Here is a 113237-nt window from a genome sequence, read left to right as displayed (position 1 = left end):
AGGGCGAGGCCGCGCTCGCGGACATCGCCCGCCATCCCTCGACGGCGAAGTTCATCGCCACCAGGCTCGCGCGCCATTTCGTCGCCGATGATCCGCCGCCCGCGCTCGTCGCCCGGCTCGAAGCCGTGTTCAAGAAGAGCGATGGCGACCTCAAGGCGCTGACCTTGGCGCTGGTCGACTCCGACGAGGCCTGGTCGGCGCCGCTGACCAAGATCCGTTCGCCCTATGAGTTCCTGGTCGCCGGCGGCCGGCTGCTGGCGCGCGTGCCGGAAGATCCCGGCTTCTATCTCAGTTCCCTGAACACGCTCGGCCAGCCGCTATGGGCGCCCGCAGGACCAAACGGATTTGCTGATACCAACGCGATGTGGGCTGCCCCTGAGGGCATGAAGCTGCGGCTGGACATTTCCGCGCAACTCGCCGCCCGTCTTGGCAACAATCTCGATCCGCGCGACCTGCTCGATCTCGTCGCGGGCGATGCGACCTCGACGGAGACGCGGCGCACGATCGAGCGTGCGGAATCGCGCCAGCAGGCGCTGGCGTTGTTGCTGATGTCGCCGGAATTCCAGAGGAGATGACGGTGGACCGGATCGCGACCTCGCTGTTGACCTCGCGACGCCATTTGCTGCTGGCAGGCGCGTCCTTTGCGGCCTGGGGCTGTCTGCCGAAATTCGCGCGGGCCGCCGGCCAGCGCGACCCGCGGCTGATCGTCGTGATCCTGCGCGGCGCGCTCGATGGCCTCGCCACCGTCGCGCCGATCGGCGATCCCGACTACGCCGGACTGCATGGCGCGATCGCGCTGACGACGGCGGGACCAAATCCGGCGCTGCCGCTCGATTCGTTCTTTGCGCTGCATCCGTCGATGCCGGAATTCGCGCGCATGTATCGCGACAAGCAGGCTGCCGTGATTCACGCGGTCGCGACACCGTATCGCGAGCGCTCGCATTTCGATGGTCAGGACGTGCTCGAAAGCGGCTTCGCCGGTCCTGGCCGCGTGCAATCGGGCTGGCTGAACCGCGCAGTCGAGGCGCTGCCGCGCGGCCCCCGCGTCACGGGCGCGCTCGCGGTCGGTCCGACGGCGCCGCTGGTGCTGCGCGGCGCAGCGCCCACCGTTGGTTGGGCGCCGGTGACGTTGCCGCAGGCCGATGACGACACCGCGATGCGGCTGGTCGACCTCTATGCGCATCGCGATCCCGCGTTGGCGGCTGCGTTGTCGCAAGGGCTCAAGCTCGAGAAGGTCGCGGTCGGTGACGACATGAAGCCGAAGCCGGGCGGCAACCAGATCGCGGCGATGCGCCAGGTCGCGCGCGGCGCAGCGAAGCTGATCGCCGCGGAGGATGGTCCGCGCATCGCCGCGCTGGCGTTCGACGGTTGGGACACGCATGCCAATGAAGGTGGTGCGGTCGGTCGGCTGGCGCAGCTCTTGTCGGGTCTCGACGGTGCGCTCGCCGAGTTCGAAAGCGGGCTTGGCCCGCGCTGGCGCGATACGGTCGTGGTGGTCGCAACCGAGTTCGGGCGCACGGCAAGGATCAACGGCACCCAGGGGACCGATCATGGGACCGGGACGATTGCGCTGCTTGCCGGCGGTGCGGTGAAGGGCGGACGGGTGATCGCCGACTGGCCGACGCTGAAGATGGCGAGCCTCTACCAGGGACGCGATCTTGCGCCGACGACGGATCTACGAGCGGTGTTCAAGGGCGTACTCGCCGATCATCTCGGCATCGGCGAGCACGCGCTCGGCGGCGCGGTGTTTCCGGACAGCGCGGCCGTGAAGCCGATCAAGGGGCTCGTAGCGTAAGGCTCGCTTGCGCCATTTCCCGATCAGGCGTCCTGAAGCCTTCCACATTGCGGCATCAGCGGCCGTCGTCGCAGGCGCATTGCACCGCGAAGTCTGCTACTCCTCGACCTGCGGCATTCATCCCTCAGGAGATCAGCATGTTCATCGCCATGAATCGTTTTCGCGTCGCCAAGGGCTCGGAGGCCGCCTTCGAGCAGGTCTGGCTGTCGCGCGACAGCCATCTCGACAAGGTGCCGGGCTTCGTCGAGTTTCACCTGTTGAAGGGACCGGAAGCCGAGGACCATACGCTCTACGCCTCGCATACGATCTGGGCGTCGAAGACGACGTTCGAGGACTGGACCAAGTCCGAAGCATTCCGCGCCGCGCACCAGCGGGCCGGCGACACCAAGGTGCACTATCTCGGCCCGCCGCAGTTCGAGGGGTTCGAGGTCCGCCAAACGGTGGGCAGCAAGACGTAGGACAAAGCCCACCATCGCGATCCGTCTCCGCGACCCGTCTTGGCTGAGCACGGCCGAGCGGACGCTTGTTTTGCGCTGAAGCGACGCGGCGGCCGACAGGACCCGGACGGCCGCCGGTCGTGCGCCATCGCAAGCTGCTCGCGCCGGGCCAGCCGGTCCGCCGGGCCTGCTGGCGTCAACAAGGACGACGCCATAGCGAAGCTCCGGCTGATTCGAGCAGGTGCGACGGTGCGCCGAAGCGGACCAGTCGTAGCCGTCGGCAGACGCGCATGCGACGTCAGGCGCTCTCGGGAACTGGAGCCTCACGAGGCTGTTATCGCGTGTCTGAAACAGGAAGCCGAATGTCCGGCAGGGCGGGCAGCGCTGGCCAGCGCCCTCGGTCGCTCTGTTCTAGCGAAGGCCGGGATGGTTGCTCGGATCGAGACGAACCTTTCGGCATATGACCACCTGCGCCGGCGACATCGTCAGAAGCTTCCCTCCGTTGCAACGCGCCGCCTTCGTCGACGTTGACAGCCTGACCGCATGAGCGACGTGCGCCGCCCTCCTCGTTCGCAGAGAGATTCGATGATCATCAGACAGCCGCTCAAGGTCCGCACCCCGGAGGAAGTTCTCGGGCTGATCAGCGCGCTGGCCGTCGCCATTTTTGCGGTCATCATCATCGCGCTGCTGTATTTCGGTCGTGACATCCTGGTGCCCGTGGCCCTGGCCATCCTGCTCAGCTTCGTATTGGCGCCGTTGGTCGCGCAACTGCAGCGGCTTCGTGCCCCGCGCGGACTGGCCGTCGTCAGCGTGGTCGTTCTCGCGTTCGTCGTGATCTTTACGCTGGGCAGCCTGCTCGCCACCCAGCTCACCCAGCTTGCCAGTGAGTTGCCGAACTATCAATCGACGATGAGCAACAAGATCCAGTCGTTCCGCGACACCAAGGCCGGGAGAGGGACGCTCGAGCGTGCATCAGACATGCTCAAGGATCTGGGCAAGGAACTCGACAAACCGAATGAGCCGGAAGCGGCTCGGTCGCCGAGCGGACTGCGAACGAATTCCTCAGTCCCTGTGACCCCGATCCCGGTGGAGGTCCGGCAGCCCGATCCTGGAGCGCTGGACAGTCTTCGCACGCTGATTTCGCCGCTCATTCATCCGCTGGCGACGACCGGCATCATCATCATCTTCGTGATCTTCATATTGCTTCAACGCGAGGACCTGAGGAATCGGCTCATCCGCCTTGCGGGCTCATCGGACCTGCAGCGCACCACGGCGGCGCTCGATGATGCGGCTTACAGGCTCAGCCGGCTGTTCCTCACCCAGCTCGCCCTGAACGGCGGGTTCGGCGTCGTGATCGGCGTCGGCTTGTGGTTCATCGGCATCCCCAGCGCCCTCCTTTGGGGAATCCTCGCCGCAGCGCTTCGGTTCGTGCCCTATATCGGCGCCGTCATCGCCGCGGCGTTTCCGCTTGCTCTGGCGGCAGCGGTGGACCCTGGCTGGTCGATGCTGATTTGGACGCTGGCCCTGTTCCTCGTGGTCGAGCCGTTGCTCGGCCACGTCATCGAACCGATGGTCTATGGGCGCAGCACGGGCCTGTCCCCCGTGGCGGTGGTCGTTTCGGCCGCGTTCTGGACCGCGCTGTGGGGCCCAATCGGGTTGGTGCTCGCGACGCCGCTGACGGTCTGCCTGGTCGTCATCGGACGACATGTGGAGCGCCTGGAGTTCCTCGACGTCATGTTCGGTGATCGTCCAGCGCTGTCTCCTCCCGAGATCTTCTACCAGCGCATGCTTGCGAACGATCCGACGGAAGCGGCCGAGAAGGCAGAGGAGTTCTTGAAGGAGCGCTCGTTGATTGCCTATTGCGACGAGGTCGCGGTGAAGGGGCTGCAATTGGCCCAAGCCGACGCCGACCGAGGGGCGCTCGCCTATGATCGCCTTGCAACGATCCGTGACGCCGTCGCCGAGTTGACCGCCGATCTTTCCGATCAGAATGATGGTCCGCTGGCGAAACGCGAGACCACCAGCGATCCGGAGGCGGCATCGGCCGTCGACAGCTCGGCCAGCAGTGGGGCCATCGACACGATACCCATCCTCAGCAAGGACAATCTCGCCGAAGGATGGCGGAGCGAGCAGCCGGTCCTGTGCGTGGCCGGGCGAACCCCGATCGACGAAGCGGCGGCGGTGATTCTCGCGCAACTGTCGTCGGCACACGGGCTGGGCGCGAAGGTCTCAGGAGCGGAGGCGCTCTCGACGGCGAACGTCATCAAGCTCGAGCCCGCAGGTGTTGCGATTGCCTGCCTGATCTATATCGGCAATTCCGGCGTCGCACATATGCGCTACTCCGTTCGTCGCTTGAAGCGACGGCTCCCCAGAGCAAAAGTGATGTTGGTCTGCTGCGCGGCCGACGTCGATCAGGAGGCCGCGAAGGTGCTGCAAGAAGCCACCAAGGCCGATCTGGTCGCGGCGAGCATGGGCGAGGCTGTCAGAATGTGCATCGAAGCCGCGCAGGCGAAGGCTTCTCAGCTGGCACCATTGGAGCAGCAGGACACGACGACGAACGTGGCGTGAGACGCGCCACGTCCAACGACCAGGCCCGACAAAAAAATGCGGCCCCGGTCAGAGACGGCGACTGACGGGGACCGCTGAAACGCGTGACCGGTGACGGGGGGATGATCAGGCGCTCGATGGAGCGTAGGCCGGCCCCGTGACGGCGGCGTGACACCGCCCGCTTACAGCGCCTTGCGGTAGACGATGAAGCCCGAGCGCTCGGCGATCTTGTCGTAGAGCGCCTGTGCCGTCCTGTTGGTCTCGTGCGTCTGCCAATAGACCCGCGGCGCACCGGCCTGCCGCGCTTCGCGGTAGACTGCCTCGATCAGCGCCCGGCCGACGCCCTTGCCGCGGGCGGCTTCGCTCGTGAACAGGTCGTTGAGATAGCAAAGCGGCCCGATCGTGGTGGTGGCGCGATGAAACAGGTAATGCGCCAAGCCGATCAGCTCGCCACCGCTCTCGGCGACCAGGGCATGCACCGGCTCGTTGGCATCGAAGAAGCGCGACCATGTCATCGCGGTCACCTCGGCCGGCAGCGCCGTCGGCCCGGAACGGCCGTAGAAGGCGTTGTAGCCGTCCCAGAGCGGCAGCCAGCGATCATGGTCGTCGCGCGCGATGGCGCGCACAGTGAGTGCTTCGTGCATCAAGGATTCGTCGTCCGTTTGAAAATCTCCACGGACCTTCGATACGCGCAGCCGTGTTCGCGATCAATCAGGGATGGGCAGCACCGGTTCGGCGGTGGGCGGCCGCATCAGCTCGACGTAGACCGACCGATCCTCCTCGGTCAGCGGCGAGAGCGAGAGCTCGCCCCGTCGCTCGATCAGGATCAGCAGTGACGCCGCCAGCAGGATCGCGAGTGCCAGGGTCACGGCAACGATTACGACCGTTGATTTCATCGCCATTTTGTGTGCGAGACAATCATCGCCTGTTGTCGCGAAAACCGCGAAGGGTTGTCAAAATGGCTTCCTGCTAAGCGGGCATCGACAAGACGGCGCGAATCGACACCACCGCAATGGTGACGCTGACACCCAATGAGAGCGTGCTGGCCGCGATCGTTGCGACCACGGCGGTGGTCAGGCCGGGCGAAAGGGTGAGCGTTGCGTGGTCGTGAAAGCCGCTGACGGGCGTGCGGAGCCCTCTACGGTGGTTCGACTCCTGCGGCGACGCGCGGCCGCGGACCCAACTGAACTTCGGAACGGAAGCACAACGCCACCGGGACATGAAGTCGAAATCCCTTACCCATACATCCGCGAGCGAATCACTCGCAGAGGTAAATTCTAAGGTAGCGCTGGGCAGGATTGCGGCGGCAAATCAGCAAAAAAGGCAAGAACATGGCGTTCGTGGTATTTGTTCCCGCCTAAACGTGTATTTTCCCCGCTGTTCTACGGGCGGTCGGTAGTTTTACGGTGAGCATGTCACCCGTAGTCGGCGGCGATGCCGGCTGAATCGATCAGTGCCGGCTGCCAATCCATCGCGACGAAACCGGGTGTCTGTTCGACGCGGCGCAGCCAGTTGCGGATCTTCGGGAAGGTCGACAGATCGAAGTCGCAGCGATCGGCGACGTGCGTGTAGCCGTAGAGCGCGATGTCGGCGACCGTCAGCTGTTTCGCGGCAAAGTAATCGTTGCTCTTGAGATGATTCTCCATCACCTGGAGCGCGGCATAGCCGCGCTCCATCCAGTCCTCCAGCGCATGGGTCTGAAGGTCGCGCCCGCCCTTGACCAGGAGCAGCCAGAAATAGGCGGCGCCGATGTTCGGCTCGAGCGCATGCTGCTCGAAGAACATCCACTGCAGCGCTTCGGCGCGCTCGATGCGCTGCTCCGGCACCAGCGGCGTGCCGCCGGCGACATACCAGAGGATCGCGTTCGATTCGGCGATGAAGCGGTCCTCGCCGACTTCCAGCAGCGGCACCTGGCCGCTCGGATTCTTGGCGAGAAAATCCGGCGTGCGGCTCTCGCCGCGCAGAATGTCGATCTCGATCGCCTGATAGGGCGCGTTCAGAAGCGCGAGCGCAAGGCGGACCTTGTAGCTGTTGCCTGACCGCTGCATCGAATAGAGCTTGTACATCCGGCCGATTTCGAGTTCGAGGAATCAAGGGTTGGACGCATCGCGCATCCGGACGCCAGATCGTCCCGCAATGCGGCCAGACAATGATGCCGATGAGCGCAGGCTGCAAGTGCCGGCGGATGGAAAAAGTCGAAATGCGCTACTGCACTGCACTCTCGAATAACAACTTTCCAATAGATTCAAACAATCGAGATCACGCTTGTGCGATGCGCGCGTGTCCACCGATCTCGACGGCGCGATCGGTGAGTGCGCGGCGCAGGGTCAGCGCGAACAGGGCCATCAGAATGATGAGGCCCAGCGGTATCGTCGTCAGCCCGGCGACGCTGCGCGAGAGCAGCGGCACGATCCAGGCGGCAGCGAGCACGCTAAGCTCGTAGTCGCGAAAGCCGTTCGCGAGGCCGTGCCGGACGAAGAAAATGATCGCAACCGCAACGACCACGAGGTCGTAGTCGAGCACGTAGGGCGTCGCCAGCAGGCTCGCGCTCGCCAGTGCCGAAGCCTTGAGATCGAACGCAGCCTCGCTCTGCCACAGCCAGGCAAGTCCGGCCGCGAGCGACAGCGCCAGCAGGCTTTGCAGCGCATAGGCGGACCTGACATCGGCGCCCCAATGGCGCGCGGCGGAGAATACCGACTGGATCTTCTCCCACCCGGTGCCGCCTTGCTCGAGCACGACGCTCTGTGTGAAGGTCATGGACTGGAAGAAGGCGTGCCAGACCTCGTTGCCGAGCGCGGCGAAGCTGATCGCGACCAGCGCGGCCACCGTGGCGGCTGCAGCAGCGATCGTCGGCCAGCGCGTGCCTGCGAGCAGCGCCACGGGAATGAGGACGCCGAATTGCGGCTTGTAGGCGAGCAGGCCGATCAAAATGCCGGCCGCCCATGGCCGGCCGCGCTCCATCAGCAACAGCGCGCCGCCGAGCAGCGCCGCGGTGAAGAACGCGTTCTGGCCGTGACCGATGTTGACGAACACGGCGGGAAAAGCGGTCGCGACCAGCAGGGTCTCGGAACGCGGCAGGATCGCGCGCATGACCGTGAGGTATGCGAGCAGGCTCGACACGACCCAGAGCGCGAGCCCTCCGGCATAGGGCAGCAGGGCGGTGATGGCGGCGATCGCGAAGAAGAAGGGCGGGTAGTGCCAGCCGAAGAACGGCACGTCGCGGCCATCGAACACGGCCTTTTCCATCGCATGCTGCAGCGGCGGATCGTAGGCATCCGCCGCCTTGCCGTGAAGGGTCAGCACGCCTGCCGCATAGACGTTGGAGAAGTCGGTCCCGATCGGCTTGCCGTTGCGGTCGATCAGCCCGTCGGACAGCGCGATCCAGCCGGCGATTGCCGCGATCGTGACCGCGAGCAGAATCCAGCTGTAGGACTTGATCCGCGTGGCCGTGAGCCAGTCGCCGGATCGCAGGGCGCACCCGATAGTGGTCATTTCGGCCTGAGACTCTGGACAATCGTCGGCCCACGCTAGCGGGGCGGCTTTAACGTTCTCTAAAGTCTTGGGAGCCATGTGCCCAAGCTTCTTGCGATGCAGCGCTGGGGGCCCTACAAATGGGCGTTTCCCTGACATGACTGGTCGTGGCCCCGAGGGGGTGATCCACGACGCCTGCATAGGAGCTGATGATGTCCTTTCTCGCCGCTGCGCTCGACCGTGTGAAGCCGTCCGCGACCATCGCGGTCACGGATAAAGCGCGCGTCCTCAAAGCGGCGGGCCGCAACGTCATCGGCCTCGGCGCCGGCGAGCCGGATTTCGATACCCCGGACAATATCAAGCAGGCTGCGATCAAGGCGATCCAGGACGGCAAGACCAAGTATACCGCGGTCGACGGCATCCCCGAGCTGAAGGAAGCCATCATCGGCAAGTTCCAGCGCGAGAACGGCCTCACCTATAAGCCGAACCAGGTGATCGTCGGCGTCGGCGGCAAGCAGGTGCTGTACAATGCGCTGATGGCGACCATCAATCCCGGCGACCAGGTGATCATCCCGGCGCCGTATTGGGTCAGCTATCCGGAGATGGTGGCGCTCGCCGGCGGCGAGCCGGTGCCGGTGGTCTGCACCGCGGCGCATGGCTTCAAGCTGCAGCCGGAGGCGTTGGAGAAGGCGATCACGCCGAAGACCAAGTGGCTGATCCTGTGCTCGCCGTCGAATCCGACCGGCGCGGCCTATACCAAGGCCGAGCTGAAGGCGCTCACCGAGGTGCTGGTCAAGCATCCGCATGTCTGGATCATGACCGACGACATGTACGAGCACCTCGTCTATGACGACTTCGTGTTCACCACGCCGGCGCAGGTCGAGCCGTCGCTGTACGACCGCACGCTGACCGTGAACGGTGTCTCCAAGGCCTATTGCATGACCGGCTGGCGCATCGGCTATGCCGGCGGTCCGGCGCACCTGATCAAGGCGATGGCGACGATCCAGTCGCAGTCGACCTCGAACCCGTGCTCGATCGCGCAATGGGCGGCGGTGGAAGCCTTGAACGGTCCGCAGGACTTCATTCCCGCGAACAACAAGGTGTTCAAGGAGCGCCGCGACCTCGTGGTCTCGATGCTGAACCAGGCGAGCGGCATCGAATGCCCGCGGCCGGAAGGCGCCTTCTACGTCTATCCGTCCTGCGCCGGCACGATCGGCAAGACGGCGCCGTCGGGCAAGGTGATCGACAATGACGAGGCCTTCGTCACCGAGCTCCTGGAGACCGAGGGCGTCGCGGTGGTGCACGGCTCGGCGTTCGGCCTCGGCCCGGCGTTCCGCATCTCCTACGCGACCAAGACCTCCGATCTCGAGGACGCCTGCAAGCGCATCCAGCGCTTCTGCGGCAATCTGAGGTAATCGGGCAACATCCGTCTCGAAACTCCAGAAGCCAAGTTCCAGGCCGAAAGGCGCCATGTTTTGAACATGGCGCCTTTCTCTTGTCGGTCGATAAGTCTGGTGGCGTAGGGTTGGAGTTCGATGCGGCTGCTTCTGCTGTCGATCATGTTGCTTGTGTCGGTTGCTCCGTTCGCGCAAGCCCACGCAAATCGCCCCATGCGCGCCGGTGTGCTCGAGTGCGCGGGACGAAAGACTTCCGGCAAGCTCGTGATGTCCCAGTCACGCCTCCGCTGCGTGTTTCGCAGCCAGGGCCGCCAGCCGGAGCGCTATGTCGCCAAGGTCCGGCGCTACGGCCTCGATGTCGGGCTGACGGATGAGACCAGGATGGCGTGGGCGGTCAGCGCACCGGTCAACGATTTCGGCCGCAGCGAGCTGCGCGGGCGCTACGGTGGATTGTCCGCCAACGCTGCGGCTCTGGTCGGCTTCGGCGGCAGCTTCCTGGTGCGCGACACCGATCGCGCCGCCGCCCTGCAGCCGATCAGCCTGCAGGGGCAGACCGGCCTGAACATCGCTGCCGGAATCACCGAGGTCGAGCTGGTGCCGCTGCTGCCGATCCACCCGAGCCCGAGCCGTTCATCGTCCTATTTCTCGCGCTTCTATCGCTGAGCCGCGGAAGCGTTCGGGCGAACGCGTCGCAATGGCCGGCGCGATGGCGCGTGCTGACGGCGCGGCGAATCTGGTGCGACTGTAAGGCTTGTGGCATAGATGTGATGCCCCGTGATCGTCAGTCCGATCGACGGGTCTGCATCACACGTTCATTTCAGCCGGAGTTTTTATTCATGCGCTCGACCATCCTCGCCGGGCTCGCTGCTGCGGTCGTCCTCTGCACCGGCGGCGCTGCCCAGGCGCAAGATCGCGTGCGGGTCGGCGTCCTCGAATGCCGCGGTGGCGCCAGCGTCGGCTTCATCGTCGGCTCGGTCACCCATCTCGGCTGCGTGCTGCGCGCCGACGGGCTGCCGGAGGATCGTTACGTCGCGACCATCCGCAAGGTCGGCCTCGATCTCGGCATCACCCAGGAATCGCTGCTGGCCTGGGTGGTCTATGCCCCGGTTGCACGGCTCGGGCCGGGCGATCTCTCCGGCGACTATGCCGGCGCACAGGGCTCGGCCGCCGTCGGCGTCGGCCTTGGCGGCAACGTGCTGGTCGGCGGCTCCGCCAACTCGATCGCGCTGCAGCCACTCAGCGTCCAGGGCCAGGTCGGCCTCAGCGTCTCGGCGGGGCTGCAAAGCCTCGAATTGCGCCCGGGTCGGTGATCTTCCCTTTGCCGTGAATAGCCGCTCTTCCCGCCATCGTGCGGGAAGGCGGCGTGCTCCCCGCACTGCAGCGACGTTTTTCGCAGGCCACCTGCTTGCCAAAGCGGCAGCCGAGGCAGAGCATTCGGCTTTGCCGACCCAATCAAGGGCCGAGCTCCACAACGAGGAGGCGGCGAATGGGACAAGACCTGAGAAGTCCCCGCGGTCCACGGTGCATTGCGCTGGTGGGCCCTTTCCAAAGCGGTAAAACCACTCTGTTGGAGGCGATCCTGGCGCGGACGGGCGTGATCCCACGCGCGGGCAGCGTCGACGCCGGCACATCCGTCGGCGATGCCAGCCCGGAGGCGCGTCAGCACAAGATGAGCGTCGCCATGACGGCGGCGACTACGACCTTCATGGGCGACAGCTACACCTTCCTCGATTGTCCCGGCTCGGTCGAATTCATCCACGACATGCGCGCGGCGCTGCCGGCGGTCGATGCCGCCATCGTGGTCTGCGAGGCCGACGAGAAGAAGCTGCCGCAATTGCAGATCATCCTGCGCGAGCTCGAGGAGCTGCGCATCCCGCGCTTCCTGTTCCTCAACAAGATCGACCGCGCCAATGCGCGCATCAGGGAGACGCTTGCCACATTGCAGCCGGCCTCGCGCGTGCCGCTGGTGCTGCGCCAGATTCCGATCTGGAACGGCGAGCTGATCGAGGGCTTCGTCGACCTCGCGCTGGAGCGCGCCTTCATCTATCGCGAGCACAAGGCGTCGGAAGTCGTTGGGCTCGAAGGCGGCGATCTCGACCGCGAGAAGGAGGCGCGCTTCTCGATGCTGGAGAAGCTCGCCGATCACGATGACGCGCTCATGGAGCAACTGCTGGAGGACATCCCGCCGCCGCGCGACGCCGTGTTCGACGATCTCGCGCGCGAATTGCGCGAGGGGCTGATCTGCCCGGTGCTGCTCGGCTCGGCGCTGCGCGAGAACGGCGTGCTGAGGCTGATGAAGGCGCTGCGCCACGAGGCGCCCGGAATCGCCGAGACCGCGCAGCGGCTGGGCGTGAAGGACGCGAAGGAGGCGCTCGGCTACGTCTTCAAGACGTTGCACCTGCAGCATGGCGGCAAGCTGTCATTGACGCGCCTGCTGTCGGGCCATCTCGACGACGGCGCGACGCTGCATGCCGCTTCGGGCGAGGCGGCGCGCGTGTCCGGCATCCTGGCTGCGACCGGCGCCTATGACAGCAAGCGCGCGGGCGCCGAAGCCGGCGACACGGTCGCGCTCGGCAAGCTCGATGCGGTCAAGACCGGAGATACGGTTGCGACCGGCAAGACGGCGCCGCTGCCGCTGGCAAAGGTCGAGGCGTGTCCACCCGTGCTGGCGCTCTCGATCGCCGCCGTGGACCGCAAGGACGACGTCAAGCTCGGCCAGGCCTTGCAGCGGCTCCACGAGGAGGATCCATCGCTGACGATGGTACAGAACCCGCGCACCCACGACACGGTGCTGTGGGGGCAGGGCGAGATGCATCTGCGCGTCGCGCTGGAGCGGTTGCGCGACCGTTTCGGCGTCAACGTGAAATCGCATCAGCCTGCGATCGGCTATCAGGAGACCATCCGCAAGCCGATCACGCAGCGCGGCCGCCACAAGAAGCAGTCCGGCGGTCACGGCCAGTTCGGCGACGTCGTGCTCGACATCAGGCCGCTGCCGCGCGGCGAAGGCTTCCGCTTTGCCGAGAAGGTGGTCGGCGGCGCGGTGCCGCGCAACTACATCCCGGCGGTGGAGGAGGGCGTTGTCGACGCAATGGCCCGCGGCCCCCTGGGCTTCCCCGTGATCGACGTCGAGGTCACGCTGACCGACGGCTCCTATCACAGCGTGGATTCGTCCGACCTCGCGTTCCGCACCGCGGCGCGGGTCGGCGTCGGCGAGGGGCTGCCGCAATGCCAGCCGGTGCTGCTGGAGCCGATTCACACCGTTGAGATCGTCTGCCCCACGGAAGCGACCGCCAGGATCAACGCGATCCTGTCGGCGCGGCGCGGCCAGATCCTGTCGTTCGACACCCGCGACGGCTGGCCGGGCTGGGATTGCGTCCGCGCGATGATGCCGGAGGCCGAGATCGGCGAGCTGATCGTCGAATTGCGCTCGGCCACGGCCGGCGCCGGCAGCTTCACCCGCCAGTTCGACCACATGGCCGAGGTGACGGGCCGCGCCGCCGACCACATCATCGCCTCCCACCGCGACGCCGCCTGAGCCGAACGCTCCGCGCCGAGCAGCACCGGCCCGTCATCCTCTCTCGGGATGGCGGGCCGGATCGCGTCGGGACCTTGCTCGGGCGCGCAGGGAACAGAGGACGAGGGCTGGGTTCCAGCTTGCCTCCGAAAGCAATTTATGATGTATTTTACATCATTGTCTTTGTCTCAGACATCATTTATGGTGTCTGCTACGTGAGGCCATCGTGATCACGTCGTTCCAGATGCGAGCAGCCCGTGCGCTGCTCGGGATAGATCAGAGAACCTTGGCCGAGCTGGCCGGCGTGTCGCTGCCGACGATCCAGCGGATGGAAGCCTCCACGGGCAACGTCCGCGGCGTGGTGGACTCGCTGACCAAGGTCGTCGATGCGCTCAATCGTGCGGGCGTGGATCTGATCGGTGAGCATTCCCGCAGCGAGAATGGCGGGCGTGGTGTTCGCCTGAAGGAACCGGGGCCGCCCCGCCGCATGGGCCGTCAAACTGACATTGTGCGCGATGACGCGAGCTAGGCTCATCGCGCGGCACGGGGCCCGTGGGCGCTTCGTGTGGGACGCATCGTCGGCTGCGCCGCGGCCCGATGAGGCGACGGGAGCGTGATGGGCATGAGCATCGCAAACGAACACCGTTCGCACGGGCGGGTCGGACATCATGAGCCGACCTTCGCCGAGCTTTATTCCCCCAAACTCCTGACGGTCTTGCGCGAGGGCTACGGCCTCAGCGACTTTCGCGCCGACGCGCTGGCGGGCCTGACCGTGGCGATCGTGGCGCTGCCGCTGTCGATGGCGATCGCGATCGCCTCCGGTGTCTCGCCGGGGCGTGGTCTCTACACCGCCGTGATCGGCGGCTTCCTGGTCTCGCTGCTCGGCGGCAGCCGCTTTCAGATCGGCGGTCCCGCGGGTGCCTTCATCGTGCTGGTCGCTGCGACGGTCGATCGCCAGGGTCTCGATGGCCTGCTGATCGCGACGATGATGTCCGGCGTGATCCTGGTGATCGCAGGATATTTGCGGCTCGGCACCTACATCAAGTTCATTCCCTATCCGGTCACGGTCGGCTTCACCGCGGGCATCGCCGTCATCATCTTTGCCAGTCAGCTGAAGGATCTGTTCGGTATCACGCTTGCGGGCAAGGAGCCGGGCGAGCTGCTTCCGAAGCTCACGGCGCTCGCGCATGGCGCGCCGACCGCGAGCATGTCTGCGGTCGTGACGGCCGCGCTGTCGATCGCGATCATCATCGGCCTCAAGCATCTGCGGCCGACCTGGCCCGGCATCCTGATCGCGGTCGTGGTCGCGGCCATCATCACCTTCGCGCTGCAGCTTCCGGTCGAGACCATTGGGACGAAATTCGGCGGTATCCCGCGCGAGCTGCCGGCGCCGGCGTTGCCGGCGTTCTCGCTCGCCAAGGTCCAGGCGGTGTTCCCCGACGCGATCGCCTTCGCACTGCTCGGCGCCATCGAATCGCTGCTGTCGGCCGTCGTCGCCGACGGCATGACCGGCCGTCGCCATCGCTCGAACTGCGAGCTGGTGGCGCAGGGCTTTGCCAATGTCGGCTCGGCGCTGTTCGGCGGCATCTGCGTCACCGGCACCATCGCGCGCACCGCCACCAACGTTCGCGCCGGCGCGCGCGGGCCGGTGTCGGGCATGCTGCATTCGCTGTTCCTGCTGGTGTTCATGCTGATCGCGGCTCCGCTCGCGAGCTACATCCCGCTGTCGGCGCTCGCCGCGGTGCTGGTGGTGGTGGCCTGGAACATGGCCGAGAAGCACGAGTTCGCCACCCTGATCCGATCGTCCTGGGGCGATGCCACGGTGTTGCTCGCGACCTTCGGGCTGACGGTCTTCCGCGATCTCACCGAGGGCATCTTGGTCGGCTTTGCGCTCGGCGCCGTGCTGTTCATCAACCGCATGGCGCAGATGACCGGCGTCGAGGACAGCACGCCGCTGGTCGCGCAGGACCGTGCGGATTTCGAGGACGGCGCGCGGGTGCCCTACAACCCCAAGCTCAGCACCGACAAGGACGTGCTGGTCTATCGCATCACCGGGGCGTTCTTCTTCGGCGCCGCCTCGACCGTTGGCACCGTGCTCGACTCGATCGCCGACCGCCGCAAAGCCTTCGTGGTCGACTTCGCCGCCGTGCCGTTCCTGGATTCGACGGCCGCCAACGCCATGAGCCGCGTCGCCGCCAAGGCCAGGCGCCAGGGCATCCGCCTGTTCATCACGGGCGCGTCGCCGACCGTGCGCCGGGCGCTGCTGACCCACGGCGTGCGGCCGCCGCTGGTGCGCTATCGCGAGACAATCGAGCGCGCCGTGGCCGACATCAAGGGCAAGGAGACGGCGCCGGCGGACGTCGCCGATGGGCTCGCCGCGAGCTGACACGCGACCTTAACGCCGCGTCGCCGTTGGGGCCATGGCGCCTCTCGGCCGCTGCGGCGCTTTCCCGGGGGGCGACTGCCGAGCCCCAGCATTGACTCCAGCCGGGGCTTGTCCGATGTCACGGCCATGACCCTCGCCGCCAAACCCCGCGCTGCGTGCCTGATCGGCTGGCCTGCCGCGCATTCGCGCTCGCCTTTGATCCATCATCATTGGCTGCACGAGCTTGGCATTGCCGGCGGCTACACCATCGAGGCGGTGCCGCCGGAAGAGCTGGCGGACTTCGTCATGCATCTCGACCGTCGCGGCTTCGTCGGCGCCAACGTCACGATCCCGCACAAGGAGCGCGTGCTGGAGCTGAGCGAGCCGGACGCGCGTGCCCGCGCGGTCGGCGCGGCCAACACGCTCTGGTACGAGGACCGCATCCTGCGGGCCACCAACACCGACGTCGAAGGCTTCATCGGCAATCTGGATGCCGCCGCCCCAGGCTGGGACCGCACCGACGAGGCGCTGGTGCTCGGCTCCGGCGGCTCGGCGCGGGCCGTCGTGTTCGGCCTGCTCGAGCGCGGCATCGGCCGCATCCACGTCATCAACCGCACCGCGGCGCGCGCACAGGCCCTGGCTGATCAGTTCGGCAGCCATGTCGTTGCCGAAGGCTGGGACCGCGTCGGCGCGCTGCTGCCGCGCGCGGGCCTGTTCGTGAACACCACCTCGCTCGGCATGCACGGCCAGCCGCCGCTCGAGCTCGACGTCGAGCTGTTGCCGCAGCAGGCTGTCGTCGCCGACATCGTCTACGTGCCGCTGGAGACGCAGTTGCTCGCGGCGGCGCGGGCGAGGGGGCTGCGCACTGCCGATGGGCTCGGCATGCTGCTGCACCAGGCCGTGCGTGGCTTCGAATTGTGGTTCGGCCGCCGTCCGCAGGTCACGCCCGAGTTGCGCGCGCTGGTCGAGGCCGATCTCACAAGGGCTTGAACGCGGAATAAGCGCAGATGGTCGGCGTCTCATTGATCGAGCGTCCGCGTAGCCCCGCATTGGACGCGGATGATCTTCTCTCGCCCTCGGAGCCCTGCATGTCCGCTCGTCTCGTCCTGATCCGTTCCGTCGCTTCACTCGCCATGGTTGCGGCTGTATCCGCGCTCGCCATTGCCCAGCAGGCGCCGGTGCCGACGCGCGTGCGCGGCGCCATCGAAAGCGTCGACGCCGACATGATGACGGTGAAAGCCCGCAGCGGCGAGATCTTCAAGCTGCGCATGGCCGGTGATCTGCGCGTTTCGGGTGTCGTCAAGGCGCAGCTTTCCGACATCAAGCTGGGCTCGTTCATCGGCGCCACCACGGTGCCCGGTCCGGACGGCGCGCCGAAGGCGGTCGAGATCCACATCTTTCCCGAGGACATGCGCGGCACGGGCGAAGGCTCGCGGTCGTGGGACCTGAAGCCGAATTCGAGCATGACCAACGCCACCGTATCCGAAAGCTCGGTCTCGACCGACGGTCACTCGCTGCTCGTCAAATACAAGGGCGGCGAGAAGCGGGTCGACATCGCGCCGGACACGCCGATCGTGACCTTCGTGCCCGGCGACAAGTCCGAGCTGAAGGCCGGCGCGAAGGTGATGGCCACCATCAAGCAGTTACCCGATGGCTCGCTCGAGACCAGCCGCGTCAGCGTCGGCCGCGATGGGCTGACGCCGCCGATGTGACCCAGCTCATCTGGAGCGTATGCCGCATCCTGACAAAAGGTGTCGTCCCTGCGAACGCAGGGACCCATAACCCCAGGATGGAGTGTCGGGGCACGCCAGGGTGTCTTAGTCTGAGCAGATGCCCAAACGCACCATGCAGTGGCGCGACCGCCCGAAATAACTGACAGCGGTGGCTATGGGTCCCTGCGTTCGCAGGGACGACAGCTTTTGCTTGGCAAGCGCTTCGGATCATCACGGTGTGAGACCAGCGTCATGCTTTGTCCCAACCGGTTAAGTGTCGATCAATCCGCCAGCACCTTCCGGTCGATCTCGGCCACCGTGTTGATGCCGCACAGGCCCATCGTCGTCAGCAGCTCGTTGCGGATGATGTCGATCGCCTTGGCGACGCCGGCCTGGCCGCCGGCGCCGAGGCCGTAGGCATAGGCGCGGCCGAGCATGCACGACTTGGCGCCGAGCGCGAGCGCGCGCATCACGTCCTGGCCCGAGCGGATGCCGCCGTCGAACATGATCTCGATCTTGTCGCCGACCGCTTCCGCAATGCCGGGCAGCACGTGGATCGAGGACGGTGCGCCGTCGAGCTGGCGGCCGCCATGGTTGGAGACGACAAGCGCCTGCGCGCCGGTCGCGGCCGCGAGCTTGGCGTCCTCGATGTCGTGGATGCCCTTGATGATCAGCTTGCCCGGCCAGATCGAGCGGATCCAGTCGACATCCTTCCAGTTCAGCGAGGTGTCGAACTGCGCTGCGGTCCAGGCCGAGAGCTTGGTGAGATCCTCGGTGTTCTTCACGTGGCCGGCGATGTTGCCGAAGGTGCGGCGCTTGCCCTGCAGCACGCCCTGCACCCAGGCCGGCTTGGTGGCGAAGTCGAACAGCTTCGACAGCGTCCATTCCGGCGGCACGCTCATGCCGTTCTTGATGTCCTGGTGGCGCTGGCCGATCACCTGCAGGTCGACGGTCAGGCATAGCGCGCTGCACTTCGCGGCGATCGCGCGCTCGACCAGGGCCTTGATGAAGCCGCGGTCCTTCATGACGTAGAGCTGGAACCAGAACGGCTTCTCGACGCTGCCCGCGATGTCCTCGATCGAGCAGATCGACATCGTGCTCTGCGTGAACGGGATGCCGGCGGCCTGCGCGGCGCGGCAGGCGTGAATCTCGCCGTCGCCGTGCTGCATGCCCAGGAGGCCGACCGGCGCCAGGATCAGCGGCATCGATGACGGCTCGCCAAGGATCGTCGTCGACAGATCGCGCTTGGACACGTCGACCAGAATGCGCTGGCGGAATTTGATCTTCTGCAGATCGTCGCGGTTGGCCCGCAGCGTCTCCTCGGCATAGGAGCCGCGATCAGCGTAGTCGAAGAAGGCTTTGGGCACGCGGCGCTTGTGCAGCAGGCGCAGGTCTTCAATGCAGGTGACGTGTTTCATCGCGCTCTTCGACTCCCCACCGACGTCTCGTTTCTTGGGCTCGGCAGTCATCTAGCATCTTTGCGGCGCCTGCCAAATCCAACTTGGGAACCGCCACGGCGTCCGGGCAAGACACGCAAACTGCGAGCGTTCCGCAACAGGACGTCAGGGGCCGCCGGAGCGAGCACATTCCTGCTGCGGGGGCGCTCCGAGGGGGGCCCTCCGGAGCCGTCAGGTCGAGTGAAAAATTAGCCTTAACAATGACTTGCGGCGGCCGTGGCGGTTTCGTGGTAATGATTGATCACATTTTTTGAATCCATCTTAGCTTTAAGGCGACTATAACCCGCGGGCTGACCGGAGGGGCTTGCGATGTGATTCGCCCCCGCCGGTAACGAAATCCAGAAGCCGTTGCTGGGGGTCATATGAGCCGTAACTATTTCGGGACCGATGGGATTCGTGGCCGCGCCAACGGCCTGATCACGCCGGAACTCGCGCTCAAGGTCGGGCAGGCCGCAGGTCTTCTGTTTCAGCGCGGCGAGCATCGCCACCGGGTGGTGATCGGCAAGGATACCCGCCTGTCCGGCTACATGATCGAATACGCGATGGTGGCCGGCTTCACCTCGGTCGGCATGGACGTGCTGCTGGTCGGCCCGATGCCGACGCCGGCGGTCGCCATGCTCACCAAGTCGATGCGCGCCGATCTCGGCGTCATGATCTCGGCCTCGCACAATCTGTTCGAGGACAACGGCATCAAGCTGTTCGGGCCGCAGGGCTTCAAGCTGTCAGACGATGTCGAGAAGCAGATCGAGCAGCTGCTGGACGAGTCGCTCGACAAGAAGCTGGCGCAGAGCGCGAGCCTCGGCCGCGCCCGCCGCATCGACGGCGTGCATGATCGCTACATCGAATTCGCCAAACGCACCCTGCCGCGCGACCTCTCGCTCGACGGCCTGCGCGTCGTGGTCGATTGCGCCAATGGTGCGGCCTACAAGGTCGTGCCCGAGGCGCTGTGGGAGCTCGGTGCCGACGTGATCTCGATCGGCGTGGAGCCGGACGGCTTCAACATCAACAAGGAATGCGGCTCGACCTCGCCGGAGGCATTGTGCCGCAAGGTGCGTGAAATGCGCGCCGACATCGGCATTGCGCTCGACGGCGACGCGGATCGCGTGATCCTGGTCGACGAGCGCGGCCACATCGTCGATGGCGATCAGCTGCTCGCGGTCATCGCGCAGAGCTGGAAGGAAGACGGCCGCCTGGCGCGCGCCGGCATCGTCGCGACGGTCATGTCCAATCTCGGTCTCGAGCGCTTCCTGCAGGGGCAAGGGCTCGAGCTGGTGCGCACGCCGGTTGGCGACCGCTATGTTCTCGAGCGCATGCTGGCCGACGGCTACAATCTCGGCGGCGAGCAGTCGGGCCATATCATTCTCTCGGACTACGCGACCACGGGGGACGGCTTCGTCGCCGCGCTCCAGGTGCTGGCGACGGTGCAGAGGCTGCGCCGTCCGGTCTCCGAGGTCTGCCATCGCTTCGATCCGCTGCCGCAGATCCTCAAGAACGTCCGCTATCGCAGCGGCAAGCCACTCGACGCGGACGAGGTGAAGTCGGCGATCGACACCGGACAGAAGCGCCTCAACGGCCATGGCCGACTGCTCGTGCGCTCCTCAGGCACCGAGCCGGTGATCCGCGTGATGGGCGAGGGTGACGACCGCGATCTGGTCGAGGAGGTCGTCGATGAGATCGTTGCTGCGGTCGGCAACGCGGCTGCGGCCGCCGCATAGTCATCAACCGTCATATTCGGCCCTTGCGGCCTGCCATCATCGTCTGATGGCAGGCCGTTTTTTTGGCAGCTTGTCGTCCTGCGCGCGAGAGCGGTGGGCTCGGGTCTGCCGGCGCGATCCGCGGCTCGTCGTGGAGCGGGCAGGGGCCAGGACAGGGCGATGCATCGATGAAATCGGCCAATCGCGGCGGGCAAGTCTGCCAATCTGTTACGTCGTGCCCGGGCTTGACCCGGGCATCCACGACGTTCCTTCCGAGCGCAACAAGGACGGGGCTGGCCGAGACAGGCCGGCCACGACGATGTGGGAGCAGACGGCGCAAAACGCAGATCGCCATATGCGATCGCTCCGTCTGGAGAGAGGCGACGTCGACAATTTTAAGTTGAACTAATTATTTGATGATTACTACGAAGACGAGACGGAGATGACGAATTGTTAGGAGGTGTTGCGCGGTCGTTAACGGTTCTTGTGCGCTCAGGAAATATCAACCTTAATAATTAGGGTTAAGCGCCGCTTAAGCATTTGGCGCGATTGTACGGTCGTCAGTTGTGATGTGGGGCCGGATTCTCGATCGCCTCACCGGCCAAAGGGACGAAGCCAATGCGTAGCGTTAAGTCTTTGATCGCCGCCGGAGCGGCCTCTCTGTTTTCAACTCTCGCCTTTGCGGCCGACATGCCCATCGCGCCTCCTCCGGTCTACGCGCCGCCGCTGGCGGCCGATTTCGGTGGCTGGTATCTGCGCGGCGACATCGGTTTCAGCAATCAAAAGGTCAAGGACGTTCATTACTCGCGCGAGTCCGCCTACACGCCGATGACGTCGTTCAACCAGACCTCGGCGTTCGACACCGCGGGCATCTACGGCGTCGGCGTCGGCTATCGCTTCAACAGCTGGTTCCGCGCCGACGTCACCGGCCAGTATCGCGGCAATTCGAACTTCAAGGCCACCGACCGCTTCAATGCAACGGCGGGCGGCGTGCCCTATAGCGGCATCGACAATTACAGCGGCAGCAAGTCCGAATGGCTGGTGCTCGCCAACGCCTATGTCGATCTCGGCACCTGGTGGTGCGTGACGCCGTTCATCGGCGCTGGTGTCGGCGGTGCGCGGGTGACGGTCTCGAACTTCACCGACACAGGCATCAACAACCTGCCGTTCACGACCACGAGCTTCGCGACGGCGCCGACCTCCTCGAAATGGAATTTCGCTTGGGCGGCCCATGCGGGTCTCGCCTACAACGTCAATCCGAACCTGGTGTTGGAGCTGGCCTACAGCTACGTCGATCTCGGTCAAGGGCAGACCGGCGTCCTGTCCGACTATGTCGGCAACACCACCGGCAACGTCTTCAAGTTCAAGGACATCACCTCGCACGACCTGAAGCTCGGCGTGCGCTGGAATTTCGACCAGCCTCCGCCGCCCCCGATGATGCCGCCCTTGATCCGCAAGGGCTGAGCCGAGCGGTCCTCATCACTGTAAACAATCAAGCGGCGCGGGCGTCCCGCGCCGTTTGGCGTTTCTGATCCCGCTGTTCGAACGCCTCCGCGCTGAAAGAATTTCCGTGCAGAGCGCTGCGACAACGAATGATTAAGGTTAACGCGCGATGATCGGAACAGAGAGTCAAGTGTTGATTGGAGCGTTGCGATGCGTAGCCTGGTGGTGGCGGTTTCGGTGTGCGGCATGATCTCCGCGGCGCAGGCCGCGGATTTGTCCGACCTTCCGATCCTGCGGGGCGGCCTGACCGAGGGGCTGAACAATTCGCGGGTCAACTGGGACGGCTATTACGTCGGCGTCCAGGGCGGCTACGGCTCGTCCGATGAGAATTTCAACGGCTCGACCAAGAACATCACGGCGGCGGTGCTTGCCAACACGCTGATCGAGAGCCAGATGCAGGTATCGTCGTGGAACCCCAATCTCGGCAAGCAGTCCTCGCGCGCATCTGGCTTCGGCGCCTTCGTCGGCTACAACAGTCAGTGGGACGACGTCGTGCTCGGCGTCGAGGCGAGCTATCTGCATGGCAAGTATGGCGGCATGGCCTCTTCGAGCCGCACGCTTGTCAGCACGGCCGCACTGTCTGACGGCAACTTTCACGCCGTGACCTCGACGCAGTCCTCGCAGATATCGATCACCGACATGGCAACGATCCGGGGTCGTGCCGGCTATGCAATGGGCTGTTTCCTGCCTTATGGGTTCTTCGGCCTTGCGCTCGGCAATGCAGATCTCGGCCAGTCCGTGACGGTTCAGGATCGAGTCAGCACCACTTTCCTCGGGACCTACACGCCGCTCGCGCCGCTCAGCGCCAACAACATTCAGCACAATCACCTGATCTATGGCTACAGCGCCGGTCTCGGCGTCGACGTCAATCTCGTCGGCGGCCTGTTTGCGCGGGCCGAATACGAATACATCCGCTTCACCTCGACCGTCGACACCAGCATCAACACGGTGCGCGCGGGCCTCGGCTACAAGTTCTGAGCTGTTTGCAAGCCTGTCCTGAAAGCTCATGTCCATCATGATCCGGCCTGCGCAACGCGACGACGTCGGCGCCATTGTCGCCATGCTCGCCGACGATCATCTCGGCCGGGCGCGGGAGCGTGTCGAGCAGCCGTTGCCGCAGTCCTACTACGACGCATTCGAGGCGATCGTGCGGGACGCGAATATCACCCTGGTCGTCGCCGTGGAGGCGGACAGGGTGGTCGGCTGCCTGCAACTCTGCATCCTGCCCGGGCTCAGCTCGCAAGGTGCGTCGCGCGCGCTGATCGAAGACGTTCGGGTCGCAATCGACCGGCGCAGCCGGGGCATCGGCGAGCAGCTGCTGCAATGGGCGATTGCCGAGGCCCGCAGCCGGCGCTGCAATCTGGTCGAGCTCATGACGCATCAGAGCCGCACCGACGCACAGCGCTTCTATGAGCGGCTCGGCTTCGCCAAAAGCCATTTCGGCATGGTGATGCGGTTCTGATCCAATCAGAGCGGCAGGCGGTAGGCTGCGACGGCGTTCGGGCCGAAGGCCTTGTCGCGGACCTCGGCACCGAGCCGGGTCAGGCAGTGCTCGAGCGCCTGCTTGATTTCGCCATAGCTGCCGGCGAGCAGACACACCGGCCAGTCCGAGCCGAAGATCAGCCTGTCGGCGCCGAAGCAGCGTGCGACGTGCGCGACATAGGGAAACAGCCGCTCGGCATCCCAGTCGGTCCAGACGGCTTCCGTCGCCAGCCCCGACACCTTGCACCAGACATTGCCGCAGGCCGCGAGCTCGGCGATGCGATCGGCCCAGTCCTGATCGAACCCGGTTACGATCGGCGGCTTGGCGGCGTGGTCCAGCACGAAGCGTGCTCTTGGAAACGCGCGGACGGTCGCGATCGCCGCCGGCAGCTCGCGCGTGCGCACCAGCAGATCGTAGGTCAGGTCGTGCGCGAGCACGATGTCGAGGCCGCGCCTGACATCGCCGCGATAGATCCACGCCGGATCGGCCTCGTCATGGACCTGGTGGCGGATGCCGACCAGCCTGTCGCCGCCGGGCAGGCCGCGCAGCCTGTCGATCGTCGACCCTACCGATGGATCGCTCAGGTCGACCCAGCCGACGACACCGGCGACGAACGGCGTCGCGTGCGCGATGCGCAGGAATTCCTCGGTCTCGTCGAGCGACGACCGGGTCTGCACCAGGATGCTGGCCTCGATACCATTCTCGGCGAGCCGCGGAGCAAGGTCGGCAGGACCGAACGGACGGCGGATCGGCGCCAGCGCGTCCCCGGCCATCCACGGATAGTCGGCGCGACCGGGATCCCAGAAGTGCTGATGCGCATCGATGACGCGGCTCATGACGCCTCTCCCGGCAGCGGTGCGCGGGCATCGATCAGATTGCTGGCGCGCAGGTCGCGCCAGAACGTGTCGGGGATTCGCGCCTGCGCCAACGCGATGTTGTCGGCGGCCTCCTGCGCATTGCGCGCGCCCTGCAGGCCGACGGTGACGGCGGGATGGGCGAGACAGAACTGGATCGCGGCGGCCTTGAGCTCGGTGCCGTGTTGCTTGCACAGGGCGTCGAGCTGGCGCGCGCGGGCCACCAAGGCGGCATCGGCATCTTCGTAGTTGAACTTCGCGGGCCCGTAAGGATTGGCGAGGATGCCGCTGTTGTAGATGCCGCCGAGAATGATGGCGATGTTCCTCGCGCGGCAGATCGGAAACAGCGCCGTCAGCGCGCCCTGGTCGAGCAGCGTGTAGCGGCCCGCCAGGAGAAAGCAGTCGACCGGAACGGCCTCGGCGAAGCGCGCCAGCATCTCCGACTGGTTCATGCCGGCGCCGATCGCCTTGATGCTGCCGTCGTCGCGCAGCCGCTGCAGGGCACGGAAGGCGCCAGCCACGGCTTCGTCATAGTGATCGTCGGGATCATGCACGAGCAGGATGTCGACGCGATCCAGGCCGAGCCGAACCAGGCTCTCCTCGACCGAACGCATCACGCCGTCGTAGGAGTAATCGAAGCGCGGCCGCAGCGGCGGTGCGCCCTTGTAGTGCGGATCTTCGCCCGAGGCGGCCGGGTCCGGCCGCAACAGCCGGCCGACCTTGGTCGAGATCACGTAGCTGTCGCGCGGCTGCTGGCGCAGAAATGCACCGAGCCTCTGCTCGGCGAGGCCGAAGCCGTAGAGCGGCGCGGTGTCGTAGAAGCGCACCCCGCGCGCCCACGCCGCAGCGATCGTGGCTTCGGCATCGCCATCGCTGACCGGCTCGAACAGGCCGCCGAGCGGCGCCGTGCCGAGGCCGAGGCGGGTGATGTCGAGCGGGCTCCTCCCGAGACGGACGCGTTCCATTCTTCTGTCCTTGTTGTTTGGCGCGTGCAGATCGCGTCATTGTGCATGGATGCGTTTGGCGAGACAATGACGTCGCTTGGTGCAGCACAACGAAGAGGAGGGGACGATGTCGGCGATCAATCCACTCACGGCCTTCGGTGTCGTGCTGGCGACTGCAGCGACCGACGCGGTCTACGTCATGTTCACTTCTGCGGTCGTTGCCAAGAGACGAGTGTCAGCGGCGACCTGGAGCTCGATCTGGTACATGCTGTCGTCCTTCGCCGTGATCAGCTACACCGAGAACTGGATCTACGTCGCGTTTGCGGCGGTCGGCTCCTGGATCGGCGCCTACGCCTCGATGACCTTCCTGCATCGTCCGCCGGCTGGTCAGGCACCGGTCGGTGCCGCACCGGAATGAATTGCATTCGCTTGCATGCCAGCACGACTGCGTGAACGCCGACAAGAGCGCGCGAAGTTCCTTGACGCGGAACGACCCTTCCCGTATTCACGCCGGCGGGACACCTCCCCCCAACGGGAGGCTTACTATCTGGAAGGATAGACGATGACTGCAGCGAAGCCCTCGCAGCGGCCTGCCGTGCCGCATTTCTCCTCCGGCCCTTGCGCCAAGCGCCCCGGATGGACCTCCGAAAATCTCAAGGACGCTCCCCTGGGCCGTTCGCATCGCGCGAAGATCGGCAAGGCCAAGCTCAAGCAGGCCATCGAGCTGACGCGCGATGTCCTCGAAGTGCCGGCCGACTACAAGATCGGCATCGTGCCCGCGTCCGACACCGGCGCGGTCGAGATGGCGCTATGGTCGCTGCTCGGTGCGCGGCCCGTCACCACGATCGCCTGGGAATCCTTCGGCGAAGGCTGGGTCAGCGACATCGTCAAGGAGCTCAAGCTCAAGGACGTCACCAAGCTGCACGCCGGCTATGGCGAGATTCCGGATCTGTCGAAGGCCGATCCCGCGAGCGACATCGTTTTCACCTGGAACGGCACCACCTCCGGCGTGCGCGTGCCGAATGCCGACTGGATCAGCGCGACGCGCGAAGGCCTGACGATCTGCGATGCGACATCCGCCGCATTCGCGCAGCCGCTCGACTGGCCGAAGCTCGACGTCGTCACCTTCTCCTGGCAGAAGGCGCTCGGCGGCGAGGCCGCGCATGGCATGCTCATCCTCTCGCCGCGCGCGGTGGAGCGTCTCGAGACCTACAAGCCGGCCTGGCCGCTGCCGAAGATTTTCCGCCTCACCAAGGGCGGCAAGCTCAATGCCGGCATTTTCGAGGGCGAGACCATCAACACGCCCTCGATGCTGTGCGTCGAGGACTATCTGGACGCGCTCAACTGGGGCAAGTCGATCGGCGGCCTCAAGGCGCTGATCGCCCGCGCCGACGCCAACACCAAGGTGCTGGCGGACTGGAAGGCGCGGACGCCGTGGATCGATTTTCTCGCCAAGGATCCCGCCATCCGCTCTAACACCTCAGTGTGCCTCAAGGTCGTCGATCCCGCGATCACATCGCTGTCGGCCGATGCCCAGGCGGAGTTCGCCAAGAAGCTGGTGTCGCTGGTCGAGAAGGAGAACGCCGGCTTCGACTTCGCGCACTACCGCGATGCGCCGGCCGGCCTGCGCATCTGGTGCGGCGCCACGGTGGAAGCCAAGGACGTCGCGCTGCTGACGCAGTGGATCGACTGGGCTTTTGCCGAAGCCAAGGCCGCGCTGCCCAAGGTGGCCTGACCCACGCTCGTCGTGCCGCCATTGCGAGCGCAGCGAAGCAATCCAGGGCCACGAAGAAAGCCTGGATTGCTTCGTCGCTCCGCTCCTCGCAATGACGAAATTCAAGACGCGTAGGGTGGGCAAAGGCGCGAAGCGCCGTGCCCACCATCAACGTCAACCGACGCGAAAGACGGTGGGCACGCTGCGCTTTGCCCACCCTACGATTCGATTGCTTCCACCCATTCCGGCGCCGATGCGCTGTCCCTCTCTCGCGAGAGGCGTGAAGGAACATCGTCATGTCCAAACCCAAAGTTCTCATTTCCGATGCGCTGTCGCCGGCTGCCGTGCAGATCTTCAAGGATCGCGGCATCGAGGTCGACTTCCAGCCCAATCTCGGCAAGGACAAGGACAAGCTCGCCGACATCATCGGCGACTATGACGGCCTTGCGATCCGCTCCGCGACCAAGGCCACGGCCAAGATCATCGAGCGCGCCAAGCGGCTCAAGGTGATCGGCCGCGCCGGCATCGGCGTCGACAATGTCGAGATCCCCGCGGCGACCGCCAAGGGCATCATCGTGATGAACACGCCGTTCGGCAATTCGATCACGACCGCCGAGCACGCGATCACGATGATGTTGTCGCTGGCGCGCGAGATCCCGCAGGCCGACGCCTCGACCCAGGCCGGCAAGTGGGAGAAGAACCGCTTCATGGGCGTCGAGATCACCGGCAAGACGCTGGGCGTGATCGGCTGCGGCAATATCGGCTCGATCGTCTGCGACCGTGCGCAGGGCCTGCGCATGAAGGTGATCGGCTTCGATCCGTTCCTCACCGAGGAGCGCGCGCTCGATCTCGGCGTCGAGAAGGTCGAGCTCGAGGAGCTGCTGAAGCGCGCCGACTTCATCACGCTGCACACGCCGCTGACCGACAAGACCCGCAACATCATCGATGCCGCGGCGATCGCCAAGATGAAGCAGGGCGTGCGCATCATCAATTGCGCGCGCGGCGGCCTGATCGACGAACAGGCGCTGCTCGAGGCCCTCGACAGCAAGCATGTCGCGGGTGCGGCGCTCGACGTGTTCGCCGAGGAGCCGGCGACCAGCAATCCGCTGTTCGGTCATGCCAATGTGATCTGCACGCCGCATCTCGGCGCTTCGACCACGGAAGCGCAGGAGAATGTCGCGCTGCAGATCGCAGAGCAGATGTCGGACTACCTGCTCACCGGCGCGATCTCGAACGCGATCAACTTCCCGTCGATCACCGCGGAAGAAGCGCCCAAGCTGAAGCCGTTCATCGCGCTCGCCGAGAAGCTCGGCTCGTTCGCGGGCCAGCTCACCGAAAGCAGCATCACCAAGATCCAGATCACCTATGAAGGCCACGTCGCCGAGATGAAGACCCGGGCGCTGACCTCGGCGGTGCTGGCCGGGCTGCTGCGGCCGATGCTGGGCGAGGTCAACGTGGTGTCGGCGCCGGTGATCGCCAAGGAGCGCGGCATGATCGTCGACGAGGTGCTGCGCGCCGGCGAGAGCGACTATGAGAGCCTGATCACGGTCGCGGTCACCACCGAGCACCAGGAGCGCGCGGTGTCGGGTACGGTCTACGCCGACGGCAAGCCGCGTCTCGTCGACATCAAGGGCATCCGTGTCGACGCCGAGTTCGGCAAGTCGATGATCTACGTCACCAACGAGGACAAGCCGGGCTTCATCGGCAAATTCGCAAGCCTCCTGGGCGACGCCAAGATCAACATCGCGACCTTCCATCTCGGCCGCGTGGCGCCGGGCAGCGACGCGATCGCACTGGTCGAGGTCGACGGTGCGGTGCCGGCCGAGCTGCTCGGCAAGATCCAGGCATTGCCGCAGGTCAAGCAGGCCAAGGCGCTGGCGTTCTGATGACGCGCTGGGGCGCGCGGTGCTTCTTGGTTGAATCGACTTAGCCGCTGGCCCAGTTCACCTCTCCCGTCAAGCGAAGCTTCGCTTCGCCAGAGCGGGGGAGGTCGGCGCGAAGCGCCGGGTGGGGGCTCCCTCCACTCGGGCAGCCTCAATTGAGGAGACACCCCCACCCCAGCCCTCCCCCGCAAGCGGGAGAGGGAGCGCACATCCTTCGCGGTTCGCAACCAGACCTCAACTCTTCACGCGCTGGGCCAAATTGACCGACCGGAAAGGGGCAGCACGGCACCGTGGCCGTGCTGCCCTTTTCTGTGCTCGTCTGTGCTCGACGGAATTTCAACGGCAAGCTTTGCGGTCGCACGATTTGAACCCGCGGACCTCTCGTGGCGTCTAACGCCCCGCAAGGGACCGGCTCATCCGGTTCTCAGGGGCGCTGGGATACGGAGAGATCGATGGCAATGCGAACGACGTGGCTGGTTACGACAACTCTCGTTCTCGGTGCCTCGCTGGCGGCGGCGCCGGGCCATGCGGCAAGCCTCGACACGACGTCCACCGTCGATGCTGTCACCGTGTATCCCGACGGCGCGACCGTGACCCGGGTCATCTCGCTCGACCTTCCCGCCGGCGACACGACGGCGATTGCCAAGGACTTCCCGCTCGGACTCGATGCGTCCTCGCTTCGTGTGGAAGGCGAGGCCGGCGCCAAGCTCGTGATCGGCACCGTCGACGCCAAGCCGCCGCGTGCGGCGCCGCCGGTCAACCTGCCCGACATCGACAAGCGCATCGAAGCGCTGAAGGACGAGCGCGCCAATCTCGATGGCACGATCGCCGCGGCCCTGGCGCGGAAGAAATTTGCCGAGCGTTTTGCCGAGGCGTCACCGGCCGGGCTCGGCGAGAAGGGCGAGGCGCGTCCGATCACAGAATGGCGTGCCGCGTTCGCCGCCGTTGCCGACGAGGTTGGACAGGCCGACGCGGCGATCCGTGATGCCGAGCGCAAGCAGCGCGAGATCGATCGCGAGATCGCGCGCCTGCAGGACAATCTCACGACGAAGCCTCCGAGCAAGCTGGAGGTGCGGATCGAATTGTCGGCTGCAGCAGCGACCAAGGCGACCTTGCGCGTGACCTACGCGGTGCGCAATGCCCGCTGGGTGCCGCTCTACGACGCGCGTCTCGACACGTCGGCGAAGGACCGCAAACCGGCTCTCGAACTGGTGCGACGCGCCGAGATCCAGCAGGCCACGGGGGAGGACTGGTCCGAGGTCGCGCTGACGGTTTCGACGGTGCGGACCGGACGCGGCGGCAGCGCGCCCGAGCTCAGGACGATCATCGCGCAATATCCGCCGCCGCCACAGCCAGCGCCGAAGCCGGCCGCCGTCAGCGCCGCGCGAGGACTCATGGAGAGCCGACAGGAGTTTCGCTTTGGCGGAGGGACGACGTTCGGAGATGTCGCGGACAAGGCCGTCGAGCAGCAGACGGTTGCGGAGATCAGCGCCTTTCAGACCGTCTTTCACCTCCCCGGACGCGTCAGCGTCGGTGCCAATGATGGCGCGAAGAGCCTGCGTATTTCCACCGCGACGATCACGCCCGAACTGACGATCCGTTCGGCGCCCGTCATCGATCCCACCGCCTACCTCGAAGCGAGCTTCCCGCAGAACGAGGAGGCACCGCTGCTGCCGGGCAAGGTCTCGATCTATCGCGACGGCATGTTCGTCGGCACCAGCAGACTGGCGTCGGCCGGCAAGGACGAGGTCGTTCATGTCGGCTTCGGGGCCGACGACAAAGTCAAGGTCGAGCGCAGTGTGGTCAAGCGCAACGAAGGCTCGGCCGGCCTGATCGTGACGACGGCGAAGATCGACGAGCGCACCTTCAAGACGACGGTCCGCAACGCTCACGACTTCCCGCTGAAGGTCGCGATCCAGGATCAGCTGCCGGTCAGCGAGAACGAGGAGATCGTGGTCGAGATGCTGTCCGCGACCACGCCGCCGACGTCGACGAACGTGCGCGATCGCCGCGGCGTCGTCGAATGGGTCATCGACGCCAAACCGGGCGAGGCCAAGGATATCGCCTTCGCCTGGCGGGTGCGCTGGCCGAAGGACAAGTCGATCGTGATGCAGCCGTCGGGTTGAAGCGGGGCGTGAGGCCACGGGCCGGCGCCGTTTGATCCATGACAAGCCGCCCGGTCCCGCTCCTGTTATGCGCGTGGGAACCCGTTCGATCACGTCCTGTCCGGCCGTGATCGAACTCGACCGAGAGCGCCGCCATGGAATCCGACCCGAACACCCGCAAGCAGGCCGTCGCCGTCGGCTACATCTTCCTCGCCGGCGTCGGCATGCTGCTGCTGCAATGGCTGCTGACGACCTACAACACGGTCGAAACCATTCCCTATAGCCAGTTCGAGCAGCTGATCGAGCAGGGCAAGATCACCGAAGTGGCGGTTGGCCAGGATACGATCCAGGGCAAGTTCAAGGACAAGCAGCCGGACGGCAAGACCTCGTTCATCACCACGCGTGTCGATCCGCCGTTGGCGGCGAAGCTTGCCGCGAAGGGCGTGACGGTGACCGGCGTACCCTCGGGCGGGCTGATTCAGGCGCTGCTGTCCTGGGTCGTGCCGGCGCTGATGTTCTATCTGATCTGGGTGTTCCTCGGCCGCAAGGTGATGGACCGCCAGGGCTTCGGCGGCCTGATGTCGATCGGCAAGTCGCGCGCCAAGGTCTATGTCGAGACCGACACCAAGGTGACCTTCGCCGATGTCGCTGGCGTCGACGAGGCCAAGTTCGAGCTGCAGGAGGTCGTGCAGTTCCTGAAGGATCCGAAGAGCTATGGCCGGCTCGGCGCACACGTGCCCAAGGGCATCCTGCTGGTCGGCCCGCCCGGCACCGGCAAGACGCTGCTCGCGCGCGCCGTCGCGGGCGAAGCGGGTGTGGCGTTCTTCTCCATCTCCGGATCCGAATTCGTCGAGATGTTCGTCGGCGTCGGCGCCGCGCGGGTGCGCGACCTGTTCGAGCAGGCGCGCAAGGCCGCGCCCTGCATCATCTTCATCGACGAGCTCGATGCCCTCGGGCGCAGCCGAAGCGGCGGCGGCCAGTTTGGCGGCTACGACGAGAAGGAGCAGACGCTCAATCAATTGCTGGCGGAGCTCGACGGCTTCGACCCAAGCTCCGGCGTCATCCTGCTCGCCGCGACCAACCGGCCGGAGATCCTCGATCCCGCACTCATGCGCGCTGGCCGCTTCGATCGGCAGGTGCTGGTCGACCGTCCCGACAGGGGCGGGCGGCTTGCCATTCTCAAGGTGCATGTCCGCAAGATCACGGTCGCCGACAGCGTCGATCTCGACAAGGTCGCGGCCCTGACGACCGGCTTCACCGGCGCCGACCTCGCCAACCTGATCAACGAGGCTGCGATCGCGGCGACGCGCCGCAAGGGCCACGAGGTGACGTTCGACGATTTCACGATGGCGATCGAGCGCATCGTCGCCGGCATCGAGAAGAAGAGCCGCGTGCTCAGTCCCGCCGAGCGCCGCCGCGTCGCCTATCACGAGATGGGGCACGCGCTGGTCGCAGCCAATCTCGTCGGCGTCGATCCGGTGCAGAAGGTCTCGATCATTCCGCGCGGCGTCGGCGCGCTCGGCTACACGATGCAGCGCCCGACCGAAGATCGCTTCCTGCTCGCGGTCAGCGAATTGAAGAACCGCATCGCCGTGCTGATGGGCGGACGGGCTTCCGAGCAGTTGATCTTCGACGGCGACGTCTCGACCGGTGCCGCCGACGATCTGCAGCGTGCGACCGAGATCGCGATCGAGATGGTCACCAAATACGGGATGGATGCGACCGTCGGGCAGCGCACATACGCGCCGCGTCCACAGGTCTCGTTCCTGCAGCCACAGGATCAGATCGTGTCGGCGGCGGAGGAGACCGGCCGCGAGATCGATCTCGCCGTGCGGGATCTGATCGCAGACGGCGGCGCCCGCGCTCGCGCGATCCTCGAAAGCCATCGCCCGGACCTCGAGCGCGGCGTCACGCTCCTGATCGCCAAGGAGACGCTGACCGCCGAGGAGTTTGCGCCGTTGCGGCCGGCCTCCGCTGCGGTCCCGGTCCGGGATGCCGTTGTCTCGAGCTGATCCGGGTTTCTACGGGGGGTGTTCGCAACCGAAATCTAACCATCGCCTGATCAGTTGACCAGCAGCTCACCTTGACAGATCGAGGTCGTCGATCGGGGACCGGGCGGAGTTCGTTACGTGCTGCTGAATAACCTGAAGATCGCCCCCAAGCTCGCCATCGTCGTCGGCGTGGCGATGCTGGGCCTTGCTGCGGCCGGTACGTTTGCCGGCACTCTGATGCAAAAGGAGATGGTCGACGCCCGCATCGAACAGTGCCGGGCGATCGTCGAGACCGCGCGTAACATGGCCATGGGCCTCATCAAGGAGGTCGAAGCCGGCAAGCTGACGAAGGAGGCCGCGCTCGACGAGTTCGTCAATCGCGCGAGAACGATGACCTTCGACAAGGGCATGGGTTATCTGTTCGCCTACACGATGGACGGCAACGTGGTGTTGTCCCAGGATCCGAAGCAGCGTGGCTCGAATGTGATCGATTTCGAGCTCAACGGCCGCAAGCTCGTCGTCGAGCTGCGCGACGGCGTTGCCAAGAACGGCGAAGTCACCTTGCACTACGAATATCTGCGTCCCGGTCAGGAGCAGCCGACCCGCAAGATCTCCTATGCGGTGATGATTCCCGGCTGGAATACGTTCGTGGGCACCGGCGTCTATGTCGACGATCTCGATGCGAAGATGAAGCCCCTGAAATGGCTGATCTGGATGGCCTGCGCGGGCATCGCGGTCATCGCCGGCGGGATCGCCTGGCTGATCAGCCGCAGCATCAGCGTGCCGCTCGATCGTCTCGGCATCCGCATGCGCGAGATCGCAGATGGCCGGCTCGATGGCGAGATTCCCGGTGTCGGCCGCGGCGACGAGATCGGCGGGATGGCCGCCACCGTCCAGATCTTCAAGGACAACGCGCTGCGGATGCGCGAGCTCGAGCAGGCCGAGGCCGCCACCCAGCAGCGCGCGGCCGCCGAGCGGACCGCGGCCATGCAGAACCTCGCCGCCGACTTCGAGCGCAGCGTCAACGGCATCGTCCGCTCGGTGGCGTCGGCGGCCGAGAGCATGCAGCACACCGCGCAATCGATGACCTCGACCGCGAGCGATGCCAGCTCGCGCGCCTCGACCGTCAGCGCCGCCACCCAGAGCGCCAATGACAATGTCGGCACGGTCGCGGCCGCGGCCGAAGAGCTGTCGAGCTCGGTCAATGAGATTTCGCGCCAGGTCGCCCGTTCCAGCGAGATTGCGAGCAAAGCCGTGGGCGACGCGGAGCGCACCAATGCGACCGTTCAGGTGCTGTCGACCGGCGCCGAGAAGATCGGCGAGGTCGTCAAGCTGATCCATTCGATCGCGGCGCAGACCAACCTGCTGGCGCTGAACGCCACCATCGAAGCCGCGCGCGCCGGCGAGTCCGGCAAGGGCTTTGCCGTCGTCGCCTCGGAGGTGAAGGCGCTCGCCAACCAGACGGCGAAGGCGACCGAGGAGATTTCGGCACAGGTCGCGGCGATGCAGACCTCGACCCAGGATGCGGTCACCGCCATCAGCGGCATCACCCAGACCATCGCGCAGATGAGCGAGATCACCAATTCGATCTCGACCTCGATCGCGCAGCAGGGCGACGCGACGCGCGAGATCGCCCGCAACATCCAGTCCGTCGCTGCAGGCTCCAACGAGATCAGCGCCCATATCGGCGGCGTCACCAAGGCGGCGGAAGCGACCGGCATGGCTGCCTCCGAAGTGCTGTCGAGCGCGCGCGAGCTCGACAGCCAGTCGGGCCTGCTGCAGCAGGCCGTCGATGGCTTCATGGCGAAGGTGCGAACGGCCTGATCAGGTCAGGGCGCGCCGTTGATCCGGGGCTCTCGGATCAACGGCGGCCGTCAAGTCGTAGGCGTGCCAGCCGTCACTTGGCTTTGAGGAAGTCGCCGACCTCCAGCAGCACGAACTCGTTGTCGTCGGCCTTGTTGGGATCCCGGCTGGACGAGAACGGCAGGTTGTTGTCGTTGCCGACGATGATGTGGGTGTCGTCGACGCGGTCGACATTCTCGATCGTGAAGAACGGGAAGGCGAGCACGCCGTCGTTGAGCGGCTTGCGCGCCTTTTTGTCCGGATCCTTGATCTTCATCAGGTCGATAGAGGCGATCTTGCGGACCGGCTTGCCGACGTTGGCGTCGGACAGCTCGATCTTGTAGACGCGCTTGAACTTGGCGAGATCGGGAAAGCAGTTGCCGCCGCGCGTGCCCTGCGGGCAGGCCTTGTCGCTGGTGCCCTCGCCATTGTCGCGCTCGATGATCAGACCCTGGGTCGGATCGATCATGTTGAAATCGCCGATGGCGTTGCCGTTCTGCTCGAACACATACTGCCAGTAGCGGCCGGTGAACTTCTCCGCGGCGACGTCGAATTCGAGGATGCGCGAGGCTTCCTTGCCGTCGACCTTCTCCCAGTCCTTCTTGTCGGTGTCCCACAGCGGACCTTCGAGCAGGCCATAGATGAACTTGCTGTCCACCGACGACGCAAAGCCTTCATATCCCTTCGAGCGCCGCAGGTTGACGTTGGTATAGGTGGCGCCGGGCGCGGCCGGCGACTGCACCGCCCAGTGGTCGGGCGAGCGCACCGGCTTGCCGTCCGCGATCGTTTCAAACACGGCAAGCACCTTGCCGGTCCTGTCGGCCTTGATGACGTAGGGACCGAATTCGTCGCCGATCCAGAGATTGTCGCCGATGATCTGGAAGCCCTCGGTATCGAAATCGGCGCCGGTCAGGTAGCGCTTGGAAGTGTCCTCGTGCACGATGCGGAAGGGCACCTTCTTGTCGGGATCATGCAGGAAGATCGTCTCGAGCCGCTCGACCTTGCCGCTGGTCCAGTCGATCTTGTGGTGGTTCAGATAGAGCATCGAGTCGGGCGAGTTGTAGCGCGAGCCCATGCCGTTGTCGGTGAGGACCCAGAACGTGCCGTCGGCCATCTTCTTGATGCCGGAGTGGCCCTGGAGAGGTTGTCCCTTGAACGGGAGCGACACCCCGGTCGGACGCTCATAGGACTTGCCCATCACGCTGCCGATCGCGTCGATGCGCTTGCCGGTGGTGTATTTGCCGGAGGTCTTGAGATCGTTCGGGGCATCGGCCGGCGCCTCGACGAAGGACTCGGCCGGCATCACGGCATGGCCGGAGAGCGTCGCCGGGAATTCGCCTTCGCCCTGGGCGAATGCGGAGCCGGCGCTGAGGACCATCGCGGCCACGGTGGTAAGAAGATATCGATGCATGAAAAGCCTCCTGGGAGCTTGAACACGCGCCGTTCTGAACAGGAGGCCTGACGCGCCGCTGACATTTCGATGACAGCCGGATGATGCAGGCCGGTCGTCATGAGGCGTCTTGCCGCACGCTCATTGGTCGGGTTGGTGACCGGCCCGCGTCTGCGGGATCGGGACCCGCGAGGCGACGATCACGCCGGCGATGACCAGCGTGTAGCCCGCGAGATGGAACGGCTTGAGCTCCTCTCCAAGCAGCAGGATCGCCAGCACCGAGCCGAACAATGGCACGAGGTGCAGGAATGGCGCGGCGCGGTTCGGTCCGATCAGGCTGATGCCGCGATTGAAGAACAAATAGGCCAGCGTCGAGGCGAAGACGACGACGTAGCCGAGCGTCGCGATCGACAGCAGGTCGGGCGCGAGCACGAACCCGGACGAATATTCCCAGACCGCCAGCGGCAGCAGCAGAACGGCACCGAGGGCCGTGCAGGACGAGATCAGCGACAGTTGGTGCACCGCCGGCCGCCGCGTCATGGCGGCGGAGTAGAGTCCGAACACCAGCAAGGCGCCGGCGAACATCAGGTCACCGCGGTTGAACTGGATGCCCGCGAGCGCGCCGAGATCGCCGCGCGTCAGGATCACCAGCACGCCGCTCAGCGACATCGCGATGCCTGCGAACTGGGCCAGGCTCAGCCGAACGCCGAACAGCAACAGCGACCACAGCGCCACGAACAGCGGCGTCGACGATTGAATCAGCAGCCCGTTGAGCGCCTGGGTGTATTGCATGGCCCAATAGGACAGCGCGTTGTTGATCGCGAACCCGGTCAGCGCCAGCAGCAGTAGAAGCGGCCAATGCGCGAGCAGCGTTCGCCGGTCGCGCGCCAGGTGCGCGCGTGCGAACGGCCACAGCATCAGGAAGGTCCCGATCCAGCGGATGCACGAAAGCGTCAGGGGCGGCACGTGTCCGGCGACGTAGCGCGCGAGCACGATGTTGCCGGCCCAGAACAGCGAAGCCAGCGTGAGCAGCACATAGGGCTGGTTGTTGAGCCAGGCGAGCGGCGATGATGGCTTGATGTCGTCGACGGACAAGGGAGGCGGGTCGCTCTGACGCGGAAGCGCGCAAGGTGGGCCAAATCGCGGCGCAGCGCAATGCGCTGCCGGGGATTGGTGCCATGCAGGAGCCGTCGCCCGGGAGCAGTGCCTCACGTCGCTTGTTTTCGCGACGCCACGAACACGCCGGCCAGCACGAGGACGAAGCCGATCACGTGAAAGATCTGCGGCTGCTCGCCGAGGAACACGAAGGCCATGATCGAGCCGAACACCGGGACCACGTGAAAGAACGGCGCGGCGCGATTGGCGCCGATCAGGAGCACGCCGCGATTGAAGCAGAGATAGGCGATCGTCGAAGGAAAGATCGCGACGTAGAGCAGCGACAACAGGTTCTGCGCGTCGAGCGCCATGACCGGTCGCGCGTTGAGTTCCCAGATCAGCAGCGGAATGAGGCTGGCTGCGCCGCAACCGAAGGTGAAGGCGACCATCGACAGGCCGTGGATCTGCGGCCGCTTGATCGTCAGCACCGAGTAGAAGCCGAACACCGCCATCGCGAGGAGGAAGATCAGATCCCCTCTGTTGAAGCTGATGTCGGCCAGCGCGGTGGGGTGACCGCGCGTCAGGATGAGCAGCACGCCCACGAGCGACAGCACGATGCCGATGGCCTGCGCCAGGGTCAGGTGCACGCGCAACAGCAGCATCGACCAAATTGCCACGATCAGCGGACCAGCCGACTGCAGCAGCAGGGTGTTGAGTGCCTGCGTATATTCGAGCGACCAGTATTGCAGCGTGTTGAAGGCGCCGATGCCCGTCACGGACAACGCGATCATGATGCCGAGCCGCGACCGGATCGCGGGCCAGTCCTGGCGCAGTTGTTTCCAGGCGAGCGGCAGGATCAGCAGGAAGGCGAGCGACCAGCGCAGGAACGACAATGTCACCGGCGGGATGTGGCCGGCGGCAAGCCGCCCGACGATCGAGTTGCCGGCCCAGCACAGCGCCGTGATGCTGAGCAGCACATAGGGCTGGTTGGCGATCCAGGCGCGCGCGGGCGCGGCGGACGCGGTGGGATCGGCGGCGGACATGCGGCGGTGTTGGCCTGGTTCGATGCGCCGCGGCGCGCGGCCGGGATGTCCGGCCGCCGTTCCTCCCGGCGCTTTCGACAGACACCAATTGCAGATGCCTATCAAGAGGGCAGATGCATCGCGACCATGCAGCGATGGCCGTCGTCAAGATCGCGCACGAGCGTGTCCCTGGTGCGGTCTCCGCGGTCCGGATCGCACCGCGAGCGATTTGAGGCCCTCCGCACTGACCAGATAGGCGACGACGAGGGCGGCGATGGCAGCCAAGACGGTGAGGGGCGGTGCAACGAAGCCGAACCATGCGCCGGCCGGTGTGAAGGGCACGACCAGTGCGACGGCGAGCGCGGTGAGCGACGACGCCGTCAGCATCGGATCCGCCCGGTTGCTCCATGGCCGCCCATTGGTCCGGATGATGAAGATGACGAGAATCTGGGTTGCCATCGATTCGAGGAACCATGCGGTGCGGAATTCATCGGGCGTCGCATGGAACAAATACAGCAGCGCGCCGAAGGTGAGAAAGTCGAACAGGGACGACAGGGGCCCCATGATCGCGGCAAAGCGCATGAGCCGCTTCATGTCCCAGCGCTGCGGCCGCGCGGTCGCCTGCCGGCTCACGCGGTCGAACGGAATGCCGAGCTCGGAGAGATCGTAGAGCAGATTGTTGAGCAGGATCTGCGTCGGCAGCATCGGCAGGAACGGAAGCACCATCGATGCGGCGGCCATCGACAGCATGTTGCCGACGTTCGAGCTCGCACCCATTCGGACATACTTCAGGATGTTGGCGAAGGTGCGTCGGCCTTCTTCGACGCCGTTGGCGACGACGTCGAGATCAGAGGCGAGCAGGATGATGTCGGCGGCCGATTGGGCGACGCCGGTGGCGCCTTCGACGGACAGGCCGATGTCGGCGGCCTTCAGCGCCGGCGCATCGTTGATGCCGTCCCCGAGGAAGCCAACGATCTCGCCGGAGGCCTGCAGCGCCTTGACGATGCGCGATTTCTGATCGGGCGCCAGACGGCCGAACGCATCGGCTGAGTGCACCTGCACCGCGAGCGCGTCGTCGCTGAGCTCGGCGATGTCGCTGCCGGACAGCACGCGATCCGCCTTCAGCCCGACCAGGCCGGCCAGCCGCTTGACCACGACGGGATCGTCGCCGGAGAGGATCTTCAGCGCGATGCCGGCGCGGGCAAGCTGCGCGATCGCAGCCGCCGCGGTCGGCTTGGGCGGATCGGCGAACGCGCACAGCCCTTCGAAGATCAGTTCCTGCTCGTCGTCGGTTTCGATCTCGCGCGGCGCGCCGTTCCACGGCCGTGACGCGATCGCGACCGTGCGCAAGCCCTCGCGTGCGAGCGCGTGAACGCGCTCGTACATCTCGGTGCGGCCGTTGTCGTCGAGCGGCGCGAACGTGCCGCCATGCCGCTGCTGCGTGCACAACTCGATCACCGCCTCAGGCGCGCCCTTCACGATCAGGATCCGATCCTGGCCGCGGATCGCCAGCACCGAGCCGAGCCGGCGCGAGAAGTCGAAGGTCTGCTGGCCGCCCAAGGACCATCCCTCGGCCGCATGATTGGCGCCTGCGACGAGCGCGCAATCGAGCGAGCCGCGATCACCGCCGAGTGCGGCCGCGATCGCGCCGAGCTCCGCAGCTCGCGGATGGTCGGTGCCGTCGGGCGCGACGCTGCGGGCGAGCGTGATCTCCGCGGATGTCAGCGTTCCCGTCTTGTCGGTGCACAGCACCGACATCGCGCCGAGATCATGAATCGCCGCGAGCCGCTTCACGATCACCTTGCGCTTGGCCATGCGCAGCGCGCCGCGCGACAGTGTCACCGTCGTGATCATCGGCAGCAGCTCGGGCGTCAATCCGACCGCGAGCGCGACCGAGAACAACAGCGAGTCGAGCACATCGCGTCCGAATACGACGCGAACCGTGAGCACGATCACGACCAGGGCCAGCGTAAGCCGCGCGATGACGAGGCCGAATTCATGCAGGTCGCGCTCGAACGGCGTGCGCGCCTGCCCCTCGGCGAGCGCCGCGGCGGCCGCGCCGAACATCGTGTTCGGTCCAGTGTTGACGACGATGGCGACGGCCTCGCCGGTCTGCGCCACCGAGCCGCGGAATAGCGCATTCGACGTGTCGTTCTCAACGGCCGGAATGCCGGCCTGTTTCGTCACGGGATAGGGCTCTCCCGTGAGCGCCGCCTCGCCGGCGGTGAACGCCTTGCTTTCGATGACCAGCGCATCGGCAGGAACGATGTCGCCCGCGCGTACGCGCAGGATGTCTCCGGGAACGACCGCCTCGACGTCGATCTGACGATAGGCGCCATCCCGCTTGACCTCGGCCTTCAAGGCGACGGAGCGGCGGAGCTCCTCGGCCGCCTTGACGGCATGTCCCTCCTGAACCGTGTCGAGGCCGATCGACAGCGTCAGGATGAGAACGATGATGGCGCCGCCGATCACGTCTCCCGTCACCATCGAGATGATGCCCGCCACCAGCAGGATCAGCGACAGCGGCTCGAGTAGGCGGCGGAGCACGGCGCGCAATGGACCCACGACGTGCGAGGGCGCATCGGCGTTGTGGCCGTAGCGTTGCAGCCGCTGCTCGGCGTCGGCCGCGCCGAGACCGTTCAGGTCGCAGCCGAGCGTCGCGCCCGCCTGTGCGGGCGACAGGCGCCAAAATTGGTGCGGGCCGGAGGTCGTCTCAGTGCTCACGCGGGCCTGTCCAAGTTGGTGGATGAATAGTCGTGGTCATCATGGTTGATTTGCATGAAGCTCTCCGGGCGGCGGTTGACCTAGCGCAACATCCCGCTGCCGTGATGGCCTCGGTTGCCGCAATGCGCCGCATCGCCGCCGTGCTGATCGTCTCGGTGATCCAGCGCTCCAAGGAGATCGGGATCCTGCGTGCGATGGGCACCTCGCGCGGACAGATTTTGCGTGTGTTTCTGCTGCAGGCGGACTGCTCGGCTTCGTCGGCTCGCTGGTCGATCGCGGCTTCCCGGGCCCCGAGATCGAGGCGCAGGCGTCGGAGCTGCTCGACCAGGTCGGGCTGGCGAAATTCGCCGACCATCTCGCGAGCAACATGTCGGGCGGCCAGCAGCAGCGCGTCGCAGTGGCGCGGGCGCTGGCGATGAACCCCGATCTGGTGCTGGCGGACGAGCCGACCGGCAACCTCGACACCAAGTCGGCCGAGGCGGTCTTTGGCCTGATGCGCGAGGTCAGCCAAGAGGTCGGCACGAGCTTCCTGCTCGTCACCCACAACCTTGATCTGGCCCGGCGCTGCGATCGCATCATCGAGGTTGTCGACGGCCGCATCCAGAGCTGAGAGCGCGCCGCTTCGATCGTAGATTCGCCGCCGTTCGGGTGCTCAATGGAACCGCCCAGGTCGATGCGCCGCCAGAAGCGTACGGCCGGGTCGCCCGATCCGCAGCCGGGGCGGCATGAAATTTTGGGGCTTATCAAAGGCTTGGTGGCGCTCTTGTGTGCTCCGAAGGCCCGTTCTCGCTTGCCTAGCCCGGCGGCTTCCTTTATCCGGTGGGTCGCCTCGCAAGCGAGCGGTCCCGGCCGCGATTTGGGCTGGGCGCATGGTTGGCCAGGCTGGCCCCTCATCGGAAGCGATTTCGTCCGAACCGATCGTGCTGTTTTGGATCTTGGCAGAGGAAAGAGCTGCGAATGGCTAACGTGGTCGTCGTCGGCGCCCAATGGGGTGACGAGGGGAAGGGCAAGATCGTCGACTGGCTGTCGGAGCAGGCCGACATCGTCGTGCGCTTCCAGGGCGGCCACAATGCCGGCCATACCCTCGTCATCAACGGCGCGACCTACAAGCTGGCGCTGCTGCCATCCGGCGTGCTGCGCACCGGCAAATTGTCGGTGATCGGCAATGGCGTCGTGTTCGATCCGCAGGCCTTCCTCGACGAGGTCGGCAAGCTCCAGTCGCAGGGCGTCGCCATCAGCCCGGACAATCTGCGCGTTGCCGAGAACGTCACGCTGATCCTGCCACTGCACCGCGAACTCGACGCGCTGCGCGAGTCCGCGAGCGCGGCGACCGCGATCGGCACCACCCGCCGCGGCATCGGCCCGGCCTATGAGGACAAGGTCGGCCGCCGCGCGATCCGCCTGATGGACCTCGCCGATCTCGATACGCTGCCGCACAAGATCGATCGGCTGCTCGCGCACCACAATGCGCTCCGCCGCGGCCTCGGCCTCGAGCCGATCGACGGCCAGCAGATCCTGCGCGAGCTGACGGCCTTTGCGCCGAAGCTGCTGCCCTATGCGGAGACGGTCTGGCGTCTGCTCGACATCAAGCGCCGCGAAGGCAAGCGGATGTTGTTCGAGGGCGCGCAGGGCGCGCTGCTCGACGTCGATCACGGCACCTATCCCTACGTGACCTCGTCCAACACGGTCGCGGCGCAGGCGGCCACGGGCGCGGGCCTCGGGCCGGGCGCGATCGGCTATGTGCTCGGCCTGTGCAAGGCCTACACGACCCGGGTCGGGCAGGGGCCGTTTCCCACCGAGCAGGACAACGAGACCGGCCGCAAGATCGGCGAGCGTGGCCGCGAATTCGGAACGAATACCGGCCGGCCGCGTCGTTGCGGCTGGTTCGATGCGGTCCTGGTCCGCCAGGCGGTGCGGACCTGCGGCATTAACGGTCTTGCGCTGACCAAGCTGGACATTCTCGATGGTTTCGACACCATCGATGTCTGTACCGGCTACAGGCTGGACGGCAAGGAGATCGATCATTTCCCGGCAGGTGAGGGCGCGCAGGCTCGGGTCGAACCGATCTACGAGACCATCGAAGGCTGGAAGCAGCCGACCGCAAACGCGCGCTCCTGGGCCGATCTGCCGGCACAGGCCATCAAATACGTCCGGCGGATCGAGGAACTGGTGGGTTGCCCGATCGCGCTGCTTTCCACCAGCCCCGAACGCGAGGATACTATTCTGGTCCAGAATCCCTTCGAGGCGTGACGGGACCCGACAGCTGAGCGCGCGAATTGAGTTGATATGGCCGACTACTACCCGCTGATAGCCCGTGCCATTGCCGGATTGGACCCCAACGCTCCCGGGGAAAGCCGGCGTGCGCTTTACGAGCGGGCGCGGGCGGCCTTGATCGCACAGTTGCGCAGCGTCCAGCCGCCGCTGAGCGAATCCGAGATCACGCGCGAGCGGCTGTCGCTCGAGGAAGCCGTGCGCAAGGTTGAGGCGGAAGCGGCCCAGCGCGCCCGCGAGGCACAGCGGGCGTCCAGCGGCGCGGCCCGCCCAGGTGATGCGCTCCGGCGGGCCGGTGCGCGCAATTCGGATGCTCCGGCCACCCCCGCGGCTCAGCCCGCTCCGACTCCAGACCAGGCCGCCACGACCGCCTCGCGGCCACGACCGGCGGCCCCGGCCGCTGCCCGGGCCGAGCGGCCGCCGCTCGGCGGCGAGACGGCCGAGCCGCGTCCGGCGCGCAATCCGCGACCGGAAGCGCCGCCGGCTGCCGCTGGCGCACCGGCTGTGCCGCCGCGGCCCCAGCCGCCTCAAACGCCTCCACAGGATGGGGCGGCGCCTCCAGTGCGCGAACGTCCGGCGGCCGCCCGCCGCGGTGCTCAGGACAACGGCAATCCGGCAACGCCGCCCGCCATGCGCGGCTTCCGCGACATCACCGCTGATGTCGACGATCTCGGCAAGGCCACTGCCCAGGCCAACCGTGCGGCGCGCAAAACCTACGCCAACGTTCCGACCACCGATCTCGATCGGCTCGAGGGCGACGACGATGACCGGCCGCCGCTGCCCGAGGCGCCATACTCCTATGACGAGTCGGTCCAGGAGGCCGAGCGCTACGCGCTGCCTGCCACCTCGACCCGCCAGCGCGGCGCCGCGCCGGATCGCGAGGGCAAGAAGAAGTCGGAGCGCAGCGGCTCGACCTTTCCGTTCAAGGCCGCCATCGCCGCAGGGATCGTGCTGATCCTGATCGGCGCCGGAATTCTGTGGGGCCGGCCGCTGGTTGGGATGGTCAATGGCCTGTTCAAATCTTCCTCGACGGTCGAGGCGCCCAAGGACACCGGCACGCCGCTGAGCAAGCCGAAGATCACCGACCGTGTCGGGCAGTCGCCGTCCTCGGACCAGATCGCGCCGGTCGCGCAACGCGTCGTGCTCTATGACGAGGATCCAGCCGATCCGAAGGGCAAGCAATATATCGGCTCGGTGGTCTGGCGCACCGAGCAGATCAAGGCGACGGGGACGCAGAAGGCCGACATCGCCGTGCGCGCCGACATCGAGATTCCCGATCGCAAGTTCAAGATGACGATGTCGTTCCGCCGCAACACCGACACGTCGCTGCCGGCGAGCCACACCGCGGAACTGACCTTCATCCTGCCGCAGGATTTCTCTGGCGGCGGCGTCGGCAACGTGCCGGGGATCCTGATGAAATCCAACGAGCAGGCGCGCGGGACGCCGCTGGCCGGCCTCGCAGTGAAGGTCACCGACGGCTTCTTCCTGGTCGGCCTGTCCAATGTCGACGCCGACCGGACCCGCAACGTGCAGCTCCTGAAGGAGCGCTCCTGGTTCGACGTTCCGCTGGTCTACAGCAATCAGCGCCGGGCCATCATCGCGATCGAGAAGGGCGCGCCGGGCGAGCGCGCCTTCAACGACGCCTTCGCGCTGTGGGGTGACTGAGCAGTCCGCACGCGCCTCGCGCGTTGGGCGAATCGGCGAGGCAGGAGATTGGGCATGAAGCGATATCTCATCTTCGTTGCCGTGGGCCCGGCGCTGGGCGGTTTCGCGCTGCTTCTGGTCACGACCTACATGTCCGGCTATTGGACCAACACCAATCCCGGCGAAGTGGCCAAGCTGTTCAAGGTCTTTGTCACCTCGCTGCAATACAGCTACCTGTTCGGTTTCCTGCCGGCACTGATGATGTGCGCGATCGACGACATCCTGTTCCACGTCAGGCGCATCGGGCCGACCTTGCGGATGCTGCTGGTGGGCGGCATCGCCTTCCTGCTCGCCGGCTTCAACTACGCTTCGCACGGCTCCGAATACGGTGCCCTGCAATGGGTCCTTTACGGACTGGTCGGCTTCATTCCCGCGACGGTGTCGTCGTGGCTGGTGCACAAATTCGTCGACGAAACCCCGCCCGAAGCGCCGGCGGCTCAGCCCAGCGAGCACAGCGCGTGACGGCGTGACGCAACTTGCGCCCTGCTGCCGCGTTTCTATGTGATGGGTATGCAAGAGCAGATGACCCCCTCGCCCCGCCGCGCCTCCGGACGCGCCTCGCAGGCACGCTTCAACGCCAATGAGGCGCGCGGACCGATCATCGACCAGGACGGACGTGAGATCCCGCAGGGATCCTTCCAGTCCTCGTTCAATGGCGCCTTCGTCGGCCCGGGCGGCGTGCGCTTCGATTTCAGCACCTCCAATCCATTCGGCAATCTGACCCGTGAGCAGCGCATCGCGCGGCTGGAGGCGGTGGCGAAGCTGCTCGACGTCGCCTTCGTCCTGCCCGGCACCAACATCCGCTATGGCATCGACGGCATCATCGGCCTGATCCCCGTGGTCGGTGACCTCATCGCGACCGCGCTGTCGCTGTGGCTGGTGCGCGAGGCCCGTGCGCTGGGCGCGCCCTGGCACGTCATCACCCGGATGCTCGGCAATGTCGCGGTCGAGGGGGTGATCGGCATGGTGCCGGTGGCGGGCGACGCCTTCGACGTGCTGTTCCGCGCCAATATGCGCAACGCCAAGATCCTGCGGCGGTGGCTCGATACCCAGCCGCGTTGACGCGCCGCGAGACCGGGCCAAAAGCCGCACAAACCGACCCCTATAAAAAAACTGCCCCGCACAAGGCGGGGCAGGGTGTTGGAGAATGGTCTGGCAGCCGTCAGGCTGCATCGGCGTCCGGCGCCTTGTCGACCACCCGGCGCGGCAGCGGGAACGCCTCGCTCTCATACAGGGTGCGGATGCCGTTCTGGTCGAACCGGGCTTCCTCGACCTGCAGGTAGGCGCCATTCAGCGAATCCGCAGGCAACTCCTCCATGGCAAAGCGCACGGCTTCAGCCGCGGTGCCGAACCGCCGATAGGCAAACCCCGCCCGCTTCTTCTTGCGGATGGCGGCGGGAAACAGTTCGGCAGAGGTGTTGAAGTTGAACGGACGCAGTGGACGCATGGTCTGAGACCTCTTCTTGTCGGCTGGAAGCGCTGACGCGAGCTTTCAAAACATTCAGCTTGGCGATGACGCCAGCGATTGCGGGGGTGGAGGGCGGGATTTGCCGCTCCAGGCGGCCCGGCCCTGCATAGTCAGTTACGACCCCTAATATAGGCCGATTTGGCAGAAATGCGAATCCTGCACGCTCACATCGTAAATCCGGCCTGGTTCGGACCGCGCTGAAATATCCTCTTTTTTCAATAGTTTAATCGATCTGCAACTTGTGAATGCAGGAGAGCCCGATCTGCACGGCTAAAATCTCACCCCTGGTGGCCGGTTTTGGCCGCCCACGCCTCGCCGGCCGCCAGCCCAGCGGCCCCATTACCGTCCGTAACGGAACCGGGGCCGATGGTGACGTCAGCGCGGCTTCAACTTCAGGGCCGCGGAGTTGATGCAATAGCGCAGGCCGGTCGGCCCCGGACCGTCGGGAAAGACATGGCCGAGATGGCCCGAGCATTTCGAGCACAGCACCTCGGTGCGGACCATGCCGTGGGTATAGTCGGTTTCCTCGTCGATGTGGCTCTCCGTCGCCGGCTGGGTGAAGCTCGGCCAGCCGCAGCCGGAGTCGAATTTGGCGTCGGACTCGAACAGGGTCTGGCCGCAGCCGGCACACACATAGGTCCCGGCGCGATGCTCATGCTCGTATTCGCCCGAGAACGGGCGCTCGGTCGCCTTCTCGCGCAGCACGGCGTACTGCATCGGCGTCAGCTCCTCGCGCCATTCCGCCTCGCTCTTGATGACCTTGTCGTCGGTCCTGGTGTCGCTCATCTCTTTTCCTCCGGCGGACCTAGACTCGTCCGCCCCTGTCATTGCGCTGATCGGCCACCGTCGCGGCCTCAAAGTCGTGGCGACAGGTCGTCGCCTCAGTTCGTCGCTTTGGCCTCGCCGACCAGCGTCGGCTTCTCGATGTAGTTCTCCGCGAAGATCTTCTTCAGGTTCTCGATCTTCGGCAGGTCGTTATAGGCAATATAGGGCTGGCTCGGGTGCAGCGTCAGATAGTCCTGATGATAGGCCTCGGCCGGATAGAACGCCTCGAGCTTGCCGATCTTGGTGACGATCGGCTTGCCGAACACCTTGGCCTTGTCGAGCTGGGCGACATAGGACTCCGCGACCTTCCTCTGCGCCTCCGAGGTGGTGAAGATCGCCGAGCGATATTGCGGGCCTGAGTCCGGGCCCTGGCGGTTCAACTGGGTCGGATCGTGCACGACCGAAAAGAAGATCTGCAGGATCTTGCCGTAGGAGATCTTCTTCGGGTCGTATTTGATCTGGACCGATTCCGCATGGCCCGTCGTGCCGCTCGACACCGTGCGGTAATCGGCCGTGGCCTTGGTGCCGCCGGCATAGCCGGACACCGCGCTGACCACGCCCGCCGTGTGCTGGTAGACGCCCTGGACGCCCCAGAAGCAGCCGCCGGCGACCACGGCGGTTTCCAGCCCGTCGGAGGCCGGCTGATCCTGGGCCGGCGGCGGGATCACGACGGCCACCTCGGCGGCGTGCAGCGGCTGCCAGGCCAGGATGCCGGCCGCCATGGCACCGAGCGCGGCTGTCTTGACGAAAAGGGAGCGGGTGAGGCGCATCTTTGGATCCTCGCTAGGGGGGCTTGTCGTCTCGCCAGCCGGAAACACTGGCCTGGTCCGGCCTCTGCTGCAAGATACGTCGGTGCTCGGCCGGCGTTACGGGGGACGCGACACGACTGCGTGAACGGCCGGGGTGGCGCGAGGCGTGCACAATTGCGCGCTGGGCGCCGGGAACGACACTGTGAGTTGTGGCGGGAGCGTTCCAGACATGGCGATTTGTTCTCGCGGCTCGAATGGCCCGAGGGATACCGGTTCATTGGCCCTCCGGAAGCGGAGGGCGCAGGGAAGGCCGGACCTCGGCTGAGGCCCGTGGCCCGCCTGCTCAAAAAAATGCAGGCGGCAGGTACCACAGGTGCAGCCAGACAGATCCGGCCTTCCCCGCGCGATGGTGTTAACGCTTATACGTGCTCTCCTCGGGGACCGGCTGTCTTGCCCCCGTCGCCGGCGGATCATCACCACCAGCTTGGCCTCAGCGTCGGGAGGCCAGGACCACACGCTTTCGCCGTCCGCGCCATGTCGTTCGTCCGCAGGCGCTTCGCCCGCCGCAACATGTCGCGTCCATCGCATTTCGCTGCCAACGTCCGTGACGATCGCGATACGTCCCCTGCCGTGCAACGAAACGCGGGCATCATAAGCCTGATTTGGGCAAACCGCGAAACGATTTATGTTTTTCAGAAGACCTTGACAGCTTCTGTCGTCGTTTGCCGATTTGCCCGACGGGCCATCTAGTCCGCAAGCTCACGATGACATCACACTTCGTCGATCTTCGAACCATGATGTGGTTCAGGTCTCGTGGTCGTGATGCCCGCGCGGCGGAGACGCCGCGAATATTTCGTTCTCTCTGCGGTCAATACAGAGGCGGACGCGTCTCGATCGTCAGACCCCTGACCAGACATCGAGTGCGCGTTCTCCGCATCTTGAGAACCTGGAGAACAATCATGACATCCTGGAAATCAAAGGCGGCAGCGGTGCTGCTGTCGATGGCGACTGCCGCGCCGGCATCGGCGCAGGGCTGGTTCTACGGCGAGCAGGAGCCGGGGGCGTTTCAGGCGATGTATCCCGATCGCGACGTGCTCAACGGCGGCGCACTGACGCCGGCGGGACGAATGGGCCTGGTGCGCGCCTCAGGCGCGGCGCCCGCGTTTCCGCCGTCCGCTCATCTCCGCCCGTATGATCGGCTGCCGCAGCGGCGATGACGGGTCGCCTGGAAGGCGTCCTACGATCTGCTGCCCGGACAGCGGCTGCAGCGCTACGTCTGAGAGATGGGCGCGATCACGAACGGCCGTCACCTCGCGCGGTCGTGATTGGGATGCCGCTTTCGCCTGCCTACATCATCGCCTGCGCGAATTGGTGCGCAACAGGGAAGACCAATCATGATCGCATTCAGGAGCCTGGCGGCAGCTCTGCTGATGTCGCCACTGGCGGCCACCGCGGCGTCGGCCCAATTCTCCGAGCCGGCGGCCTATGCGGCCATGCATCCCGACCGCGATGTGCTCAATGGCGGCGCGCTGACGCCGGCGGCGCAGGCGGAGCTGGCTCGCCGTGGCCCGCCGGCCTTTCCGAATGCAAATGCAGCGATGCCGCCAGCCGATCCCGTGAGGGCGCATCGGCGTCATCGGCGCTGAGCGCGTCGCCTCAGCTCGCGTGCTCCTCGCGCTCGTGGATGACGCTGGCGCGGCCGACGATGAGATCGTCGACCTGCCCGATGCGCGAGGCGTCCTTGCCGGCATAGGGCAGGGAGTGCAGCACGCAGCGCATCGCGTTCAGCCGCGCGCGCTTCTTGTCGTCCGACTTGATCACGGTCCACGGGCAGTCGGCAGTGTCGGTGGAGAAGAACATCGCCTCCTTGGCGCGGGTGTAGTCATCCCATTTGTCGAGCGAGGCGGTGTCGATCGGCGACAGCTTCCACTGCTTGAGCGGATGCGCCTCGCGCTCCTTGAAGCGGCGGCGCTGCTCCTCGCGGCTGACCGAGAACCAGAACTTGATGAGATGCATGCCGCTGCGCACGAGATTGCGCTCGAACTCCGGCACCTGGCGCAGGAACTCGTCATATTCGGCCTGCGAGCAGAAGCCCATCACGCGCTCGACCCCGGCGCGGTTGTACCATGAGCGATCGAACAGCACGATCTCGCCCGCGGTCGGCAGGTGCTCGACATAGCGCTGAAAATACCATTGGCCGCGCTCGACGTCGCTCGGCTTGTCCAGCGCGACGACGCGGGCGCCGCGCGGATTGAGATGCTCCATGAAGCGCTTGATGGTGCCGCCCTTGCCGGCGGCATCGCGGCCCTCGAACAGCAGCACCAGGCGCTGCCGCGCATCCTTCATCCAGTTCTGCAGCTTGAGCAGCTCGGTCTGCAGGATGAATTTCTGTTCCTCATAGTCCTTGCGGTACATGCGGAATTTGTAGGGGTAGCCGCCCTGGCGCCAGTTGTCGGCGAGCTCGTCGGAGGTGTGACGCTTGTCGGGCTTGGCCTTGCCCTCGATCAGCGCCTTCATCAGCTTGGCATCGTCGGGCGCGGCACCATCCAGCATCGCCTTGACCGGCGCAGAGTTGGCGTCCAGGGCCGGCGGTCCGTTGAGCACGGTCTCGAACGCCGACAGCCCGGTGATCTGCGCGGCCTGCATCTGTTCGTCGACCAGCGACTGCGCGATCGGATCGAGCCTGGCGGCGGACTGCCGGCGCGCGACGCGCGCGGTGGCGGCTGCGCGCTTCATGCGTTGGCCGTTGGAGGCCTTGCCCTTCGTGGTCCTGGACTTTGCCATGCGATCCCGCCGCCTGCTGCCGGATTAACAGAGATGTGAATCGATCTCTATCCGCCAAGGACCCTGCGTCAGGTTGACGTGGATCAACCGGCCGCAGGCGGGTACCAGCGAGGCGGACGAAATCGCCTCGCGCGGTAAAGCCGGCGTTACACCACGATCGACAGCCGCTTCGCGGCCCGTGTGATTCCGGTGTAGAGCCAGCGGGCGCGGCTCTCCTGGAAGGCAAAGCTCTCGTCGAACAGCACCACGTCGTCCCATTGCGAGCCCTGCGACTTGTGCACGGTCAGCACGTAGCCGTAGTCGAACTCGTCATAAGGCTTGCGCTGCTCCCACGGGATGTCCTCGATGCCGCCGCCGAAGCATTCGCCGCGCACCGAGACTTTCGTTACCTTGCGTCCGAGATCCTCGTCGGGCGCGACCCGCATCGTCACGATCTTGGATTTCGAGGTCGCGCGCGACTTCACCCGCCATAGCCCGCCATTGAACAGGCCCTTCTTGCGGTTGTTGCGCAGGCAGACCAGCTTGTCGCCGGCGACGGGGAGGGCGTCCTCGATGTCGAGGCGCTGCCGAAAGCGGTTGTTGTAGGCGCGGCGGGTGGCGTTGCGGCCGACCAGCACCTGGTCGGCCTCCATCACGCGCGACGGATCGAGCTCGCGGCGCTCCACCACCTCGCTCTCGCCGTAGCGGCCGATGTCGAGCGTGTTGCCCTCGCGCACGTCCATCGACATCCGCACGATCGGATCGTCCTTGGCCTGGCGATGCACCTCGGTGAGCATCACGTCGGGCTCGCTCTCGGTGAAGAAGCCGCCGCCCTTGACCGGCGGCAGCTGCGCGGGATCGCCGAGCACCAGCAACGGGCAGTCGAAGGACAGGAGATCACGGCCGAGATCGGCGTCGACCATCGAGCATTCGTCGATGATGATCAGCTTGGCCTTGGACGCCGGCGCGTCGTCCCACAATTCGAAGTTCGGCTGCTCCTCGCCGCTCTCCTGCGCGCGATAGATCAGCGAGTGGATGGTGGAGGCATTGTCGCAGCCCTTGCTGCGCATCACCAGCGCCGCCTTGCCGGTGAAGGCCGCGAACTTGACCTCGCCGTCGACGTCTTCGGCGATGTGGCGGGCCAGCGTGGTCTTGCCGGTTCCGGCATAGCCGAACAGGCGGAACACCTGCGGCGTGCCGTTCTTGCCCGGCTTGGCCTTCAGCCAGTCGCCGACGGCCTTGAGCGCGGAATCCTGATGCGGGGAGAAGGTGGTCATGGCTCACGAGGATGGAGCCGCGCGGCGACTCGGGGACATTCCGTGAACCTAAGGGCTGGCGGGGAGAGATCAAGCGCTCGATGTGAATGGGTCCACGCCTCCCCCGCTTGCGGGGGAGGTCGCATCGCATCGGAAGATGCGATGCGGGTGGGGGAACGCTCCGGCGGGACTGCCCGTGTGGCGCCCCCACCCCAGGCCCTCCCCCGGAAGCGGGGGAGGGGGCGCAGCGTGCCTGCGGCGATCGCTCGTTCCCCTCCAGAAGAAGCCTACTGCCAGCCCGGGACGCCGCGCATGTCCGGCAGATGGTGCGCGATGCCCTTGTGGCAGTCGATGCAGGTCTTCTCGCCGGTGAAGAGGAAGCGCTGGTGCGCTTCGACGGCGCGCGGCGACTGCTTGGTGATGTCCATCGACTGCGCGCTGTGGCAGTTGCGGCATTCGAGCGAATCATTGGCCTTGAAGCGCGCCCATTCGTGCAAGGCCAGCTCCAGCCTGCGGTCGGTGAACTTCTCGCGGGTGTTGATCGAGCCGAACAGATGGCCCCAGACCTCCTTGGAGGCCTGCATCTTGCGCGCGATCTTGTCGGTCCAGTTGTGCGGCACATGGCAGTCCGGGCAACTGGCGCGCACGCCGGAGCGGTTGGAGAAGTGGACGGTCGACTTCAGCTCGGCGAACACGTTGTCGCGCATCTCGTGACAGCCGGTGCAGAATTTTTCGGTGTTGGTGATCTCCAGCGCGGTGTTGAAGCCGCCCCAGAAGATGACGCCGGCGAGGAAGCCCGCCAGCACCAGCACGCCGAGCCCGAACACGGAGCTCGGCTTCAGCAGCACGTCGATGAGGTCGAGAATGAACTGCCAGGCGCGGCGGACAAGGCCGAGCCGCTTCTCGGGGACGGGCGCTTTGGCGCCCTCCGGGATGTCGGCGCTGCTCATCGCTTGCCACCCGGCCTGTCGTGCGCCAGCAGCGTGTCGACGTCGACGAAGTCGTTGCTGACAGGCGGATTGGCGACGCTCTGCGGCACGTGGCACTGGGTGCAGAAGAAGCGGCGCGGCGACACCGACGCCAGGAACTGGCCGTCGCGATCCATGAAGTGCGTGATCGACAGCATCGGCGCCTTCGACTCCGCGGTGCGCGCGCGGGCATGGCAGGACAGGCATTTGTTGCCCTGCATGTCGACCTGATAGCCGTCGATGGCATGCGGAATCACCGGCGGCTGCTCCGGATAGTTGCGCACCTCCTTCTCGGCGGTGTTCTTCATCGGCTGCATCGGCGGCGCCGGGCCCTCGTCGTTGAGCGGTGCGGGACCGCGCAGCGAGGACGAGACGCTCTGGGCGAGCAGGGCGCTCGATCCGGCCGCAACGCTGGCCGCGATCAGCATGACAGCAATTTTTCTCATCATGATCGTCACACCCGCTCGATGCGCACGGCGCATTTCTTGTAGTCGGTCTGCAGCGAGATCGGATCGGTGGCGTCGAGCGTCACCTTGTTGATCAGCTTCGACTCGTCGAACCACGGCACGAACACGAGCCCGCGCGGCGGCTTGTCGCGGCCGCGGGTCTCGACGCGGGCGCGGATAAAGCCGCGCCGCGAGGCGACCTTGACCTCGTCGCCGCGCCGCAGGTTGGCTTCCTGCGCATCGTCCGGATGCATGAAGCAGACGGCTTCGGGGAAGGCCTTGTAGAGCTCGGGCACGCGGCGCGTCATCGTGCCGGAATGCCAATGCTCGACCACGCGGCCCGTCGATAGCCAGAACGGGTAGTCCTTGTCGGGCGATTCGGCCGGCGGCTCGTAGGGCAAAGCGAAGATGCGCGCTTTGCCGTCGGGGAAGCCGTAGAACTGCACGCCGGTGCCGGCCTTGACGTAAGGATCGGAGCCCTCGCGGAAGCGCCAGCGCGTCTCCTTGCCGTCGACCACCGGCCAGCGCAGGCCGCGCTCTTTGTGATAGGCCTCGAACGGCGCCAGGTCATGGCCATGGCCGCGGCCGAAGGAGGCGTACTCCTCGAACAGGCCCTTGTGGACGTAGAAGCCAAACGCCTTGGATTCGTCGTTGGCATAGCCCGGCTCGATCTGGTCGAGCGGAAACTTGTCGACCTGGCCGTTCCTGTAGAGCACGTCGAACAGCGTCTTGCCGCGATATTCCGGCTTCTTAGCGATCAATTCCTCGGGCCAGACCTCCTCGATCTTGAAGCGCTTGGAGAACTCCATGAGCTGCCAGAGATCCGAGCGTGCCTCGCCGGGTGCCGACACGAGCTGGTGCCAGAACTGGGTGCGGCGCTCGGCATTGCCATAGGCGCCTTCCTTCTCCACCCACATCGCGGTCGGCAGGATCAGATCGGCGGCGAGCGCGGTCACCGACGGATAGGCGTCGGAAACGACGATGAAATTGTCCGGATTGCGGAAGCCCGGATAGGTTTCCTCGTTCGCGTTGGGGCCGGCCTGGAGGTTGTTGTTGACCTGTACCCAATAGGCGTTGAGCAGGCCGTCCTTCAGCATCCGGCTCTGCAGCACGGCGTGATAGCCTGGCTTGTCGGGGATCGTGCCCTCCGGCAACTGCCAGATGTGCTCGGCCTTGGTGCGGTGCTCCTTGTTGGTGACGACCATGTCGGCGGGCAGGCGGTGCGAGAAGGTGCCGACCTCGCGCGCGGTGCCGCAGGCCGAGGGCTGGCCCGTGAGCGAGAACGGGCTGTTGCCGGGCTCGCTGATCTTTCCCGTCAGGAGATGGATGTTGTAGACGAGGTTGTTGCACCAGACGCCGCGGGTGTGCTGGTTGAAGCCCATGGTCCAGAACGAGACCACCTTGGTCTTCGGATCGGCATAGAGCTCGGCCAGCGCCTCCAGCCGGTTCAGCGGCACGCCGGACATCTCGGCGGCCTTCTCCAGCGTGTAGTCGGAGACGAACTTGGCATAATCGTCGAACGAGATGTCGGTGGCGTCATTGGCCTTGGTGCGGCCGGTCGCCTTCTTCTCCAGCGGATGCTCGGGCCGCAGGCCGTAGCCGATGTCGGTCTGGCCCTTCTTGAACACCGTATGCGCCTGGACGAACTCCTTGTTGACGCGGCCGGTCTTGATGATGTGGTTGGCGATCGCATTGAGGAGATAGAGATCGGTCTGCGGCTTGAACACCATGCCGATGTCGGCGAGGTCGAACGAGCGGTGCTCGAAGGTCGAGAGCACGGCGACCTTGACATGCGGCGCCGACAGCCTGCGGTCGGTGACGCGGCTCCATAGGATCGGATGCATCTCCGCCATGTTGGAGCCCCACAGCACGAACGCGTCGGTGGCCTCGATGTCGTCGTAGCAGCCGGGCGGCTCGTCGATACCGAAGGTGCGCATCATGCCGGCGACGGCCGAGGCCATGCAGTGCCGCGCATTCGGATCGATGTTATTGGAGCGGAAGCCGGCCTTGAACAGTTTCGAGGCCGCATAGCCTTCCCAGATCGTCCACTGTCCGGAGCCGAACATGCCGACGCCGGAAGGCCCGCGCTTCTTCAGCGCCTCCTTGTACTTCGCGGCCATGACGTCGAACGCTTCGTCCCAGGAGACGGGCGTGAACTCGCCGTTCTTGTCGTATTTGCCATTGGTCTTGCGCAGCATCGGATGCGTCAGGCGGTCATGGCCGTACATGATCTTCGAGAGGAAGTAGCCCTTGACGCAGTTCAGGCCGCGATTGACCTCGGCCTTGATGTCGCCATGGGTGGCGACGACGCGGTTGTCCTTGGTCGCGACCATCACGCTGCAGCCGGTGCCGCAGAAGCGGCAGGCGGCCTTGTCCCATTTCAACTCGGAGGCTTCGCGCTCGGTGACGAGGTTTGCCGCGAGCGAGGCGCTCGGCATGCCGGCGGCGGCCGCGGCAATCGCGGCGGCCTCCAGCTTCAGCATCTGGCGGCGATCGATCTTCATGTCGGTCATTGGAGTCTCGTGTGATTAGCCGGCGTCGATGGCGTGGAAGACGAGGCAGGCGGAGTGCACGTGCGGCAGCAGTCCGATCCGGTTCATGGTGGCGCCGAGCGCGCCGGCATCGGGCGCATCGACGACCACGATCAGCTTGCCACGCTCGTCGCGGCCGTGGATCTCGCAGCCGGACAGCGCGAGGATGTCGGCTTCGACGCGATCGAGCTGCTCGGGGCGGGTCTGCACGATGATGCTGGCGATCTCGCCCTTGGCCGGCGCGACGACGGGATCGGCGGTGAGGACACGGCCGGTGATCAGCGCGCGGCGGTCGAGGGAGGTGCGGTGGGAGAGCATAGGCGTGGTCGTTCCAATCAATGCGCAGCAGGCGGGCCGGGCGGCCCGACCATCATCTGGTAGACCCACACCGTGAGCCCGTAGGAGCCGACGGTGGCGACCGCGAGCGCGGGCATCAGCACGGCGGTGAGAAACAGGAAGGCAAAAATTTCCATGCGTCTGCGACGCGCATGCGCGTTCGCATCGCTGCCAACGAGCGACATGAGAGAATTCTCTGCTAGGGGAGGTTCAGGAGGGATTGCGGCATCCGGGCCGCGCCTAATTTTATGTTTAAGAAAGCTCCGGAAACCGGCGTTGACCTGGATCAAGCGGGCGGAACCTCGCGCACACCGGCGCACCGCCAGAGCGGAGTCGCGCCGGTCCCACCGAGATCTTGGTTGATGGGCCGTGAAGACGCGTGATCGCATCTTTGCTTGCGAGAAATTCTCGCTGCTTTGCGTGGGGGCCTCGATACGATCATCCCCTCTGGTCGTGAGCCGAGAGGACCGGCATCACTATTTTCCAGGGGTGCTCGACACGCGTTTCGCCCGCCACCATCATCCTGTGCATCGCATCAACGTAGATGCGCAAGGGTGATCGGAGAGGGCAATGAAGCGGCGTGATTTTCTGAAACTGTCGTTGGCATCGGCTGCGGTGATGGCCTCAGCGGCGCCGCTGCGCGCCGAGGACAAGCCGAAGGAGATCCGCATCGGCACCCAGAAGGGCGGCTTCTTCCCGGCGGTGAAGGCGCGCCGCACCATCGAGGATACGTTCAAGCCTGTCGGCATCGACATCGTCTGGGTCGACTTCCAGTTCGGCCCGCCGCTGCTGGAGGCCATCAATGTCGGCAGCGTCGATTTCGGCTATGTCGGCGACGCGCCGCCGATCTTCGCGCAGGCCGCCAGTGCCAAGATCCGCTACGCGGCGGCCGTCAAGCAGAACGGCAGCAGCCAGGCGATCATCGTGCCCAAGGACTCGCCGATCAAGTCGCTCGTCGATCTCAAGGGCAAGCGCGTCGCCTTCGGCAAGGGCTCGAGCGCGCACAATCTCCTGGTCGCCGCGCTGGAGAAGGCGGGCCTGTCCTGGACCGACATCACGCCGGCGCCGCTCGCGCCCGCCGATGCCACCGCCGCCTTCGTCAAGGGCTCGGTCGACGCCTGGTCGATCTGGGATCCATATCTCGCGCTCGCCGAGCTCAAGGAGAATGCGCGGGTGATCGCGTGGGACAAAGACGTGCACAAGCCGAACTCGTTCTACATCGTCGGCTCCGACTTCGTCGAAAAGTACCCGGCCGTGGTGGCCAGGCTGAACGCCGCCTTCGCCGCGGAAGGCGTGTGGGCCAACAGCCATCACGAGGAGGTCGCCAAGGCCCAGGCCGAGGCCACCGGCGTCGATCTTGAGGCGGTCAAGCGCTTCGTCGACCGCTCGGTCTATAGCGTCGTGCCGATCGACGACGAGGTGATCAAGAGCCAGCAGGCCGTCGCCGACCGCTTCGCCCGGGTCGGGCTCATCCCGAAACAAGTCAACGTCGCCGACATCGTCTGGAAGTGGACGCCGTCCACCTGACGCCAGATCGCGACACCAATCCGAAAGACAACGACATGAGCAACGCTTCGTCGAAGCCAAATGTGCTGTGGTTCCTGCCGACCCATGGCGACGGCCGCTATCTCGGCACCTCGCAAGGCGGCCGCGAGGTCAACTTCAACTATCTGCGCCAGGTCGCGCAGGCCGCCGACCAGCTCGGCTATTTCGGCGTGCTGATCCCGACGGGACGCAGCTGCGAGGATTCCTGGATCGTGGCGTCGGCCGTGGCGCCATTCACCGAGAAGCTGCGCTATCTCGTGGCGGTGCGTCCGGGTCTGCAATCGCCGGCCGTGGCCGCGCGCATGACCGCGACGCTCGACCGTGTCACCAACGGACGCCTGCTGGTCAACGTCGTCACCGGCGGCGATCCGGTCGAGAACAAGGGCGACGGCATCTTCCTGTCGCATGAGGAGCGCTACGAGGTCACCCGCGAGTTTCTCACCGTCTACAACGCGCTGCTCGAAGGCGAAGCCGTCAACTTCGCCGGCAAGCACATCAAGGTGGAGGACGGCCGGCTGCTGTTCCCACCGGTGCAGTCGCCACGCCCGCCGCTGTTCTTCGGTGGCTCGTCGGATGCCGGCATCGACGTCGCCGTCGATACGGTCGAGAAGTATCTTACCTGGGGCGAGCCGCCGGCAGATGTCGCGGCGAAGATCGCCAAGGTGAGAGCCGTCGCCGACAGCCGTGGCCGCAGGCTGTCGTTCGGCATCCGCCTGCACGTGATCGTGCGCGAGACCAACGCGGAGGCGTGGGCGGCCGCCGACGACCTCATCAAGCACGTCACCGACGACACCATCGCCTCGGCACAGAAGATTTTTGCGCGGATGGATTCGGTCGGCCAGCAGCGCATGTCGCAGCTCCACGGCGGCCGGCGCGACAAGCTCGAGATCAGCCCCAATTTGTGGGCCGGCGTCGGGCTGGTCCGCGGTGGCGCCGGCACCGCGCTGGTCGGTGATCCCGACACGGTCGCGGCGCGCATCCGCGATTACCAGGAGCTTGGCATCGACACCTTCATCCTGTCCGGCTACCCGCACCTCGAAGAAGCCTACCGCTTCGCCGAGCTGGTGTTTCCCAAGCTTGGGCTGAACGTGTCGGAGCAGGCCGGCAACGTGACCAAACTGCGCACCAACACCGGCCCATTCGGTGAGACCATCGCCAACGAGCATCGTCCCCTGCAGCGGGCGTCGCAATCATGAGCCTGATCGAAAGCCTTCCCAAGGTTCGCAAGCTCAGGGTGCCAAAGGCGGATGGATTTCTGCCCTGGCTGGTTCCGCTCGCGATCATTCTGATCTGGCAGGCGGCCTCGGTCGCCGGTCTCGTGTCGCCGCGGGTGCTGCCGGCGCCGAGCGACGTCGCGCGCGCCGGGTGGAAGCTGCTGTGGTCGGGTGAGCTCGGCCGCAACATCTGGGTCAGCTTCTGGCGCGCCTCGATCGGCTTCTTGATCGGCGGCAGCATCGGCTTCGCCTTCGGGCTCGCCAATGGCCTGTCGCAGCTGTCGGCGAAGCTGACGGACACCACCTTGCAGATGGTGCGCAACGTGCCACATCTGGCGCTGATCCCGCTGGTCATCCTGTGGTTCGGCATCGACGAGAGCGCAAAACTGTTCCTGGTGGCCCTCGGCGTGTTCTTCCCCGTCTACCTCAACACGCTGCACGGGATTCGCACCGTCGATCCGCAACTCATTGAAATGGGCCGCGTCTACGGCATGACCGACGGCGAGCTGTTTCGCCGCGTGATCTTCCCCGGCGCGCTGCCGTCGATCTTCGTCGGCCTGCGCTTCGCGCTCGGCATCATGTGGCTCACCTTGATTGTCGCCGAGACGATCGCGGCCTCTTCAGGCCTCGGCTACATGGCGATGCAGGCGCGCGAGTTCATGCAGATCGACGTCGTCGTGCTCTCCATCCTGATCTACGCCCTGCTGGGCAAGGTCGCCGACAGCGCTTCGCGGGTGCTGGAACGGATGACGCTGTCCTGGCATCCGGCCTTCAGCAAACATTGAGGTTCGTAAATGCAGCAAGCGCTCCGAATTCCCGTGTCCGGCGCCGAGGCGATCGACGGCGCTGACGTGATCGGGCAGGCTGAGGCCTTCCGCCACGCGAGGAAGCCAGGCGTGACCCCGGCCAAACCCGAGACGCGCGGCCTGCCGCTGGTGATCCGCGACCTTCGCAAGGCGTTCGGCGACAACGAGGTGCTGCGCGGCATCGATCTCGAGATTCCGGCCGGTCAGTTCGTCGCGATCGTCGGTCAGAGTGGCTGCGGCAAGAGCACGCTGCTCCGCCTGATCGCAGGTCTGGACAAGCCGACGTCGGGCAGCATCAGCTTCGGTGAAGCCGCGGCGCGGCCAGAGGACGTCCGCGTCATGTTCCAGGAACCGCGGCTGCTGCCGTGGGCGCGGGTGCTCGGCAATGTCGAGGTCGGCCTCGGCCGCGAGCGCAAGGCCGCCGGCGCGCATGAGCGCGCGCGGCAGGCGCTGGAGGAAGTGGGTCTCGCCGACAAGCGCGACCAATGGCCGGCGGTGCTGTCCGGCGGCCAGAAGCAGCGCGTCGCGCTGGCGCGCGCGCTCGTCAGCGGTCCGCGCCTGCTGGCGTTCGACGAGCCGCTCGGCGCCCTCGATGCGTTGACGCGGATCGCGATGCAGCGGCTGCTGGAGCGGGTCTGGGCCGATCAAACCTTCACCGCAATCCTGGTCACCCATGACGTGGCGGAAGCCGTGGCCCTGGCCGACCGGGTTCTGGTCATCGAGAATGGCCGGATCGCCGAGGACATCAGGGTCGATCTGCCGCGCCCGCGCCAGCGCGGCTCGGCGGAGCTTGCGGCGCTGGAAGGCTCGATCCTGGGCCAGTTGCTCGGACCGGGCACGACGGGTTAGGAGATAATACCGCAATGAACTCCATCGTCCGCCTCATGCCCGACGTCACCGCGCTTCAGCCCGATTTCCGCTCCGCGATGCGCCAACTGGTCGGGGGCGTGAGCGTGATCACGGTGGGGCGGGGCGATGAGGTCACCGGCATGACGGTGAGTTCGCTGTCATCGCTCTCGATCGAGCCGGCGTCCGTGATCGTGAGCCTCAATCGGAACGCCTCGTCCTGGCCGATCCTGCAGCGGGAGCGTGTTTTCGGCGCCAATCTGCTCGCCGCGGACCAGATCGGCGTGGCCGAGCGGTTCTCGGGTAAAGGCGGTCTCAGAGGCGCCGAGCGGTTCGCCGGCGCCGAGTGGCGCAAGCACGTGACCGGCGTGCCGCTCCTGGTCGGGGCGCTCGCCGCGCTGGACTGCGAGGTCGAGGAGATCATCGAGCGGCATTCCCATGGCATCGTGATCGGCCGCGTGGTGCATGTCGAGGTGGCGCCGCAAGCGGCAGCCCTGGCGTATTGGCATGGCGGCTATGTGCACGTCGACCGCGACGCGGACATCGCCCGACTTGGCCCCCTCGGCGGGGCCGATCCGCAGGACGTGCCGTAGGGGGTGAGCGGCGGTTGGTCGCAGGGTGGCGTCCCGAAGCTGAACGCCGTAAAAGCACCGCGGCCTTGAGGCGGTGTTTGCGGCGGAGCTGATGAAACGGATCGGAACCTGGGCGCTCTACGTGATCGGCACCGTCGCGATCCTGTATCTCGCGCTCTATGCCTATGCCGTGCTGACGCAACGCGAGTTCACGCCCGGCGATCCCATTCACATCTTCCGCAATCCCGAGGCGCCGAACTATTCGTGAGGTGGTGCCCGGCGACGACGCGCCGGCGTGTTCTCGCGAACCCACGGATCCGGGGACTGCTGACAGTCCTGTAGCTGCATCCAATCGTCGGTCAGAAACTGCACGCGGCAGCGGCGCCACACTTTGATGCGCCCGCCATCCGGCGACGTCTCGGCATCGGACAACGAGAGGGTGGGCGGCCGCCAGCGATAGCTGCGTTCATTGTCCCAGCCGTCACAGCCCTCCCTGCCACAGGCGATCGTTCGCGAGATCAGCTTGCCCTTGCCTGCGAAGCACCAGCTCCGGGCGCCCCATTCCTGACCCGACGACGGATTGACGAGCGGCGCGTGCGACGTCTGCTCCCAGCAGCCGGACAGCACGCCGCGCGTTGCGGCATCAGCCGGCGAAACGGCAAGCGGCGCGCCGAGGGCCAGCGCGCCGCCGAGAACGATCCGGATGGGCAGATTATACGGCGCTCGGCACGCGCGGCGTGTCGCCGGAGCCTGGCGGCGGGATCGGCACGCCGCCGTCGGCATATTCGTTGAGCTTGTTGCGCAACGTGCGGATCGAGATGCCCAAGATATTGGCCGCATGTGTCCGGTTGCCCAGGCAGTGCTTTAGGGTCTCCAGGATCAGGTCACGTTCGACATCGGCGACCGTGCGGCCGACCAAAGCGCGTGTAACCTGTTCCGCGGCCATCGTAGCATGCGCGACAGCAGGCTGGGTCTTGCCGATGTCGAGACGGGTGCCGTCCGGCGTGAGGATGGCATCCGGCCCGATCTCGTCGCCCTGCGCCATCAGCACCGCGCGATGCATCGTGTTCTCCAGCTCGCGCACGTTCCCCGGCCAGCGATTGGTGGTGAGGATGCGCTTGGCTTCCGCCGAGATCGGCCGCAGCGGCACGGCATTGGCCTCGGAGTATTTGCGCGCGAAATGCTGTGCCAGCTCGAGAATGTCGGCGGGGCGCTCGCGCAGCGGCGGGATCTTCAGGTTGACGACGTTGAGGCGGAACAGCAGGTCCTCGCGGAACGTGCCCTCGCGAACGGCGTCGGCAAGGTTGCGGTTGGAGGTCGCGATGATGCGGATATCGACCGGCACCGGGCGGGTGCCGCCGACGCGGTCGATCACGCGCTCCTGGATCGCGCGCAGCAGCTTGGACTGCAGCCGCACGTCCATTTCCGAGATTTCGTCGAGCAGCAGGGTGCCGCCATTGGCCTCCTCGAACTTGCCGATGCGGCGGGCGACCGCGCCGGTGAAGGCGCCTTTCTCGTGGCCGAACAGCTCGGATTCCAGCAGATGCTCGGGGATCGCGGCGCAGTTGATCGAGATGAAGGGACGCTTGGCGCGGGCCGAGCGGGTGTGGACGTAGCGCGCCAGCACCTCCTTGCCGGTGCCGGACTCGCCGGTGATCATCACCGAGGCGTCGGAGCCGGCGATCTGCTGGGCAAGCTTGATCACCTTCGCCATCGCCTCGTCGCGATAGACGAGGTCGCGCGAATCGTTGGCGACGGCGGCGAGCACCGCCGCGATCAGCTCGGGATCCGGCGGCAGCGGAATGTATTCCTTGGCGCCGGCATGGATGGCGGCGACCGCGGCGCGTGCATCACTGGTGATGCCGCAGGCGACGATCGGCACGTGGATGTGCTCGGCGTCGAGCCGCATCACCAGGTCGCGGATGTCGAGCGCGACGTCGACCAGCAGCAGGTCGGCGCCCTTGCCGCCGCGCAGCACGCGCATCGCCTGCTCGTTGTCCTCGGCATGGGTGACGGTGGCGCCGTTCTCCATGGCGATCTTGGTGGCCGTCGTCAACTGGCCCTTCAGCGTTCCGACGATGAGAAGCCGCATGTTGGTCTCCTATTCGGTCGCGCCGCTCTCGATCGGCACGCAGGTCATGCCTGTCAGTTGCGGTCGGACTTGATGATTTCGGTCATCGTCACGCCGAGCTTGTCTTCGACCAGAACCACCTCGCCGCGTGCCACGAGCCGGTTGTTGACGTAGATGTCGATCGCCTCGCCGACCTTGCGGTCGAGCTCGAGCACAGTGCCGGGCCCGAGCTTCAGGAGCTCGCCAACATCCATCTTCGAGCGGCCGAGCACGGCCGAGACCTGAACCGGGACGTCGAACACCGCCTCGAGGTCGGCCGCGATGCGCGCGGCATGCTCTTCTTCGTTGTAGCCGACGTCCCCGCCCAACGGAGGCGCGTCCGCGGAATTGAGGTCGGGAAGCGGGATCTCGTTGTCGCTCATGACTTAAACTCCTTCGGCCGCCACAGCGGCCTAGTTCTTCCTGGACGCCATGTAGCGTCCGACCAGCTCGTTGATCTTGGCGTCGATCGCAGCGCGCTCCAGCACCACGCCGCCATCGGCCCACTCGATGCGGCAGTCGCCGGTCGCGATCTCCGGCTCGGCGAGGATCACGAGGCGTCCCTCGAAGCCGCTCTGCTTGGCGAGCTTCTCGATCTTCTCGCGGGCGAGCTCGTACAGCGTCTCGTTGATGCGCAGCACGAGGTGTGGCGTGGCCACCAGATGCGCGAAGCAGTCGTGCACGAGTCCGACGATCTCGCCGAGCGGCTCCGCCTCGATCAGCGCCGCGCACAGCTTGCGGGCGACGGCGACCGCCACATCGACGGCCTCGGTTTCCATCCGCTGCTCGATGCCTTCGAAGCGGGCGGAGATGCCCTGCAACTGGATGTTGATCTGCTCCAGCGCCGACGCGACGCGGCGGTCGGCTTCGACCTTGGCTTCGCGCTGCGCCGCCTCGTAGCCGTTGCGGTAGGCGGCGGCTTCGGCGGCCGCGACCTTCTGTGCGATCTCGGCGGACGTGGCCGCACGCTCCCGCGTCGTCTTCTCCGGCGCGGCGAAGTCGGTATCGAACAGGAATTTCGCGGGCTGAGCCATCAATACACCAGTTCGTCGTCGGCGCGGTTCTTGCTGAGCATGATCTCGCCCTTGGCGGCGAGATCCTTGGCGAGATTGACGAGCAGGGCCTGCGCCTCGTCGACGTCGCGCAGCCGCACCGGTCCCATGGCGGCCATGTCGTCCTGCAGCATCTTGGCGGCGCGCGACGACATGTTGCCGAAGAAGAAGTTGCGCACCTCCTCGTTGGCGCTCTTGAGCGCCACGCCGAGCTTGTCCTTGTCGACATTGCGCAGCAGCGTCTGCGCCGAGGCGGAATCGAGCTTGATCAGGTCGTCGAAGGTGAACATCAGCGCCTTGATGCGCTCGGCTGACTCCCGGTTATCTTCCTCCAGCGAGGTGATGAAGCGGGTCTCGGTCTGGCGGTCGAAATTGTTGAAGATCTCGGCCATGACCTCGTGGGCGTCGCGGCGGCGGGTCTGCGACAGGTTCGACATGAATTCGGTGCGCAAGGTCTGCTCTACCCGCTCGATGACCTCCTTCTGGACCGCTTCCATGCGGAGCATGCGGCCGATCACGTCGAGCGCCATGTCCTCGGGCAGGATCGCGAGCACGCGCGCGGCATGCTCCGGCTTCAGCTTGGACAGCACGACCGCGATGGTCTGCGGATATTCGTTCTTGAGGTAGTTGGCGAGCACCTCTTCCTGGACGTTGGAGAGCTTCTCCCACATGTTGCGGCCGGCGGGGCCGCGGATCTCGTCCATGATGCCGTTGACGCGCTCCGGCGGCAGATATTGCTGCAGCAGCCGCTCGGTGGCGTCGAAATTGCCCATCAGCGCGCCGGAAGCAGACATGCGCGAGACGAATTCGAGCATCAGGTCCTCGACGACGTCGGCTTCGATGGTTCCCAGCGTCGACATCGCGAGCGACAGTTCACGCACCTCGTCGTCATCGAGCTGCTGCCAGATCTTGCCGCCATACTGCTCGCCGAGCGCGAGCATCATCACGGCAGCGCGCCGCGGGCCGCTCAAGGGCTCGGTCTTCGGGCGCTGCGCCTGGCGGCTCGCCAGCGTCGCGATCACCGTGGAAATGTCGTTGTTGTTGGCGTTGGCGTTCTGGGTCTGCGGCAGCGACATGGCGTCTACGTTCTTTTCAGTTCAGGCGGTTCACGTCGGTGGGATCAGTTCTGCTGCGGCTCGGCGAGCCACTGGCGGATGATGGCGGCGGCTTCGCCCGGGTTGCGGTCGGCCAGCTCGCCCACGCGGTGGACGGACTGGGCGTGGACCTGGCCCTGGACCTGGGCGACGTCGATCAGGCTGGCGGTCTGCTGGGCGTGAGCGGCGGCCTGGACGGTTTCGTCGGTGAGCGCCGGCAGGCCGCCGCCCAGGGCGGCGACCTCTTCGGTGGCAATGATCTTCTTCACCAGCGGCCGCACCACCATGAACACGACGACAATGCCGAGCAGCATCATCACCGCGAGCTCGATGACGTACATGACGTCATCCTTGGTGAAGTGGAGCATGCCGAGGAAGCCGGTGGGCTCGTTGATCTGCGGCACCGTGGGAGCGTCGGCGAATTTCAGGTTGACCACCTCGACCTGGTCGCCGCGCTTCTGGTCGAAGCCGATTGCGGAGCGGACCAGCGCGGCGATGCGGTCGAGCTCGTCCTTGCTGCGCTCCTGATAGACCAGCTCGCCCTTTTCGTTCTTGGAGTAGGCGCCGTCGACCAGCACCGCGACCGAGATGCGGTTGACCCGTCCGGCCTCGGTGACCTCCGTCTTGGTGGTCCGGGAGATCTCGTAATTGTTGGTCTCTTCGGTCTTCTTGCTCTGGTCCCGCGGCTGCTGCGGCGGCTGGTTCTGCTGGTTGCCCGGCAGCTCGTTGTTGACCGTGACCTGGCCGTTGCTCTCGTTGGTCGCGGACTGCTCTTCGCGGGTCTGGCTCGAGCGCAGCACGCGGCCTTCCGGATCGTAGCGGTCGGAGGTCTGAGTGATGCGGTTGAAGTCGAAGTCGGCGGAGAGCTGGACGCGGGCGCGGCCCGCACCGACGACCGAGGAGACGATGTCCTCGACCTGCTTGCGCATCCGCTTCTCGAAGGCGTTGCGGCGCTCGTCGCCGACCTGCTGGTCGATGTCGGTCTGGGTGCCGTCGGCGAGCAGCTGTCCGGCCTCGTCGACGATCGACACCCGCTGCGGCTTCAGGCCGTTGACGGCGGAAGCGACGAGGTGGCGGATGGCGCGGATCTGCGCCGGCTCGAGGGTGCCGCGCACGCGCACGACGATCGAGGCGGACGGCTCCGGGGTCTCGCGCGAGAACAGCGGCCGCTCCGGCAGGACGAGATGGACGCGTGCCGCCTGGACGCGGTCGATGGCGCGGATGGTGCGGGCGAGCTCGCCCTCGAGCGCGCGGAGATGGTTGATGTTCTGGACGAAGCTCGTGGTGCCCAGCGCGTCCGACTTGTCGAAGATCTCGTAGCCGACGCCACCGCCCTTGGGCAGGCCGCCCTCGGCGAGCTTCATGCGCAGCCGGGTGACCTTGTCCTTCGGCACCAGGATCACGCTGCCTTCATTGCGGATCTCGAAGGCGATGCCCTGCCGCTCCAGATCCTTGATGATGCTGGAGGAGTCTTCCATGGTCAGGTCGGTGAAGAGGGTGGTCATCTGCGGCGCCGTCACGCGCATGATGACGAAACCGAAGAAGCCGATCAGAGCAGCGGTGACTGCGATCATGGCGGTGAGCCGCGCGGCGCCCAAACCCTTCAGAAAGTCCAAGAGACCTTGCAAGCAACTGCCCCATAGTTCGGCATTTCGACGGGTGGCTGCTGAAAGGTGATTTGAGCTTCGCGGGCCTTTACGGCCGGTTGCATAGATCGCGAAATTCAATCCTTAACCTTCACCAACACCCGCATTCCAGGTGGCGATCCGATGTCAGCCGCTGCCCCCGCCATTCGCGGGACGGGTTGCGGAGGTTGAAACGAACCACTGGGCAATTATTGCCTATGGGAAGGTTTCGATATGGTTAACGGTGGTTAAAGGGTCCTAACAAAGTGTAGACATGCAAAAAATCGGCTTGGCAGGGCCAAGCCGATTTTCGAAGAAGTCCAGTCGCGTCGGTAACGATCTATTGGCGATATTGCTGAATTCGGGTGGTGCGCAGGCCGGCCAGACCGTGCTGGTCGATCGAGAACTGCCACGACAGGAATTCGTCGACGGTCAGGGTGTAGCGGCTGCACGCTTCCTCGAGGGATAGCAAGCCGCCGCGAACGGCGGCAACGACTTCCGCCTTCCGGCGAATGACCCACCTCTTGGTGCCTGGGGCAGGCAAATCCGCGATGGTGAGCGGGCTGCCGTCAGGCCCGATGACGTATTTCACCCTCGGGCGATGGGGTTCTGTCATGGCGTACTCACAAACTCTTAACCACTGAACTCACGGTAAGACCCTACGCCGCCTCGCTTAAAATTTGCCTAAGCCAAGGGCGCGAATCCGGCGATGTGCGCGAACGCCGCCACTTCCGGTGGCGAGACGCCCCGGGAGCGGAATCGTGGTAAATGATTGGTTAAGAATTTCCGGCGCTTACGCTGACATGTCGCCGCGGCAGCTGAGCTTGATGTTCAAGCTCAGCTGCAGGCGCATCCGTGGTCTCAGGAGCCGGTTGCGAGCCTTGGGGGCTAGCCGACGATCTGCCGGATCTGGTTGACCGTGTAGGTCTGGCCGCCGATCGTCAGCAATGGCGGCTGCTGGGTCAGGTCGACCGAGGACACCGCGCCCTGGACCTGGGTCTTGATCGCAACCGGATTGCCGTTGGTGGCGTCGGTCGCCACCGTCGTGATCTTGTACTGTCCATCCGGCCATTGCGTGCCGTCATTGCCCTGACCATTCCAGCTGTAGGTCTGGTTGTCACCGGCGTTGGCCGTATATTTGCCGGTGAAGACGGTCTGCCCGGCCTTGTTGATGATGTTGACCGTCAGATTGCAGTTCTTGGGGATGGTGAGGCCCCAGCTCGCCTTTCCACTGGACAGGCTGGTGGTGTCGCCGGCGACGACCGCGGTCTTGCCGACGAAGGCCAGCGCCTGGGTCGCCTGTGCCGTCTGCTGCATCGTGAGCAGCGAGGCCAGCTGGTCGTTGGTCTTGAGCTGCTGCTCGACGCCGGCGAACTGCACGAGCTGCTGGGTGAACTGGTTGGTGTCGAGCGGATCCAGCGGATTCTGGTTCTGCAGCTGCGTCGTCAGCAGCGTCAGGAAGGTCTGGAAGTTGCCTGCAATCGTCGAGCCTGCGCTCGAGCCGAGGTTGCTGTTTCCGGATGACGAATTGGTGTTGGTCGTGCCCGAGACTGGCGGGCTTGACGTGATTGCGTCGCCGATTGCCATGGAAGCCTCCTGTTAAACCCTGATATCCACGCCGCCTTGCGCGCCGAACATCCGTCCATAGGACCGGCCGGCGAGCTGGACCGGGACGTTTTCGTCCTCGGTCACGATCAGGCGTTGTGCGTTGCCATTCTGTTGATAATCGCCGCCGTTCTGGCCGGACGAGTTCTGGTCGCGGAGCGAGAACTGCAATCCGCTGTTGTTGCTCTTGAGGCCGGCGTCCTGCAGCGCCTGCTGCAGCTGCGGCGCCGTCTGCTGCAGCATCGCCAGCGTCTCCGGCTTCTCGACCCGCAGATGCGAGGTCACCTGGCCGTTGCGGTCGACGTCGATCCGGACGTCGATGCGGCCGAGCTCGGCCGGATCCAGCCTGATCTCGAAGCGGCTCTTGCCGTTGAGCGCGGAGGCTGCGATCTCGACGGCAAGCCCGTGCAGCGGCACAGCGGCCGCCGTGGCGGCTGTCGCGGTCAGGTTGGCCGAGGTGATCTGGCTGGTCGATACGGCCGGCGTCGACAGCTGGGGCTGCACGGCGGCCGTGGCCTGTGCGCTCGGGTCGGGCGCCGGCGCGTTGGTCGGGCTGGTCGTCGGCGCGGCATTGCGATCATGTGAGGCTGGTGCCTGCACGTTGCCATTCGCCTTCCCGTCGCCGGCCTCGACGGAGTCCGGCTTGGCTGCAACAGCGGGCTGTTGGGCGAGGGGGCCATGGCCCGGCTGCTGAGCGGCCTGGACGTCGCCATTGCCCGGTTCGGTGACCTTGCCGGCTGCGCCGTCGGCGAGCCCCGTCTTGGTCTGGGTGCCCGGCTTGCCCGTCGTCTTGGTGCCGCCGGGAACGGCCGTATCGAGCGCGGCGGTGAAGGTCTGATCGGCAGATGCGGCAGCGTCGCCGGAGGCCGCCGTTGCCGTCTCGGGCGCCGCCGCGGCGGATCCGGCTCCGTCGGCATCCTTGGCCGCGCCGGTGGATTTGGCTGCGGCCGCCAGCAGACCCGCCGCGGCATCGACCGAGCCTTGCGGGCCAACACCGGATGCTCCGACGAGCGCGGTGGCGCCGGGTGCGTTGGATGTGCCGTCGCCGTCCGCCGTGCCATCGCCGGTGGCGGGGTTGGCGAGGGTGATGTCGGGCTGGATAGCGACGGCGACCGGCGTCGGCACGGCCACGGTCTGCTCGGCTATAGCGGTCGTTGCAGCGCTCGCATCCGTGCCGGCCTGATCGCCGTCCTTCTTGTCGCCCGTCTTGCCGTCGCTGGTCTTTCCGTCGGCGGTCCCGGCCGCATCGGTCTTGGTCGGCGTGCCGGTGGTCGCGTCGGCCGTGGTATCGGGACCGCTGGCGTCGGCGCCCGCACTGCTGCCGTTGGCCTTGTCCGCCGGCTTGTCCTGCGACCTGGCCTGGGTGGTGCGATCGGCGTCGCCGGCCCGCGCCGGCTCGCGGCTCGGGGTGGAGGCGCTGCCGGCGCGCGGTGACGGCGACGTGGAGGTGGGCGGCGACGCTGTCGACGGATCCGGAGTCGCGGCGTCGACCAGCGCCGAGAAGCTGTCGGACGGCTGCGGAGCATCCTGACGGGACTGTCTCGGCGCCGTGGTCTTGAGAGCCGTGCCGGCCTGGATGTCTGACGTGACGCTGAACACCTTGGAACCTCTCGCGATGAACTCGACGAAGCAGTTCAGCAAGGAGCGGGCCAAGCCAGTTCTGTCAAAAATAGTCAACAAATTCAAATTCTTATGGAATCGATCGCGGCGTGGATCCCCCGCCGCGTCCTCGCCATTTCTGCCCGGCCGGCAAGATTTGCCGCCGGCATCTGCGACCGGCGCAATTGCTTCGCAGGAAGTGCGCCTATATTAGAGACAGATGCTTTCGTGTTGTTTCCGATCAGGACATCCTGTCGGAGATCGCCGGAAGCAAGCCATCCGCAAAGACGGCGCATGCGAGGCGTTCCCGCGCCGGGAACCCGTTGCCTGACGCCGCGATCGCAGTGACCGGATCATGCTCAACAGTCTCGATCTCGAAGGCCGTCCCGAAGACACCAGGGTCGTCGTCGCCATGTCCGGCGGCGTGGACTCGTCGGTGACGGCCGCGCTGTTGAAGTCGGAAGGCTACGACGTCGTCGGCATCACCCTGCAGCTCTACGATCACGGCGCGGCGACGCACCGCAAGGGCGCGTGCTGCGCCGGCCAGGACATCCACGATGCCCGCAACGTCGCCGAGCGCCTCGGCATCCCGCATTACGTGCTGGACTACGAAGACCGCTTCCGCGAGTCGGTGATCGACAATTTCGCCGCCAGTTACGCTTCGGGCGAGACGCCGGTGCCGTGCATCGAGTGCAACCGCGCCATCAAGTTCGGCGATCTCCTGAAGACCGCGCGCGAGCTCGGCGCCTCCGTGCTCGCCACCGGCCACTACGTCGCCTCGCGGCGGCTGGCGGACGGATCGCGCGCGCTCACTTGCGCGGCGGACAGCGATCGCGACCAGAGCTACTTCCTGTTCGCGACCACGCGCGAGCAGCTCGATTATCTGCGCTTTCCGCTCGGCGACATGACCAAGCCGGAGGTGCGCGAGCTCGCGCGCCGCTTCGGCCTGGAGGTCGCCGACAAGCACGACAGCCAGGACATCTGCTTCGTGCCGACCGGCCGCTACACCGACATCATCGGCAAGCTGCGCCCGAACGCGATGGAGCCGGGCGAGATCGTCGATCTCCAGGGCCGCGTGCTCGGTGTGCATCACGGTATCGCGAACTACACGATCGGTCAGCGCAAGGGCCTCGGCATCGCTGCCGGCGCGCCGCTCTACGTCGTCAAGCTGGACGTCGCCACCCGCCGCGTCGTGGTCGGCCCGCGCGAGGCGCTGCGGACGCATCGCATCACGCTACGCGAGGTCAACTGGATCGGTGACGGCGCGCTCGACGCGGCCGCGCGCGAGGGCCTCGAATTGTTCGTGCGGGTGCGCTCGACGCGGCCGCCGCAGCCGGCCTGGCTGCGCGGTGCGGACGGCCATTACGAGGTCGAGCTCGTCGCCGGCGAAGAGGGCGTCTCGCCGGGCCAGGCCTGCGTGTTCTACGATGCCGCGTCCGGCCGCGCCCGCGTGCTCGGCGGCGGCTTCATCCAGAGCGCTGTTGCGGAAAGCAGCAGCTTGGGCGGCAACGTGATCAGGCCGCAGCGCGTGGCCGAGCCGGTCCGCGGCTGATCAGCATCCATCATTCGGGGCAGGGGCATGGGGGACATCGACCGCGCGGGGGTCGAAAAGGCCTATGAGCGCTGGGCGCCGATCTACGATCTGGTGTTCGGCAAGGTCTTCGATCAGGGCCGCCAATCGACCATCGCGGAAGCCGATCGCATCGGCGGCCGCATTCTCGACGTCGGCGTCGGCACCGGCCTGTCTTTGTCGGACTATGCCCGGACCACGAAGATCTGCGGCGTCGATATCTCCGAGCCGATGCTGCGGCGGGCGCAGGCCCGCGTGCGCGAGCTGAAGCTCTTCAACGTCGAGACGCTTGCGGTGATGGACGCGAAGCATCTCGCTTTTCCCGACAATTTCTTCGACGCGGTGGTCGCGCAATACGTCATCACCGCGGTGCCGGATCCCGAAGCGACGCTCGATGATTTCATCCGCGTGTTGAAGCCCGGCGGCGAGCTGATCCTGGTCAACCACATCGGCGCCGAGAGCGGCCCGCGCCGCCTCTTCGAGCTCGCTTTCGCGCCGATCGCGCGCCGGCTTGGCTGGCGGCCGGAGTTCCCCTGGGCCCGCCTCGTGAACTGGGCCGCGAAGCATGGCGGCGTCACGCTGGCCGAGCGCCGGCCGATGCCGCCGCTCGGACACTTCTCGCTCATTCGCTACCGCAAGGGCTGATCGCCAGATACTCTGGCAGCGCTTTGCCATGCCCTCCGCGCGGAACGCGAGCGCGGGGTTTGCGTTGCCCCGTCATGAGCATTAGGCAATCCTTGTTCCTCTCGTTCGCACTGGCCGCGGCTGCGGCCCACGCCCAGGCGCCCCCGACGCCGGCCACACCGCCGCAGGCGACCGCGCCGGCGCCCGATGCGAATGCCGCCTGCGCGCCGAACGTCCGCGCGACGGCGACGCCCGACGGCATCACCACCGGCCGCGCCGGCGAGCCGCTCGGCGACAAGCTGGCGAAGACCAACGGCGTGTTGTGTCCGCCGAGCGGGGTCGATCCGGAGATGCACGCGCCGACCCCCGAGGGCGGCACGACGCCGGTGATTCCGCCGCCCGGCAGCCCCGGCGGCAATCCGAACGTGCAGCCGAAGTGAGCCTCTTGTGATCTGCATTGCCGAGCTGCCGCTCTCTCCTGCGCGCGTCGGCCCGTGCCCCTCGGCGAGTGGCGGATACATCCGCAAGGCCTTGGAGAGTCGCCGAGAAATCCGCTGGTGCGAAAACCGTTGCGGCCCGCGAGCTTTGCTTGACAGGGACGGAGACGCCTCCTTATATGCCGCCCGTTCACAAGGCCCCGACGCCCGCTTCGACGGGTCTTGCCTTGATCGAACACCGTGGCGGGGTAGCTCAGCTGGTTAGAGCACGGGAATCATAATCCTGGGGTCGGGGGTTCGAGTCCCTCCCCCGCTACCACGCGTGACCCACTATTGTAGTGGGCCTCTGGGAACACATCTGCCCCGAGCAATGCGGCCAGCTTTCCCTTGACTTCAATCTCAAAGTCCTCCTGGGGTCCCTTCGGGTGAACCGCGACGCCATGCACGAGGGCCCGGAAATCGTCGATCAGGGTGCCTCGGTCGTCGTCGGCACTGGCGTGGCCCGCCATCCTTTCCGCCAGCGCGTCGACGGTCGCGACATGGCGATCCAAGGTTGCCGGATGCAGGGCCACAGGGATGGGGGCTTCCGCAAGCGCGGCCCGTTCCGCCTCGACACGCTGTCGTCCCTCGTTCAGCTCTGCAATGCGTTGCCGCTCGCCCTCGATCCGATCGCGCTTCGCCTCCAGTCGCGTGCGCGTTGCGGCCGCTCCGGCAAGCCGTGTCGGGCATCTTCCTCTGAACTGATATACCTGATCACAAGATCGATGTTGCGCTGTCCTCAAGCTCAAGGGGCACGCACAATGTTGCTGCGCTGATTGTGGTCCTTGATGTGCGCCAACTCATGCATTGCGACGGCGTACGAGATAAGTGACCTGGTACTTGGAGCGCGAACAAATTCAAACTTGCCACTGACCGCAGTGCCTTCGATGGACGTTAGCACCAATCGATGTCGATCTATTCGGTAGAGCACAGGCGTAGGAGATATCGTTCGCGATCGGCGATGGTGGGCATCGTTCTCAAATTGTAAGGCTTGGCCGCGTATCTTAAATTTAGAATGAGGCATATTCGACTTGATGAAACTGATTGAGGTCAAGTCAAGCATTCAAGACCGGTAAGCGGGCGCTGTGCCATTTCGAAAGAATGCGATCAGGCACCTCGGAGGCCGTTCCTGATCGGTCGACGGGGAGGCGCTTCGCGTCGATTGGGACGAACCCGATCGAAATGAAAGCCAGTAGCACCGTTGATCCAGATCAATAGCAGTCGGCTGTAACGGCGCGATCTTTTTACAAAAGAGGTGCACCATGTCCGTGCAGTCGCCTTTGACTGACTCACCGGGACCTTCGAGCCGAGACGAACGCACTCGCCAGATCGATTCAGCAGCCTGGGCGGTGTTCTTCATCTGGGTCGGTGTCGTCATGCTCGCCGACCTGCCCTGGGCTTGGTTCCTTGTAGGAGTCGGCGTCCTCATTGTAGGCGCGCAGATCGTGCGACAGCAACGGGGCCTGAAGGTCGAGATGTTTGGTTTAATCGTGGGGCTCATCATGCTCGCGGCCGGCATCTGGGATCTTGTTGCTCTGCCCTTGCCGCTTATGCCCATTATCTTGATCGTGCTCGGCGGCTATCTGCTTTGGAAGACGCTTTCGCGAAGGGCTGAATCTTCGTAGGCGCGTGGTAGTGCGCGGCGCAGGGAGGCCGGAATGACTTGGATGACCAAATTGGTCGTGCTGGGGTTGGCCGCAGTTGGCGGCGTGGTCGCGCTCCGGTGTCTTCCGGTCGAGCCGCGGCATCGCTTGACGCGCACAGCAGGTGATTGGGTGAACAAGAAGATGCTCGCCCACATGGGGTGGATAATGGCGAGCCTTCCGGAAGGCGCCCCACCCAAGCTGGTTATGTCTGTCCTGCCCAAGCTCCAGGCGCAGAATGAAGAGATACTCGAGCTGCTACGCGTGCAGAACGAGCTTCTTCGGCGAGGGCAGAACATCAGCGAGTTAAGTTTGGACGCCTGACGCACCCTAAGCACCCGGAATGACAATAGCCGCCGGTCCCACCATTCGCGCTAACGTTTGTCGCGCAGGATTCTGGACCATGCTGGTCGTAGCCGCTGCCTTCGTCAGTGCGGCGGATGCGCGGCAGGCGCACCGGATGGCGATCTCCGGCCGGGGTGACGGCTACGACGGATATTGGAATGGTCTCATCATCACTGACGCCGGCACGTGCGATCGCACCTACAGCCCTCCCGTCCATATCGCAGGTGGACATGTGCTGTCCGGAGGAATGGCCGAGGTTGCTGGCAGTGTCCCTCGCAGCGGTGATCCCAGTCTCGCTGGTCCATCATTCGGTTCAGACGATGAGTGTCCTATCGCCTACTTCATATTTGGGTTCAGTCGAGAGTCCGCTAAACCGTTGTGGGCGCAAGTTCCAGGCACATTGGGCCGGTCGTGACGATCGGCGTCTCGCACGCGACTATCTATGATACAGGCCGACCAGAGTGGCCTCGGCAAGGGTGACCTTGCGCGCCTCGCGTTCGACGTCGCGGCACGAAGCATTCGCCCGTAGATTCAGATGATCCGCCGAGAGCGCAAGGAGCCGGAAATGATAGTGGTGGACGCCATGTCCCGGCGGAGGACACGGTCCTCCATAGCCAATCTTCCGGAAATCGTTGGCGGCCTGCTTCAGCCCGGGCTTCTGTGCTGCGCCATCCACAAGGCCGGTTTGCGTGGGTGGGATGTCGTAGACCGCCCAATGATGCCAGGTGCCGCTTGGGGCATCGGGATCGTCACAGAGCAGGACATAACTGCGGGTTCCCTCGGGTGCGTTGGCCCACTGCAGGTGCGGGGACAGGTTTTCGCCGTCGCAGGTGAAGCGTCGCGGAATAGTCGATCGGTCGACAAAAGCGCCGGACAGGAGTTCCATGGTTCTCTCCTAGCTTGAGGTGGGGACAGGCGCTGGTGTGCGCAGATATCGCTCGAACCACTGGCTGGCATGGTCGATGACGGTGTTCATTGCGCCCGGCTCTGGAAACAGGTGCGTCGCGCCGGGAATGATTTCCAGTTCCGTTGGCCCGCCAAGCCGGGTGAGCGCCTCCTCGTTCAGCTCGATCACGCCGGAGTCGGCGCCGCCCACGATCAGCAGGGTTGGCGCATGGACATGAGACAAGGCCTCGCCAGCCAAATCCGGACGGCCGCCGCGGGAGACTACGGCGGCAATTCGATGAGGCAATTGAGCCGCGGCAACAAGGGCGGCCGCGGCGCCGGTGCTGGCGCCGAACAATCCAACCGGGAGGCCGGCAATCGCCGGTTTAAGGCCTTGAAGCCAGTCGACGGCTGCGACCAGCCGCGTTCCAAGCATTCCGATATTGAAAACGTTCGAGCGGTCATGCTCTTCTTGCGGCGTGAGAAGATCGAATAGCAGCGTCGCAAAGCCGCGCTCATTCAGCCCCTGCGCGACCGCAATGTTCCGGATACTGAATCGGCTTGAGCCGCTGCCGTGTGCAAAGACGACCAGGCCGCGCGCATTTTCCGGCAGGGTCAGCGTTCCTGCCAGCCCGAAAGGCGGAATGCGAACGTCGAACGCTTGATCGATCTTCATGACACATCCGCTCTGGGTCAGCCCTTCTGGGTCAGCCCTGGAGGTTTCTGAGTTGGGCCGGAAGATGGGCCATCAATTTCTCGAATTCGCCGGGATCCAGCTTTTCCCATAGCACTTCGTAGATTCCACGCGCGGCCGTGAGGGGATCGATGGGAAATTGCGGCGGAAGCTCTCGGCCAACATGCGCTACAAATTCGTCGATGTGCCGCTCCTTGGTCGGAGTCGCCGCCATATGCCAGCCCTCGTAGTAGATGCCGCGCACGATGATTGGTAGCTGCGCGCCGAGCTTGGCTGCGACCTCCGGCGGCAGACGGTCGCGCAGCGCGTGCAGGACGGCTCGCAACGCATTGTAGGCATGGTGGCGGCTTTCCAGGGCCAACTGCTCATCGATCGCTTTGAGCCAAACATTGGTTTCCTGAACCGAATGATCCAATGCAGTCACACCCGTTGTTGTGCTCATGGTCTCGCTCCCAGGACAGAGACAGATGGTCAATTAGTCGCAGCCTGTCCTCGGCCTGCTTTGACCTGCCGCAAAGTTCCCCGAAGGAGGGCAACAAAATGAGCGCCGCCGGGCGTTCTGGACCGGCGGCGAGTTACCTGGTTGAGGGCGTCGGGCCGGGTTGATTTCGCGCAAGGCCGTGCGCGGGCGGCGTGCTCAGATCGGTCGCCTTTTCTGAGGAGCAAGATCATGCAAACCCCGGCTCAAATCGAATTCGAGAATCTGACGCCGTCTCCTGAGCTGCAAGCTGCGGTCAGCCAGCACATTTCCGAGCTGGAAAAGCGCTTCGGTCGAGCGACCGCAGGGCGCGTCATCGTGCGAGGCCCTGGCGAGCGTCACAAGACGGGCGGTCAGTACCAGGTAAACATCCGGCTCGTTCTTCCCGACGGGCGCGAAGTCAACGTGGGCCGGACGCCCAAGGAGGATGAAAGGTATGCCGACCCGACCTTTGCAGTGGACGACGCTTTCAAGCGGGCGCGGCGGCAACTGCAGGATCAGGTGCTTGTGATGCACCGCGAGACGAAGCACCACCAAGGAGAGCCGGTTGGCACTGTGCTACGGATCGATCCTAGCGGCGAATTCGGGTTCCTCGAGGCGGACGACGGCCACGAGGTCTATTTCAATTGCAACAGTGTTCTGGAAGGCCGCGCGAACATCGCCGTCGGCGCGCGTGTCGGCTATGTCGAGGAGCTCGGAGAAAAGGGGCCTCAGGCCAGCACGGTCAGGCTCCTGAGCAAACACGGCATGCGGACGTAGGTGGTTCCTCATCTCAATTGGTGGTGTGCTCACAATGGACAGTAGCTGGACGCCTCGTACCGCACGGACGCGGAGCGATCGGTTGCGCCTTTTTGCCTTGAATGGCAGCACGGAGCTGGGCGAGCGGATTGCGTCCTCATTGGGTTGCAAGCTGGCGGCCCACGAAGAGCGCAGCTTTGAAGACGGCGAGCACAAGGTTCGGCCACTCGATACGGTTGCCGGGTGCGATGTCTTTGTCGTTCACAGTCTTCACGGAGGTCCGATTGAGAGTCCGAACGACAAGCTTTGTCGTCTGTTGTTCATGATCGGCGCACTGAAAGACGCAGGTGCCACGAGCGTGACCGCGGTCACGCCATATCTTTGCTATGCGCGAAAGGATCGCAGAACGAAAGAGAATGATCCCGTGACGATCCGTTACCTGGCGTCGTTGTTCGAGGCGGTCGGCACGGCCAGGATGGTGACGCTCGATGTGCATAACGAGGCTGCCTTCGAGAATGCATTCCGCTGTCCTTCGATTGCACTCACCACGGCGCCGCTGCTGATCGGAAGGATAAAATCAATCGCCGGCGACAGGCCGATCAGCGTCGTCTCTCCCGATCTCGGTGGTGGCAAGCGGGCCGATCTGTTGCGGGAGGCATTGCAAAAGGCCTTGCAGAGACCCATAGGCAAGGCCTTCGTCGAGAAACATCGCAGCTCCGGCCGGGTGTCCGGCGACCTCTTTGCCGGCGACGTGGCTGATGCGTTCTGCGTCGTCGTCGACGATCTCATCAGCAGTGGCGGAACCCTGGTGCGTGCGGCGAAAGCGGCGCGCGCGCACGGCGCAGGAAGTGTCATTGCGTGTGTCGCTCACGGCCTGTTCATGCCGGGGGCGGAAACGGCACTTGCGGACGCGTCTATCGATCACATTATCGCGACGGACACCGTTCCGCCGTTTCGGCTGCGCCCGGGTCCGGTTCTCGCCAAGCTTGAGGTGATCTCGGCGGCTCCGCTGCTGGCAGAAGCCATCAGACGGCTGCATCAGAACGAGTCGCTGGCTGATTTGATGATGTATCAGGCTTGACGAAGCCTTGCTCGAATCATCGGGCGAGCAGCCGTTCAAGCCGCTTTGCATCGGCTTCGGCAAGGGCGAGATAGTGGCGCGCGACGCGGGGCCATTTTTCCGGCGTGCGCGGCCGGGCATCGAGCAAATGCGCGATGGACAAGCGCGCCCGTAGCATCGCGCGACCAACTCGATAAAACAGGAATACGCCGCTGGCCGGATCATCGTGCAGCGTGCGTGCCAGCCCTTGTCGGATCGTGTCGCCGAACCATCGGCTGCCAAGCCGTTCGCATTCCAGGTGCAGAAACGCGATCTCGTCCAGTGCATCGCTGGCCCGCAAACGCGAATTGAACTCGAGACAGTCGATGATCGGATGGGCAGGCGTGAGCCAGATGTGCTCTGGTCTCAGGTCGCCGTGACCATCGACGATAAGCCTTTGCGAGACCCGATCGATGAGGATCCGGGCGTTCTGCTTGAGAAATCGTCGTTGAACGGATGCAACGCGCAAGATCGTGCCGTGCGGCAGGGCGAAGCGTCGATTCAGCAGGACTTGCAAATCGAGGACGGCGGCTTCGTGCAACGAAGCCAAATAGGTCTCTGGGTCGATCAGGACCCGCGAAGCATGCGAATAGAACCCGGCGAGAACCGCTGCGAGCTGGTCGGCATCGGTCTGGCGAGCGGTGCCGTTGCGCAGCATGGCCTCGAGCGTTTCGTCCTCGTTCAGTCGGCGCATGACGACGAGCCAGTCAGCCACCGGACCGGAGCCGCCGATCGCGTACCCCGAAGCAGTCTCGGTCAGCGGAACGACGCCGAGATAGACGTCGGGTGCCAGCCGGTGGTTGAGGCTGGCTTCTGCCAGGCAGGCCGTCCTGCGGCGAGCCAGAGTCGAAAAATCGAGATAGGCAAAACGGACCGGCTTCTTGAGCTTGTAGACCCGCCCGCCATTCATGAAGACCCAGGACATGTGGGTCTCGCGCGTCTGAAGGCGGTCGGGAACGGGAGTGTAGCCCTCGGGGCGGCTCAGGAATGCGACCTTGCCGGAAAGGGCAGAAACGCTGACGTTCTCGGCACCGTCCGTCGTGAGCTCGTTCTGGCGGTCCAGCATGACAATCACTTGCCAAACGAAGACCGAGACAGTTTGACACCGATCAACGATCCCGGGCGCCGGAGCAATAATCTGACAAAAATTCAAGCGGATCTGCCGACATGTTGTTTCAGGACCGGGAAGACGCCGGCCGTCAGCTGGCAAAAACCTTGCTGAAGTACAAGAGCCGCCATCCCGTGATTCTGGCGTTGCCTCGGGGCGGCGTTCCCGTGGCGGCTGAGGTGGCCGAACGGTTGGAAGCGCCGCTCGATCTGGTTCTGGTGCGCAAGATCGGCGCGCCCATGCAGCCAGAGCTCGCGATCGGGGCGGTGGTGGACGGAGACGATCCGATTATCGTTCGCAATCAGGACGTCATCGATCTGACCGGCGTGAGCGAGAAGACGTTCGACGCCATCTGCGCCGGTGAGCTTGCCGAGATCGACAGGCGGCGCGAGCTTTATCTTGGCGGTCGCCTGCGGTCCGACGTCAAAGGGCAGGTCGCGATCATCGTCGACGACGGCATTGCGACGGGGGCGACGACGCTCGCAGCGATCCGCGCGCTGCGAAGACGAGAGCCGAAGGAGTTGGTCCTAGCCGTCCCGGTCGCGCCGCTCGAGACCTTGCAGCGGTTGCACACGGAGGTCGATGCAGTCGTTTGCCTGGACACGCCGCGAGACTTTGGCGCGATCGGCTACTATTATCGTGACTTCGGCCAAGTCAGCGATGACGAGGTCATCGCAACCTTAAAGCGGTTCCCGGCGAAGACGACGACGACACCGGCCTCCTGATCTCGGGGTTGCTCATGAATACGTCGTCAAGCGCGCTCCTGACGGACCTGTACCAACTGAACATGGTGCAGGCGTATCTGGAAGCGGGCCAGACGCAGACCGCCGTCTTCGAATTCTTCGTCCGGAAGCTGCCGGCCCAGCGCAACTTCCTGGTGGCGGCCGGTCTGGAGCAGGCGCTCGAGTTCCTGCGAGGTCTGCGCTTTTCCGACGACGAACTGAGCTGGCTGGTACGAAGCGGCCGGTTCAGCGCGAGCCTAATCCATTATATCGCGGATTTCCGCTTCAGCGGTGATGTCCACGCCATGCCGGAGGGCACGGTATTCTTCGCCAACGAACCTATCCTCCGCGTCACGGCGCCTCTCCCCGAGGCTCAGCTCGTCGAGACCCGCTTGATCAATCTGTTGCATTTCCAGTCGCTGATCGCGTCCAAGGCCGCCCGCATGGCGCTGCTCGCGCCGAACAAGCTGTTGGTCGATTTCGGGCTGCGCCGGGCTCATGGCGCGGAAGCCGGTCTTTTGGCAGCCCGCGCCAGCTATATCGGGGGCTTTGCCGGGACTGCGACCGTTCTCGCCGAGAAATGCTTTGGAATCCCTTCCTATGGCACGATGGCGCATTCGTTCGTCCAATCGTTCGATGACGAGACGGCAGCGTTTGAAGCTTTTGCGCGAGCAAGACCGGAGGATCTCGTGCTGTTGATCGACACCTATGACACGGAGATGGCGGCCAGAAAGGTGGTGGCCTTGGCTCCCCGGCTGCGGGCCCTTGGCATTTCCATCCGTGGAGTACGGATCGACAGTGGTGACCTGGTGGCGCTCTCGAGAAGCGTCCGGCGGATCCTTGATGAGGGCGATCTCGAGGACGTGACCATTTTCGTCAGCGGCGGCATCGACGAAGAAGCGCTGTCTTCCTTTGCTTGCGAGGCCGCCCCCATCGACGGTGTCGGGATCGGCACCAGCCTGGCGACATCCTCCGATGCCCCCGCCCTCGACTGCGCCTATAAGCTACAAGAGTATGCAGGCACGCCGCGGCGAAAGCGTTCGACCGGCAAAGCGACTTGGCCGGGCCGCAAGCAGGTGTGGCGTCGCTATGATCCCGACGGCCACATGACATCCGACGTGCTCTCGACGGAAGATGATGTCCGAGAGGGAGAAGCCCTGATCGTCCCTGTCTTGCAACAAGGGCGTCCGGTCACGCATCAGCCCTCGCTCCAGGATATCCGCGCCTACGCCCGGACTCAATTGGGGCGACTGCCGAGAGCTCTTGAGGGACTCCAGGTCGGCTCGTCCTATCCGGTCCATGTGGCGGCACGGCTCCGAGAATTGGCCGCTGCTGTCGACTTGAAGACGAAGTAGGTTGCTGCGGCTAATTCTCGTCATCTGTATCAAGAGCGGAACGCCCGGTGTGCGCCTAGAAGGCGTGGAGAGCGCCTATGCCGGTTCAGAATGCCGAAATTGCCAAGATGTTCGACCAGACCGCGGATCTCCTGGAGGTCAAGGGCCGTTCTCGCGCGTATCGTAACGCAGCCCGCCTGATCGAGCGCCTGCCCAAGAGCATCACCAGCCTGCTGAAGGCTGGCGAGGATCTCTCCGAGCTACCTGGGATCGGCAAGGACCTCGCGGGCAAGATCGAGGCCATCGTAACGTCGCACAAGTTCGATGTGCTTGACCGGCTCAGGCGCGAGCTGCCGGGTGACCTCGGTGAGATTGCGGCGCTTCCCGGGCTCGGGCCCAAGAGCGAGCAGAAGCTCTTGCTCAACGAAGCGCCGCATCAGCTTCCCCGCAGAGAGAATCATCAAATCCGGCTGTTGCCGGTCGGGTGATGGTACAGACGGTGTACCTCCAGCTTCGGAAATACGCCCTCCATTCGGGGGACCGACGTTTCGTGCCATAAGCGGACCAACCACTTGCCGCTAGATCGTACGCGCTGTTGATGGACCAGCTGCGGGGGCAGTGACAGTGCAATCAATTGACAAACGGCACCGCCAAGGAGCGCCATTGTTGCTCTGCGAGTTCAGTACGCATTCAACGTAGTCCGCTAGAAGCGATAGTTGATGCCCACGCGAACGATCTGGAGTTTCGTGCTCACCGTATGGTTGGCTACTTGTCCAGGGGGGCCAAATCCGGGTGCGTTATTGAAAGTCGAATAGGAGAAGTTGCCGAGGTCGGCGTAGAGATACTCAGCCTTCGCGGACCAATGGTCTCGGAATGCCCATTCGACGCCACCGCCGGCTGTCCAGCCGACACGGGTGCTGCTGCGGCCGCCGACATGACATTCATTCAAGCCGTTCACGATCGGGCAGCCGTCGGCAAAATCCCACGCAAATCTCTTTGATGCGTCGACATTGGCGATCGCCGCGCCGCCCGTGCCATAGATCATGAATCGGTCAAAGGCCCAGCCAACGCGCCCTCGGACCGTGGCGAACCAATTCATACCAATGTGGTCGACTGATGCAACCGTTCTCCCCGATACCGGCTCGACAACATTGCCAGTGTTTCGCGACACGTTGCCATCAATGCCGTTGAAATCGCCCTCGATACCCAAGACCAGGTGCGACCAGCCTGCCGTTGTTGGCTGCCAGTTGCATCCAACCTGTCCTCCACCGGTAATGCCGGTGTGACTCGAGCTCGCCAGACCGGCATTGTTGATTGCCGTTCTTGCAATGCCACTGATGAGATTGGGCGGGAACGGAGGCGCGTCGGTCGTCAGGTTGTGTTTCACCTGGCCCCCGCCGAGGTTCGCGCCGACATAGCATCCCGTCCAACTAAACACGGCGAGCGGCGCAGCGCGGGGCGGGGCCTTTAGCGGCAGATCGGCCGCCGACGCGGCCTGCGCAAATGGAAGGATTGAAACAGCAGAAATGATTGCGATGGATGCGTTACGCATCGTTGCCTCCCACCACCAGACCCGAGCCATGCTATTCGGTGCGCGGGTCCGTGGGCAATAACGTCTGGTTGTTTCGTATGTAAATTTCAACCCATCGTGACATTTTAACCACAGGTTGTATGTTGTAAAGTATGAAGCTCATTCATCGCGCGACCTTGGATTAAGGATACATTGCTCACCTAACAACGCCGAGATGCCGGGAGCCGCAGTCCATTGCTGGGGATCACCGTGGTTTCGGGGGCGCCTATCGCGCCGGGGGCGGGGGACCTTGTGGCGTGTGCCGGGGCAACTTTCCCCGCGCTCCCTTTGCTCGGCTCGATAGGCCTGTCCGCTGATCGGCGGGTTGAGATGATGAGATCGTGTCCGGTTCCACCACGTCTGGGTTGCTTCTGATGGCTCTGAAAATCATGCTTGCCGGCTTTGCCGTGTTTCCTTTGGTGCTGCTCTGGTTCGGAGGTCCGATCGTCTGGACCGCCCTGCGAACTGGGCGGCTGCTTGGTCGTGGCGCCGTCTACGATCGTGACGTGCAGCCCAAGATGTACTTTTTTGGCTTGGTGTTCTGGCTTTGCATATTTCTCGTTGTGGCAGGGAATAGCGTATTAGTGCTCATGCATGTCGACGATTGGCTGTTCAATTGAACGCCACCTGCGCCATTCCACCGCGCTATCGCGCGTCGCCCTGGAATGGCAGCGAGGCGCCGACAAAGAAAACGGCGGCCGGGGGGCCGCCGTTGGAGTCGAGACCACGCGAAGCGCGGCGTGGTGCTCAGGAGGTTCGGAGCTGGACGCGCTGGATCTTGCCGACGATCAGCAAGTAGGCACACGCCGCGACCAGGGCGTTGAGGCCGACGAACACCAGCGCGCCGTTGAACGAGCCGGTGGCCGACAGGATGTAGCCGATCACGATCGGGGTGGTGATGCTGGAGAGGTTGCCGAAGGTGTTGAACAGGCCGCCGGAGACGCCGCCGGCTTCCTTCGGCGAGGTGTCGGAGACGACCGCCCAGCCGAGCGCGCCGATGCCCTTGCCGAAGAAGGCCAGCGCCATCAGGCCGACCACCAGCGCCTGGCCGTCGACATAGTTGCAGCCGATGATCGCCATCGACAGCAGCATGCCGCCGACGATCGGGATCTTGCGGGCGAGCGTCAGCGATCCCGTCTTGCGCAGGATGGCGTCGGAGATGAAACCGCCGAGCACGCCGCCGATGAAGCCGCACAGCGCCGGCAGGGTGGCGATGAAGCCGGCCTGCAGGATCGACAGGCCGCGCTCCTTGACCAGATAGACCGGGAACCAGGTCAGGAAGAAATAGGTCAGCGTGTTGATGCAGTACTGGCCGATATAGACGCCGAGCATCATGCGGTTCGACAGCAACTGTCCGATGTGCGACCAGGTCGGACCACCGGAGGCGGCCTTGGCGTCTTTCGCGCCCTCCATGTCGACCAGCGCGCCGCCGTCCTTGATGTAGTCGAGCTCGGCCTGGTTGACGCTCGCGTGCTCCTTCGGTCCGTACATGGTCCTGATCCAGATCAGGCCCATGAGGATGCCGAGCGCGCCCATCACGGTGAAGACGTGGCGCCAGCCGAACGCGTGCGCGATCCAGCCCATCAGCGGCGCGAAGATCACGGTCGCGAAGTACTGCCCCGAATTGAAGAAGGCCGACGCCGTGCCGCGTTCGCTGCTCGGAAACCAGGCGGCGACGATGCGGGCATTGGCCGGGAAGCTCGGTGCCTCGGCGAGACCGACCATGAAGCGCAGCGTGAACAGCGCGGTGACGGCGGCGGCGCCGGAGAAGAAGCCGATCCAGCCCTGCATCATGGTGAAGATCGACCAGATCACGATGCTGCAGGCATAGACCCAGCGCGAACCGAAGCGATCGAGCAGCCAGCCGCCCGGCACCTGCGCGAGCACATAGGACCAGCCGAAGGCGGAGAACACATAGCCCATCGCCACGGGATCGAGATGCAGCTCCTTGGACAGCGAAGGTCCTGCGATCGACAAGGTCGCGCGGTCGGCATAGTTCACGGTCGTGACCAGGAACAGCATGGTCACGATAAGCAGCCGCACGCGCGATCGGCGCAGTTCGGCCGTGGTTACGATTGCGCTCATGCACGCCACCTCTCTTGTCACGTTCCTCGAGAACTGTCCTAGAGGAGAGGGAGGGCCGCGGTCCAAACCGAAGCCTGTATCGATCGATCCAAATTTTGGATCAATCCCGGGGTCTCCATGCCGGGCAAAGGCTTCTCTCCTGACCATACGCGCAGGAGCCGATCAGGATTGCCCGTCGAGTTTTTCAGATTTCGTGGCGCATTCCGACGGCCGTCGCGGCAACCGCCAGCATGGCGGAGCGGATCTCTCCTCACATCCACCGCGCCTCACGCGCCGGATCGCCTGGATCCCGGCAAATTCGCTGCCGACAAGATGCGAAGCGCAGCGGTCCGTTCCGCCGGTTGGAAGCCGCCCACGGACCAATGGACGTGCGAACCATCTGTGCTTGTATCGGCTGCTACTGCGTGCACAATCGTCGGTGCAAGCGAACAGGAGCCATTGCGCGTGAAGGCCGTCTACACCGAGCTGCATCGCAGCCATGATCCGCAATTCTATCTGGTGCGCGGCGTCGTCAAGCGCACCACCGAGCAGCCCGAGCGGGCGGATCGTCTGCTTGCGGGATTGAAGGCCGGCCATCACGAGTTGGTCGCGCCGATTCATTTCGGCCAGGAAGCTCGCGCGCGCGTGCACAGTCCGGAATACCTCAATTTCCTGGAAGAGGCGTGGGACGCGTGGGCCGCGCTCGGCGATGCCGGTGCGGAGATGATTCCGAACATCCATCCCGTTCGCAATGCCGCCACCTATCCGACGCACATCGTCGGGCGGCTGGGCTGGCACACGACCGATACCTCGGCGCCGATCGGGCCGGGGACGTGGGAAGGCGCCTGCGCCGCGACCGACGTGGCTGCGACCGCGGCGCAACTGCTGCTCGATGGCGAGGATGCGGCGTATGCGCTGTGCCGGCCGCCGGGCCACCATGCCTATCGGGACATGGCCTCGGGCTTCTGCTTCATGAACAACTCCGCCATTGCAGCCGCGCATCTGCGTCAGCGCCACGAGCGGGTCGCCATCCTCGACGTCGACGTCCACCACGGCAACGGCACGCAGGGCATCTTCTACGAGCGGCCCGACGTGCTCACCATCTCGATCCACGCCGACCCCACGCATTACTACCCGTTCGTCTGGGGCTATGCGCATGAGCGCGGCGCAGGCGCGGGCCTTGGCGCCAACCTCAACATTCCGCTGCCGCTGAAGAGCGGCGACGACACCTATCTCAAGGCGTTCGAGACCGCGGCCAAGACGATCCATGCGTTCGCGCCCGGCGCGCTCGTGGTCGCGCTCGGTCTCGATGCCTCCGAGCACGATCCGCTCAAGGGGCTCTCCGTGACGACGCCGGGTTTCCGCCGCATCGGCGGCGCGATCGCGCGGCTCGGCCTGCCCACGGTGTTCGTGCAGGAGGGGGGCTACCTCTCGGACATTCTCGGCCAGAACCTGACCGCAGTGCTCGGAGGTTTCGAAGCGGCGCGGTAAGCCTTCATCTCCTCCTCGTGATCTCTTCCTGGTGTGCGCCGAGAACGCCATCGCAAATCATTCGCATGGCTGCGCTTGACGTGCGGAGGCGAGCCGCGACGCGGCCGCTTCAGGCTCGACAGTGCGGCCGACTGTCGAAACATTCAGGTCCGATTGCTGCACCATTTAACAAGTGCTAGGCTTTGCGAACTACCTTCGGCTGTAGTCGGCTCGGAGGGACGTGATGAAGCGGCGAATGATCGGCCTGGATACCCTGGTCGCGGGATCCGAAGAGGCGTTGGCCCAGCCGATGGCCAAACTGACCGGGCCGGAGCTCGGCTCTGCAGCCTTGGCCGGCCGGCCATCCCGCCGAAGGCTGCTGGCCTCAGCCGGCCTCGGCCTCGGCGCTGCGGCCGTATCGTTCTCAGCCGGCCCGGTGATCGCGCAACCACGTGACGGCGCAAGCCTCGGCCGGCCGGTGCGGGTCAGCAAGGACCGGCTCGATGCGCTTGCAGCGAAGCTCCACGCCGTCTTCAATGAGCACAATATCTTGCCGCCATTCTCGGCCGAGAAGCACGGGGCGCGGGTCGACGTCGAACTGCGCCGGCTGACGACCTACACGCGCGTCCCCGAGACCGGTGAGCGCGTCAAGGTCAGCGGCCTGCTCGCGCTGCCCGCCGATCACAAGGGCGCACTGCCGGTCGTGTCGTGGCAGCACGGCACCATCCTGTCGTTCGATCAGGTCCCGTCCAATCTCGTCAGACTGGCCGATCCGAACTACGAACCGCGCGACAATGTCGATTCGATCGAGACGCTGTTCAACGTCCAGCGCCTGGTCGGCAACGGCTTTGCATTGATCGCGGCCGACTATCTCGGCAAGGGACCGTATCGCCGGGGGCGAGGCGAGGCCTATGCGGTGAAGGACGCGACCGTGCAGTGCTGCCTGGACGTGCTGAACGCGGGCCTGCTCGCGCTCGATCATCTCGGCCTGCGAAAGACCGGGCTGTTCCTGAACGGCTGGTCGCAGGGTGCCTTGAACACGCAATGGCTGGGCCAGGAGCTGCAGCGGCGGCGCGTCGCGGTGGCGGCGAGCGCAACGCAAAGTCCGTTCAATAATCTTGCGGATTCGATGCGCTATTGGGTGTCGGCCGAACCGGGCAGCGCGTCGACTGACAGCACCTATCCGAAGCAGCCGATTTGGATCACGCCGTGCGTCATCGTCCTCCTGGGCAGCTATCGCCAGTATTACCGGCTCGGCGACCTGTTCAAGACCGCGATCAAGCCGCAACACCTCGCGCTGGCCGAGAAATACTGGGCCGACTACAGCATGGACGAGACGTTCAGCAGGTCGGTGCCGCAGCCCTCGGACCTGCTGGTCGACGGCTTCTTCGAGCGCTTCACCCACGAGACCAACAGCCGCTTCCTCCGCCGCCTGGCCGGCAACAGCTCGACCTATTGGGATTATGACGCCCCGATGCGGTTCTACTACGGCCTTCTCGACGAGGCGCTGCCGCCGAGCCTAGTCAAGATGCCGCTGGCGGCCGACGGCCGCTTTGCGCAAGGCACAGCGGTCACCGGCGCCAGCCATCGCGGCACGTTCCTGGCAAGCCTCTATGGCGGCGGCGACGTCATGGGCGGCGCTTCGACCGTGCTGGACTTCTTCAAGACCAGCTCTTGAGCTTCGGCCATGATCAGCTCGCCAGCGCCTGCGGCGTGCGCGAGGCAAGCTCCCGCTCCGCAGTGCGGACGATCTCCATGGTGCGCACGACGCTCGCCGGATTGACGCTGATCGAATCGATGCCGAGTTCGGCCAGATAGCGCGCCACTTCGGGATAGTTGGCCGGCGCCTCGCCGCAGATGCCGACATGGCGACGGTTGCGATGCGCGCCTTCGACCGCCATCCTCAGCATCGCCAGCATGCCGGGATCGCGCTCGTCGAAATCGAACGCGACGATATCGGAATCGCGGTCGACGCCGAGCGTGAGCTGGGTGAGATCATTGGAGCCGATCGAGAAGCCGTCGAAATGTTTGGCGAACTCGTCGATCAGGATCACGTTGTTCGGGATCTCGCACATCATGTAGATCTCGAGCCCGTTCTCGCCACGCACCAAGCCGTGCCCGGCCATCGCCGCGATCACCTTGCGCGCCTCCTCGACGCGGCGGCAGAACGGGATCATGATCTTCAGATTGGCGAGCCCCATCGTGTCGCGCACGCGCTTCAACGCCGCGCATTCCAGCGCGAAGCCGGCGGCGTAGGCGGGATGCGCATAGCGCGAGGCGCCGCGGAAGCCGAGCATGGGGTTCTCTTCCTTCGGCTCGAAATCGGAGCCACCGATCAGGCTGGCATATTCGTTGGTCTTGAAGTCTGAGAGGCGCACGATCACCGGTCGTGGGTAGAACGCCGCGGCGATGGTGCCGACGCCTTCCGACAGCCGCTCGACGAAGAAGTCGGCGGGCTTCTTGTAGCGCGCAGTCAGGCGCTTGATCGTCGCGCGGTCCTTTGCCGCGGTCACCTTTGCGGGCGTCGCCAGCGCCATCGGGTGGATGCCGATCGCCTGGTTGATGATGAACTCCATGCGGGCGAGGCCGACGCCATCGTTCGGCAGCAGCGCGGTCTTGAAGGCCAGTTCGGGATTGCCGAGATTGACCATGATCTCCGTGCGCGGCTTCTCCAGGCTGTCGATCGCCAGGCGCTCGACATCGAACGGCAGTGCGCCGTCGTAGACATGGCCGGCATCGCCCTCCGCACAGCAGACGGTGACGGTCGTTCCGGTCTTCGCGTGCTTGCTGAAATCCTCCGTGCCGACCACGGCCGGCACGCCGAGCTCGCGGGCGATGATCGCGGCATGGCAGGTGCGGCCGCCATGATCGGTGACGATCGCCGCCGCGGTCTTCATCACCGGCTCCCAGTCCGGACTGGTCGATGCGGCGACCAGCACCTCGCCGGGGCGGAACGCGTTCAGATCCTTGGGAGTGCGGATCAGGCGGATCTTGCCGGTGGCGATCCTTTCGCCCACGGCGCGGCCGGTTGCCAGCGCCTTGCCGGTCTTCTTCAGAACGTAGGTCTCGATCGCCTCGGGCCGCCGCTGCGAGGCCACCGTCTCCGGCCGCGCCTGGATGATGTAGAGCGCGCCGTCGCGGCCGTCCTTGGCCCATTCGACGTCCATCGGTGTCGGCCTGCCGGCCTTCTGCGAGTAGTGCTCCTCGACGACGATGGTGGCCTGCGCGAGCTCCAGCACGTCGGCATCGCTGATGCAGAATTTCGCCCTGTCAGCCGGCGGCGTCGCCTCGGTGCGCGTCGTGGGGCCACGACTGCGCGCGCCGGGCTTTGCGCCGGCTTTGGCATAGACCATCCGTTTGTCCTTGGCGCCGAGCCGGCGCGACAGCACGCTGCGGAAGCCGGCCGCGAAGGTCGGCTTGTGGACGTAGAATTCGTCCGGATCGACCGTGCCCTGCACGATGGTCTCGCCGAGGCCGTAGACCCCGGTGATGAAGGCGACATCGCGAAAGCCGCTTTCGGTGTCGAGTGAGAACATCACGCCGCTCGCGGCGCGGTCCGAGCGCACCATCTTCATCACGGCGACCGACAACGCGACCTTGTCGTGGTCGAAGCCGTTGTCGATGCGGTAGGAGATCGCGCGGTCCGTATAGAGCGAGGCGAAGCAGCGGCGGCACGCCTCGAACAGATCCTTCGCGCCGCGAATGTTGAGAAAGCTCTCGTGCTGGCCTGCGAAGCTCGCATTCGGCAGGTCCTCGGCGGTGGCCGAGCTGCGCACGGCAACCGCGACGCCGCGGCCATACTCCTGCTCCAACTGCTTGTAGGCCTCTGCGACCTCGTGGCGCAGGTCGTCACGGTCGGTCGCCGCGAACACGATCGCGCGGGCCTTCGCCGCGCGCTTGGCGAGGTCGGCAATGCGGCGCTTGTCGAGGCCGGCGAGCAGCCTCCGTAGCTCGTCGTCGGCTCCGGCCGCGCGCAGCGCATCGCGATAGGCGGCCGCCGTCAGTGCGAAGCCGTTGGGCACGCGCACGCCGTGCGACGCCAGCGCCGAATACAGCTCGCCGAGCGACGCCGTCTTGCCGCCGACGCCCGGCACGTCCTCGATGCGGAGATCCTTGAACCAGCGGATATAGCTAGGTGCCGTCATCGGTCATCTCCCGCATCGCAACGCAAACGTCAGTTTGTCGCGGCGGGCGGCGGCTGCCTTGCGCAAGATCAAGCAGGGCGCTCCGCGAGCTCCTTAAATCGCGGGATGACAACGGTTCCACCATAGGCGAGGATGTTTGCTAAAACCCATCGATCACCTCCATCCGGATCACCAATGATCTCCGACGACCAGAACGAGGACGGCAATCGCGAATGGTCGCGATTCTGGCTCACGGCGCGGCAATTCTGGCTCGGATCGACGGCGTGGCGGGTCTGGCTGCTTTGCGTCGCCCTGGTCGTCCTCGTGGTGCTCCAGCTCTACGTGCAGTTCCGCTTCAATTACTGGAACAGGGATTTCTTCGACGCGCTGGAGGGCCGCGATCCGACGCGGCTGCGGCAGCAGGCCGCTCTGCTCATTCCGCTTTGTCTGGCGAGCGTCGTGCTGGCGATCGTCTCGGTGTGGGGCCGCATGGTGATGCAACGCAGCTGGCGGCAATGGTTGAGCGCCAAGGTGATCAATTACTGGGTCGAGAACGACCGCTATGCGCGGCTCGCGACGGTGCAGGGCGATCTGAAGATTCCGGAGTATCGCATTGCCGAGGACGTCCGCATCGCCACCGATGCGCCGATCGACTTCGTGGTCAGTGTGATCTCCTCGCTGCTGACGGCGGTCGTGTTCGTCCAGGTGCTGTGGCAGGTCGGCGGATCCATCGGCTTCGTCGTGGGCGGGCAGCAGTTGTGGATTCCAGGCTACCTGGTGGTCAGCGTCGTCATCTATTCCGGGCTGGTGACCGGGGCCATGCTGTGGGTCGGTTCGCCGCTCACGCGCGTCATCCAGACCAAGAACCAGGCCGAGTCGGAGCTGATCACCGCGGCCCATCACTTGCGCGACATCGGCGAAGGCATCGCGCCCAAGCAGGAGGAACGCAGCGTCATTGCCGGGCTGTGGATGGCGCTCGACCGCACGATCCAGCAATGGAAGCGGCTGTGCTGGCAGCTGATGCGCAACACCCTGGTGTCTCATCTGAATACGCTGCTCGCGCCGATCATCGGCCTCGTGCTGTGCGCGCCGAAGTTCCTCGGCGATCAGATGACCCTGGGCGAACTCACCCAGGCAGCCGCTGCGTTCACGCTGGTGCAGGGGTCGTTCAATTGGATGGTGGACAATTTCAACCGCCTCGCCGAGTGGATGTCGTCGCTGGAGCGCGTCGGCGGGTTGCTGCTCTCGCTCGATCGGCTCAACGGTGATGCGGAGAGCGATGTCACGCCGTCTCGAGCCGCACGTCAGCCTGCAGACGGCTGACGTCGGCGGGATCGCACAGCGCGGTGCCGGTGCGCAGCAGCGCCGCAGCACCTGCGGCGACCGCAAAGCGAAACGCGTCGTCGAGCAACTCGCCCGCGGCGAGCTTCGCGACCAGCGCGCCGAGAAAACTGTCGCCGGCGCCGACTGCATTGACCGGCACCATCGTCAGCGGCTGAGCGCGCAGCACGCGGTCGCGGGTCACCAGCAGGGCACCGAGATGACCCATGGTCAGCGCGACGGTGCCGGCCTTGCCGCTCGCGACCAGCGCGTGGGCGGCTTTCTCCCACGCCGTTGCATCGGGCAGCGCGCCGCCGGCCAGCTCTTGCATCTCGTGCAGCGACGGCTTCATCAGGTCGATGCCGCCGGCAACCGCCGCGGCCAAAGCTGGACCCGAGGTGTCGAGCACGAATTGCGCGCCGCGTGATCGTGCAAGCGTCGCAGCGCGCGCGTAGAAGTCGGTCGGGACGCCGCGCGGCAGGCTGCCGCTGCCGATGACGAAGCGGGGGAAAGGATCCTGGGCTGCGAGCAAGGCAAGGCCGGCCTGCCATTCGGCCTCGGTCAGCGTCGGACCCGGCAGGATGAAGCGATAGGGCTGGCCGCTGACGCGCTCCTGGACGAAGAAGTCCTCACGCGTGTCCTCGGCCGTCGCCCAGGTGCGGCTGGCGACGCCTTCCTTCTCGACGAGCTGCTTCAGCAGCAGGCCGGTCGGACCGCCGACCGGATAGAGCGCGGTGACGTCGCCGCCGAGGCGGGCGATGACACGGGCGACGTTGATACCGCCACCACCGGGATCTCGCTGTTGCGTCGTGCCGCGCAGCTTGGCCACCGGCACGATTTTCTCGACGGTCGTCGAGACGTCGACGGCCGGGTTCGGCGTGATCGTGACGATGTCGCTCATTCGATCTCAGTGCGTCGGGGAGCCGCCGCTCGCGGTAATGCTGGCCTCGAAGAACGATTTGAGACCGAGGAAGCTGATGTCGGGCTTGGTGACGATGTGCACCGGGATCGGCCGCAGATAGCTGTCATAGCGTCCCTTGCTCTCGAACTGCCGGCGGAAATCGGATTTGGCAAAGTAGTCCGGAAACCTCGGCGGGATGCCGCCGGCGATGTAGACGCCGCCGCGGGCGCAGAAGGTGAGCGCGAGGTTGCCGGCGACGGCGCCGAGCCAGGCGCAGAACATGTCGAGCGTGGCGCGGCTGGTGGCGCAGCTGCCGTCGAGCGCGGCGCTGGTGATGGCGGCGGCGTCGCGCTTCGGCACCGAGGCTCCGTCGACGGCCGCGATGGCATGATAGACGTTTTCGAGACCCCTGCCGGACAGCGCGCGCTCGATCGAGACATGGCCGAAGTGCTCGCGCATCTTGGCCAGCACCGCGGCCTCGCGCGCGGTGGTGGCCGGCAAGGTGGCGTGACCCGCCTCGGTGACGGCAACCGTGGGACGGCCGCCGCCCGGCAGATAGCAGGCCGCGCCGAACCCGGTGCCCGGGCCGATCACCAGCATCGGCGCGCCGGCGACGGCCGCGCTGCCGCCGAGCGGATACAGATCATCCGGCCGGAGCGCCGGCAGCGACCAGCCGACGGCCTCGAAATCGTTCAGCAGCTTCGCCGAGCGGAGATTGAATTGCGCGGCCAGCTCGGCGCCGTCGATGGCCCAGGTGCTGTTGGTCAGCATGCCGCGATTGCGCTCGATCGGCCCGGCGATATCGAGCACGGCCGCGGAGGGGGCTCCGCCTTCTGCGTGCCGCGACAGGAACGCGGTAATCGCATCGGCAATGGTGGCGAAGTCCGCGACCTTCAGGTGTTCGACCTCGCCGACCACGCCATCGTCGAGCAGCGCGAAGCGCGCATTTGTGCCGCCGATATCGCCCAGAAGAACGCGATCGCTCATGCCTCAGTCTTCCGCCCGGTTGTACGGCCCGTCGGAGGTCCGGTGGGCCGCGATCATGTCCGCATACCATCGCGCAGACGCCTTGGGAATGCGACGCTGCGTGGTGTGGTCGACATAGACAATGCCGAAACGCTGCGAATAGCCCGCCCCCCATTCAAAATTATCCAGCAGCGACCACACGAAATAGCCGCGGACGTCGGCGCCTTCTTTCATCGCCTGTTCCATGGCGGCAGTGTAGGCCTTGAGATAGGCGATCCGGTCCACGTCATGAACCTGGCCATCATTGCCGAGGACGTCGGCAGCTGCGGTGCCGTTTTCAAGCACGTAGATCGGAAGCTGGAACCGCTGGTGGATATCCAGGAGCGTGTCGTGGAACGCACCGGGCACGACCGGCCAGCCGATCGCGCTGCGCGGCACGGTGTCGGGCGCCGGCCCGAAGCTCGCCCCGATCAGGTTGGTGTCAGCCCTCACGTAATGCGGCGAGTAGTGGTTGAGCCCGAACCAGTCGACGGGCCGTGCGATCTGCGCCATGTCGCCGGGCGCGACATATGGCGCGACGGCCTCCGCCAGCTCCGGCGGGTAGCTGGCAAACGCTTGCGGGAACGGGAAAGCGTCGTTCCAATAGGCTGCGAGCCGCAGCGCCGCTGCAGCGTCCGCCGGCTTGCTGGTGCAGGGATAGCAGGGCTGGCGGTTGTGGATCGCGCCGATCGAGGCGCCGGCGACGTCTTTGCGCAGCACGTCGACGGCGCGGCCATGGCTGAGATTGACGTGATGGATCGCCTTGTGCAGCGCCGTCTTGTCGGCCAAGCCAGGGGCATGCCAGCCGAGGCCGTAGCCGAACAGCGTGAACACGCAGGGCTCGTTGAAGGTGGCGAAGCGCTTGACCCGGTCGCCATAGCGCCGCGCGACCAGCGCGGTATAGTCGGCGAACCAGCCGGCGATGTCGCGGTTCTGCCAGCCGCCGAGCGCCTCCAGCGCCTGCGGCAGGTCCCAGTGGTAGAGACAGAGCCACGGCTCTATCTCAGCGGCAAGCAGGGCGTCGATCAGGCGGTCGTAGAAGGCGAGGCCGGCTTCGTTGGCCGCGCCGCGGCCTTGCGGCAGCACCCGCGGCCAGGAGATCGAGAAGCGATAGGCGTTGAGGCCGAGCTCTTGCATCAGCACCACGTCGCCGGCGTAGCGATGATAATGGTCGCATGCGGTCTCGGCCGTGTCGTTGGTCTTGGTGCGGCCCGGCGCGCGCAGAAAGACATCCCAGATGCTGTCGGCGCGGCCGTCGAGATGGGCTGCGCCCTCGATCTGGAAGGCCGAGGTCGAGGCACCCCAGAGAAAGCTCGGACGGATGGTCATGATCGAGAGGGGCCCTTGCGTTGTTGCGATCAGCCGCATGATGGCGGTCGCCGGCGCTCCGCCGTTGACCGGGATCAAGCCGACGATACCGTGGCCGGTGTGGCCTGCGAAGATGTCCTGCGCCGGGCAATGGCAATCATGCAGGCAACAGGCTTGCATCGGAGCCGAAAGCTGTGGAACGTGCGGCCGCCGAAAACTGGAGTCCCGGCGCGAATGAGCGTTTTTCTGCTGCGGCGCTGCCTGACCTTGCTGGCGACCCTCGTCGGCGCGTCGCTGATCATATTCCTGGTGCTCGACGCGCTCCCGGGCAACGCCGCCCAGATGCTGATGGGCGCGGATGCCTCGCCCGACGCGGTCAGGGCGCTGACGGTCAAGCTCGGGCTGGATCAGCCGCTGGCCTGGCGCTACCTGCACTGGATCGGCGGCATGCTGAGCGGCAATCTCGGCAACAGCTATGCCTATGGCACGCCGGTGGCCGAACTGATCCGCGAGCGGCTGGCGATGACGATTCCGCTCGCGATCCTGGCCATGGGACTCACGACCGTGCTGGCGCTCGCGGCCGGCATCTACACGGCCGCCAATCACAACCGCCTCGGCGATGTCGGCGTGATGTCCCTGACCCAGATCGGCATCGCCTTGCCGAACTTCTGGTTCGCGATCCTCCTGATCCTCCTGTTTGCGGTGAAGCTGCAATGGCTGTCGGCCGGCGGCTTCCCCGGCTGGGAGGACGGCACTTGGCCGGGGCTGCGCGCGCTGCTGTTGCCGGCCGTGGCGCTGGCGGTGGTGCAGGCCGCGATCCTGGCGCGGGTGACGCGCTCTGCGGTGCTCGACGTTCTGCGCGAGGATTTCGTCCGGACCGCGCGCGCCAAGGGCCTGACGAAGCGTGAGGTGCTGTGGCAGCACGTCTTGCGCAACGCGATGATCCCGGTGCTCACCGTGATGGGCCTGCAATTCGCAAACCTGCTGGCCGGCACCATCGTGATCGAGAACGTGTTCTATCTGCCGGGCCTGGGGCGTCTCATCTTCCAGTCGATCGCCAATCGCGATCTCATCGTCGTGCGCAATTGCGTCATGCTGCTGGCGGCGATGGTGATCGTCGTCAACTTCGTGGTCGACGTGCTGTATGCGGTGATCGATCCGCGCATCAAGGTGCACGAGCTGTGAGTTCGTCCGTGATCGTTCAAGCCGCAGCCGGCACGGCCCCCGCGCCGAGCGCGTTCTGGCGCCGCGCGCTGCGCCATCGCAGCTTCATCGTCGGCGCGCTGCTGTGTCTGCTGGTGCTCGGCGCTGCGCTGCTGTCGCTGGTGTGGACGCCGTGGTCGGCCTATGAGATCGACGTCGCCTCGAAGCTGCGGCCGCCGTCATCAGCGCATTGGCTCGGCACCGACGTGCTCGGCCGCGATATCGTCTCGCTGCTCTTGGTCGGCGCGCGAGCGACCATTCTGGTCGGCATCATCGCCGTCGGCATCGGTCTCACCTGCGGCGTCTGCCTCGGCCTAATCGCAGCCGCGCAGCGCGGCTGGACCGAGGAGCTGATCATGCGCTTCAGCGATTTCACCTTCGCCTTTCCGGCGGTGTTGTCGGCGATCATGCTGGCGGCTGTGATCGGCCCGGGCATGGTGACCTCGATCACCGCGATCGGCATCTTCCAGATCCCGGTGTTCGTGCGCGTCACCCGCGGCCAGGCCGGTGCTGTCTGGGCGCGCGAGTTCATCCTGGCGGCACGCGCTGCCGGCAAGGGCCGCTTCCGCATCACCATCGAGCACGTGCTGCCGAACATCCTGTCGATCCTGATCGTGCAGGCGACGATCCAGTTTGCGCTGGCGATCCTGGCGGAGGCGGCGCTGTCTTATCTCGGCTTGGGCACCCAGCCGCCGCAGCCGTCCTGGGGGCGCATGCTGAACGATGCGCAGACCTTGCTGTTCCAGTCGCCGAGCCTCGCCGTGTACCCCGGCGCCGCCATCGCGCTCGCGGTGCTCGGCCTCAACCTGCTCGGCGACGGCCTGCGTGATCTGCTCGACCCTCGGCTGGCGAGGCAGCGATGATGGCGAGCGATCAACCTCTGCTCGATGTCAGCGGTCTCGGCATCCGGCTCAACACCAGCCGCGGCCCGGCGCAAGCGGTGCGCGAGGTGTCGTTCGCGCTCCGGCGCGGCGAGACCTTGGGCATCGTCGGCGAGTCCGGCTGCGGCAAGTCGATCACGGCGCTCGCTCTGCTCGGGCTTCTGCCTGACAGCGCTGTCGTCAGCGGCAGCATCAAGCTCGATGGCCGCGAGCTGGTCGGATTGCCCGATGCCGATTACTGCAAGCTGCGCGGCAACCGCATCAGCATGATCTTTCAGGAGCCGATGACCGCGCTCAACCCGATGCATACGATCGGCCACCAGGTGGCGGAGCCGCTGCAGCGACATACCGGCTGCTCCGCGACTGAAGCGAAACGTCAGGCGATCGCGCTGCTCGACCGCGTCGGTCTGCCGGACCCCACCCGACGCTACGACGCCTATCCGCACCAGTTCTCCGGCGGCCAGCGCCAGCGCGTCACCATCGCGATGGCGCTGGCCTGCAAGCCCGACGTGCTCATCGCCGACGAGCCGACCACCGCGCTCGACGTCACCATCCAGCGCCAGATCCTCGACCTCATCGCCGATCTCGTGGCCGAGCAGGGCATGGCGATGATCCTGATCTCGCATGACCTTGGCGTCATCGCCGAGAATGTGCAGCGTATGATCGTGATGTATGGCGGCACGGTGGTCGAGAGCGGCAGCACCGATGCGGTGTTCTCGCGCATGGGCCATCCCTACACGCAGGGCCTGTTCCGCGCGCGGCCGCGGCTCGGGGCCCGCAAGGGTACGCGGCTTGCGACCATCGCCGGTACCGTGCCGGAGCTCGCCGATCTGCCGGCCGGCTGTCCGTTCGCCGATCGCTGTGCGCTGGTCGTCGACGCCTGCCGCGCGGCGCTGCCGCCGGCGATCGAGATCGGCATCGGTCATGGCGTCCGTTGCATCCGGACCGATGTCGCGCTTGCGCGTGATCCGGTGGGAGTTGTCGCTTGAGCACGGCATCGCAAGGAGCTGGCGAGACGCCGCTGCTCGAGGTCAGGGATCTTGTGCAGCGCTATACGCTGCCGCGCGAGAGCCTGCTGCGGCCGCCGGGCCAGGTGCTCGCGCTCAACGGCGTGTCGCTGACGTTGATGCCGGGTAAGAGCCTCGGCATCGTCGGCGAGTCCGGCTCCGGCAAGTCGACCTTGGCGCGGCTGATCATGGCATTGGAGCGGCCGTCATCGGGATCGGTGCTGATGTCCGGGCGCGATCTCAACCGCCTCTCGGTGGATGAGCTGCGGCGGGCCCGTCGCGATTTCCAGATGGTGTTTCAGGACCCATATGGATCGCTCGATCCGCGCCAGATCATCGCGCGCATCGTCGCCGAGCCGCTGACCGCCTTGGAAAGCCCGGATCGCAACAGCCTGCGCACGCGCGTGGCAACGGTGCTGCGGCAGGTCGGATTGCGCGACGCCGACATGGACAAGTATCCGCACGAGTTCTCCGGCGGCCAGCGTCAGCGCATCGCGATCGCGCGGGCGCTGATCACGCAGCCGAAGCTGATCGTCGCCGACGAGCCTGTCAGCGCGCTCGACGTCTCGGTGCAGGCGCAGGTGCTCAATTTGATGCAGGACCTGCAGGAGCAATTCGGCCTCAGCTATGTGCTGATCAGTCATGATCTGGCAGTCGTCGACTATCTCTGCGACGAGGTCGCGGTGATGTATCTCGGGCGCATCGTCGAGCGCGGACGGCCCGAGGATCTGTTCGGCCAGTGCGCGCACCCGTACACCCGGGCGCTGCTCGACGCCGTGCCGCGGGCGCAGGCCGGCGCGATCCGGCGCCGGCGCGAGAGCGTCGCGATCGCGTCGCAATCCCTCGGCGCGGCCGGATGCGCCTACGCGCCGCGCTGTCCACTCGCTGATGTCCAGTGCCGGGCGACGGCACCCTCCCTGCGGGCGCTCACGGGGCTGCATTCCGCTGCCTGCCACAAGGCGGAAAGCGTGATGGCGCTGCCGGCGCTCGTCGCCGCAGAACACCAGCCTCTTGTCTCGAAGCCGCTTTGACGCGTAACTTGGTTCCGTCCGGGAGAAACGAACAATGTTGAAAAGACTATCCATCGTCGCATTGGCCGCGCTCGTCGCGGCCACCGCTGTGCCGGCCTCGGCACAAAGCAAGAAGGACAGCGTCGTCGTCGGCATGACCTTGGAGCCGCCGGGGCTCGATCCGACCAGCGCGGCCGCCGCGGCCATCGCCGAGGTCACGCTCTACAACGTCTATGAGACGCTGACCAAGATCAACGAGGACGGCTCGGTGTCGCCGCTGCTGGCCTCGAGCTGGCAGGCCTCGTCGGATCTGAAGAGCTACACTTTCAAGCTCGTCAAGGGCGTGAAATTCCAGAACGGCGAGGCGTTCGATTCCGCCGCCGTGAAGTTCTCGTTCGAGCGCGCCGGCGCCGCGAACAGCACCAACAAGGACAAGGCGCTGTTCCAGGCGATGGAGGCGGTCAACGCGCCCGATGCCGAGACGATCGAGGTCAAGCTCAAATATTCCGAGCCCAACCTGCCGTTCCTGCTCGGACAGGCCACAGCCGCGATCGTCGAGCCGAAGAGCGCGCCGACCAACGCGACGCAGCCGGTCGGTACTGGGCCGTACACGCTGGGTAGCTGGGCCAAGGGCTCGTCCCTGAGCTTGAACAAATGGCCGGACTATCGCAACGCCGCAGCCGTGAAGCTGTCCAAGGTGACGATCCGCTTCATCTCCGATCCGGCGGCGCAGGTAGCGGCGCTGCTGTCGGGCGACGTTGATGCCTTTCCGCGCGGAACGTCGGCGCGCACGCTGCCGCAGTTCAAGTCCGACCCGCGCTTCACCGTGCTGATCGGCGGCTCAAAGGCGAAGACCATCGTCACCATCAACAACAAGAAGAAGCCGCTCGACGACGTCCGCGTCCGCCGCGCGATCCTTGCCGCGATCGATCGCAAGGCGATGATCGAAGGCGCCGTCGACGGCCTGGGTACGCCGATCGGAAGCTTCTACGTGCCGGGCTCGCTCGGCTATGTCGACACCACCGACATCAATCCCTACGACCCGGAGAAGGCCAAGAAGCTGCTGGCGGAAGCCGGCATCGCCACGCCGCTGCAACTGTCGCTGCGGCTGCCGCCGCCGGCCTATGCGCGCCAGGGCGGCGAGGTGCTCGCGGCTCAATTGGCCAAGGTCGGCATCGTCGCCAAGATCGAGAATCTCGAATGGGCGGCGTGGCTGTCACAGGTGTTCAACGGACCGCATGATTTCGACCTGACCATCGTCTCGCATGTCGAGCCGTTCGATCTCGTGAAGTTCACCGATAAGAACTACTACTTCGGCTATCAGTCCGAGGCCTTCGACAAGCTGTATCAGAAGATCGTCGACACGCCGAACGAGGCGGAGCGCACCAAGCTGCTCGGCGACGCCCAGCGCATGCTGGCAACGGATGCGGCCGCCGGCTTCCTGTTCCAGCCGCAGTGGATCACGGTGATCAACAAGAAGCTGAAGGGCGTCTGGAAGGACGTGCCTCAGTTCGAGAACGATTTCGCGAGCTGGTCGTGGGAATGATCGTGAGCCCGTTTTGCTTGGCTGCGAAATAATTCCTGCGCAATGCGGTGCCCTCTCCCCTTGTGGAAGAGGGCATCGCCGGTCCATCCATATGTGCGGTCGCGTGACGGGTATCTCTCCACGAACGACACCATTAATTCTACAGATCAGTTCGGCCATTCGATGGGCGTAAAGCGCATCTGCCGTCGTCGCATTTCAGCCTGAAGCTCCTGGGCGTATTGCTTGGCCCGGTCTCCGATGAGCCGATAGGGTCCCCCGATCCGACTATCAGCGGCAACTTGCTTTCGGATACTCTCATAATAGGCCAACAGACTTTCGTCGGTTGAATTCTCAAATCGCATCGATTCTCCCCGAAACGCAACCTTAGGTGTCAAATTTTGCCACTATCGCCGCGGCATGGCAGTGACATAGGTTAAGTTCCGTTGCCCAAAAAAAGTTCCTTGTGTGTTCCGGATTATGGCCGAGCGAATTTCGCTCCGGAGCCCGGGGGGGGAACTTAGGACCGCTGGCTGCGTAGAATTTCGGGTGTCGGCGTCGACCGAGCGCTCAGGAACCTGCGGTTCGGCAGCGGTCGCGCGCATGGGACGAACAACGGGTTCGCGGCAGACGCGGCCGAGCTGTCAAGAAGGGCGAGGGGCTGCGATGCGCACCGAAGTTCTCGTCGTCGGCGGCGGGCCGACCGGCCTGATGGCCGCGATCTATCTGGCGCGGTTCCGACGGGACGTCGTGATCATCGACAGCGGCGCATCTCGGGCAGCCCTGATTCCCCGCAGTCATAGTCTACCTGGCTTTCCTGACGGCATTTCGGGACATGAGCTGCTCGCGCGGATGGAGCATCAGGTGGAGGACCTCCGCGTTCCGATCATCCGCGGCACGGTGACATCGCTCGACAGGACCGGCGCCGACGTCGTCGCGACATATGCTGACGGCGCAATCGCCGCGCAGCGGGTGATTCTGGCGACGGGGATCGTCGACAGGCAGTTTCCTCTTCCCGACTGGATCGAGGCGGTTCGCCAGGGTGAGCTGCGCTACTGCCCTGTCTGCGATGGCTACGAGGCAGCCGGCCGCAAGATCGCGATCGTCGGTGCACTCGGTCATGCTGCAGGCAAGGCGCTGTTCATGCGTGTCTACAGCGCCGACATCACGTTGATCCCGAGCGATGACGCGCAGAACGACGCAGCGCGGCAGCAGCTGGCCGCGGCCGGGGTTCGCGTGATGCCGCCTCTCCAGTCGCTTCAGCGCCGGAGCGGTGCCATCGAGGCGGCGTTCGCGGATGGCGCCAGCGAACGCTTCGAGGTTATCTATCCCGCGCTGGGGGCTGAGGTCCGCTCGGAGCTCGCCATCCGGATGGGCGCGCGACACACGGCCGAGGATTTTCTGGAGGTGGACGCCAAGCAGCGCTGCGGCGTCGACGGGCTTTATGGTATCGGCGACGTCGTCACCGACCTACACCAGATCTCGGTCGCGTTCGGCCATGCCGCGGTGGCCGCCTGCCACGCACATCATTCGCTGCCGATGCGCTATGTGTAACCTGCCGGCAGGACAATCATGCGAAGTCGATCACAACCTCAGATCGCGCTATCCTGTGTTAACGCATTTGGGGTTGATCTGTCGGACCTTGGCGCATGGACAGGAAATCGGCATGTTTGGCGGCGGCGTCGAGCTGCCATGAGGAAGCCGCACGCGATCCGGCACGCCGCGACCTTTGGCTGCAGGAAGCATCGAAATGGACGGCGCTGGCGGGCGAGCCGGCTGGCAACGCGGTGATCATCTGCGAACAGGCCGCCTCTGCGACCAAGGAAGCCCGCGGCTGAGTGCAGCTATTGCAGCGTCGGGTCGAGCCGGTCACGCAGCCAGTCGCCGATCACGGACACCGCAAGCGTGGTCACGACGATGATGATCGCCGGCGCCAGCATGATCCACGGCGCGCGCGTGAGATATTCGCGGCCATAGCCGACCATGTTGCCGAGGCTCGTCATCGGCGGCTGCACGCCGAGCCCGAGGAACGAGAGGCCGGACTCCAGCAGGATGACTTCCGGAAACACCAGCGTCATCGACACGATCAGGGTCGAGGCGATGTTCGGCAGGATGTGCTTGAGATACACGCGCTGCGGCGTCGCGCCGAGCTGGCGCACGGCGGCGGCATAGCCTTGCGCATTGGCCGAGATGGCGAGCCCGCGCGCGATGCGCGCATAGCGCTCCCAGCCGAACAGGCCCATCAGCCCGATCAGGAGCGGCAGCGAGTTGCCGAAGAAGGCGAGCACGGCAAGCGCGAGGATGAGGAACGGCATGCTGGCCTGGAAGTCCGCCAGCATCAGCACGAACTGCTCGACCAGTCCGCGAAAATGCGCGGCGAGAAAGCCGAGCGTGGTGCCGGCGATGGCGGAGATCGCGGTGGCGCCGAATGCGATCAGGAGCGAGATCCGGATCGAGACGATCAGACGCGACAGCACGTCACGGCCGAGCTCGTCGGTGCCGAGCCAATGCGCGGCGTTGCCGGGCAGCGCCAGGCGATTGCGCAGGTCGAACTTGGTGAAGCCATAAGGTGCGAACTGGTCGGCGAAGACGGCCAGCAGCAGCATTGCCGCGATCCAGCACGCGGCGATCGTGACGGAGACGGGAACGTCGGGCCAGCTCAGCCGCCGCGCGGCAGGTGCCTTCATCGCGACGTCGGTCATGCCTCCGCTCCCTTGCTGCGCAGCCGCGGATCGAGCAGGCCGTAGAGGAAATCGACGATCAGGTTCGACGTGACCATCGTCATCGCCACCAGCAGCAGGATGCATTGCACGACCGCGAGGTCACGATTGGCGACGGCGACGACGAGCAGCCGGCCGACGCCCGGCCACGAGAACACGCTTTCCACCACGACCGCGCCGGCGATCAGGCTGCCGACCATGAAGCCGAGGATGGTGACGGTCGGGATCGCGGCGTTCGGCAGCGCATGGTCGGTGATGACCCGGCGCCAGGGCACGCCCTTGGCTGATGCGGTCCGTATATAGGGCTGGCCGAGGATCTCGAGCATCGCGCTACGCGTGAACCGCGCCAGCACCGCAGCGCCGCCGAAGCCCAGCGTCACGATCGGCAGGATGGCATGACGCCAGGAGTCCTGCCCGCCCGACGGCAGCCAGCCGAGCTGGACGGCGAAGATCAGCACCAGAATCAGCGCCAGCACGAAGCTCGGCACCGTGAAGCCGGCCACCGCCGTGATCATCACGGCGCGGTCGATGGCTGAGCCGCGGTGAAGCGCTGCATAGATGCCGGCGGGAATGCCGAGCAACACCTTCACCAGGAACGCCGGGATGGTCAGCGCCAGGGTCGCCGGGACGCGCTCGATGACGAGCTGGATCGCCGGCCGGCCGTCGCGCATCGAGCGTCCGAGCTCGCCCTGGCCGATTGCCTTGAAGTAGTCGAGATATTGCATCCAGATCGGATGATCGAGGCCCCACGCCTTGCGAAACGCGGCGATGACCTCGGGCGGCGCTTCCGGCCCCATGATCATCAGCGCGGGATCGCCCGACAGCCTGAGCACGATGAAGGCGAAGGTGACGACGAGTGCGATCGTCAGCAGCGCGCGCGACACGCGGATCGCGAAATAGCGCAGCATCACGCGGCATCCTGGGTCTGTGACTGTGGCCCCGTCACGAGATGGCAAGCCACCTGGCGCTGTTGATCCAGCGCGGTGAGCGCGGGCACCTCATTGGCGCAGCGGGCGGTCGCGCGGCTGCAGCGCGGATGGAAGGCGCAGCCGGAGGGGCGCGCGGCCGGATTCGGCGGATCGCCGGTCAGGACGATGCGGTTGGTGCTGCGGCGTCCCGGAGCAGGGGAGGCCGAGACCAGCGCCTGCGTATAGGGATGCTGGGGCCGCGCGAACAGATCGTCGGCATCGCCATATTCGACGATGCGGCCGAGATACATCACCGCGACCTTGGTGCTGATCTGCCTGACGACGCGCAGGTCGTGGCTGATGAACAGCATGGTCAGCCCGAGCCGCGCCTGCAGATCGACGAGCAGGTTGACCACCTGCGCCTGGATCGAGACGTCGAGCGCGCTGACCGGCTCGTCGCAGACGAGAAAGTCCGACCTGGTCGCCAGTGCGCGAGCGAGCACGATGCGCTGACGCTGGCCGCCGGACAGTGCGCCGGGATAGCGCCGGCCATGGCTGTCGTTGAGATCGACGGCGTGCAGCAGCTCGCGCACGCGCGCCTCGCGCTCTGGCTTGGTCCCGATGTCATGGATGTCGAGCGGCTCGCGGATCTGCTCGGCGACGGCAAGCCTGCGATCGAGCGCGCCGAGCGGATCCTGGAAGATCATCTGCATGCGCGCGCGCTGCGCGCGCCAGGCCGCCGAGCCTAGTGCTGCGATCGGCGCGCCGCCGAAGCGCACGCTGCCCTGGTCGGGCGGCTCGAGTCCGAGCACCATGCGCCCGGTGGTGGATTTGCCGGAGCCGGATTCGCCGACGATGCCGAGCGTCTCGCCCTTCGCAATCGCAAAGCTCAAGCAGTCAACGGCGTGGACCGATGCAGGACGCCCGAACAGGCCGGACCTCATCCGGTAGGTGCGCGAGATCCCGTGGACCTCGACCAGCGGCGCGGTCATTCGGCGGCGAGCTCCACCGGCAGACGCTGCGGCCGCAGACAGGCCACCGCGCGGTCCGGCTCGATCGGCGCCAGCGGCGGCACGCCGGCATGGCAGCCGTCGCCGGCAAACGTGCAGCGCGGCGCGAAGGCGCAACCGCTCGGCAGCGCGCCCGGATCAGGGACCGTGCCGGGAATGGCCTGCAGCCGCCGCCTGATGCCATCGAGCGGCGGCAGCGCGCCGATCAGGCCCTGCGCGTAGGGGTGCCAGGGATCATCGAACAGCCTCGTCGCCGGGGCGCGCTCGACGATGCGGCCCGCATACATCACGCAGACGCGGTCGCAATTCTCGGCGACGACGCCGAGGTCGTGGCTGATCAGGACCATCGCCATGTTGAACTCGCGCCGGATGGCCGACAACAGATCGAGGATCTGCGCCTGGATCGTGGCGTCGAGCGCGGTGGTCGGCTCGTCGGCGATCAGGAGGTCGGGCTGGCCGGCGAGCGCCATCGCGATCATGATGCGCTGGACCTGGCCGCCGGAGAACTCGTGCGGATAAGCCGACAGCCGCCGCGCCGCATCGGGAATGCCGACGAGATTGAGCAGCCTGAGCGCCTCGGCCCGCGCGGCCTCGCCGCGCAGCCCGCGATGCAGCGCGAGGCTTTCGCACAACTGGCGGCGGATCGTGAGCACCGGATTGAGCGCGCTCGCCGGATCCTGGAAGATCATCGCGATGCGCCGGCCACGCACCTGGTCGAGCACCCCGCCATCAGCACCCAGCAGCTCGCGGCCTTCGAGCTTGGCTGATCCGGACACTTTCGCCTTGACCGGCAACAGGCCGAGCGCCGCGAGCCACGTCACCGACTTGCCGGATCCGGACTCGCCGACGAGGCCGACGGCCTCGCCCTTGCGGATGTCGAGATCGATGCCATGCAGCACGGGCGTGCCGTCGAACGCGACCCTGAGGCCGGAGATGCTGATCAGCGGCGCCACGGCATCACGCTCCGTAGTTGCCGATGCGGAAGTCCATCGCGAAGGCCGGCGAGGCCTTCCACTTGATCGACTTCGGCTTGGCGGTGAAGGTCGCGTTCTGGTGCAGCACCGTGTAGGCCGGGTCCTCGCGCTCGGCGATCTCCAGCATGCGGCGGAACGCCTTCTTGCGAGCGTCGCGATCTGTCGAGGTCTCCAAGAACTCCGACAGCCGGTTCAGCTCGTCGTTGCTCCATTCGCCGACCTGCTGCTGCTGGCCGTTGGGGCCATGCTGGGCGACCAGCGACGAAACCGGATCGTTGAACGCGGCCGAGTTGGACCAGTCGCGCACGGCGCGGGTCGGGCCGCGCTCCAGGATCTGCGACCAGTTCTCCTTGGTCTCGATCTGCACATTGAGGCCGACCGCCTGCCACATCTCGACCAGCACCTGCGCGGTCGCGACCTGGTTGGTGTAGTAGTTGTTCAGCAGGCGATAGGGGATCGGGTCGCCCTTGTAGCCGGCCTGCTTCAGCAGGTCCTGCGCCAGCTTGGGATCGAATGCTGGCACGCTCCAATCGGCGACGAACATGTCGCCGTAGAACTCCCACTGCAAACCCTTCGGCACGCGGGTGCGGCCGGCCCACAGGCTGTCGACGATCGCCTGGCGGTCGATCGCATGGGTGAAGGCGCGCCGCACCAGCGGATTGGCGAGCTGCGGATGATTCTTGTCGAACACGGTGAGGCGGTGGTTAAGGATGGTGCCGCCCTGGACCTCGAACGCCGCGTTCTTCTCGATGCCGGCGATCTGGTCCGGCGGGATGTCGCAGGCGAACTGATATTCGCCGGAGAGAAGCCCATTGATGCGGCTCGCGACCTCCGGCACTTCGAGGAAGCGGATGCGCTTCAGCGGCGGGCGGCCGCCCCAATATTCATCGTGCGCTTCAAGGGTCAGCGACACGTCGGGCTTGAACTCGACGATCTTGTAGGGACCCGTCGTGATCGGCTTGCGCGCCCAGTCGAGGTAGCTCGCGGCTTCCTCCCAGCCGCGCCGGCTCATGATGTCCGAGCCGTAGCGCATCAGGCGGCCTTCGATGGTCACGTCAGGCGTCGCGTTGACGAAGCGCACGGTGTATTTGTCGATCGCATCGACGCGGACGAGATCCGGCCAGATGCGGCGGGCCACGCCGATGACGTCCGGCGGCAGCTCCTTGCCGGGGCGCGGCGCCGGGATCTTCTCGAATGCCTTGATGGTGCTGCGGCTCTTGGCCTCGCTGTCGCCGAACATGCGCTCGCGGCTGAACGAGAACACGACGTCCTCGGCCGTCATCTCGTCGCCATTGTGGAACTTGACGCCCTGGCGCAGCTTCAATTCGACGGTCTGGTCGTCGATGCGCTTCCACTCGGTGGCGAGGCCGGGAACGGCTTCGAGATTGCCGCGGAAGTTCTTGGAGATCAGGCCTTCCCACAGCGACGAGTAGAACACGCGCTCGCCGACATTGGACTGCTCGCGCAGCACGTCGAGCACGTTCGAGTTGGTCACCTTCTGCACGGCGATGGTGACCGAGGGACGGGTGTCGGCTTGCGCGATCGAGACGCGCGGCAGGATGAAGCTGCCGCCGATCGCGGCGCCGGCGCCGAGCAGGCCGCGGCGGGTGAGCTTGGTCATGGCAATATCTCTGTGGTCTGAGGTTGTCCGAGAAATGAGGATGCGTTGGCTTATTGAGCGAGCTCGAGCGAGGCGAGATACGCTGCGCCGGCCTTGACGTGATCATGGTTGCGCAGTTCGAGGATCAGGCGCGGGTTGGAATTGAGTCGGGCGAGCGCGCGGAACACGGCGACCCAGCGGATATTGCCTTCGCCCGGCGCCCAGTGGCGGTCGGCGTAGCCGTCGGTGTCCTGCAGATGGACATGGGTCAGCATGTCGCCGGCAGAATCGACGTAGTAGTCGACGGGCGGCGCGCCGGTCGAATGGTGCGCGTAGTTGGCATGGCCGGTGTCGAGCGAGACCCGCACCTTGCTGCTGCCCAGCGCCTTCGCAAGTCCAACGCGATCCTGCGGGTTCTTGTCCTCGATGTTCTCGATCACGATCTCGCAGTTGGCCTGCTCGGCAGAGGCAATGACGTCGGTCAAGGTCGCCCTGACACGCTCGATCAGCGCCTCGCGATTGTCCGGCAGCATGTCGATGTTGTTGGCATCCCAGGTCGTGTACGGCGAGTGGATCACCATCTGGGTGGCGCCGAGAAATTCGGCGACCTCGAGCCCCTGCAGCAAGCGTTTGGTCACGGCGCGGCGGATCATCGGGTCGTGGCTGTCGATCTTGAAGCCCCAGAACGGGCCGTGGATGCCGAGCCGACCGGTGTGCCCGTCCAGCATCGACTTGATCTCCTTGGCGGTGCTGCGCCAGTCGCTGTCGAGAAGGTCCGCGCGGAAGAAGTCCTGGATCTCGAGATCGCGTTGACGTTGGAGCAGCCAGTCGCGATGAGCCGGAATGGACTTGACGGAGAGGGCGGCGCCGAGCACCGGCAGCGTGGTGGTCATGTCGAGGAAACCCTTTCGAGGAAGCCCTTGGCCTGCGTGAGACCCGGCAAGCGCTAGCGGAGTTCGATGACGCTCCCATGAAGGGCTGTGGAGGACGTCCGCGACATGTTGTGCCTTCGTGGGCACGAGGCCGGTCGGCCTCGCAATCCCTGGGGTAGTCGCACGTTCTTCGCTGCTACTTGACGTAGCCGCGGGAATTGCAACAATGCGGCGAAAACGGGGAACTGGGATGACGGTGCGGCGTACGATCGTTGGAACGATGCTTTCGCTCCTGGCGCTGGCGACAGCTGCGTTGAATGAGCCTGCGCATGCGAAGGGGCCTTACGGCTCCATCTCCGTCGCGGGCTGGTCGGGCGGCGCCTACACCGACGACAACACCGGAAAATTCTCGAGCTGCATCGCTTCCGCCAGCTACAAGAGCGGCATCAATTTCGGTGTTCTGGCGCTGCCGACCTTCAACTGGGCTCTCGCCTTCATCCATCCCGGCTGGTCGCTCTCGCAGGGGCAGAAGTTTCCCATCGTGCTCAGCTTCGATGGGCGCAATTCCTACAATGTCGAGGGCTCGGTATGGTCGGCCAACATGGTCGTCGTGCCGATGCCGAACGACTCCAGCCTGATCAAGGCGTTCAGGGCGGCACGGACGATGTCGGCCTTCGCGCAGGGCAATCTGTTCCAGTTCGATCTGAACGGCACGTCCGTGCTGCTGCCGTCGCTGGCGAATTGCGTGCGCATGATCAATGCCGGCGGAATGGCGGCCGCGACGAATTTCACCGTGCAGCACGGCGCTCCCTCGGCGCAGCGTCAGGGAGCGCCGCCCGCCGCCACCGCGACGACGAGCACGCAGCCGGCGCGGGCGTCGGAGGACTCTCCCGAGTTGCAATTGGAAGCGATGCAGATCGCCTCCAACTTCATTCTCAAAGCCGCGCTGTCGCATCCGGCCATTCTGGGCGGGGGCGAACGGCCAGTGTGGTTGACATCGGGCGGGGTCGCCTGGAAGGCCGACAACGCCACCGGGTTCGTTCGGATCGTGCCGCCGCAGCGGAATGTCGACGGCCTCGAAGTCGCCGCCACGATCATCGGCAACGACGCGCGCGACTGCAAGGGCAAGTTCATCTCGGCGCGCAACAGCGAACTGGTCGACAGCGCCGTCGTGTTCCGCGGCATGTCCTCCTGCGAGGACAGCGAGAAGTCGGACATCGCCGAATACTTCATCTTCCCGCGCAAGGCCGGCGGCTTCGTCCTGTTCTCGGTGGTCACGCCGACCAAGCCGGCCGGTGGCGGCGGTGGCCAGCAGCTGCAGACCCGCGAGGAAGCCAACGCCAACTTCCGCAAGGCGGCCTATACGTCGATCGGGAAATAGGGCTGCCTTCCCTTCGCTACGCCGTCCGCGGGTCGATTTGCCGGCTCACCCTCGCGACCGCTTCGGCCGCCTGACGGCGCGGACCTTGCCGCTGCCGCCGCCGCCGCAATACAGCGTCTCGCCGCCGTCGGATTCCATGCCGGAGACGCCGGTGCCAGCAGGCATGTCGAGCTGGTCGAGCACCTCGCCGGTCGCGGGATCGATGCGCCTGATGTCGCTGACGTCGTCTTCCCAGGTGCCATGCCAAAGCTCGCCATCGACCCAGGTGACGCCGGTGACGAAACGCGTGCACGGGATGCTGCGCAGGATTTGCCCGGTCGCGGGATCGATCTGGTGGATCTTGCGATCGCGATAGGCGCCGACCCAGAGCGATCCCTCGGCCCAGGCGAGCCCCGAGTCCCCGCCTCCCGACGGCGCCGGGATCGTCGCGAGCACGCGGCCATTATCGGGATCGACCTTGTGAATGCGATCTTCGGCAATCTGATAGAGGTGCCGGCCATCGAACGCCGTGCCGGCATGCGAGGGGATATCCAATGACTTCCGTACCGCGCCGTCGGCCGGATCGAACGCCTTGATGCTGTTGCCGGTCGCGATCCACACCTGCCGACCGTCATAGCTGACGCCGTTGACGCGCTCGGCGTCGTCGAACGGGCCGTACTCGCGAATGATCTCTGCGGTTGCTCGTGTCATGTCTGACATCCCACTTTTTCCGATGGACCCACGCTAGTCGAGCGACGACCACGCCGGGAGTAACAACGCGGTCGCGAATTCCGGCACGACGGGGCAGGTCCAGCGTTGCGCGCGGCCCCGACCGAACGACTGGACCCTGCCGGACGATGCCAGTCCATCGAGGGCACGCTGCACGGTTCGCTGGCTCGCGCCCAGCGCCAGCGCAAGGCCGGAGCTTGACCATGCCTCACCGTCGGCGAGGCAAGCAAGCACGGTGGCATTGTCGTCCTCGATCGGCTGTGCGAGGACGACGACGTCGTGATCGCGACACGGCACCAGGGCAAAGCCGTCGCGCGTGGCATTGATATCGGCCAGGCCATGGAGGAGCTGGCGCAACCGTCCGATCTCGACGCGCAGGCGGGCGCGGTGCGACTCGTCGGCTTCCTTGCCGCGGAATGCATGCGCGATCAGTGCGGCCCGCGGCACATCATCGGGGACCCCCTCGGCCAGCCGCCGGGCGAGTGCAAACAGCACCGGGCGCCGCGCCAGCGACACGATCTGGCTCGCCCGGCGTACCGCCAATCGGCAGGCATCGACGATCAGCACATCCGACCGGAACAGCGATTCGACGTCGTCGAGCTGCAGCAGGCGTTCCTCGCCGCGCAGGATCATCCGCGCGGCCGGCGCCGACAGCGCCGACGAGGCCCGCTCGATCTCCGCCTGGAGCTCCGGAATGCGGGCCTGCCGCGCCGACCGCGTCGCGCGCTCGAGCGCCGATCGCGCGGTCTTTGTTTGTAGACGGCGCAAGGCCAGTCCGGCGACGATCAGCTCGTAGATCGTGCGTGCGGCCGGCAGCAGCGGCGAGGGATCGAGCTCGGCGAGGCTGCGCTCGGCGTCATCGAGGTGCCCGATCAGAATCATGCGCCTGATCTCTAGGCTGCGCGCATAGGCGGCATTGGCGCGGTCGCCCTGCTGCTCCAGGGTCTCACGCGCCGCTGCGAGCGACTTGGTCGGCCAGCCGAGATCGCGCGCTGCGAGTGCGATCTCGGCCTCTGCGACGGTGCAGCGGGCGCGGGCCAGAACTGCCTTGGGGCCAAAGCTTCGCGCGGCCTGCCGCAGCAGCGCCTTCGCGCGCCCGAAATCGCCAAGCCGCGCCATCGCGATGCCGCGCAGCGCCAGCGCCGGGGGATCATCGCGCAACGCAACCCGGTTCAATGCGCCGAGCGGATCGCCCGCAGCGAGTGCCTGCGCCGCCGCTGAGATCAGCGAGTCCATGCAAATCCCGCCATACTTGTCACTCCCGGCCCCTCCCGTACCGATCCTAGTCTGAGCTGCGGTCAACACGCAAAAGGATGACGATCATGACCATGCATATCACCGGGACGCGCGAAGATTGGTTGAAGGCCCGGCTCGACCTGCTGCAAGCCGAGAAGGAACTCACCCGCCGCAGCGACGAGTTGGCGGAGCGCCGCCAGGCCCTGCCATGGGTGCGCGTCGACAAGGCCTATCGCTTCGACACCGAGGACGGACCCGCCGCGCTGCCCGACCTGTTCAGGGGGCGCTCGCAGCTGCTCGTCTATCACTTCATGTTCGGACCCGACTTCCAGGCCGGCTGCCCGTCCTGCTCGATGATTGCCGACGGCTTCAACGGCTTCCAGGTCCATCTCGCCAATCACGA

The 113237-nt window shown here is 65.6% G+C and carries 108 protein-coding genes, 1 tRNA gene and 2 pseudogenes (2 of these 111 only partly in view); 61 read left to right on the top strand and 50 right to left on the bottom strand.

The window, feature by feature from the left end; all coding sequences use genetic code 11:
• The 4 genes from QX070_RS00820 to QX070_RS00805 form a co-directional block, all read left to right on the top strand.
• Positions 1 to 575, top strand: the end of a protein-coding gene (locus QX070_RS00820; RefSeq protein ID WP_315733942.1) for a DUF1800 domain-containing protein. The gene continues 946 nt to the left of window position 1, outside the view; the window shows 575 of its 1521 coding nt (coding positions 947-1521); its start codon lies off the left edge, out of view; its stop codon occupies positions 573 to 575.
• Complete coding sequence (locus tag QX070_RS00815; RefSeq protein ID WP_315733940.1) at positions 572 to 1795, top strand: DUF1501 domain-containing protein; 1224 nt, start codon at positions 572 to 574, stop codon at positions 1793 to 1795. The genes QX070_RS00820 and QX070_RS00815 overlap by 4 nt, the downstream gene beginning before the upstream one ends.
• Before the next feature lie 137 nt (positions 1796 to 1932).
• Complete coding sequence (locus QX070_RS00810) at positions 1933 to 2253, top strand: antibiotic biosynthesis monooxygenase (protein ID WP_315733939.1); 321 nt, start codon at positions 1933 to 1935, stop codon at positions 2251 to 2253.
• A 564-nt stretch (positions 2254 to 2817) separates the two neighbouring features.
• Positions 2818 to 4800 carry an AI-2E family transporter gene (locus tag QX070_RS00805; RefSeq protein WP_315733938.1) on the top strand — a complete coding sequence of 661 codons (1983 nt, stop codon included), beginning with the start codon at positions 2818 to 2820 and terminating at the stop codon, positions 4798 to 4800.
• A 161-nt stretch (positions 4801 to 4961) separates the two neighbouring features.
• Here the strand turns inward: QX070_RS00805 and QX070_RS00800 are convergent, their stop codons facing one another.
• The 5 genes from QX070_RS00800 to QX070_RS00780 form a co-directional block, all read right to left on the bottom strand.
• The gene (locus QX070_RS00800; RefSeq protein ID WP_315733937.1) at positions 4962 to 5423 is read right to left on the bottom strand and encodes a GNAT family N-acetyltransferase; all 462 of its coding nucleotides are present in this window, start codon (positions 5421 to 5423) and stop codon (positions 4962 to 4964) included.
• Positions 5424 to 5486: 63 nt separating this feature from the next.
• Positions 5487 to 5681, bottom strand: coding sequence for a hypothetical protein (locus tag QX070_RS00795; protein WP_315733936.1), 195 nt, complete (start codon positions 5679 to 5681; stop codon positions 5487 to 5489).
• Positions 5682 to 5748: 67 nt separating this feature from the next.
• Positions 5749 to 6000: a hypothetical protein gene (locus QX070_RS00790; protein WP_315733935.1), complete on the bottom strand. Its 252-nt coding sequence runs from the start codon at positions 5998 to 6000 to the stop codon at positions 5749 to 5751.
• 194 nt (positions 6001 to 6194) lie between these two features.
• Positions 6195 to 6845, bottom strand: a complete 651-nt coding sequence (locus tag QX070_RS00785) for a glutathione S-transferase family protein (RefSeq protein ID WP_315714112.1) — start codon at positions 6843 to 6845, stop codon at positions 6195 to 6197.
• Between the two features lie 193 nt (positions 6846 to 7038).
• On the bottom strand, positions 7039 to 8271 hold the full coding sequence (locus QX070_RS00780) for a glycosyltransferase family 87 protein (protein WP_315733934.1): 1233 nt from the start codon (positions 8269 to 8271) through the stop codon (positions 7039 to 7041).
• A 191-nt stretch (positions 8272 to 8462) separates the two neighbouring features.
• On the opposite strand from QX070_RS00780, the gene QX070_RS00775 reads away from it, so the two are divergent.
• From QX070_RS00775 to QX070_RS00740, 8 genes are all read left to right on the top strand, one after another.
• Positions 8463 to 9665 (top strand): pyridoxal phosphate-dependent aminotransferase, encoded by a 1203-nt coding sequence (locus QX070_RS00775; protein WP_315733933.1) that lies wholly within the window; start codon positions 8463 to 8465, stop codon positions 9663 to 9665.
• A 120-nt stretch (positions 9666 to 9785) separates the two neighbouring features.
• Positions 9786 to 10310, top strand: coding sequence for a DUF992 domain-containing protein (locus QX070_RS00770; RefSeq protein WP_315733932.1), 525 nt, complete (start codon positions 9786 to 9788; stop codon positions 10308 to 10310).
• 173 nt (positions 10311 to 10483) lie between these two features.
• The gene (locus QX070_RS00765) at positions 10484 to 10957 is read left to right on the top strand and encodes a DUF992 domain-containing protein (protein WP_315733931.1); all 474 of its coding nucleotides are present in this window, start codon (positions 10484 to 10486) and stop codon (positions 10955 to 10957) included.
• A gap of 176 nt (positions 10958 to 11133) precedes the next feature.
• Entirely contained in the window at positions 11134 to 13182 is a 2049-nt protein-coding gene (locus QX070_RS00760; RefSeq protein ID WP_315733930.1) for an elongation factor G, read from the top strand.
• A 205-nt stretch (positions 13183 to 13387) separates the two neighbouring features.
• Positions 13388 to 13690 (top strand): helix-turn-helix domain-containing protein, encoded by a 303-nt coding sequence (locus QX070_RS00755; RefSeq protein ID WP_315733929.1) that lies wholly within the window; start codon positions 13388 to 13390, stop codon positions 13688 to 13690.
• Positions 13691 to 13783: 93 nt separating this feature from the next.
• Positions 13784 to 15547: a SulP family inorganic anion transporter gene (locus QX070_RS00750; RefSeq protein ID WP_315733928.1), complete on the top strand. Its 1764-nt coding sequence runs from the start codon at positions 13784 to 13786 to the stop codon at positions 15545 to 15547.
• A gap of 126 nt (positions 15548 to 15673) precedes the next feature.
• Positions 15674 to 16516, top strand: coding sequence for a shikimate dehydrogenase (locus tag QX070_RS00745; RefSeq protein WP_315733927.1), 843 nt, complete (start codon positions 15674 to 15676; stop codon positions 16514 to 16516).
• 143 nt (positions 16517 to 16659) lie between these two features.
• On the top strand, positions 16660 to 17238 hold the full coding sequence (locus QX070_RS00740) for a hypothetical protein (RefSeq protein WP_315735655.1): 579 nt from the start codon (positions 16660 to 16662) through the stop codon (positions 17236 to 17238).
• 281 nt (positions 17239 to 17519) lie between these two features.
• Here the strand turns inward: QX070_RS00740 and QX070_RS00735 are convergent, their stop codons facing one another.
• A complete protein-coding gene (locus QX070_RS00735; protein ID WP_315733926.1) occupies positions 17520 to 18656 on the bottom strand; it encodes an alpha-hydroxy acid oxidase in 1137 nt (378 codons plus the stop codon).
• 401 nt (positions 18657 to 19057) lie between these two features.
• Here QX070_RS00735 and glmM point away from each other — a divergent pair, with 401 nt between their 5' ends.
• The 4 genes from glmM to QX070_RS00715 all read left to right on the top strand — a co-directional run bounded on the left by glmM (position 19058) and on the right by QX070_RS00715 (position 23354).
• Positions 19058 to 20410, top strand: a complete 1353-nt coding sequence (gene glmM, locus QX070_RS00730; protein ID WP_315733925.1) for a phosphoglucosamine mutase — start codon at positions 19058 to 19060, stop codon at positions 20408 to 20410.
• A gap of 597 nt (positions 20411 to 21007) precedes the next feature.
• The gene (locus QX070_RS00725) at positions 21008 to 21853 is read left to right on the top strand and encodes an outer membrane protein (protein ID WP_315733924.1); all 846 of its coding nucleotides are present in this window, start codon (positions 21008 to 21010) and stop codon (positions 21851 to 21853) included.
• A 189-nt stretch (positions 21854 to 22042) separates the two neighbouring features.
• The gene (locus QX070_RS00720; RefSeq protein WP_315733923.1) at positions 22043 to 22870 is read left to right on the top strand and encodes an outer membrane protein; all 828 of its coding nucleotides are present in this window, start codon (positions 22043 to 22045) and stop codon (positions 22868 to 22870) included.
• Between the two features lie 28 nt (positions 22871 to 22898).
• The gene (locus QX070_RS00715; protein WP_315733922.1) at positions 22899 to 23354 is read left to right on the top strand and encodes a GNAT family N-acetyltransferase; all 456 of its coding nucleotides are present in this window, start codon (positions 22899 to 22901) and stop codon (positions 23352 to 23354) included.
• 5 nt (positions 23355 to 23359) lie between these two features.
• Here QX070_RS00715 and QX070_RS00710 read toward each other — a convergent pair whose 3' ends face one another.
• A complete protein-coding gene (locus tag QX070_RS00710) occupies positions 23360 to 24211 on the bottom strand; it encodes an amidohydrolase family protein (RefSeq protein ID WP_315733921.1) in 852 nt (283 codons plus the stop codon).
• On the bottom strand, positions 24208 to 25194 hold the full coding sequence (locus QX070_RS00705; RefSeq protein WP_315733920.1) for an aldo/keto reductase: 987 nt from the start codon (positions 25192 to 25194) through the stop codon (positions 24208 to 24210). The genes QX070_RS00710 and QX070_RS00705 overlap by 4 nt, the downstream gene beginning before the upstream one ends.
• Positions 25195 to 25300: 106 nt before the next feature.
• Between QX070_RS00705 and QX070_RS00700 the strand changes: the two genes are divergently transcribed.
• The 6 genes from QX070_RS00700 (at position 25301) to QX070_RS00675 (ending at position 34690) form a co-directional block, all read left to right on the top strand.
• On the top strand, positions 25301 to 25591 hold the full coding sequence (locus tag QX070_RS00700; RefSeq protein ID WP_315733919.1) for a hypothetical protein: 291 nt from the start codon (positions 25301 to 25303) through the stop codon (positions 25589 to 25591).
• A gap of 144 nt (positions 25592 to 25735) precedes the next feature.
• Positions 25736 to 26908, top strand: coding sequence for a phosphoserine transaminase (locus QX070_RS00695; protein WP_315733918.1), 1173 nt, complete (start codon positions 25736 to 25738; stop codon positions 26906 to 26908).
• Positions 26909 to 27183: 275 nt separating this feature from the next.
• Positions 27184 to 28773: a phosphoglycerate dehydrogenase gene (serA, locus tag QX070_RS00690; protein WP_315733917.1), complete on the top strand. Its 1590-nt coding sequence runs from the start codon at positions 27184 to 27186 to the stop codon at positions 28771 to 28773.
• A 455-nt stretch (positions 28774 to 29228) separates the two neighbouring features.
• On the top strand, positions 29229 to 30896 hold the full coding sequence (locus QX070_RS00685; protein ID WP_315735653.1) for a mucoidy inhibitor MuiA family protein: 1668 nt from the start codon (positions 29229 to 29231) through the stop codon (positions 30894 to 30896).
• A 134-nt stretch (positions 30897 to 31030) separates the two neighbouring features.
• On the top strand, positions 31031 to 32887 hold the full coding sequence (gene ftsH, locus QX070_RS00680) for an ATP-dependent zinc metalloprotease FtsH (protein WP_315733916.1): 1857 nt from the start codon (positions 31031 to 31033) through the stop codon (positions 32885 to 32887).
• Between the two features lie 117 nt (positions 32888 to 33004).
• The gene (locus QX070_RS00675) at positions 33005 to 34690 is read left to right on the top strand and encodes a methyl-accepting chemotaxis protein (RefSeq protein WP_315733915.1); all 1686 of its coding nucleotides are present in this window, start codon (positions 33005 to 33007) and stop codon (positions 34688 to 34690) included.
• Between the two features lie 73 nt (positions 34691 to 34763).
• On the opposite strand, the gene QX070_RS00670 is transcribed toward QX070_RS00675, so the two are convergent.
• From QX070_RS00670 to mgtA, 4 genes are all read right to left on the bottom strand, one after another.
• Positions 34764 to 36119, bottom strand: coding sequence for an esterase-like activity of phytase family protein (locus tag QX070_RS00670; protein ID WP_315733914.1), 1356 nt, complete (start codon positions 36117 to 36119; stop codon positions 34764 to 34766).
• Positions 36120 to 36239: 120 nt separating this feature from the next.
• Positions 36240 to 37193, bottom strand: a complete 954-nt coding sequence (locus tag QX070_RS00665; protein ID WP_315733913.1) for a DMT family transporter — start codon at positions 37191 to 37193, stop codon at positions 36240 to 36242.
• Between the two features lie 113 nt (positions 37194 to 37306).
• Positions 37307 to 38236 carry a DMT family transporter gene (locus tag QX070_RS00660; protein WP_315733912.1) on the bottom strand — a complete coding sequence of 310 codons (930 nt, stop codon included), beginning with the start codon at positions 38234 to 38236 and terminating at the stop codon, positions 37307 to 37309.
• 144 nt (positions 38237 to 38380) lie between these two features.
• Positions 38381 to 40939: a magnesium-translocating P-type ATPase gene (gene mgtA, locus QX070_RS00655; protein WP_315733911.1), complete on the bottom strand. Its 2559-nt coding sequence runs from the start codon at positions 40937 to 40939 to the stop codon at positions 38381 to 38383.
• 128 nt (positions 40940 to 41067) lie between these two features.
• Here mgtA and QX070_RS00650 point away from each other — a divergent pair.
• The 6 genes and pseudogenes from QX070_RS00650 to QX070_RS00625 all read left to right on the top strand — a co-directional run.
• Positions 41068 to 41207, top strand: a pseudogene (locus tag QX070_RS00650) (FtsX-like permease family protein); the annotation flags it as partial.
• Positions 41205 to 41549: pseudogene (locus tag QX070_RS00645) on the top strand (ABC transporter ATP-binding protein); the annotation flags it as partial. The pseudogenes QX070_RS00650 and QX070_RS00645, both read left to right, overlap by 3 nt.
• A 347-nt stretch (positions 41550 to 41896) precedes the next feature.
• Positions 41897 to 43189 carry an adenylosuccinate synthase gene (locus QX070_RS00640; RefSeq protein WP_315733910.1) on the top strand — a complete coding sequence of 431 codons (1293 nt, stop codon included), beginning with the start codon at positions 41897 to 41899 and terminating at the stop codon, positions 43187 to 43189.
• A gap of 36 nt (positions 43190 to 43225) precedes the next feature.
• The gene (locus QX070_RS00635; protein WP_315733908.1) at positions 43226 to 44875 is read left to right on the top strand and encodes a hypothetical protein; all 1650 of its coding nucleotides are present in this window, start codon (positions 43226 to 43228) and stop codon (positions 44873 to 44875) included.
• Between the two features lie 54 nt (positions 44876 to 44929).
• The gene (locus QX070_RS00630) at positions 44930 to 45376 is read left to right on the top strand and encodes a DUF5413 family protein (RefSeq protein WP_315733906.1); all 447 of its coding nucleotides are present in this window, start codon (positions 44930 to 44932) and stop codon (positions 45374 to 45376) included.
• 48 nt (positions 45377 to 45424) lie between these two features.
• Positions 45425 to 45976: a DUF4112 domain-containing protein gene (locus tag QX070_RS00625; RefSeq protein ID WP_409997726.1), complete on the top strand. Its 552-nt coding sequence runs from the start codon at positions 45425 to 45427 to the stop codon at positions 45974 to 45976.
• 100 nt (positions 45977 to 46076) lie between these two features.
• Here QX070_RS00625 and QX070_RS00620 read toward each other — a convergent pair whose 3' ends face one another.
• The 3 genes from QX070_RS00620 to msrA form a co-directional block, all read right to left on the bottom strand.
• Positions 46077 to 46361, bottom strand: a complete 285-nt coding sequence (locus QX070_RS00620; protein ID WP_315733902.1) for a hypothetical protein — start codon at positions 46359 to 46361, stop codon at positions 46077 to 46079.
• Between the two features lie 396 nt (positions 46362 to 46757).
• On the bottom strand, positions 46758 to 47168 hold the full coding sequence (gene msrB / locus QX070_RS00615) for a peptide-methionine (R)-S-oxide reductase MsrB (RefSeq protein WP_315733900.1): 411 nt from the start codon (positions 47166 to 47168) through the stop codon (positions 46758 to 46760).
• A 95-nt stretch (positions 47169 to 47263) separates the two neighbouring features.
• Entirely contained in the window at positions 47264 to 47977 is a 714-nt protein-coding gene (msrA, locus tag QX070_RS00610; RefSeq protein ID WP_409998860.1) for a peptide-methionine (S)-S-oxide reductase MsrA, read from the bottom strand.
• 938 nt (positions 47978 to 48915) lie between these two features.
• Between msrA and QX070_RS00605 the strand changes: the two genes are divergently transcribed.
• Entirely contained in the window at positions 48916 to 49173 is a 258-nt protein-coding gene (locus tag QX070_RS00605) for a hypothetical protein (protein WP_315733898.1), read from the top strand.
• A gap of 177 nt (positions 49174 to 49350) precedes the next feature.
• Positions 49351 to 49602, top strand: coding sequence for a hypothetical protein (locus QX070_RS00600; RefSeq protein ID WP_315733896.1), 252 nt, complete (start codon positions 49351 to 49353; stop codon positions 49600 to 49602).
• Between the two features lie 10 nt (positions 49603 to 49612).
• Here the strand turns inward: QX070_RS00600 and ppk2 are convergent, their stop codons facing one another.
• From ppk2 to napE, 7 genes are all read right to left on the bottom strand, one after another.
• Positions 49613 to 50740, bottom strand: coding sequence for a polyphosphate kinase 2 (gene ppk2 / locus QX070_RS00595; RefSeq protein WP_315733894.1), 1128 nt, complete (start codon positions 50738 to 50740; stop codon positions 49613 to 49615).
• Between the two features lie 146 nt (positions 50741 to 50886).
• Positions 50887 to 51996 carry an ATP-dependent RecD-like DNA helicase gene (locus QX070_RS00590; protein ID WP_315733892.1) on the bottom strand — a complete coding sequence of 370 codons (1110 nt, stop codon included), beginning with the start codon at positions 51994 to 51996 and terminating at the stop codon, positions 50887 to 50889.
• A 266-nt stretch (positions 51997 to 52262) separates the two neighbouring features.
• Entirely contained in the window at positions 52263 to 52925 is a 663-nt protein-coding gene (locus tag QX070_RS00585) for a NapC/NirT family cytochrome c (RefSeq protein WP_315733889.1), read from the bottom strand.
• Complete coding sequence (locus QX070_RS00580) at positions 52922 to 53392, bottom strand: nitrate reductase cytochrome c-type subunit (RefSeq protein ID WP_315733887.1); 471 nt, start codon at positions 53390 to 53392, stop codon at positions 52922 to 52924. Before QX070_RS00580 ends, QX070_RS00585 begins: the two co-directional genes overlap by 4 nt.
• Positions 53393 to 53397: 5 nt before the next feature.
• A complete protein-coding gene (napA, locus tag QX070_RS00575; protein ID WP_315733885.1) occupies positions 53398 to 55902 on the bottom strand; it encodes a nitrate reductase catalytic subunit NapA in 2505 nt (834 codons plus the stop codon).
• A gap of 15 nt (positions 55903 to 55917) precedes the next feature.
• The gene (locus QX070_RS00570; RefSeq protein WP_315733883.1) at positions 55918 to 56238 is read right to left on the bottom strand and encodes a chaperone NapD; all 321 of its coding nucleotides are present in this window, start codon (positions 56236 to 56238) and stop codon (positions 55918 to 55920) included.
• A gap of 17 nt (positions 56239 to 56255) precedes the next feature.
• Complete coding sequence (gene napE, locus QX070_RS00565; RefSeq protein ID WP_315733882.1) at positions 56256 to 56441, bottom strand: periplasmic nitrate reductase, NapE protein; 186 nt, start codon at positions 56439 to 56441, stop codon at positions 56256 to 56258.
• A gap of 385 nt (positions 56442 to 56826) precedes the next feature.
• Between napE and QX070_RS00560 the strand changes: the two genes are divergently transcribed.
• The 6 genes from QX070_RS00560 (at position 56827) to QX070_RS00535 (ending at position 61507) form a co-directional block, all read left to right on the top strand.
• On the top strand, positions 56827 to 57783 hold the full coding sequence (locus QX070_RS00560) for an aliphatic sulfonate ABC transporter substrate-binding protein (RefSeq protein WP_315733880.1): 957 nt from the start codon (positions 56827 to 56829) through the stop codon (positions 57781 to 57783).
• A gap of 35 nt (positions 57784 to 57818) precedes the next feature.
• Entirely contained in the window at positions 57819 to 58997 is a 1179-nt protein-coding gene (gene ssuD, locus QX070_RS00555; RefSeq protein WP_315733878.1) for an FMNH2-dependent alkanesulfonate monooxygenase, read from the top strand.
• Entirely contained in the window at positions 58994 to 59800 is an 807-nt protein-coding gene (locus QX070_RS00550) for an ABC transporter permease subunit (protein ID WP_315733876.1), read from the top strand. The genes ssuD and QX070_RS00550 overlap by 4 nt, the downstream gene beginning before the upstream one ends.
• A 9-nt stretch (positions 59801 to 59809) precedes the next feature.
• Positions 59810 to 60670, top strand: coding sequence for an ATP-binding cassette domain-containing protein (locus tag QX070_RS00545; protein WP_315733874.1), 861 nt, complete (start codon positions 59810 to 59812; stop codon positions 60668 to 60670).
• 14 nt (positions 60671 to 60684) lie between these two features.
• Entirely contained in the window at positions 60685 to 61260 is a 576-nt protein-coding gene (locus tag QX070_RS00540; RefSeq protein ID WP_315733872.1) for a flavin reductase family protein, read from the top strand.
• 91 nt (positions 61261 to 61351) lie between these two features.
• Positions 61352 to 61507, top strand: a complete 156-nt coding sequence (locus QX070_RS00535; RefSeq protein ID WP_315733870.1) for a hypothetical protein — start codon at positions 61352 to 61354, stop codon at positions 61505 to 61507.
• On the opposite strand, the gene QX070_RS00530 is transcribed toward QX070_RS00535, so the two are convergent.
• From QX070_RS00530 to QX070_RS00490, 9 genes are all read right to left on the bottom strand, one after another.
• A complete protein-coding gene (locus tag QX070_RS00530) occupies positions 61498 to 62022 on the bottom strand; it encodes a hypothetical protein (protein WP_315733868.1) in 525 nt (174 codons plus the stop codon). The genes QX070_RS00535 and QX070_RS00530 overlap by 10 nt on opposite strands.
• A complete protein-coding gene (locus QX070_RS00525) occupies positions 61952 to 63331 on the bottom strand; it encodes a sigma-54 dependent transcriptional regulator (protein ID WP_315733866.1) in 1380 nt (459 codons plus the stop codon). Before QX070_RS00525 ends, QX070_RS00530 begins: the two co-directional genes overlap by 71 nt.
• Positions 63332 to 63384: 53 nt before the next feature.
• Positions 63385 to 63732, bottom strand: a complete 348-nt coding sequence (gene fliN / locus QX070_RS00520) for a flagellar motor switch protein FliN (RefSeq protein WP_315733864.1) — start codon at positions 63730 to 63732, stop codon at positions 63385 to 63387.
• A 30-nt stretch (positions 63733 to 63762) separates the two neighbouring features.
• Positions 63763 to 64383 (bottom strand): FliH/SctL family protein, encoded by a 621-nt coding sequence (locus tag QX070_RS00515; RefSeq protein WP_315733862.1) that lies wholly within the window; start codon positions 64381 to 64383, stop codon positions 63763 to 63765.
• Positions 64383 to 65477, bottom strand: coding sequence for a flagellar motor switch protein FliG (gene fliG / locus QX070_RS00510; RefSeq protein ID WP_315733860.1), 1095 nt, complete (start codon positions 65475 to 65477; stop codon positions 64383 to 64385). Before fliG ends, QX070_RS00515 begins: the two co-directional genes overlap by 1 nt.
• 44 nt (positions 65478 to 65521) lie before the next feature.
• Positions 65522 to 67123 (bottom strand): flagellar basal-body MS-ring/collar protein FliF, encoded by a 1602-nt coding sequence (gene fliF, locus QX070_RS00505; RefSeq protein WP_315733858.1) that lies wholly within the window; start codon positions 67121 to 67123, stop codon positions 65522 to 65524.
• A gap of 337 nt (positions 67124 to 67460) precedes the next feature.
• On the bottom strand, positions 67461 to 67736 hold the full coding sequence (locus QX070_RS00500; RefSeq protein ID WP_002714638.1) for a DUF1153 domain-containing protein: 276 nt from the start codon (positions 67734 to 67736) through the stop codon (positions 67461 to 67463).
• Positions 67737 to 68008: 272 nt separating this feature from the next.
• On the bottom strand, positions 68009 to 68707 hold the full coding sequence (locus QX070_RS00495) for a flagellar hook assembly protein FlgD (protein ID WP_315733856.1): 699 nt from the start codon (positions 68705 to 68707) through the stop codon (positions 68009 to 68011).
• Positions 68708 to 68719: 12 nt separating this feature from the next.
• Positions 68720 to 70324, bottom strand: coding sequence for a flagellar hook-length control protein FliK (locus QX070_RS00490; protein WP_409998863.1), 1605 nt, complete (start codon positions 70322 to 70324; stop codon positions 68720 to 68722).
• A gap of 355 nt (positions 70325 to 70679) precedes the next feature.
• Between QX070_RS00490 and mnmA the strand changes: the two genes are divergently transcribed.
• The 7 genes from mnmA (at position 70680) to QX070_RS00455 (ending at position 74961) form a co-directional block, all read left to right on the top strand.
• Complete coding sequence (mnmA, locus tag QX070_RS00485; RefSeq protein WP_315733852.1) at positions 70680 to 71876, top strand: tRNA 2-thiouridine(34) synthase MnmA; 1197 nt, start codon at positions 70680 to 70682, stop codon at positions 71874 to 71876.
• Between the two features lie 27 nt (positions 71877 to 71903).
• Positions 71904 to 72539, top strand: coding sequence for a class I SAM-dependent methyltransferase (locus QX070_RS00480; protein WP_315733850.1), 636 nt, complete (start codon positions 71904 to 71906; stop codon positions 72537 to 72539).
• Positions 72540 to 72613: 74 nt separating this feature from the next.
• Positions 72614 to 72958: a hypothetical protein gene (locus QX070_RS00475; RefSeq protein ID WP_315733848.1), complete on the top strand. Its 345-nt coding sequence runs from the start codon at positions 72614 to 72616 to the stop codon at positions 72956 to 72958.
• A 239-nt stretch (positions 72959 to 73197) separates the two neighbouring features.
• Positions 73198 to 73274: transfer RNA gene (locus QX070_RS00470), tRNA-Met, on the top strand.
• A gap of 106 nt (positions 73275 to 73380) precedes the next feature.
• Complete coding sequence (locus QX070_RS00465) at positions 73381 to 73770, top strand: hypothetical protein (RefSeq protein ID WP_315733846.1); 390 nt, start codon at positions 73381 to 73383, stop codon at positions 73768 to 73770.
• Positions 73771 to 74256: 486 nt separating this feature from the next.
• Positions 74257 to 74619 (top strand): hypothetical protein, encoded by a 363-nt coding sequence (locus tag QX070_RS00460; protein ID WP_315733844.1) that lies wholly within the window; start codon positions 74257 to 74259, stop codon positions 74617 to 74619.
• Between the two features lie 33 nt (positions 74620 to 74652).
• Positions 74653 to 74961, top strand: coding sequence for a hypothetical protein (locus QX070_RS00455; protein WP_315733842.1), 309 nt, complete (start codon positions 74653 to 74655; stop codon positions 74959 to 74961).
• A gap of 457 nt (positions 74962 to 75418) precedes the next feature.
• Here the strand turns inward: QX070_RS00455 and QX070_RS00450 are convergent, their stop codons facing one another.
• The 3 genes from QX070_RS00450 to QX070_RS00440 are packed head-to-tail and all read right to left on the bottom strand — an operon-like array spanning position 75419 to position 77003.
• Positions 75419 to 75868 carry a YbhB/YbcL family Raf kinase inhibitor-like protein gene (locus tag QX070_RS00450; protein WP_315733839.1) on the bottom strand — a complete coding sequence of 150 codons (450 nt, stop codon included), beginning with the start codon at positions 75866 to 75868 and terminating at the stop codon, positions 75419 to 75421.
• Positions 75869 to 75877: 9 nt separating this feature from the next.
• The gene (locus QX070_RS00445; RefSeq protein WP_315733837.1) at positions 75878 to 76543 is read right to left on the bottom strand and encodes a dienelactone hydrolase family protein; all 666 of its coding nucleotides are present in this window, start codon (positions 76541 to 76543) and stop codon (positions 75878 to 75880) included.
• Positions 76544 to 76574: 31 nt separating this feature from the next.
• Positions 76575 to 77003, bottom strand: coding sequence for a DUF2267 domain-containing protein (locus QX070_RS00440; protein ID WP_315733835.1), 429 nt, complete (start codon positions 77001 to 77003; stop codon positions 76575 to 76577).
• A 228-nt stretch (positions 77004 to 77231) separates the two neighbouring features.
• Here QX070_RS00440 and QX070_RS00435 point away from each other — a divergent pair, with 228 nt between their 5' ends.
• Positions 77232 to 77798 carry an HPF/RaiA family ribosome-associated protein gene (locus QX070_RS00435; RefSeq protein WP_315733833.1) on the top strand — a complete coding sequence of 189 codons (567 nt, stop codon included), beginning with the start codon at positions 77232 to 77234 and terminating at the stop codon, positions 77796 to 77798.
• Between the two features lie 82 nt (positions 77799 to 77880).
• On the top strand, positions 77881 to 78858 hold the full coding sequence (locus QX070_RS00430; protein ID WP_315733831.1) for a ribose-phosphate diphosphokinase: 978 nt from the start codon (positions 77881 to 77883) through the stop codon (positions 78856 to 78858).
• Between the two features lie 16 nt (positions 78859 to 78874).
• On the opposite strand, the gene QX070_RS00425 is transcribed toward QX070_RS00430, so the two are convergent.
• Positions 78875 to 79942, bottom strand: coding sequence for a hypothetical protein (locus tag QX070_RS00425; RefSeq protein ID WP_315733829.1), 1068 nt, complete (start codon positions 79940 to 79942; stop codon positions 78875 to 78877).
• A 101-nt stretch (positions 79943 to 80043) separates the two neighbouring features.
• On the opposite strand from QX070_RS00425, the gene QX070_RS00420 reads away from it, so the two are divergent.
• The 3 genes from QX070_RS00420 (at position 80044) to QX070_RS00410 (ending at position 82528) form a co-directional block, all read left to right on the top strand.
• Positions 80044 to 80709, top strand: a complete 666-nt coding sequence (locus tag QX070_RS00420) for a phosphoribosyltransferase (protein ID WP_315733827.1) — start codon at positions 80044 to 80046, stop codon at positions 80707 to 80709.
• A 14-nt stretch (positions 80710 to 80723) separates the two neighbouring features.
• A complete protein-coding gene (locus tag QX070_RS00415) occupies positions 80724 to 82061 on the top strand; it encodes a nicotinate phosphoribosyltransferase (RefSeq protein WP_315733825.1) in 1338 nt (445 codons plus the stop codon).
• A gap of 77 nt (positions 82062 to 82138) precedes the next feature.
• Positions 82139 to 82528 carry a helix-hairpin-helix domain-containing protein gene (locus QX070_RS00410; RefSeq protein ID WP_315733824.1) on the top strand — a complete coding sequence of 130 codons (390 nt, stop codon included), beginning with the start codon at positions 82139 to 82141 and terminating at the stop codon, positions 82526 to 82528.
• 215 nt (positions 82529 to 82743) lie between these two features.
• Here QX070_RS00410 and QX070_RS00405 read toward each other — a convergent pair whose 3' ends face one another.
• Positions 82744 to 83592 (bottom strand): outer membrane protein, encoded by an 849-nt coding sequence (locus QX070_RS00405; RefSeq protein WP_315733823.1) that lies wholly within the window; start codon positions 83590 to 83592, stop codon positions 82744 to 82746.
• A gap of 359 nt (positions 83593 to 83951) precedes the next feature.
• On the opposite strand from QX070_RS00405, the gene QX070_RS00400 reads away from it, so the two are divergent.
• On the top strand, positions 83952 to 84230 hold the full coding sequence (locus QX070_RS00400) for a hypothetical protein (protein ID WP_315733821.1): 279 nt from the start codon (positions 83952 to 83954) through the stop codon (positions 84228 to 84230).
• A gap of 127 nt (positions 84231 to 84357) precedes the next feature.
• Here QX070_RS00400 and QX070_RS00395 read toward each other — a convergent pair whose 3' ends face one another.
• Positions 84358 to 85695 carry an MFS transporter gene (locus tag QX070_RS00395; RefSeq protein WP_315733819.1) on the bottom strand — a complete coding sequence of 446 codons (1338 nt, stop codon included), beginning with the start codon at positions 85693 to 85695 and terminating at the stop codon, positions 84358 to 84360.
• 444 nt (positions 85696 to 86139) lie between these two features.
• Here QX070_RS00395 and QX070_RS00390 point away from each other — a divergent pair, with 444 nt between their 5' ends.
• Together QX070_RS00390 and QX070_RS00385 are read left to right on the top strand one after the other, a co-directional pair.
• Positions 86140 to 87165, top strand: coding sequence for a histone deacetylase family protein (locus QX070_RS00390; RefSeq protein ID WP_315733817.1), 1026 nt, complete (start codon positions 86140 to 86142; stop codon positions 87163 to 87165).
• Positions 87166 to 87388: 223 nt separating this feature from the next.
• The gene (locus QX070_RS00385; protein ID WP_315733815.1) at positions 87389 to 88822 is read left to right on the top strand and encodes a lysophospholipase; all 1434 of its coding nucleotides are present in this window, start codon (positions 87389 to 87391) and stop codon (positions 88820 to 88822) included.
• 13 nt (positions 88823 to 88835) lie between these two features.
• Here the strand turns inward: QX070_RS00385 and ppsA are convergent, their stop codons facing one another.
• The gene (gene ppsA / locus QX070_RS00380; protein WP_315733813.1) at positions 88836 to 91289 is read right to left on the bottom strand and encodes a phosphoenolpyruvate synthase; all 2454 of its coding nucleotides are present in this window, start codon (positions 91287 to 91289) and stop codon (positions 88836 to 88838) included.
• Positions 91290 to 91463: 174 nt separating this feature from the next.
• Between ppsA and QX070_RS00375 the strand changes: the two genes are divergently transcribed.
• Positions 91464 to 92591 (top strand): SbmA/BacA-like family transporter, encoded by a 1128-nt coding sequence (locus QX070_RS00375; RefSeq protein WP_315733811.1) that lies wholly within the window; start codon positions 91464 to 91466, stop codon positions 92589 to 92591.
• Here the strand turns inward: QX070_RS00375 and QX070_RS00370 are convergent.
• Genes QX070_RS00370 through QX070_RS00360 form a run of 3 tightly spaced genes read right to left on the bottom strand, consistent with a single transcriptional unit; the run spans position 92551 to position 95823 of the window.
• Entirely contained in the window at positions 92551 to 93489 is a 939-nt protein-coding gene (locus tag QX070_RS00370) for a 1-phosphofructokinase family hexose kinase (RefSeq protein ID WP_315733809.1), read from the bottom strand. The genes QX070_RS00375 and QX070_RS00370 overlap by 41 nt on opposite strands.
• 6 nt (positions 93490 to 93495) lie before the next feature.
• Positions 93496 to 94476: a glucokinase gene (gene glk / locus QX070_RS00365; protein ID WP_315733807.1), complete on the bottom strand. Its 981-nt coding sequence runs from the start codon at positions 94474 to 94476 to the stop codon at positions 93496 to 93498.
• 3 nt (positions 94477 to 94479) lie between these two features.
• Positions 94480 to 95823: a GH1 family beta-glucosidase gene (locus QX070_RS00360; protein WP_315735647.1), complete on the bottom strand. Its 1344-nt coding sequence runs from the start codon at positions 95821 to 95823 to the stop codon at positions 94480 to 94482.
• A gap of 213 nt (positions 95824 to 96036) precedes the next feature.
• On the opposite strand from QX070_RS00360, the gene QX070_RS00355 reads away from it, so the two are divergent.
• The 5 genes from QX070_RS00355 to QX070_RS00335 are packed head-to-tail and all read left to right on the top strand — an operon-like array spanning position 96037 to position 101449.
• Positions 96037 to 96987 (top strand): ABC transporter permease, encoded by a 951-nt coding sequence (locus QX070_RS00355; protein ID WP_315733804.1) that lies wholly within the window; start codon positions 96037 to 96039, stop codon positions 96985 to 96987.
• 8 nt (positions 96988 to 96995) lie between these two features.
• Positions 96996 to 97868, top strand: a complete 873-nt coding sequence (locus QX070_RS00350; protein WP_409998139.1) for an ABC transporter permease — start codon at positions 96996 to 96998, stop codon at positions 97866 to 97868.
• A complete protein-coding gene (locus QX070_RS00345) occupies positions 97865 to 98875 on the top strand; it encodes an ABC transporter ATP-binding protein (RefSeq protein WP_315733800.1) in 1011 nt (336 codons plus the stop codon). The genes QX070_RS00350 and QX070_RS00345 overlap by 4 nt, the downstream gene beginning before the upstream one ends.
• A complete protein-coding gene (locus QX070_RS00340) occupies positions 98872 to 99924 on the top strand; it encodes an oligopeptide/dipeptide ABC transporter ATP-binding protein (protein ID WP_315733798.1) in 1053 nt (350 codons plus the stop codon). Before QX070_RS00345 ends, QX070_RS00340 begins: the two co-directional genes overlap by 4 nt.
• 34 nt (positions 99925 to 99958) lie before the next feature.
• Positions 99959 to 101449: an ABC transporter substrate-binding protein gene (locus tag QX070_RS00335; RefSeq protein WP_315733796.1), complete on the top strand. Its 1491-nt coding sequence runs from the start codon at positions 99959 to 99961 to the stop codon at positions 101447 to 101449.
• Positions 101450 to 101595: 146 nt separating this feature from the next.
• Here QX070_RS00335 and QX070_RS00330 read toward each other — a convergent pair whose 3' ends face one another.
• Positions 101596 to 101790, bottom strand: a complete 195-nt coding sequence (locus QX070_RS00330; RefSeq protein WP_315733794.1) for a hypothetical protein — start codon at positions 101788 to 101790, stop codon at positions 101596 to 101598.
• 301 nt (positions 101791 to 102091) lie between these two features.
• Between QX070_RS00330 and QX070_RS00325 the strand changes: the two genes are divergently transcribed.
• Positions 102092 to 102979 carry an NAD(P)/FAD-dependent oxidoreductase gene (locus tag QX070_RS00325; protein WP_315735644.1) on the top strand — a complete coding sequence of 296 codons (888 nt, stop codon included), beginning with the start codon at positions 102092 to 102094 and terminating at the stop codon, positions 102977 to 102979.
• A 116-nt stretch (positions 102980 to 103095) separates the two neighbouring features.
• Positions 103096 to 103263 carry a hypothetical protein gene (locus tag QX070_RS00320; RefSeq protein ID WP_315733792.1) on the top strand — a complete coding sequence of 56 codons (168 nt, stop codon included), beginning with the start codon at positions 103096 to 103098 and terminating at the stop codon, positions 103261 to 103263.
• A gap of 6 nt (positions 103264 to 103269) precedes the next feature.
• Here the strand turns inward: QX070_RS00320 and QX070_RS00315 are convergent, their stop codons facing one another.
• Genes QX070_RS00315 through QX070_RS00290 form a run of 6 tightly spaced genes read right to left on the bottom strand, consistent with a single transcriptional unit; the run spans position 103270 to position 109530 of the window.
• Positions 103270 to 104112, bottom strand: a complete 843-nt coding sequence (locus tag QX070_RS00315) for an ABC transporter permease (RefSeq protein WP_409998864.1) — start codon at positions 104110 to 104112, stop codon at positions 103270 to 103272.
• An 11-nt stretch (positions 104113 to 104123) separates the two neighbouring features.
• Positions 104124 to 105053 carry an ABC transporter permease gene (locus tag QX070_RS00310; protein ID WP_315733788.1) on the bottom strand — a complete coding sequence of 310 codons (930 nt, stop codon included), beginning with the start codon at positions 105051 to 105053 and terminating at the stop codon, positions 104124 to 104126.
• On the bottom strand, positions 105053 to 106045 hold the full coding sequence (locus tag QX070_RS00305; RefSeq protein WP_315733786.1) for an ABC transporter ATP-binding protein: 993 nt from the start codon (positions 106043 to 106045) through the stop codon (positions 105053 to 105055). Before QX070_RS00305 ends, QX070_RS00310 begins: the two co-directional genes overlap by 1 nt.
• Complete coding sequence (locus QX070_RS00300; protein WP_315733784.1) at positions 106042 to 107016, bottom strand: ABC transporter ATP-binding protein; 975 nt, start codon at positions 107014 to 107016, stop codon at positions 106042 to 106044. Before QX070_RS00300 ends, QX070_RS00305 begins: the two co-directional genes overlap by 4 nt.
• 4 nt (positions 107017 to 107020) lie before the next feature.
• On the bottom strand, positions 107021 to 108658 hold the full coding sequence (locus QX070_RS00295; protein WP_315733781.1) for an ABC transporter substrate-binding protein: 1638 nt from the start codon (positions 108656 to 108658) through the stop codon (positions 107021 to 107023).
• Between the two features lie 50 nt (positions 108659 to 108708).
• The gene (locus QX070_RS00290; RefSeq protein ID WP_315733779.1) at positions 108709 to 109530 is read right to left on the bottom strand and encodes a sugar phosphate isomerase/epimerase family protein; all 822 of its coding nucleotides are present in this window, start codon (positions 109528 to 109530) and stop codon (positions 108709 to 108711) included.
• Positions 109531 to 109759: 229 nt separating this feature from the next.
• Between QX070_RS00290 and QX070_RS00285 the strand changes: the two genes are divergently transcribed.
• Positions 109760 to 110890 carry a hypothetical protein gene (locus tag QX070_RS00285; protein WP_315733777.1) on the top strand — a complete coding sequence of 377 codons (1131 nt, stop codon included), beginning with the start codon at positions 109760 to 109762 and terminating at the stop codon, positions 110888 to 110890.
• 45 nt (positions 110891 to 110935) lie between these two features.
• Here QX070_RS00285 and QX070_RS00280 read toward each other — a convergent pair whose 3' ends face one another.
• Together QX070_RS00280 and QX070_RS00275 are read right to left on the bottom strand one after the other, a co-directional pair.
• Positions 110936 to 111580 (bottom strand): PQQ-binding-like beta-propeller repeat protein, encoded by a 645-nt coding sequence (locus QX070_RS00280; RefSeq protein WP_315733775.1) that lies wholly within the window; start codon positions 111578 to 111580, stop codon positions 110936 to 110938.
• A gap of 33 nt (positions 111581 to 111613) precedes the next feature.
• On the bottom strand, positions 111614 to 112834 hold the full coding sequence (locus QX070_RS00275) for a helix-turn-helix domain-containing protein (protein WP_315733773.1): 1221 nt from the start codon (positions 112832 to 112834) through the stop codon (positions 111614 to 111616).
• Positions 112835 to 112920: 86 nt separating this feature from the next.
• Between QX070_RS00275 and QX070_RS00270 the strand changes: the two genes are divergently transcribed.
• On the top strand, positions 112921 to 113237 hold the 5' portion of the coding sequence (locus QX070_RS00270) for a DUF899 domain-containing protein (RefSeq protein ID WP_315733771.1). The gene runs 445 nt beyond the window's last position; only the first 317 of its 762 coding nucleotides appear in the window; it begins with the start codon at positions 112921 to 112923; its stop codon lies beyond the right edge, outside the window.

Source organism: Bradyrhizobium sp. SZCCHNR1093, assembly GCF_032381175.1.
GTDB lineage: Bacteria > Pseudomonadota > Alphaproteobacteria > Rhizobiales > Xanthobacteraceae > Bradyrhizobium.
Note: the sequence above shows the minus strand (reverse complement) of the source record. Positions and strands in the feature narration are given on the sequence as shown.

Coding starts and splice junctions, on each gene's coding strand:
- QX070_RS00405 (WP_315733823.1), bottom strand. CDS start 83,592: ATGCGTAACGCATCCATCGCAATCATTTCTGCTGTTTCAATCCTTCCA.
- QX070_RS00805 (WP_315733938.1), top strand. CDS start 2,818: ATGATCATCAGACAGCCGCTCAAGGTCCGCACCCCGGAGGAAGTTCTC.
- QX070_RS00710 (WP_315733921.1), bottom strand. CDS start 24,211: ATGAGCCGCGTCATCGATGCGCATCAGCACTTCTGGGATCCCGGTCGC.
- QX070_RS00695 (WP_315733918.1), top strand. CDS start 25,736: ATGACTGCAGCGAAGCCCTCGCAGCGGCCTGCCGTGCCGCATTTCTCC.
- QX070_RS00725 (WP_315733924.1), top strand. CDS start 21,008: ATGCGTAGCGTTAAGTCTTTGATCGCCGCCGGAGCGGCCTCTCTGTTT.
- QX070_RS00760 (WP_315733930.1), top strand. CDS start 11,134: ATGGGACAAGACCTGAGAAGTCCCCGCGGTCCACGGTGCATTGCGCTG.
- QX070_RS00330 (WP_315733794.1), bottom strand. CDS start 101,790: ATGCGATTTGAGAATTCAACCGACGAAAGTCTGTTGGCCTATTATGAG.
- QX070_RS00810 (WP_315733939.1), top strand. CDS start 1,933: ATGTTCATCGCCATGAATCGTTTTCGCGTCGCCAAGGGCTCGGAGGCC.
- napA (WP_315733885.1), bottom strand. CDS start 55,902: ATGACCGACATGAAGATCGATCGCCGCCAGATGCTGAAGCTGGAGGCC.
- QX070_RS00625 (WP_409997726.1), top strand. CDS start 45,425: ATGCAAGAGCAGATGACCCCCTCGCCCCGCCGCGCCTCCGGACGCGCC.
- QX070_RS00495 (WP_315733856.1), bottom strand. CDS start 68,707: ATGGCAATCGGCGACGCAATCACGTCAAGCCCGCCAGTCTCGGGCACG.
- QX070_RS00385 (WP_315733815.1), top strand. CDS start 87,389: ATGAAGCGGCGAATGATCGGCCTGGATACCCTGGTCGCGGGATCCGAA.
- QX070_RS00585 (WP_315733889.1), bottom strand. CDS start 52,925: ATGAGCAGCGCCGACATCCCGGAGGGCGCCAAAGCGCCCGTCCCCGAG.
- QX070_RS00535 (WP_315733870.1), top strand. CDS start 61,352: ATGAAACGGATCGGAACCTGGGCGCTCTACGTGATCGGCACCGTCGCG.
- QX070_RS00720 (WP_315733923.1), top strand. CDS start 22,043: ATGCGTAGCCTGGTGGTGGCGGTTTCGGTGTGCGGCATGATCTCCGCG.
- QX070_RS00640 (WP_315733910.1), top strand. CDS start 41,897: ATGGCTAACGTGGTCGTCGTCGGCGCCCAATGGGGTGACGAGGGGAAG.
- QX070_RS00815 (WP_315733940.1), top strand. CDS start 572: ATGACGGTGGACCGGATCGCGACCTCGCTGTTGACCTCGCGACGCCAT.
- QX070_RS00770 (WP_315733932.1), top strand. CDS start 9,786: ATGCGGCTGCTTCTGCTGTCGATCATGTTGCTTGTGTCGGTTGCTCCG.
- fliG (WP_315733860.1), bottom strand. CDS start 65,477: ATGTCGCTGCCGCAGACCCAGAACGCCAACGCCAACAACAACGACATT.
- QX070_RS00750 (WP_315733928.1), top strand. CDS start 13,784: ATGAGCATCGCAAACGAACACCGTTCGCACGGGCGGGTCGGACATCAT.
- QX070_RS00740 (WP_315735655.1), top strand. CDS start 16,660: ATGGTTGCGGCTGTATCCGCGCTCGCCATTGCCCAGCAGGCGCCGGTG.
- QX070_RS00660 (WP_315733912.1), bottom strand. CDS start 38,236: ATGTCCGCCGCCGATCCCACCGCGTCCGCCGCGCCCGCGCGCGCCTGG.
- QX070_RS00480 (WP_315733850.1), top strand. CDS start 71,904: ATGGGGGACATCGACCGCGCGGGGGTCGAAAAGGCCTATGAGCGCTGG.
- QX070_RS00700 (WP_315733919.1), top strand. CDS start 25,301: ATGTCGGCGATCAATCCACTCACGGCCTTCGGTGTCGTGCTGGCGACT.
- serA (WP_315733917.1), top strand. CDS start 27,184: ATGTCCAAACCCAAAGTTCTCATTTCCGATGCGCTGTCGCCGGCTGCC.
- QX070_RS00605 (WP_315733898.1), top strand. CDS start 48,916: ATGACATCCTGGAAATCAAAGGCGGCAGCGGTGCTGCTGTCGATGGCG.
- QX070_RS00475 (WP_315733848.1), top strand. CDS start 72,614: ATGAGCATTAGGCAATCCTTGTTCCTCTCGTTCGCACTGGCCGCGGCT.
- QX070_RS00415 (WP_315733825.1), top strand. CDS start 80,724: ATGAATACGTCGTCAAGCGCGCTCCTGACGGACCTGTACCAACTGAAC.
- QX070_RS00455 (WP_315733842.1), top strand. CDS start 74,653: ATGACTTGGATGACCAAATTGGTCGTGCTGGGGTTGGCCGCAGTTGGC.
- QX070_RS00550 (WP_315733876.1), top strand. CDS start 58,994: ATGAGCCTGATCGAAAGCCTTCCCAAGGTTCGCAAGCTCAGGGTGCCA.
- QX070_RS00685 (WP_315735653.1), top strand. CDS start 29,229: ATGCGAACGACGTGGCTGGTTACGACAACTCTCGTTCTCGGTGCCTCG.
- QX070_RS00295 (WP_315733781.1), bottom strand. CDS start 108,658: ATGACCAAGCTCACCCGCCGCGGCCTGCTCGGCGCCGGCGCCGCGATC.
- ppsA (WP_315733813.1), bottom strand. CDS start 91,289: ATGACGGCACCTAGCTATATCCGCTGGTTCAAGGATCTCCGCATCGAG.
- QX070_RS00560 (WP_315733880.1), top strand. CDS start 56,827: ATGAAGCGGCGTGATTTTCTGAAACTGTCGTTGGCATCGGCTGCGGTG.
- QX070_RS00635 (WP_315733908.1), top strand. CDS start 43,226: ATGGCCGACTACTACCCGCTGATAGCCCGTGCCATTGCCGGATTGGAC.
- fliN (WP_315733864.1), bottom strand. CDS start 63,732: ATGAGCGACAACGAGATCCCGCTTCCCGACCTCAATTCCGCGGACGCG.
- QX070_RS00775 (WP_315733933.1), top strand. CDS start 8,463: ATGTCCTTTCTCGCCGCTGCGCTCGACCGTGTGAAGCCGTCCGCGACC.
- QX070_RS00440 (WP_315733835.1), bottom strand. CDS start 77,003: ATGAGCACAACAACGGGTGTGACTGCATTGGATCATTCGGTTCAGGAA.
- QX070_RS00715 (WP_315733922.1), top strand. CDS start 22,899: ATGTCCATCATGATCCGGCCTGCGCAACGCGACGACGTCGGCGCCATT.
- QX070_RS00785 (WP_315714112.1), bottom strand. CDS start 6,845: ATGTACAAGCTCTATTCGATGCAGCGGTCAGGCAACAGCTACAAGGTC.
- msrB (WP_315733900.1), bottom strand. CDS start 47,168: ATGAGCGACACCAGGACCGACGACAAGGTCATCAAGAGCGAGGCGGAA.
- QX070_RS00280 (WP_315733775.1), bottom strand. CDS start 111,580: ATGACACGAGCAACCGCAGAGATCATTCGCGAGTACGGCCCGTTCGAC.
- glk (WP_315733807.1), bottom strand. CDS start 94,476: ATGAGCGATCGCGTTCTTCTGGGCGATATCGGCGGCACAAATGCGCGC.
- QX070_RS00530 (WP_315733868.1), bottom strand. CDS start 62,022: ATGCCGACGGCGGCGTGCCGATCCCGCCGCCAGGCTCCGGCGACACGC.
- QX070_RS00335 (WP_315733796.1), top strand. CDS start 99,959: ATGTTGAAAAGACTATCCATCGTCGCATTGGCCGCGCTCGTCGCGGCC.
- QX070_RS00375 (WP_315733811.1), top strand. CDS start 91,464: ATGATCTCCGACGACCAGAACGAGGACGGCAATCGCGAATGGTCGCGA.
- QX070_RS00360 (WP_315735647.1), bottom strand. CDS start 95,823: ATGACCATCCGTCCGAGCTTTCTCTGGGGTGCCTCGACCTCGGCCTTC.
- QX070_RS00630 (WP_315733906.1), top strand. CDS start 44,930: ATGAAGCGATATCTCATCTTCGTTGCCGTGGGCCCGGCGCTGGGCGGT.
- QX070_RS00780 (WP_315733934.1), bottom strand. CDS start 8,271: ATGACCACTATCGGGTGCGCCCTGCGATCCGGCGACTGGCTCACGGCC.
- msrA (WP_409998860.1), bottom strand. CDS start 47,977: ATGCGCCTCACCCGCTCCCTTTTCGTCAAGACAGCCGCGCTCGGTGCC.
- QX070_RS00525 (WP_315733866.1), bottom strand. CDS start 63,331: ATGCGGCTTCTCATCGTCGGAACGCTGAAGGGCCAGTTGACGACGGCC.
- QX070_RS00600 (WP_315733896.1), top strand. CDS start 49,351: ATGATCGCATTCAGGAGCCTGGCGGCAGCTCTGCTGATGTCGCCACTG.
- QX070_RS00745 (WP_315733927.1), top strand. CDS start 15,674: ATGACCCTCGCCGCCAAACCCCGCGCTGCGTGCCTGATCGGCTGGCCT.
- QX070_RS00705 (WP_315733920.1), bottom strand. CDS start 25,194: ATGGAACGCGTCCGTCTCGGGAGGAGCCCGCTCGACATCACCCGCCTC.
- QX070_RS00420 (WP_315733827.1), top strand. CDS start 80,044: ATGTTGTTTCAGGACCGGGAAGACGCCGGCCGTCAGCTGGCAAAAACC.
- QX070_RS00370 (WP_315733809.1), bottom strand. CDS start 93,489: ATGAGCGACATCGTCACGATCACGCCGAACCCGGCCGTCGACGTCTCG.
- QX070_RS00590 (WP_315733892.1), bottom strand. CDS start 51,996: ATGACCACCTTCTCCCCGCATCAGGATTCCGCGCTCAAGGCCGTCGGC.
- glmM (WP_315733925.1), top strand. CDS start 19,058: ATGAGCCGTAACTATTTCGGGACCGATGGGATTCGTGGCCGCGCCAAC.
- QX070_RS00735 (WP_315733926.1), bottom strand. CDS start 18,656: ATGAAACACGTCACCTGCATTGAAGACCTGCGCCTGCTGCACAAGCGC.
- QX070_RS00285 (WP_315733777.1), top strand. CDS start 109,760: ATGACGGTGCGGCGTACGATCGTTGGAACGATGCTTTCGCTCCTGGCG.
- QX070_RS00460 (WP_315733844.1), top strand. CDS start 74,257: ATGTCCGTGCAGTCGCCTTTGACTGACTCACCGGGACCTTCGAGCCGA.
- ppk2 (WP_315733894.1), bottom strand. CDS start 50,740: ATGGCAAAGTCCAGGACCACGAAGGGCAAGGCCTCCAACGGCCAACGC.
- QX070_RS00790 (WP_315733935.1), bottom strand. CDS start 6,000: ATGTCCCGGTGGCGTTGTGCTTCCGTTCCGAAGTTCAGTTGGGTCCGC.
- QX070_RS00410 (WP_315733824.1), top strand. CDS start 82,139: ATGCCGGTTCAGAATGCCGAAATTGCCAAGATGTTCGACCAGACCGCG.
- ssuD (WP_315733878.1), top strand. CDS start 57,819: ATGAGCAACGCTTCGTCGAAGCCAAATGTGCTGTGGTTCCTGCCGACC.
- ftsH (WP_315733916.1), top strand. CDS start 31,031: ATGGAATCCGACCCGAACACCCGCAAGCAGGCCGTCGCCGTCGGCTAC.
- QX070_RS00310 (WP_315733788.1), bottom strand. CDS start 105,053: ATGCTGCGCTATTTCGCGATCCGCGTGTCGCGCGCGCTGCTGACGATC.
- QX070_RS00355 (WP_315733804.1), top strand. CDS start 96,037: ATGAGCGTTTTTCTGCTGCGGCGCTGCCTGACCTTGCTGGCGACCCTC.
- QX070_RS00290 (WP_315733779.1), bottom strand. CDS start 109,530: ATGACCACCACGCTGCCGGTGCTCGGCGCCGCCCTCTCCGTCAAGTCC.
- QX070_RS00670 (WP_315733914.1), bottom strand. CDS start 36,119: ATGCATCGATATCTTCTTACCACCGTGGCCGCGATGGTCCTCAGCGCC.
- QX070_RS00275 (WP_315733773.1), bottom strand. CDS start 112,834: ATGGACTCGCTGATCTCAGCGGCGGCGCAGGCACTCGCTGCGGGCGAT.
- QX070_RS00545 (WP_315733874.1), top strand. CDS start 59,810: ATGCAGCAAGCGCTCCGAATTCCCGTGTCCGGCGCCGAGGCGATCGAC.
- QX070_RS00445 (WP_315733837.1), bottom strand. CDS start 76,543: ATGAAGATCGATCAAGCGTTCGACGTTCGCATTCCGCCTTTCGGGCTG.
- QX070_RS00425 (WP_315733829.1), bottom strand. CDS start 79,942: ATGCTGGACCGCCAGAACGAGCTCACGACGGACGGTGCCGAGAACGTC.
- QX070_RS00570 (WP_315733883.1), bottom strand. CDS start 56,238: ATGCTCTCCCACCGCACCTCCCTCGACCGCCGCGCGCTGATCACCGGC.
- QX070_RS00345 (WP_315733800.1), top strand. CDS start 97,865: ATGATGGCGAGCGATCAACCTCTGCTCGATGTCAGCGGTCTCGGCATC.
- QX070_RS00325 (WP_315735644.1), top strand. CDS start 102,092: ATGCGCACCGAAGTTCTCGTCGTCGGCGGCGGGCCGACCGGCCTGATG.
- QX070_RS00500 (WP_002714638.1), bottom strand. CDS start 67,736: ATGACAGAACCCCATCGCCCGAGGGTGAAATACGTCATCGGGCCTGAC.
- QX070_RS00620 (WP_315733902.1), bottom strand. CDS start 46,361: ATGCGTCCACTGCGTCCGTTCAACTTCAACACCTCTGCCGAACTGTTT.
- QX070_RS00435 (WP_315733833.1), top strand. CDS start 77,232: ATGCAAACCCCGGCTCAAATCGAATTCGAGAATCTGACGCCGTCTCCT.
- QX070_RS00800 (WP_315733937.1), bottom strand. CDS start 5,423: ATGCACGAAGCACTCACTGTGCGCGCCATCGCGCGCGACGACCATGAT.
- QX070_RS00315 (WP_409998864.1), bottom strand. CDS start 104,112: ATGAAGGCACCTGCCGCGCGGCGGCTGAGCTGGCCCGACGTTCCCGTC.
- napE (WP_315733882.1), bottom strand. CDS start 56,441: ATGTCGCTCGTTGGCAGCGATGCGAACGCGCATGCGCGTCGCAGACGC.
- QX070_RS00580 (WP_315733887.1), bottom strand. CDS start 53,392: ATGATGAGAAAAATTGCTGTCATGCTGATCGCGGCCAGCGTTGCGGCC.
- QX070_RS00795 (WP_315733936.1), bottom strand. CDS start 5,681: ATGGCGATGAAATCAACGGTCGTAATCGTTGCCGTGACCCTGGCACTC.
- QX070_RS00540 (WP_315733872.1), top strand. CDS start 60,685: ATGAACTCCATCGTCCGCCTCATGCCCGACGTCACCGCGCTTCAGCCC.
- mnmA (WP_315733852.1), top strand. CDS start 70,680: ATGCTCAACAGTCTCGATCTCGAAGGCCGTCCCGAAGACACCAGGGTC.
- QX070_RS00765 (WP_315733931.1), top strand. CDS start 10,484: ATGCGCTCGACCATCCTCGCCGGGCTCGCTGCTGCGGTCGTCCTCTGC.
- QX070_RS00450 (WP_315733839.1), bottom strand. CDS start 75,868: ATGGAACTCCTGTCCGGCGCTTTTGTCGACCGATCGACTATTCCGCGA.
- QX070_RS00305 (WP_315733786.1), bottom strand. CDS start 106,045: ATGACCGCGCCGCTGGTCGAGGTCCACGGGATCTCGCGCACCTACCGG.
- QX070_RS00515 (WP_315733862.1), bottom strand. CDS start 64,383: ATGGCTCAGCCCGCGAAATTCCTGTTCGATACCGACTTCGCCGCGCCG.
- QX070_RS00395 (WP_315733819.1), bottom strand. CDS start 85,695: ATGAGCGCAATCGTAACCACGGCCGAACTGCGCCGATCGCGCGTGCGG.